101 protein-coding genes and 2 tRNA genes (2 of these 103 running past the window's edge) are annotated in these 115,343 nt (G+C 42.6%); 45 read left to right on the top strand and 58 right to left on the bottom strand.

Annotated features, from left to right (window positions below; all coding sequences use genetic code 11):
- The 8 genes from thiL to glyA all read right to left on the bottom strand — a co-directional run.
- Positions 1–158, bottom strand: the beginning of a protein-coding gene (gene thiL, locus ACYUCY_RS04740; protein ID WP_460225315.1) for a thiamine-phosphate kinase. 805 nt of this gene lie to the left of the window's left edge; the window shows 158 of its 963 coding nt (coding positions 1–158); its start codon is at positions 156–158; the stop codon falls past the left edge of the window.
- A 24-nt stretch (positions 159–182) separates the two neighbouring features.
- Positions 183–611 (bottom strand): transcription antitermination factor NusB, encoded by a 429-nt coding sequence (nusB, locus tag ACYUCY_RS04735; protein WP_460225314.1) that lies wholly within the window; start codon positions 609–611, stop codon positions 183–185.
- A 52-nt stretch (positions 612–663) separates the two neighbouring features.
- Positions 664–1,134, bottom strand: a complete 471-nt coding sequence (ribH, locus tag ACYUCY_RS04730; RefSeq protein ID WP_460225313.1) for a 6,7-dimethyl-8-ribityllumazine synthase — start codon at positions 1,132–1,134, stop codon at positions 664–666.
- Positions 1,135–1,158: 24 nt separating this feature from the next.
- A complete protein-coding gene (ribBA, locus tag ACYUCY_RS04725; RefSeq protein WP_460225312.1) occupies positions 1,159–2,280 on the bottom strand; it encodes a bifunctional 3,4-dihydroxy-2-butanone-4-phosphate synthase/GTP cyclohydrolase II in 1,122 nt (373 codons plus the stop codon).
- A 61-nt stretch (positions 2,281–2,341) separates the two neighbouring features.
- Positions 2,342–3,004 carry a riboflavin synthase gene (locus tag ACYUCY_RS04720; RefSeq protein ID WP_460225311.1) on the bottom strand — a complete coding sequence of 221 codons (663 nt, stop codon included), beginning with the start codon at positions 3,002–3,004 and terminating at the stop codon, positions 2,342–2,344.
- A gap of 33 nt (positions 3,005–3,037) precedes the next feature.
- On the bottom strand, positions 3,038–4,216 hold the full coding sequence (gene ribD / locus ACYUCY_RS04715; protein WP_460225310.1) for a bifunctional diaminohydroxyphosphoribosylaminopyrimidine deaminase/5-amino-6-(5-phosphoribosylamino)uracil reductase RibD: 1,179 nt from the start codon (positions 4,214–4,216) through the stop codon (positions 3,038–3,040).
- An 8-nt stretch (positions 4,217–4,224) separates the two neighbouring features.
- Complete coding sequence (gene nrdR, locus ACYUCY_RS04710) at positions 4,225–4,683, bottom strand: transcriptional regulator NrdR (RefSeq protein WP_460225309.1); 459 nt, start codon at positions 4,681–4,683, stop codon at positions 4,225–4,227.
- A 214-nt stretch (positions 4,684–4,897) separates the two neighbouring features.
- A complete protein-coding gene (gene glyA / locus ACYUCY_RS04705; protein WP_460225308.1) occupies positions 4,898–6,163 on the bottom strand; it encodes a serine hydroxymethyltransferase in 1,266 nt (421 codons plus the stop codon).
- 262 nt (positions 6,164–6,425) lie between these two features.
- On the opposite strand from glyA, the gene ACYUCY_RS04700 reads away from it, so the two are divergent.
- The gene (locus ACYUCY_RS04700) at positions 6,426–6,794 is read left to right on the top strand and encodes a hypothetical protein (RefSeq protein WP_460225307.1); all 369 of its coding nucleotides are present in this window, start codon (positions 6,426–6,428) and stop codon (positions 6,792–6,794) included.
- A 162-nt stretch (positions 6,795–6,956) separates the two neighbouring features.
- Complete coding sequence (gene ettA / locus ACYUCY_RS04695) at positions 6,957–8,618, top strand: energy-dependent translational throttle protein EttA (RefSeq protein WP_460225306.1); 1,662 nt, start codon at positions 6,957–6,959, stop codon at positions 8,616–8,618.
- Between the two features lie 47 nt (positions 8,619–8,665).
- Here ettA and lnt read toward each other — a convergent pair whose 3' ends face one another.
- The 3 genes from lnt to ACYUCY_RS04680 are packed head-to-tail and all read right to left on the bottom strand — an operon-like array spanning position 8,666 to position 11,879.
- A complete protein-coding gene (lnt, locus tag ACYUCY_RS04690) occupies positions 8,666–10,333 on the bottom strand; it encodes an apolipoprotein N-acyltransferase (protein ID WP_460225305.1) in 1,668 nt (555 codons plus the stop codon).
- Positions 10,330–11,118 carry a lipase secretion chaperone gene (locus ACYUCY_RS04685; RefSeq protein WP_460225304.1) on the bottom strand — a complete coding sequence of 263 codons (789 nt, stop codon included), beginning with the start codon at positions 11,116–11,118 and terminating at the stop codon, positions 10,330–10,332. The genes lnt and ACYUCY_RS04685 overlap by 4 nt, the downstream gene beginning before the upstream one ends.
- A 35-nt stretch (positions 11,119–11,153) precedes the next feature.
- Entirely contained in the window at positions 11,154–11,879 is a 726-nt protein-coding gene (locus ACYUCY_RS04680; RefSeq protein ID WP_460225303.1) for a lipase secretion chaperone, read from the bottom strand.
- A 495-nt stretch (positions 11,880–12,374) separates the two neighbouring features.
- On the opposite strand from ACYUCY_RS04680, the gene ACYUCY_RS04675 reads away from it, so the two are divergent.
- Positions 12,375–13,304 (top strand): alpha/beta hydrolase family protein, encoded by a 930-nt coding sequence (locus ACYUCY_RS04675; RefSeq protein WP_460225302.1) that lies wholly within the window; start codon positions 12,375–12,377, stop codon positions 13,302–13,304.
- A gap of 19 nt (positions 13,305–13,323) precedes the next feature.
- Here the strand turns inward: ACYUCY_RS04675 and ACYUCY_RS04670 are convergent, their stop codons facing one another.
- Both ACYUCY_RS04670 and ACYUCY_RS04665 read right to left on the bottom strand, forming a co-directional pair.
- The gene (locus ACYUCY_RS04670; RefSeq protein WP_460225301.1) at positions 13,324–14,211 is read right to left on the bottom strand and encodes a helix-turn-helix domain-containing protein; all 888 of its coding nucleotides are present in this window, start codon (positions 14,209–14,211) and stop codon (positions 13,324–13,326) included.
- Positions 14,212–14,593: 382 nt separating this feature from the next.
- Positions 14,594–15,901, bottom strand: coding sequence for a serine hydrolase domain-containing protein (locus ACYUCY_RS04665; RefSeq protein WP_460225300.1), 1,308 nt, complete (start codon positions 15,899–15,901; stop codon positions 14,594–14,596).
- A gap of 294 nt (positions 15,902–16,195) precedes the next feature.
- On the opposite strand from ACYUCY_RS04665, the gene ACYUCY_RS04660 reads away from it, so the two are divergent.
- Both ACYUCY_RS04660 and ACYUCY_RS04655 read left to right on the top strand, forming a co-directional pair.
- Complete coding sequence (locus ACYUCY_RS04660; RefSeq protein WP_460225299.1) at positions 16,196–17,494, top strand: DUF2157 domain-containing protein; 1,299 nt, start codon at positions 16,196–16,198, stop codon at positions 17,492–17,494.
- Positions 17,487–18,554 (top strand): GDYXXLXY domain-containing protein, encoded by a 1,068-nt coding sequence (locus tag ACYUCY_RS04655; protein WP_460225298.1) that lies wholly within the window; start codon positions 17,487–17,489, stop codon positions 18,552–18,554. The genes ACYUCY_RS04660 and ACYUCY_RS04655 overlap by 8 nt, the downstream gene beginning before the upstream one ends.
- Before the next feature lie 17 nt (positions 18,555–18,571).
- On the opposite strand, the gene ACYUCY_RS04650 is transcribed toward ACYUCY_RS04655, so the two are convergent.
- The 4 genes from ACYUCY_RS04650 to ACYUCY_RS04635 form a co-directional block, all read right to left on the bottom strand.
- Positions 18,572–20,095, bottom strand: a complete 1,524-nt coding sequence (locus ACYUCY_RS04650; RefSeq protein WP_460225297.1) for a GNAT family N-acetyltransferase — start codon at positions 20,093–20,095, stop codon at positions 18,572–18,574.
- Between the two features lie 112 nt (positions 20,096–20,207).
- Positions 20,208–21,923, bottom strand: coding sequence for an ABC transporter ATP-binding protein (locus tag ACYUCY_RS04645; protein ID WP_460225296.1), 1,716 nt, complete (start codon positions 21,921–21,923; stop codon positions 20,208–20,210).
- 54 nt (positions 21,924–21,977) lie between these two features.
- Complete coding sequence (locus ACYUCY_RS04640; RefSeq protein ID WP_460225295.1) at positions 21,978–23,231, bottom strand: hypothetical protein; 1,254 nt, start codon at positions 23,229–23,231, stop codon at positions 21,978–21,980.
- Positions 23,232–23,303: 72 nt separating this feature from the next.
- Positions 23,304–24,920: a GNAT family N-acetyltransferase gene (locus ACYUCY_RS04635; protein ID WP_460225294.1), complete on the bottom strand. Its 1,617-nt coding sequence runs from the start codon at positions 24,918–24,920 to the stop codon at positions 23,304–23,306.
- Between the two features lie 367 nt (positions 24,921–25,287).
- On the opposite strand from ACYUCY_RS04635, the gene ACYUCY_RS04630 reads away from it, so the two are divergent.
- The 6 genes from ACYUCY_RS04630 to ACYUCY_RS04605 all read left to right on the top strand — a co-directional run bounded on the left by ACYUCY_RS04630 (position 25,288) and on the right by ACYUCY_RS04605 (position 32,859).
- Positions 25,288–27,195, top strand: a complete 1,908-nt coding sequence (locus ACYUCY_RS04630; RefSeq protein WP_460225293.1) for an outer membrane protein assembly factor BamB family protein — start codon at positions 25,288–25,290, stop codon at positions 27,193–27,195.
- A 508-nt stretch (positions 27,196–27,703) separates the two neighbouring features.
- A complete protein-coding gene (locus ACYUCY_RS04625) occupies positions 27,704–27,934 on the top strand; it encodes a hypothetical protein (protein ID WP_460225292.1) in 231 nt (76 codons plus the stop codon).
- Between the two features lie 232 nt (positions 27,935–28,166).
- Positions 28,167–29,822, top strand: coding sequence for a DUF4331 domain-containing protein (locus tag ACYUCY_RS04620; RefSeq protein WP_460225291.1), 1,656 nt, complete (start codon positions 28,167–28,169; stop codon positions 29,820–29,822).
- Positions 29,823–29,841: 19 nt separating this feature from the next.
- Positions 29,842–30,366, top strand: coding sequence for an Ig domain-containing protein (locus ACYUCY_RS04615; protein ID WP_460225290.1), 525 nt, complete (start codon positions 29,842–29,844; stop codon positions 30,364–30,366).
- A gap of 244 nt (positions 30,367–30,610) precedes the next feature.
- Positions 30,611–32,476, top strand: a complete 1,866-nt coding sequence (gene pepF, locus ACYUCY_RS04610) for an oligoendopeptidase F (RefSeq protein ID WP_460225289.1) — start codon at positions 30,611–30,613, stop codon at positions 32,474–32,476.
- 41 nt (positions 32,477–32,517) lie between these two features.
- The gene (locus tag ACYUCY_RS04605; protein ID WP_460225288.1) at positions 32,518–32,859 is read left to right on the top strand and encodes a hypothetical protein; all 342 of its coding nucleotides are present in this window, start codon (positions 32,518–32,520) and stop codon (positions 32,857–32,859) included.
- 293 nt (positions 32,860–33,152) lie between these two features.
- On the opposite strand, the gene ACYUCY_RS04600 is transcribed toward ACYUCY_RS04605, so the two are convergent.
- From ACYUCY_RS04600 to ACYUCY_RS04535, 14 genes are all read right to left on the bottom strand, one after another.
- Positions 33,153–33,554, bottom strand: a complete 402-nt coding sequence (locus ACYUCY_RS04600) for a DUF1801 domain-containing protein (protein WP_460225287.1) — start codon at positions 33,552–33,554, stop codon at positions 33,153–33,155.
- Positions 33,555–33,563: 9 nt separating this feature from the next.
- Positions 33,564–33,809: a DUF7220 family protein gene (locus tag ACYUCY_RS04595; RefSeq protein ID WP_460225286.1), complete on the bottom strand. Its 246-nt coding sequence runs from the start codon at positions 33,807–33,809 to the stop codon at positions 33,564–33,566.
- A 35-nt stretch (positions 33,810–33,844) separates the two neighbouring features.
- Positions 33,845–34,219 (bottom strand): VOC family protein, encoded by a 375-nt coding sequence (locus ACYUCY_RS04590; protein WP_460225285.1) that lies wholly within the window; start codon positions 34,217–34,219, stop codon positions 33,845–33,847.
- A gap of 47 nt (positions 34,220–34,266) precedes the next feature.
- Entirely contained in the window at positions 34,267–34,575 is a 309-nt protein-coding gene (locus ACYUCY_RS04585; protein WP_460225284.1) for a DUF1330 domain-containing protein, read from the bottom strand.
- Positions 34,576–34,776: 201 nt separating this feature from the next.
- Positions 34,777–35,259, bottom strand: a complete 483-nt coding sequence (locus tag ACYUCY_RS04580; protein WP_460225283.1) for a GNAT family N-acetyltransferase — start codon at positions 35,257–35,259, stop codon at positions 34,777–34,779.
- On the bottom strand, positions 35,252–35,629 hold the full coding sequence (locus ACYUCY_RS04575) for a VOC family protein (protein ID WP_460225282.1): 378 nt from the start codon (positions 35,627–35,629) through the stop codon (positions 35,252–35,254). Before ACYUCY_RS04575 ends, ACYUCY_RS04580 begins: the two co-directional genes overlap by 8 nt.
- 43 nt (positions 35,630–35,672) lie before the next feature.
- Positions 35,673–35,915 carry a GlsB/YeaQ/YmgE family stress response membrane protein gene (locus tag ACYUCY_RS04570; RefSeq protein WP_460225281.1) on the bottom strand — a complete coding sequence of 81 codons (243 nt, stop codon included), beginning with the start codon at positions 35,913–35,915 and terminating at the stop codon, positions 35,673–35,675.
- A gap of 68 nt (positions 35,916–35,983) precedes the next feature.
- Entirely contained in the window at positions 35,984–36,535 is a 552-nt protein-coding gene (locus ACYUCY_RS04565; protein ID WP_460225280.1) for a hypothetical protein, read from the bottom strand.
- 136 nt (positions 36,536–36,671) lie between these two features.
- A complete protein-coding gene (locus ACYUCY_RS04560) occupies positions 36,672–37,460 on the bottom strand; it encodes a peptidoglycan-binding protein (RefSeq protein ID WP_460225279.1) in 789 nt (262 codons plus the stop codon).
- 50 nt (positions 37,461–37,510) lie between these two features.
- Positions 37,511–38,071, bottom strand: a complete 561-nt coding sequence (locus ACYUCY_RS04555) for a retropepsin-like aspartic protease family protein (RefSeq protein WP_460225278.1) — start codon at positions 38,069–38,071, stop codon at positions 37,511–37,513.
- A 187-nt stretch (positions 38,072–38,258) separates the two neighbouring features.
- Positions 38,259–38,738 (bottom strand): GNAT family N-acetyltransferase, encoded by a 480-nt coding sequence (locus ACYUCY_RS04550; protein WP_460225277.1) that lies wholly within the window; start codon positions 38,736–38,738, stop codon positions 38,259–38,261.
- Positions 38,739–38,777: 39 nt separating this feature from the next.
- Positions 38,778–39,167 (bottom strand): hypothetical protein, encoded by a 390-nt coding sequence (locus ACYUCY_RS04545; protein WP_460225276.1) that lies wholly within the window; start codon positions 39,165–39,167, stop codon positions 38,778–38,780.
- 65 nt (positions 39,168–39,232) lie between these two features.
- Complete coding sequence (locus ACYUCY_RS04540; protein ID WP_460225275.1) at positions 39,233–40,144, bottom strand: methylenetetrahydrofolate reductase; 912 nt, start codon at positions 40,142–40,144, stop codon at positions 39,233–39,235.
- Between the two features lie 123 nt (positions 40,145–40,267).
- Complete coding sequence (locus ACYUCY_RS04535) at positions 40,268–40,546, bottom strand: DUF1330 domain-containing protein (RefSeq protein WP_460225274.1); 279 nt, start codon at positions 40,544–40,546, stop codon at positions 40,268–40,270.
- A gap of 116 nt (positions 40,547–40,662) precedes the next feature.
- On the opposite strand from ACYUCY_RS04535, the gene ACYUCY_RS04530 reads away from it, so the two are divergent.
- Complete coding sequence (locus ACYUCY_RS04530) at positions 40,663–41,559, top strand: LysR family transcriptional regulator (RefSeq protein WP_460225273.1); 897 nt, start codon at positions 40,663–40,665, stop codon at positions 41,557–41,559.
- A gap of 247 nt (positions 41,560–41,806) precedes the next feature.
- On the top strand, positions 41,807–42,796 hold the full coding sequence (locus tag ACYUCY_RS04525) for a DUF1266 domain-containing protein (protein WP_460225272.1): 990 nt from the start codon (positions 41,807–41,809) through the stop codon (positions 42,794–42,796).
- 2 nt (positions 42,797–42,798) lie between these two features.
- Here the strand turns inward: ACYUCY_RS04525 and ACYUCY_RS04520 are convergent, their stop codons facing one another.
- From ACYUCY_RS04520 to ACYUCY_RS04510, 3 genes are all read right to left on the bottom strand, one after another.
- A complete protein-coding gene (locus ACYUCY_RS04520; protein WP_460225271.1) occupies positions 42,799–43,230 on the bottom strand; it encodes a hypothetical protein in 432 nt (143 codons plus the stop codon).
- Between the two features lie 292 nt (positions 43,231–43,522).
- Positions 43,523–43,729: a cold-shock protein gene (locus ACYUCY_RS04515; RefSeq protein ID WP_006005424.1), complete on the bottom strand. Its 207-nt coding sequence runs from the start codon at positions 43,727–43,729 to the stop codon at positions 43,523–43,525.
- Between the two features lie 564 nt (positions 43,730–44,293).
- The gene (locus tag ACYUCY_RS04510; RefSeq protein WP_460225270.1) at positions 44,294–45,217 is read right to left on the bottom strand and encodes a glutaminase; all 924 of its coding nucleotides are present in this window, start codon (positions 45,215–45,217) and stop codon (positions 44,294–44,296) included.
- A 1,462-nt stretch (positions 45,218–46,679) separates the two neighbouring features.
- Between ACYUCY_RS04510 and ACYUCY_RS04505 the strand changes: the two genes are divergently transcribed.
- The gene (locus ACYUCY_RS04505; RefSeq protein ID WP_460225269.1) at positions 46,680–50,093 is read left to right on the top strand and encodes a tetratricopeptide repeat protein; all 3,414 of its coding nucleotides are present in this window, start codon (positions 46,680–46,682) and stop codon (positions 50,091–50,093) included.
- A gap of 726 nt (positions 50,094–50,819) precedes the next feature.
- Here the strand turns inward: ACYUCY_RS04505 and ACYUCY_RS04500 are convergent.
- Positions 50,820–51,212 carry a VOC family protein gene (locus tag ACYUCY_RS04500; RefSeq protein WP_460225268.1) on the bottom strand — a complete coding sequence of 131 codons (393 nt, stop codon included), beginning with the start codon at positions 51,210–51,212 and terminating at the stop codon, positions 50,820–50,822.
- A gap of 211 nt (positions 51,213–51,423) precedes the next feature.
- Here ACYUCY_RS04500 and ACYUCY_RS04495 point away from each other — a divergent pair, with 211 nt between their 5' ends.
- Positions 51,424–51,834, top strand: a complete 411-nt coding sequence (locus ACYUCY_RS04495; protein ID WP_460225267.1) for a DUF1330 domain-containing protein — start codon at positions 51,424–51,426, stop codon at positions 51,832–51,834.
- Positions 51,835–51,887: 53 nt separating this feature from the next.
- On the opposite strand, the gene ACYUCY_RS04490 is transcribed toward ACYUCY_RS04495, so the two are convergent.
- Together ACYUCY_RS04490 and ACYUCY_RS04485 are read right to left on the bottom strand one after the other, a co-directional pair.
- The gene (locus ACYUCY_RS04490; protein WP_460225266.1) at positions 51,888–52,256 is read right to left on the bottom strand and encodes a zinc ribbon domain-containing protein; all 369 of its coding nucleotides are present in this window, start codon (positions 52,254–52,256) and stop codon (positions 51,888–51,890) included.
- A gap of 164 nt (positions 52,257–52,420) precedes the next feature.
- On the bottom strand, positions 52,421–54,091 hold the full coding sequence (locus ACYUCY_RS04485; protein WP_460225265.1) for an MFS transporter: 1,671 nt from the start codon (positions 54,089–54,091) through the stop codon (positions 52,421–52,423).
- A 401-nt stretch (positions 54,092–54,492) separates the two neighbouring features.
- Between ACYUCY_RS04485 and ACYUCY_RS04480 the strand changes: the two genes are divergently transcribed.
- Entirely contained in the window at positions 54,493–56,784 is a 2,292-nt protein-coding gene (locus tag ACYUCY_RS04480) for a M3 family metallopeptidase (protein WP_460225264.1), read from the top strand.
- 71 nt (positions 56,785–56,855) lie between these two features.
- Here the strand turns inward: ACYUCY_RS04480 and ACYUCY_RS04475 are convergent, their stop codons facing one another.
- Together ACYUCY_RS04475 and ACYUCY_RS04470 are read right to left on the bottom strand one after the other, a co-directional pair.
- Positions 56,856–59,681 (bottom strand): M16 family metallopeptidase, encoded by a 2,826-nt coding sequence (locus ACYUCY_RS04475; RefSeq protein WP_460225263.1) that lies wholly within the window; start codon positions 59,679–59,681, stop codon positions 56,856–56,858.
- 267 nt (positions 59,682–59,948) lie between these two features.
- Positions 59,949–60,404, bottom strand: coding sequence for a MauE/DoxX family redox-associated membrane protein (locus tag ACYUCY_RS04470; protein WP_460225262.1), 456 nt, complete (start codon positions 60,402–60,404; stop codon positions 59,949–59,951).
- Positions 60,405–60,518: 114 nt separating this feature from the next.
- Between ACYUCY_RS04470 and ACYUCY_RS04465 the strand changes: the two genes are divergently transcribed.
- The 4 genes from ACYUCY_RS04465 to ACYUCY_RS04450 all read left to right on the top strand — a co-directional run bounded on the left by ACYUCY_RS04465 (position 60,519) and on the right by ACYUCY_RS04450 (position 64,554).
- A complete protein-coding gene (locus ACYUCY_RS04465) occupies positions 60,519–61,148 on the top strand; it encodes a chalcone isomerase family protein (protein ID WP_460225261.1) in 630 nt (209 codons plus the stop codon).
- A 38-nt stretch (positions 61,149–61,186) separates the two neighbouring features.
- The gene (locus tag ACYUCY_RS04460) at positions 61,187–62,599 is read left to right on the top strand and encodes a radical SAM protein (protein WP_460225260.1); all 1,413 of its coding nucleotides are present in this window, start codon (positions 61,187–61,189) and stop codon (positions 62,597–62,599) included.
- 36 nt (positions 62,600–62,635) lie between these two features.
- Positions 62,636–63,415: a DUF547 domain-containing protein gene (locus tag ACYUCY_RS04455; protein ID WP_460225259.1), complete on the top strand. Its 780-nt coding sequence runs from the start codon at positions 62,636–62,638 to the stop codon at positions 63,413–63,415.
- A gap of 155 nt (positions 63,416–63,570) precedes the next feature.
- Complete coding sequence (locus ACYUCY_RS04450) at positions 63,571–64,554, top strand: hypothetical protein (RefSeq protein WP_460225258.1); 984 nt, start codon at positions 63,571–63,573, stop codon at positions 64,552–64,554.
- A gap of 135 nt (positions 64,555–64,689) precedes the next feature.
- Here ACYUCY_RS04450 and ACYUCY_RS04445 read toward each other — a convergent pair whose 3' ends face one another.
- The gene (locus ACYUCY_RS04445) at positions 64,690–65,310 is read right to left on the bottom strand and encodes a glutathione S-transferase family protein (RefSeq protein WP_460225257.1); all 621 of its coding nucleotides are present in this window, start codon (positions 65,308–65,310) and stop codon (positions 64,690–64,692) included.
- A gap of 215 nt (positions 65,311–65,525) precedes the next feature.
- On the opposite strand from ACYUCY_RS04445, the gene ACYUCY_RS04440 reads away from it, so the two are divergent.
- From ACYUCY_RS04440 to ACYUCY_RS04430, 3 genes are all read left to right on the top strand, one after another.
- Entirely contained in the window at positions 65,526–65,972 is a 447-nt protein-coding gene (locus tag ACYUCY_RS04440) for a winged helix-turn-helix transcriptional regulator (RefSeq protein ID WP_460225256.1), read from the top strand.
- Between the two features lie 223 nt (positions 65,973–66,195).
- Positions 66,196–68,373 (top strand): marine proteobacterial sortase target protein, encoded by a 2,178-nt coding sequence (locus tag ACYUCY_RS04435; RefSeq protein ID WP_460225255.1) that lies wholly within the window; start codon positions 66,196–66,198, stop codon positions 68,371–68,373.
- Positions 68,370–68,984, top strand: coding sequence for a class GN sortase (locus ACYUCY_RS04430; RefSeq protein ID WP_460225254.1), 615 nt, complete (start codon positions 68,370–68,372; stop codon positions 68,982–68,984). The genes ACYUCY_RS04435 and ACYUCY_RS04430 overlap by 4 nt, the downstream gene beginning before the upstream one ends.
- A 43-nt stretch (positions 68,985–69,027) precedes the next feature.
- Here the strand turns inward: ACYUCY_RS04430 and ACYUCY_RS04425 are convergent, their stop codons facing one another.
- Positions 69,028–69,816 (bottom strand): RMD1 family protein, encoded by a 789-nt coding sequence (locus ACYUCY_RS04425; RefSeq protein ID WP_460225253.1) that lies wholly within the window; start codon positions 69,814–69,816, stop codon positions 69,028–69,030.
- Between the two features lie 119 nt (positions 69,817–69,935).
- Here ACYUCY_RS04425 and ACYUCY_RS04420 point away from each other — a divergent pair, with 119 nt between their 5' ends.
- Positions 69,936–71,072: a GNAT family N-acetyltransferase/peptidase C39 family protein gene (locus tag ACYUCY_RS04420; protein ID WP_460225252.1), complete on the top strand. Its 1,137-nt coding sequence runs from the start codon at positions 69,936–69,938 to the stop codon at positions 71,070–71,072.
- A gap of 46 nt (positions 71,073–71,118) precedes the next feature.
- Here ACYUCY_RS04420 and ACYUCY_RS04415 read toward each other — a convergent pair whose 3' ends face one another.
- Together ACYUCY_RS04415 and ACYUCY_RS04410 are read right to left on the bottom strand one after the other, a co-directional pair.
- Positions 71,119–72,585: a RimK family protein gene (locus ACYUCY_RS04415; protein ID WP_460225251.1), complete on the bottom strand. Its 1,467-nt coding sequence runs from the start codon at positions 72,583–72,585 to the stop codon at positions 71,119–71,121.
- 252 nt (positions 72,586–72,837) lie between these two features.
- Complete coding sequence (locus tag ACYUCY_RS04410) at positions 72,838–75,282, bottom strand: TonB-dependent receptor (RefSeq protein ID WP_460225250.1); 2,445 nt, start codon at positions 75,280–75,282, stop codon at positions 72,838–72,840.
- Positions 75,283–75,654: 372 nt separating this feature from the next.
- On the opposite strand from ACYUCY_RS04410, the gene ACYUCY_RS04405 reads away from it, so the two are divergent.
- A complete protein-coding gene (locus tag ACYUCY_RS04405) occupies positions 75,655–76,437 on the top strand; it encodes an SDR family NAD(P)-dependent oxidoreductase (protein ID WP_460225249.1) in 783 nt (260 codons plus the stop codon).
- A gap of 114 nt (positions 76,438–76,551) precedes the next feature.
- Here ACYUCY_RS04405 and ACYUCY_RS04400 read toward each other — a convergent pair whose 3' ends face one another.
- Positions 76,552–79,098 (bottom strand): TonB-dependent receptor plug domain-containing protein, encoded by a 2,547-nt coding sequence (locus ACYUCY_RS04400; protein WP_460225248.1) that lies wholly within the window; start codon positions 79,096–79,098, stop codon positions 76,552–76,554.
- 445 nt (positions 79,099–79,543) lie between these two features.
- On the opposite strand from ACYUCY_RS04400, the gene ACYUCY_RS04395 reads away from it, so the two are divergent.
- The gene (locus ACYUCY_RS04395; RefSeq protein ID WP_460225247.1) at positions 79,544–80,326 is read left to right on the top strand and encodes an SDR family NAD(P)-dependent oxidoreductase; all 783 of its coding nucleotides are present in this window, start codon (positions 79,544–79,546) and stop codon (positions 80,324–80,326) included.
- Between the two features lie 62 nt (positions 80,327–80,388).
- Here the strand turns inward: ACYUCY_RS04395 and ACYUCY_RS04390 are convergent, their stop codons facing one another.
- On the bottom strand, positions 80,389–81,393 hold the full coding sequence (locus tag ACYUCY_RS04390; RefSeq protein WP_460225246.1) for an LLM class flavin-dependent oxidoreductase: 1,005 nt from the start codon (positions 81,391–81,393) through the stop codon (positions 80,389–80,391).
- Between the two features lie 211 nt (positions 81,394–81,604).
- Between ACYUCY_RS04390 and ACYUCY_RS04385 the strand changes: the two genes are divergently transcribed.
- The 7 genes from ACYUCY_RS04385 to ACYUCY_RS04355 all read left to right on the top strand — a co-directional run bounded on the left by ACYUCY_RS04385 (position 81,605) and on the right by ACYUCY_RS04355 (position 92,386).
- Entirely contained in the window at positions 81,605–83,041 is a 1,437-nt protein-coding gene (locus ACYUCY_RS04385; protein WP_460225245.1) for a DUF2868 domain-containing protein, read from the top strand.
- Between the two features lie 5 nt (positions 83,042–83,046).
- Complete coding sequence (locus tag ACYUCY_RS04380) at positions 83,047–84,447, top strand: DUF3482 domain-containing protein (protein WP_460225244.1); 1,401 nt, start codon at positions 83,047–83,049, stop codon at positions 84,445–84,447.
- Positions 84,448–84,581: 134 nt separating this feature from the next.
- Complete coding sequence (locus ACYUCY_RS04375; protein WP_460225243.1) at positions 84,582–84,878, top strand: hypothetical protein; 297 nt, start codon at positions 84,582–84,584, stop codon at positions 84,876–84,878.
- 195 nt (positions 84,879–85,073) lie between these two features.
- Positions 85,074–85,775, top strand: a complete 702-nt coding sequence (locus ACYUCY_RS04370) for a glutamine amidotransferase-related protein (RefSeq protein WP_460225242.1) — start codon at positions 85,074–85,076, stop codon at positions 85,773–85,775.
- A gap of 679 nt (positions 85,776–86,454) precedes the next feature.
- The gene (locus tag ACYUCY_RS04365) at positions 86,455–89,328 is read left to right on the top strand and encodes a TonB-dependent receptor domain-containing protein (RefSeq protein WP_460225241.1); all 2,874 of its coding nucleotides are present in this window, start codon (positions 86,455–86,457) and stop codon (positions 89,326–89,328) included.
- 135 nt (positions 89,329–89,463) lie between these two features.
- Positions 89,464–90,810, top strand: coding sequence for an MATE family efflux transporter (locus tag ACYUCY_RS04360; RefSeq protein ID WP_460225240.1), 1,347 nt, complete (start codon positions 89,464–89,466; stop codon positions 90,808–90,810).
- Between the two features lie 157 nt (positions 90,811–90,967).
- The gene (locus tag ACYUCY_RS04355) at positions 90,968–92,386 is read left to right on the top strand and encodes an SLC13 family permease (RefSeq protein ID WP_460225239.1); all 1,419 of its coding nucleotides are present in this window, start codon (positions 90,968–90,970) and stop codon (positions 92,384–92,386) included.
- Between the two features lie 30 nt (positions 92,387–92,416).
- Here the strand turns inward: ACYUCY_RS04355 and ACYUCY_RS04350 are convergent, their stop codons facing one another.
- The 4 genes from ACYUCY_RS04350 to hemA are packed head-to-tail and all read right to left on the bottom strand — an operon-like array spanning position 92,417 to position 96,425.
- Positions 92,417–93,157 (bottom strand): HesA/MoeB/ThiF family protein, encoded by a 741-nt coding sequence (locus ACYUCY_RS04350; protein WP_460225238.1) that lies wholly within the window; start codon positions 93,155–93,157, stop codon positions 92,417–92,419.
- Between the two features lie 12 nt (positions 93,158–93,169).
- Positions 93,170–94,012, bottom strand: coding sequence for a peptide chain release factor N(5)-glutamine methyltransferase (gene prmC / locus ACYUCY_RS04345; protein ID WP_460225237.1), 843 nt, complete (start codon positions 94,010–94,012; stop codon positions 93,170–93,172).
- Between the two features lie 44 nt (positions 94,013–94,056).
- On the bottom strand, positions 94,057–95,139 hold the full coding sequence (gene prfA / locus ACYUCY_RS04340; RefSeq protein ID WP_460225236.1) for a peptide chain release factor 1: 1,083 nt from the start codon (positions 95,137–95,139) through the stop codon (positions 94,057–94,059).
- The gene (gene hemA / locus ACYUCY_RS04335; protein WP_460225235.1) at positions 95,136–96,425 is read right to left on the bottom strand and encodes a glutamyl-tRNA reductase; all 1,290 of its coding nucleotides are present in this window, start codon (positions 96,423–96,425) and stop codon (positions 95,136–95,138) included. The genes prfA and hemA overlap by 4 nt, the downstream gene beginning before the upstream one ends.
- Before the next feature lie 475 nt (positions 96,426–96,900).
- Here hemA and ACYUCY_RS04330 point away from each other — a divergent pair, with 475 nt between their 5' ends.
- From ACYUCY_RS04330 to ACYUCY_RS04285, 10 genes are all read left to right on the top strand, one after another.
- Positions 96,901–98,658, top strand: a complete 1,758-nt coding sequence (locus ACYUCY_RS04330; RefSeq protein WP_460225234.1) for a tetratricopeptide repeat protein — start codon at positions 96,901–96,903, stop codon at positions 98,656–98,658.
- On the top strand, positions 98,655–99,263 hold the full coding sequence (gene lolB / locus ACYUCY_RS04325; RefSeq protein WP_460225233.1) for a lipoprotein insertase outer membrane protein LolB: 609 nt from the start codon (positions 98,655–98,657) through the stop codon (positions 99,261–99,263). The genes ACYUCY_RS04330 and lolB overlap by 4 nt, the downstream gene beginning before the upstream one ends.
- A gap of 23 nt (positions 99,264–99,286) precedes the next feature.
- Entirely contained in the window at positions 99,287–100,147 is an 861-nt protein-coding gene (gene ispE / locus ACYUCY_RS04320) for a 4-(cytidine 5'-diphospho)-2-C-methyl-D-erythritol kinase (protein WP_460225232.1), read from the top strand.
- Positions 100,138–100,212: transfer RNA gene (locus tag ACYUCY_RS04315), tRNA-Gln, on the top strand. The genes ispE and ACYUCY_RS04315 overlap by 10 nt, the downstream gene beginning before the upstream one ends.
- Before the next feature lie 119 nt (positions 100,213–100,331).
- Positions 100,332–100,481, top strand: a complete 150-nt coding sequence (locus ACYUCY_RS04310) for a hypothetical protein (protein WP_460225231.1) — start codon at positions 100,332–100,334, stop codon at positions 100,479–100,481.
- A complete protein-coding gene (locus ACYUCY_RS04305; protein WP_460225230.1) occupies positions 100,447–101,388 on the top strand; it encodes a ribose-phosphate pyrophosphokinase in 942 nt (313 codons plus the stop codon). The genes ACYUCY_RS04310 and ACYUCY_RS04305 overlap by 35 nt, the downstream gene beginning before the upstream one ends.
- A gap of 97 nt (positions 101,389–101,485) precedes the next feature.
- Complete coding sequence (locus tag ACYUCY_RS04300; protein ID WP_460225229.1) at positions 101,486–102,136, top strand: 50S ribosomal protein L25/general stress protein Ctc; 651 nt, start codon at positions 101,486–101,488, stop codon at positions 102,134–102,136.
- 132 nt (positions 102,137–102,268) lie between these two features.
- Positions 102,269–102,856, top strand: a complete 588-nt coding sequence (gene pth / locus ACYUCY_RS04295; protein ID WP_460225706.1) for an aminoacyl-tRNA hydrolase — start codon at positions 102,269–102,271, stop codon at positions 102,854–102,856.
- 57 nt (positions 102,857–102,913) lie between these two features.
- Entirely contained in the window at positions 102,914–104,005 is a 1,092-nt protein-coding gene (gene ychF, locus ACYUCY_RS04290; RefSeq protein WP_460225228.1) for a redox-regulated ATPase YchF, read from the top strand.
- A 90-nt stretch (positions 104,006–104,095) separates the two neighbouring features.
- Complete coding sequence (locus ACYUCY_RS04285; RefSeq protein ID WP_460225705.1) at positions 104,096–105,289, top strand: cation:proton antiporter; 1,194 nt, start codon at positions 104,096–104,098, stop codon at positions 105,287–105,289.
- 40 nt (positions 105,290–105,329) lie between these two features.
- Here the strand turns inward: ACYUCY_RS04285 and ACYUCY_RS04280 are convergent, their stop codons facing one another.
- The gene (locus ACYUCY_RS04280) at positions 105,330–106,175 is read right to left on the bottom strand and encodes a universal stress protein (protein WP_460225227.1); all 846 of its coding nucleotides are present in this window, start codon (positions 106,173–106,175) and stop codon (positions 105,330–105,332) included.
- Positions 106,176–106,237: 62 nt separating this feature from the next.
- Complete coding sequence (locus tag ACYUCY_RS04275) at positions 106,238–107,641, bottom strand: MBL fold metallo-hydrolase RNA specificity domain-containing protein (RefSeq protein WP_460225226.1); 1,404 nt, start codon at positions 107,639–107,641, stop codon at positions 106,238–106,240.
- Between the two features lie 300 nt (positions 107,642–107,941).
- On the opposite strand from ACYUCY_RS04275, the gene ACYUCY_RS04270 reads away from it, so the two are divergent.
- A tRNA-Met gene (locus ACYUCY_RS04270) sits at positions 107,942–108,018 on the top strand.
- Between the two features lie 38 nt (positions 108,019–108,056).
- Here ACYUCY_RS04270 and ACYUCY_RS04265 read toward each other — a convergent pair.
- The 5 genes from ACYUCY_RS04265 to ACYUCY_RS04245 all read right to left on the bottom strand — a co-directional run bounded on the left by ACYUCY_RS04265 (position 108,057) and on the right by ACYUCY_RS04245 (position 112,194).
- Positions 108,057–108,638 carry a DUF411 domain-containing protein gene (locus ACYUCY_RS04265; RefSeq protein WP_460225225.1) on the bottom strand — a complete coding sequence of 194 codons (582 nt, stop codon included), beginning with the start codon at positions 108,636–108,638 and terminating at the stop codon, positions 108,057–108,059.
- An 83-nt stretch (positions 108,639–108,721) separates the two neighbouring features.
- The gene (locus ACYUCY_RS04260) at positions 108,722–109,762 is read right to left on the bottom strand and encodes a hypothetical protein (protein WP_460225224.1); all 1,041 of its coding nucleotides are present in this window, start codon (positions 109,760–109,762) and stop codon (positions 108,722–108,724) included.
- Positions 109,759–110,469, bottom strand: coding sequence for a J domain-containing protein (locus ACYUCY_RS04255; protein ID WP_460225223.1), 711 nt, complete (start codon positions 110,467–110,469; stop codon positions 109,759–109,761). The genes ACYUCY_RS04260 and ACYUCY_RS04255 overlap by 4 nt, the downstream gene beginning before the upstream one ends.
- Positions 110,470–110,509: 40 nt before the next feature.
- Positions 110,510–111,769 carry an MFS transporter gene (locus tag ACYUCY_RS04250; protein WP_460225222.1) on the bottom strand — a complete coding sequence of 420 codons (1,260 nt, stop codon included), beginning with the start codon at positions 111,767–111,769 and terminating at the stop codon, positions 110,510–110,512.
- A 62-nt stretch (positions 111,770–111,831) separates the two neighbouring features.
- Positions 111,832–112,194 carry a DUF6164 family protein gene (locus ACYUCY_RS04245; protein ID WP_460225221.1) on the bottom strand — a complete coding sequence of 121 codons (363 nt, stop codon included), beginning with the start codon at positions 112,192–112,194 and terminating at the stop codon, positions 111,832–111,834.
- A 123-nt stretch (positions 112,195–112,317) separates the two neighbouring features.
- Between ACYUCY_RS04245 and ACYUCY_RS04240 the strand changes: the two genes are divergently transcribed.
- Complete coding sequence (locus tag ACYUCY_RS04240; RefSeq protein WP_460225220.1) at positions 112,318–113,979, top strand: M28 family peptidase; 1,662 nt, start codon at positions 112,318–112,320, stop codon at positions 113,977–113,979.
- Between the two features lie 52 nt (positions 113,980–114,031).
- Here ACYUCY_RS04240 and ACYUCY_RS04235 read toward each other — a convergent pair whose 3' ends face one another.
- On the bottom strand, positions 114,032–114,793 hold the full coding sequence (locus ACYUCY_RS04235) for an ABC transporter permease (RefSeq protein WP_460225219.1): 762 nt from the start codon (positions 114,791–114,793) through the stop codon (positions 114,032–114,034).
- Positions 114,790–115,343, bottom strand: partial view of an ABC transporter ATP-binding protein gene (locus ACYUCY_RS04230; protein ID WP_460225218.1) — the 3' portion only. 373 nt of this gene lie beyond the right edge of the window; only the last 554 of its 927 coding nucleotides appear in the window; its start codon lies beyond the right edge, outside the window — the gene reads right to left on this strand; its stop codon occupies positions 114,790–114,792. Before ACYUCY_RS04230 ends, ACYUCY_RS04235 begins: the two co-directional genes overlap by 4 nt.

The raw sequence follows: 115,343 nt of genomic DNA, 5'->3' as shown, positions 1-115,343 counted from the left end.
TGATTTCCACCCACTAAAGTATCCATTGATACTGCAATACTTTTAGCCGTTGGTGGTTGCAACAAAGCACAGTCATCGCCAATGCCTAGAGCAACACCATAGGCACCTAAATCACGCTGAAAATATTTTTCGATTAATTCGAATTCATTAATGGCCATTAAATTTCACTTATCCAATTTCACTTATCCAATCTCGGCGGTACGGATTAATACCGCAGTTTTATCGAGCACTCCATTGATAAATTTGTGACTATCGGCAGCACCAAACTTCTTAGCTAGCGACACCGCTTCACTTATTACAACTTTATACGGAACATCGATTCGATTGACCAATTCAAAACAGGCGATACGCAACAAAGCCAATGTGATTGGGTCAATTTCATTCAGCTCTCGATCAAGTAACTGATTTATAAATTGCTGATCTAGAGCTTCAATTTGTTTTGGGATCGATTTAGCCAGCTCCTCGAAATATGAAACATCAACGTTAGACATGTCATATTCAGATTTAAACTGTTTAACGATATCCTTCGGCTCTTGTTGTGTTAGCTGCCATTGATAAAGCGCTTGCATCGCATAATGGCGGGCTTTGCGTCGAGCTGCTGGAGTTGTCATAACTTTCCTAAATATAAAAAATTCGTGTCAATTCTATTGAGTATAGACAAGTTTAAAGTTGCGAAATTAACGACACCATCTCAATGGCTACACCTGCTGCTTCTGCGCCTTTATTCCCTGCCTTGGTGCCTGATCGTTCAATCGCTTGCTCAATATTATCAACAGTAAGAACTCCAAAAGCGACAGGTACTCCCGTCTGCAACGAGACCTGTGAAAGTCCACTCCCACACTCTCCTGCAACATATTCAAAATGTGGCGTACCACCACGAATAACAGCGCCTAACGCAATGATCGCATCGTACTTACCCGACTCTGCCAACTTTTTTGCAATGATTGGCATTTCGAACGCTCCGGGTACATAACACACTTCAATTTTGTCGTCTTCTATTCCATGTCGATGCAAGGTATCCAAAGCACCTTCTTTTAAATGCTCAACAACAAAACTATTCCAGCGCGTCACCAACAAAACGTAGTGGCCCCCTGCTTTGATAAAGTTACCTTCGATTACTTTATTCGCCGTCATTTGGATTCACCCAACTTGTTAATTTTAATCGCCACGAGGACATGAAATTTGTTCGACAACTTCTAAGTCAAAACCCGATATTGCCGAAAATCGAAATGGCGCCGACATCAATCGCATTTTCCTAACGCCGATATCTTGAAGTATTTGAGCACCAGTTCCAACTTGTCGATATACAGTATCTTGGGTGGGTCGCGCTTGCTTACCAGATAACACCCAGTCGACACTATCTTCGATCGACAATGTTGAGTCGCTATGGCAAATCAAAACCACAACACCATTTCCCGCTTCATTGACATAACGCAGAGCATCTTGAAAACTCCAAGATTTGTATTCGCTGTCTTCTTGTTTTTGGATCGCCAAAAGATCGCGAGCTGTATCGAGAACGTGTACACGCACTAGGGTGGATTCACCCAAAAATAAATCACCTTTAATGAGCGCGTAATGAAGCTCTTGTCTGGGAATATCACGATATGTTAACAATTTAAATTCACCAAAATCGGTATTAATATTTCTTTCGTTAATACATTCAACCGTTTTTTCTTTTACTGATCGATAGTGAATTAGATCGGCAATTGTGCCAATTTTTAGCTTGTGTTTTAGCGCGAATTTCTCCAGGTCATCGCGTCGCGCCATAGTGCCGTTTTCATTCATGATTTCGACAATCACCGCAGAGGGGTCAAAGCCCGCCAATCTTGCCAAATCACATCCAGCTTCAGTGTGCCCGGCACGACTGAGCACACCACCGGGTTGCGCCAGAATTGGAAATACGTGGCCGGGTTGCACAATATCTTTTGCCTGCGCATTTTTTGCGATTGCGGTGCGTATGGTTCGTGCCCGATCAGCAGCAGAAATTCCCGTGGTTACGCCTTCGGCCGCCTCAATGGAAACAGTAAAGTTCGTCGAGTGGCGAGCGCCGTTTTCACTCACCATTAACGGCAAAGCCAATTGTTTACAACGATCTTGCGTAAGCGTTAAACAGATGAGTCCTCTAGCGTGGGTCGCCATAAAATTAATATCATCGGGACGAATCTGCTCGGCGGCGATAATCAGGTCGCCTTCGTTTTCTCGGCCTTCATCATCCATCAAGATAACCATTTTTCCTTGGCGGATGTCATCGATAATTTCTTCAATACTGTTTAATTTCATAGGCAGGCTGCGGGAATTAATATTAATTTAATTGAATTAATCTCAGTTGTTAACTAAACGACTAGCTAGATTTTAGATAACCGTGTTGGTTCAGCATTTCTGACGTAATTGTCGAACTATCTTTGCTTTCAATTTGGCCCTGAACTAAGCGTTCTAAGTATCGTGCTATAACATCCACTTCTAGATTCACCTTTGTACCAGCTTGATAAGAACCAATGACGGTGTTTTCCAAGGTATGTGGAACGATATTAACTTCAAAGAAATCGCCATCGACTTTGTTAACTGTAAGACTAGTGCCATCAACCGTCACCGATCCTTTATGAGCGATATATTTCGCGAGCTTAGCCGATACTTGAATAGAAAACTGTTCTGAACGCGCATCAGCCTTCCGTGACGTAACCTCAGCAACACCATCAACATGGCCGCTGACGATATGGCCACCAAGGCGGGAGCTGGCTAACATTGCTTTTTCTAAATTAATTTTTTGTTTGACTTGCCACTTAGGTATTGTTGTATTAGCTAAGGTTTCTTGCGAAACGTCCGCCCAAAAACCGGCATCGGAAATGTCTACCGCAGTCAAACAAACGCCATTACAAGCAATAGAATCACCCAAAGAAACATCACTCAAGAAAGATTGGCTAGTACTAATAAATAAACGCAGATCACCATCACAAGGTTGATATTCTGCTACAACTCCCAGCTCTTCAATAATTCCGGTAAACATGTCAACTCCAGTATAAATATGTAGATCCGAGTTTTACGATTCGGGATCGATAGTTGCTGTGATTCGCCAATCTTGATCGATCGCACGCACATCTGAAATACGCAAAGATAACTTTCCAGCCATTGACTCGATAGGCAATTCGAAAACGGGTCGAGCATTACTTCCCATCAACTTTGGCGCCATATAAACAATTATTTCGTCAACCAATCCCTGCTGTATAAACTGACCCGCTAAAGTTGCACCCGCCTCAACGAGAACTTCGTTACATTGTCGAGACGCTAAATACTGTAGAAGTTTTTTTAAATCGACTTGCTGACTTTTTTCTTCAGGCTTACTGTTTCGCGATTTATTTGCTTTGGGGTCCAAATCAACTCGTGTAACGTTTTTTCCTAATTCTGCATCGACGGAGCTTCCGCTCAAGGTGCCCAATACAACCTCACCAGGAATCGAAAACATGCGCGCGTTTTTATTCAAGCGTCCGCGTGAATCAAGAACAACTCTCAATGGCTGCCTATGTCCAAGATGTTCGCTCATCTCAACTTGCAATTCTTCGGCGCGCACATTGAGCAAAGGGTCGTCATGAAGCACAGTTTCAATGCCCGTGACAATTGCACAACTTCGCGCACGTAAGCGTTGTCCATCGCTGCGTGCGTTTGGGCCGGTGATCCACTTACTTTCGCCACTCGACATCGCCGTGCGGCCATCTAAACTCATCGCCATTTTAATTCGCACGAAAGGTAAACCTTGTTCCATGCGTTTTATAAAACCCGGATTTATTTCTCGCGCATCTTTTTCTAATACCGGACCAATGACATCAATCCCGGCTTCACGCATTTGCTCGACGCCACGACCTGCAACTTGCGGATTAGGATCTTGCATTGCGTAAAAAACTTTTTTTATACCGGCAGTGATCAGGGCTTCGCTACAAGGTCCAGTCTTACCCTGAAAACTACAGGGTTCGAGCGAAACATAAGCACTTGCTGCTTTGGTTTCATGACCGCGTTTTTTGGCATCAGCAATCGCGTTGATTTCTGCGTGCGCTTCACCTGCGATTTGATGCCAACCCTCGCCAATAATTCTGCCTTCACTAACTAATACGCAACCAACCATTGGGTTTGGGTTAGCCGTGTATAAACCGCGCTTTGCTAAAGCGATCGCGCGTGTCATAAAAACCTGGTCTTCTACTGAAATGTTTTGCATCGAATCTGGCATCGCAACCGCTATTCTTGGGGCTCAGACAGGCGATCAATTTCCTGTCTAAATTCTTCGACGTCTTGAAAGCTTCGATAAACCGATGCGAATCTGACATAGGCAACCTGATCAAGCTGTCTTAATTGCTCCATGACTTTTTCACCAACCACACGGGAAGGTAACTCGCGCTCACCAGTTGCTTGCAAATCATGCTTAATCTGACTGATCGCTGATTCGATACTCTCAACACTGACGGGGCGCTTCTCAAGAGAGCGCTGCAGACCAGCCCGTAATTTTGCATCGTCAAAGGGTTCTCGCGTGCCGTCTGTTTTGATGATTTTGGGCATCATCAATTCGGCGACTTCATAGGTGGTAAAGCGCTCATGGCAAGACAAACATTCGCGTCTACGGCGCACTTGATCGCCTTCGGATACTAGGCGTGAATCGATAACTTTGGTGTCATCAGTACTGCAAAAAGGGCAATGCATGTGACTTTACTCTAGGTTCAATTGGGAAAGATTTTAGCACAAGCAGTCATCTGAACCGATTGTGCGAGATCAAACAGCAGCAGCCTCTAACGACCGGCCGTCTTATATAGAATGGCCGCAAGGCCGCTAGGAAATACCTGAATTATTTTTTGCCGTGGCAAGGCGGGCACCGCATTTGGAGCCAACGCCACCACAGCGAAAAAGCCTCTAACGCCTAAGATGCATAAACAGGGAAGCGCTTACAGATTGTAAGTACCTTTTCCTTAATCTCTGCAATTTTAGCCTCCGAATCGCCAGACTCTAGCGACTCAAGAACATCACACATCCAGTGAGTCAGCTCAGCTGTTTCCGCTTCTTTAAACCCCCTAGTGGTAATTGCTGGCGTACCCACGCGCAGGCCACTAGTAACAAACGGTGAGCGAGGATCATTAGGCACCGCGTTCTTGTTGACGGTGATATTGGCCTGGCCAAGTGCCGCATCGGCGTCTTTACCGGTGTATTCCTTACCTATCAGGTCGACCAACATCAGGTGGTTTTCAGTGCCGCCGGATACGATCTTAATGCCACGCTCCATAAAGGTAGCCGCCATTGTCTTAGCGTTCTTAACCACTTGCTGCTGATAGCTCTTGAACTCGTCACTCATAGCTTCTTTGAAACAAACTGCTTTGGCCGCAATCACATGCATTAAAGGGCCACCTTGACCGCCTGGGAAAACGGCTGAATTTAACTTTTTCTCAATCTCGGGATTCGCCTTCGCGATAATTACGCCACCGCGTGGACCGCGCAGGGTCTTATGGGTAGTAGAGGTCACGACATCAGCGAAGGGGACTGGATTAGGGTAAACACCCGCTGCTATTAAACCGGCAACGTGAGCCATATCGACCATCAAATAGGCGCCGACTACATCGGCAATATCGCGAAAACGCCCCCAATCCATGACTTGAGAGTAGGCGGAAAAGCCAGCCACAATCATTTTCGGCTTGTGTTCTTTGGCGAGAGCCTCTACTTGCTCGTAATCAACTTCACCCGTTTCAGTGTTTAATCCATACTGCACGGCGTTATAGATCTTGCCTGAAAAATTCACTTTGGCGCCATGCGTTAAATGGCCTCCGTGATCAAGGCTCATCCCCAATACGGTTTCCCCGGGTGCAACCAAGGCTTGATATACGGCCGAATTTGCCTGACTTCCCGAGTGAGGTTGGACATTTGCATAGTCCGCACCAAATAAGGTTTTTACCCGCTCAATTGCCAGGGTCTCAACTTTATCGACGTATTCACAACCACCGTAATAACGCTTTTCAGGGTATCCCTCAGCATATTTATTAGTCAGTTTGGTACCTTGGGCATTCATAACTAGGGGACTGGTGTAGTTTTCAGACGCAATTAGCTCGATATGTTCTTCTTGACGGCGACCCTCTTCTTGAATGGCCTGAAAAATGTCGGGGTCGAAAGACGCTAGGGTGTCTGTACTGTTAAACATCGATTACCTCTGGGGAAGCTGGGCGTAGGGATTTTTGGAGGCGGAATTGTACTCGAAGCGAGAACGATAGTCTCTATTTGAAGCTCCCCAAAAAGCCGTCTCAGAGCCCCCGCCACTAGCACTAAGTCCACCCCCTATAAAAAGTTCAGGTCTCCTACTAAACTTCTTCGGCAATAGTTCAGAAAGTTAACTATCTTGTAGGTATGTATATTTTTGCTTTTGCCTTGTCACCAAAGAAACCGAGTTAAGATTAAGAATCCCTATGTCCGATATAGAAACATCGATCCTTAACGCCAAGATCCTAAGTAATCACATTGTTCACGTTCGCGGCAAACATGGCGTAGAGGTCAACTCCAAAACCTCCCGTGAAGCGAATAAATTAATTTCCGATGCGATGCCAGGGAATTACGGCATGATTCTCGACCGGGCGGAAGATTACTCTATCGTTCCTGTCGAGGTTTTTGAGATCCTCAATAACATCCCTACGCTAAAAGCCATCGCAATAGTTGTTCATAAAGACACCTCCGCCGCCAACGCAGAGATCGATCGGCTTCTGTATCACGGCGACTTAGAAATATTTTTTTCTGTCGAGCAAGCTCAGGGTTGGTTGGAATCTTTTTTTGACGCGTAGCAGAATAAATCTCTCTCAAGAATCCAGTCTTTATTGGCTTAGGACTTCACCCTATTTCAAAGCGCTCAGTGTATTAACAATCATTGAAATTTATCTAGGGATTCGGTAACGTCGCCTCCAACCTTTCAGCCACATTTTTCCGCTACATAGACTAGGATTCCCATGGCCCAATACGTCTTCACCATGCATGGACTTGGCAAAATCGTGCCACCCAAAAGAGAAATCTTAAAAGATATTTACCTATCATTTTTCCCCGGCGCCAAGATTGGCGTATTGGGTTTAAATGGTGCTGGTAAGTCTACCCTTCTGCGCATCATGGCAGGTATTGATAAAGATTTTATTGGCGAAGCCAGACCCATGCCGGATATAAAAGTCGGCTACCTGTCACAGGAACCCGAACTCGATCCTGAAAAAGATGTGCGCGGTAACGTAGAAGATGGCGTTCGCGAAGCAGTCGATGCCTTAGCAGAACTCGACAAAGTTTTCGCGGATTACGCGGAGCCCGATGCAGATTTCGATGCACTCGCAAAACGCCAAGGTCAACTAGAAAATATCATCGAGAGTTGGGACGCTCATAACCTGAATACCACTCTAGAAAAAGCGGCAGATGCTTTACGCCTACCTCCCTGGGATGCAAACGTAAGCACCCTATCAGGCGGGGAAAAAAGACGAGTCGCCTTATGCCGCTTGTTAATTTCTCGTCCAGACATGTTGCTACTCGACGAACCAACTAACCACTTGGATGCGGAAAGTGTTTATTGGCTAGAACAATTCCTACAAGAATTTACTGGCACCGTAGTCGCCATTACCCATGACAGATACTTTCTCGACAATGCCGCGGGCTGGATTTTAGAACTTGATCGCGGACATGGAATACCTTACGAAGGCAATTATTCCGACTGGCTTGAACAAAAAGAACAACGCCTTGCACAAGAAGAACGCAGCGAAGCGGGCCGCCAAAAAACTATTCAAAAAGAATTGGAGTGGGTACGTCAAAATCCCAAAGGCCGTCATGCAAAAAACAAAGCGCGCTTATCACGCTTTGAAGAAATGCAATCTCAAGACTTCCAAAGCCGCAATGAAACTAACGAAATTTATATCCCACCCGGCCCACGCCTCGGCGATCAAGTTATTACTTTCGATCACGTCTCCAAAGGCTACGAAGGTCGTTTACTGATTGACGATTTATCTTTTAGCATCCCCAAGGGTGCCATCGTTGGTATTGTGGGCGGCAACGGCGCGGGTAAATCGACTTTGTTTCGTATGATAAGCGGCATCGAAAAACCTGACAGCGGCTCAATCACCATCGGCGAGACTGTTAAAATCGCTCACGTCGAACAAGGTCGTGAAAATCTTGCCGACGAAAAATCAGTTTGGGACGCTATTTCAGACGGTCTTGATGTAATTAAAATTGGCAACTATGAAGTAAATTCTCGCTCATATGTTGGACGTTTTAATTTTAAAGGTTCCGATCAACAAAAACGCGTCGGTGATTTATCCGGTGGTGAACGAGGTCGACTTCATTTAGCCAACATACTAAAACAGGGTGCAAATGTATTATTGCTTGATGAGCCGTCTAACGATTTAGATATTGAAACTCTGCGAGCGCTTGAAGAAGCCATTCAAACTTTCCCCGGGAGCGCTTTAATCATTTCCCATGATCGCTGGTTCCTTGATCGCGTCGCCACTCACATTCTCGCTTATGAGGGTGATAGTCATATTGAATTTTTTGAAGGCAACTACACTGAGTATCACGAAGATTTGGTCGCTAGGAAGGGAGAAAAAGCGCAACCTCAGCGAGTTAAGTATAAGAAAATTTCTTAACAAGCAAAGATAACGATGGCCTTAAGGTCATCGTTTGATAAGCACAACTATTTTTTCCAGTTCTTTTCTAACAATCTTCTATTTATCTTGCGAACAATCGCCAACAAAAATATTAGCGCTGCGAGCCCGTAAATACTGTATAAAAACAACCTTGGGTGGCGACTAAAAAAACTGCCTCCGCTATCCTTTGAATAAGGTATATCTGCCAGATAAGCCCCCGCTTGAAACGCGTCAGTTTCGAACACCACATCACCGCTCGGCATGACTCCCAATGATGGGCCGCCATTTAAAGCGATAATGAAAGGAAGACGATTTTCTACCGCACGCAATTTTGAAGCATTCAAGTGTTGATATGTTTGGATCGTCTCACCAAACCAATTATCGTTGGATAAGCCCAATAAAATACCGCCTCGTCCATTTTCAGATACAGCTTCAGCAACAAAATTTGGAAATAAGGTTTCATAACAAATCAGTGGAACAAATGTTTTTCCTTCAAGAGAAAAATTGTGATGGCCATGACCCGCAGAAATGCCGCTGTTAAAATCCCCCAAAAATTCACGTAGCCACACCGACAGAAACGGCAAGGCTTGAATTTCTGGCAGGTATTCACCGAAGATCACTCGTAGATTTTTTCGATAGGCCGATAGCTGCTGCCCTTCACGAGAAATTGCAGCGACGGAGTTATAGCGAACGCGTTTCGCTTCAAGTGAATCGGCATCGTTAAAATTCCGGATATTTTCTAGGTCTTGAAAAAACAAATTGGTTTGTAATTGTTTCACCTTACTTACATAAGCTTCTTGGACATCTTTAGAGTCGAAGTAGTTTTTATAACGCGATTCAGGCCAAACAACAATCTCAGCGCCCGCATCAGCCAATCGTTCAGTCATCTCCATCTCGGGCGGAAACGCCCGGCTATATCCCATATAAGCGTTAGATTCTCGAGTACTGGGAATATCATTAGGTTGTACAATCCCAATTCGCAACAAATCCCAACTAGACACCTTACTTTTCCAATCAGCGTAAACAAAAAACCCATAAGAAAACCAAAGTATTACCAAACTGCAAGTGACTATCGAAGCAACTCTCTTAACTCTCCCCATTAACACGCACACTATGAAAATATTCACCAGCGCCAACATCCCATCCAAACCCTGAACACCAACGATATCTGCCGCTTGAATCGCTATCTTAAACTGGCTTTGACCCGCACCAAGCTGAGACGACAAAACACCTGGAAAGGCGGTATAAAAGGTAATTACAAGGACCGGAAATAATATCAATTCATGGATAATGTTTTGCCGCTTTACCCACGCAAAGACAACAAATAGTGCGGCCGGCAACTGGGCACAAAAAAACCAAAACCCGAAAGCGATTAAAAAACCCTGCAAACCAGTAGAACGCTTAAAAAGTACTAGAAAATCAACAATCCAATAGGCCACACAAAGATAAAACACCAAGCCAAACATCAGCCCTGAGAAATACACCTTAAAATATTTTCTCTCGTCGTCTTTTAGGCTTTCGATGGCGATCAAGACAGGAACAAATGCAAACCACGCAAACAGATAAAAATCAGCACGTAAAAAAGGGAGAGCCAATATCACTCCCGAGACAAGAGACAACAAAAGCGCAAACCACAAGGGCTTGTCTTGCTGAAAGTATCGCCTCAGGCTTAATGGAGCTTCACCCGAAGCAAATTGTTTTGTTTCACCATTCACTGCTGAGAGCCTTTAAATTTCTGCTCTAGTGCAGTCAAGCCAACATTCTTTTCATCGGCACTCAGTGTTGGATCGTCGTTTATACGACGACGTTGGAATAGATACTCTTTTAATGCGTGCTGCTTACCAAATATTGCTTCAGCATTATTTTCCCCAATTCTTGCGTACATCATTTTAAGGGATTGCTCGAACTGCAGCTCTAACTTGTCACTGTCGGCATTCGGATCAGTAGTTGCAATTGATTCACTTTCCGCCACCCACTTTTGAAACTCAACGTGGTAACGATAGAAATTCACCACAAGCGCGGCGAATTCCTGACCTGGTGAAGCAGGAATATTGATTTCAATAAGATCGCTTAAGCGCGAAAGGTTTTCTCGATCTAATTCGGAGGGCAACATGGCTACAATAGAATTAAGAACCACCGCCATATCATCATTCAATATTATTTGGCCCGTGGCATCCACCTTCACTGATTGGACAATGGGCTCTATCTGCCAATAATCGAATGCCCAGCGTTTGGGCCGAATAATTTTATTTTGCTGTGGTGAAGAAAACCCTGCAGAGAATTCACCAGGGGCTCCTTTAGCTTCTAAAGACGCACTATTCGAGCGTTGCACCCATTCGACATCAGGACGCACCTCCTCAACAGCAATGCGCCGGTAAGCATCTACGCGCCAGGTAAAAACCACAATAATGACAATAAACAGTGTCAGCAGAATCAGGCTCAAAATGACATTCGTCATAGTAAAATATTGGATTGTGTTTTTTACTTTATTATTGTTCATCTAATTTTTGCTTATCGCGATAACAGATTTTATCCCTAGGGTGTCTCTTTCGCTTCGTTTGGCACGCTACTAGAGGATGAATGATTCATCGTTGCAAACATATACTCAGCATCAATATCCTCCTGCTCAAATAAACGTTGAGCGACATCTTCTCCGAGATATAAATTTCGTAGGGCCAGTAACTCTTGGTATTGCGCTCGATAGTCTTGGAGCTTATTTGGTGAATCCTTATTGGCCGGATAAATTTTATTAAACTCTTTCTTGGCATTTAAATAATTAAAGTAGTCGCCAACAATACGCGCGGTTTGTTCGCCGGGCTTTCCCGGTAAACCAATTTTTATTAACTCCTGGAGCTTATCTAAACCGCGTTGATCCAGCGCAAGGACATTCTCATCAAGTGCTTCATTTAAAGCAGTAAGCGTATCGTGATCAATAACTACATTTTTATTTTCATCTAATCTCACATCCTGTAAAGACTCGTAGATGAAAACCACATCAAAGGGAACCTCTTCTACACCACGCTTATTTGACATTTTATTCTGATCAGATAAAAAATTACCGGTGTTGTTTTTTTTCAACTCATCCCATCGCCAAGATTCCGCAACAGTACCTTTCTTTGGACTCGCTGATATTTCTCCATTTGTGGGAACTTCTAAGCTAGAAGCCGGCAAAGAGCCATCCCTCTGTAAAGTTAATAAAATTGCACCTGCGCCGAGCAGAACAGCAATAATAAGTGACGTGACTTTATTATTCATTTTCATAGCGAGCTCTAATTTTTAATTTCTTCATTAGGTACTTTTAAAATACCAACACATTATCGCAAAAGATCATCGGCGCTTAAGCTTCCTCTTTAATCGGCGCAAGAATCCCCATAAGCCACCAAATTAAACCCATTGTCGCGCCATCATTCGCATTGAGCTGCATATTATTGACACTATTTTATTTGGCTTACAAGTATTTACGTCGTAATTTAAATGGACGCATGGTCAACTCATGGCTTCGTATTCATTATTTCTTAAATGAACAATACTGGGCTTAGCTATAACAAAATATATTCAAACAACAGGTAAAAGTGCCAAATCGTGAAAGCCCAAACGATGTAATGAGTGATAATTTCGTTGGCCGCTATCGAAGTAACAACAATAACAAGATAGTTAGCTTGGCTTTTGCATTTGATAAACGTCAGCTATTCACCGTTAGGCTACAAAAAATAAACTACAAAAGACAAAACGAAAATAAAAGGTAGGTACTTGCTAATGAAAACATCACTATTCGAAAAAATAACATTTGGACTCGGCGTTATGTGTATTTCCTTAAGCGCATTCGCTGTATCCGATCCAGACCCTGATCCAGATCCAGGCCCAGATCCAGATCCTTGTCAAAATTGTGATTATACTCGCGGTCCGAACCCTACTGTCAGTTCTCTAGAAAGAGATGATGGCCCTTACGGTGTGCGAACCATAAACGTATCATCTTTTGTCAGCGGTTTTGGTGGTGGTACGATTCACTACCCAACCGGAACCACTGGAACAATGGGAGCAATCGCTGTCGTTCCTGGATTTATTTCTAGCGAATCTGATATCAAATGGTGGGGACCACGCATCGCTTCTCACGGCTTTGTTGTCATTACTATTGATACCAACTCTGGTTACGATCAACCCAATAGTCGAGCCACGCAATTAAGTGCGGCACTAGACTACGTTATTGATGAAAGCAACTCTGGAAGCAGCGCAATCTCCGGGATGGTCGACAGCGATCGCCTTGCGGTTATTGGTTGGTCAATGGGTGGTGGCGGCGCTTTAAAACTATCAACCGATCGCAACTTAGTCGCAAGTATTCCTCAAGCACCTTATTATTCGGGATCAAACAGTTTCAACCGAATTACTACTCCTACTCTAATTATCGCTTGTGAGAATGACTCGGTGGCATCGGTTAGCGGTCACGCTTCGCCATTTTACAATCGCATTCCAAGCTCGACCGACAAAGCCTTTTTGGAAATCAATAATGGCAGCCACTACTGTGCGAATTCGGGGAATTCTGATGAAGATATCCTTGGCAAATATGGAGTTGCTTGGATGAAGCGTTTTGTAGATTTAGACAGACGCTACGATCAATTTCTGTGTGGTGTTAATCACACCTCAGACTTTTCAATTTCTAGTTACCGAAGTACCTGTAACTACGACTAGACAATAAATTGAATTAAATTTATTGAGTATCTTTCAAGCCACTCCCAGGAGTGGCTTGATTTGTTTTCACAAGCGCTCGAGACTTTTCTTTCAAAGACTGCAATATACTATCCGCAATAATAATATTTAAAAACGGCGAATGTAGAAATGCCGTTGAAGGTTGGATGCCCATAATCGCAACATAGCATTTAGAAAAATGCGCAGTACTGGCAAACCCAGAAAGCAAAGCGGCATCAGTTACTGAACACCCCATCGCCATGTAGGTCGCCCCCAATGAAACTCGAAAGCGCAAACGATAGCGTGTAATAGGTATACCAATCTGAGCCTTAAAAAGCTTCACCAGCCTTGATTCAGACAAATAAACTTCCTCAGCTAATTCTCGTACCGTTAAATTCTTATCTGCCGTTTGCTCTATTCGATTGATTACTTTAACTATCCTCTCGTCGAAATCCTTAATCTTTGAATTTCGCATCGACTCAGGGATTAATGCTTCTCTCAAGGTTTGGTGTGCGTCTTCTGCGGAAAATTTTTCATCTCTTAAACGCAGCAAAGTTTCAATCAGAAGACCTTCATGTTCTAAGTCATAATGAATTCCTTCATTGCTACCTTTCATCAAGGTTTGAAGTATAGAGAAATCTTGAGACGTTGCGTTGAGATAATAAATAGCAACAATAGCTGAAGTTGAATCAAAGTTGCTTGCCTTATTTATCGTACCCGCCTTCAGTAAAAAGCTTCGCGAAGTAAATTGGCTTCCATCACTGCGCGTAGTAACTACATTCCCTTCGAGACAAATTATCAATTGATCTGAGGTTAATTTGATATCCCGAGCTGGAATATAAGTCGCGCCCAAATAAAGGCCACTCTCACGCCAAATGTACGCGGTGGGAACTGTTAGCTTCTTATCCATTATATTTAGTCGTTTTTATTATGAAATTAAATGGAACGATCGAGTTTGTAGAACTCAACACTACTTAAATGTGAGCATCAATATACATCTGCTTTAAACCCTGTCAATAAATACTAATCGGTCAGTGCCCCAGAAGTGATCTCTGCGACAGAAAACAAGCCAAGAATAGAAATTATTAATAGGTAAGACAAACTACTTTGAGAGGATTTCAAAACCTGAAAATTCTTTTACAAAATGTAAGGTGATTATAAAAATGGAGGAACAGTTTTATTGAAGAGTTTTTTTGATTACTTTCTCGGGATCATCTATAGCTCACCGTTTATCAAACGCCTTTCGAGTGAGCTATAGATAGTAAAATATTTCTAACTATAAGAATAAAAAATTATTGCATTGCATCGTAAATAAGGTCGCGAGCAATATTACGCATATTCGCTGCACCAGGTCGTCGCGCACCCTGTGCTTGAATCATTCCCACCCAAAACATATCGTTTTCTGGATCAATCCAGAACCATGTACCCGCCGCGCCGGCCCAATAATAGGTACCTTTTCCGTGGGGTGATTCCGCGGCCTCAGGATCAAAAATCACCGCAAAATCAACACCAAAACCCACACCAGGTGAACCGGGGTTGGTATCGGTTTGTCTCATTAACAATCCATCTCGCAGGGTATTTGTGCGCATCTGTCGCACTGAGGCCTCAGAAATAATTCTTTTTCCGGCAAACTCACCACCATTCACAAGCATTTGTAAAAAGCGCGCGTAATCGTGAGTACTCGAGACCAAACCACCGCCACCGGATTCTAAACGGTTTGGATCATGGTAATCAGGGCGGTCGGTGCGAATCGGCCGCTCAACCAATGAGTTTTTATCTTCATCCCAGTTGTGAACTTCAGCGAATAAATGTTTGTCCTGAGGTCTCACATAAAAACGTGTATCACGCATACCGAGGGGTTTGAAAATATTTTCTTGTAAAAAATCACCGTACTTTTGTCCCGATAACTTCTGCACAATATAACCTTGAATGTCGACGGCAATAGAGTAACGCCACTGCTCACCAGGCTGATACATTAATGGGATATCCGCAACTCGCTCAATTAATTGATCGAGATCTGCAGAATTTAGCACTTCCGTTTCACGAAATTTTTCATTTACTGGATCGCTGCCACCAAGTCCGTATCCAAATCCAGCTGAATGATTCACCAACTCCCGCATGGTCGGCTGACGCTGTAAGGGCTCAAGCGTGACATTACCTTCATCATCATAGCTGGTCATCACTTGCAGCCCAGCAAACTCAGGTATGAATTTACTAATCGGGTCATCGAAATCCCATAAGCCTTGTTCGTGTAAAATCATTAATGCAACACCAGTAATGGGCTTCGTCATTGAATAAATTCGAAACAAGCTATCTTTTTTAAGTAGCCTTTGTTGATCAAGCGCGGCGTGACCTCGGGTTTCAAAAGTCGCCACCTTGCCATCTTTGGCAAGTAGCCACGTCATCCCAGCAACATCCTGATCACTTACAATCTTTTCCATCGCAGCATCCAACTTCGCAATACCCTCTTTAGAAAAGCCCGCCGCTTCTGGATCGGGTGGCGACCATGGCCAAGGGGTATCTGCAATCGATGTATGCGCGAACAAGAAAACGAGAAAAAACAGTGAGATAGAAAAAAATCGTGATTGAAAATGAGTCATTTTGTTTAGCATTGCCTCTGCTCTTTTTAAGTTTATTATTAGGGCGACGGTATCAGTCCTCGCCAATAGAAAATACTGCGGAACCTCCGAACAACATATTCAACAAGGGTGCGACTTGGCAATAGTAAAGCGGTAAAGAATTGTTCTTCGGCCGCGAAACGGCAGGCAATACTTAAAGTCTTTATATTCACAACTTTGATCTTATTGTGCCGATTTTACCAATATTATATTTACCTCAAAAGAATTCACGATTAAGGTGCTCGCTTGCGCAAAGTGAATCATGGCAGGATGGCAATGAAAAATTATTACTCTTGGATACGACAAGAAATTCACAAGTGGCAGCAAGAAGGGCTGGTCAGTGCAGAGCAGGCTCAATTGCTAAGCAATCGCTATATTGATGACGGACAACAAAATAGCTGGGGGAAGATAATATTTAGCGCTATTGGCGCTATTATTTTGGGTCTCGGCGTAATTTTATTTTTCGCCTACAACTGGGAGGCCATGCATCGCTTCTTAAAATTAAGCACTGTATTGTCCGCCGTTGCCATCGCTCACGGACTCGGTTGGTATTTTTCTTTTAACAGCAAGCATTATCAAAAAGTCGGTGAAAGTTTACACCTACTCGGCACCATGCTATTTGGCGCCGGTATCTGGTTGATCGCACAGATCTATCACATTGACGAACACTACCCAAATGCCATTCTTATTTGGAGTATTGGATCATTAGCGATGGCCTGGGTGTTGTCTTCCAGTATCCATGCCTTATTGGCAATGGCCTTGCTAGGGTTTTGGAGTGCCGCCGAAGTCTTTGATTTTGATCGCGTTACAAGTTTGGCGCCTTGGATTGTTGCTTTTGGAGTCTTACCATTAACATGGCACAAACGGTCTAAACTTCTGTTATTTTTCAGTGCCTCGCTGTTTTTATTATTGTTATTCTTTAGCAGTATTAATATCGATGGCGCACTTGCTTTTAATTTACTTTTTGTTGTTGCAGTAGGCTACATTGGCTTTTCTAAACTTTGCCATAGTTTTGGACTGGGACAGTTTGAAAATATTCTCCGCATTATTGGCACGATTGTCTACGTGGTCTTTCTCTATATTCTTTGTTTTTCGAACGTTGTTGATGAACTCTATATCGGGAGCATCACGGTCACGACGGTTATTTTATATTGGTGGCTTCCCTTTGTGTTCACTTTTTTAGTTTGGCTGGGTGTTTGGCTCAAGCGAGCTAGCATTCCACAAACACGCTTTGATCTCATTGATTCCAGCTTCACGCTTTTTACTTTTCTATTTTATTCAGTACTCGTTTGCATCATAAAGCCAGAAGACACCGATTTCTCCCTCCTTTTTAATATCATCTTTTTTGCTCACGGCGTTTTGTATTTATTGCGCGGCATGGAGAGTGTACGCTGGCAACAAGTTGCGCTAGGTGGCCTGATGATCGCGTCATTAATATTCGCTAGATTCTTGGATCTTTTTGATAGTTTATTGTCACGCTCTTTTGCGTTTGTCATTCTTGGCGCCGGCTTGATGCTTGTAGGCATTTTATTTTCACGGCAAAAAGCTAAGCAGGAGGCCATCAATCATGACTAAGAAACTCGCAATTCTTGTCATATTGTTACAACTAGGTGTGCTCGCTTATATGGCCGCACACAGAGAATATATCCGCAGCACCGGGGAAATCGTTTATTTTCGTACCATGCCACTAGATCCCCGCGACCCTTTCCGCGGCGACTTTGTTCGCCTGCGCTATGACATTAACAGTATTAGCAAGCGACACTGGCCGGAACGAGGTGACAACATACAGAAAGATGATGTGGTCTATACCTCATTATTACGCGACCCAAATAATGTCGCTAAGTTTGTTTCAGTATCAACAAGTAAGCCTGAAAGTAATTCTAACGAAAATAAGAATGATTTGTTTATAAAGGGTCGCGCCGATTTCAACTGGCGTTTTCAGCAAGCTAACACTATTGGCGTCCGGTATGGCATCGAGCAATTTTTCGTTCAGCAAGGCGTCGGTCTCGATATTGAAAAGTATCGCGGCGGCCGAACTGAAATTCAAATTCCTATGGAAGTAGAAGTTGCCCTTAGTGAAAACGGCACAGCTGTTACACGTGACTTTCGTTGGAGCGAATTAGGCGTTCAGACTGAAATGGTACGCGCAGGCGTCAATCCATTACAAACCAATATTGTTAACAATGATCAAAATAACGATGTTGATCCTAACCGTAACACTCCACCGGCAAGTCCGCGAATTAACTTTACGATTAAGAACGTTTCGGATAAACCCCTAGCGCTGGTAGACAATATCCATCATTGTGCGTTTGAATTAATTACTGCCGATTGGACCGACCAAGATTATCTTCCCGCATCGAAATTGTGCGACGATTACCGCCCTAGCACCTATGGCCTTATAAATTTGGAGCCCGAGCAAGTACATAAATTTGAATTTGAGCTTTCAGATCCAAGATGGTACGTATTTCTCAACAACAAACCTACAGAAATAGGCACTTTGGAATCCTTTCCTCAGTTCCGTCTTATCTACCACTCACCTACGCCAGAACAAGTTGAACAACTAATGACAGATAAAAAAATTTGGCAGGGTGATTTGCCAAGTCAGGCATTTAATGCCAGCGGGCGAATCGATTAGCGTTCAGGAAATTTTGATTATTTCTTTAACAGCACATCATACAGATCGGTACGCCGATCCTTTAGGTTTCTAACAGTGCCCTCACTGTGTAAGACTTTTAATTTATCAAGATCCAAATCAGAGAACAGGAGCATCTCGGTATTGGGGGTCGCTTCCGAAAGAATTGCATCGTGAGGAAAGGCGAAATCAGATGGCGAAAGAACCGCTGACTGACTGTATTGCACATCTAAACTTTCCACTTTGGGTAAATTGCCAACGCTTCCGGCAATGACAACATAGCATTCATTTTCAATCGCTCTCGCTTGAGCACAATGTCTAACCCGTAAATAACTATTTTTTGTATCTGTCCAAAACGGGACAAACAAAATATCGACACCTTGTTCAGACAATATTCTCGACAGCTCAGGAAATTCAACATCGTAACAAATTAGAATACCGACGCGACCCGCGTCCGTCTCAAATAAGGTAATTTTGTCTCCACCCTGCATTACCCAATCATTTTTCTCATGGGGCGTGATATGCACTTTACGCTGCTCATCAATTTTTCCACTACGATGGCATAGATAGGAGACGTTATAAATTTTTCCCTCACTTTTTAAGGGCATCGATCCAGTAATGATATTGGCATTATATTCGATAGCCATTCTCGACATATCGTCTCGCAGTTGTTCGGTATATTCAGCGAGATTTCTTATTGCTTCTGTTTGCGTGGACGGATTTGTCAATCCCATCAATGGCGCATTAAAAAATTCGGGGAAAACAATAAAGTCACTTTGATAATCTGAAACGGTATCGACGAAGAATTCTATTTGCTCTAACATTTCTTCATAAGAACCAACCGAGCGCATTTGCCATTGCACTGCGCCCACTCGAACGTTGGATTTTGGCGTTTCCAATACCGTATCCATTGGCTCATAAAGAATATTGCTCCACTCTAATAATGTGGCGAAGCCTACTGACTCTTCATCTTCCGGCAAATATTTTTTCAATAGACGTTTAACTTGGAAATCATTCGATAATTGAAAACTTAAAATTGGATCGTAAAGCTCTTTCCTATCAACTTTTTCAATATATTCATTAGGCTTCATTTCGCTCATGTGGTTGTGATAATTCGGTATACGACCACCAGCAAGAATCGCCTGAAAATTATATTGCCTACATAATTCTTTTCGCGCTTCATACAAACGTCGGCCCAATCTCAAGCCACGATGATCTTTTCGGATGACGACATCTAATCCATAAAGTGCATCACCATTAGGATCACTAAAAACATTGTCATTACTGTCGACTAAATCATCGTAAGTATGGGGATTGGAAAAACGTTTGTAGTCGACTTGTACACTTAACGCAATTCCTACCAGCTCATCGCTATCAAGAATTCCTATTTGCCCTTCGGGGAATTCATTAATGAGTCGCTCAATAGTATGGCTAGGCCATGCCCCACCAAGGTCCGAATAAGCCTCATCCATCAAAGTTTTTATTTGAGGATATTGATTCATGGTGAGATTACAAAGTTCTAAGCGTGTCTCTTCTAAGGACATAAATTTTCCGAAAATAACATGAGTGGGTTTACGGAGCCAAAACTGCGGTTCACTGATTGTAATAACTACACCAAGAGCGAGCTACAACACACTAACTAACAAATGCAATAGACTAAGGCAGGATACTGCCTGACTCAAACCAAATAAGAGTATTACAGCGCGAAGCGACATCTTTCTCATGGCTTGAGAGAATGATTGTTTTGTTTTCTAAGGCTAATAAATTATCTAGAATTTCCAACCGATTTTTCTCATCCAATCCAGAAAAACTCTCGTCATAAATAAGAATATCGGGATTGTGATAAAGCGAGCGCGCGATACCAATCCGTTGTCGCTGACCGCCACTTAAGCTCGCGCCATTTTCGCCAACCACAGTTTCATAGCCCAGTGGTAATTCATCGTTCACAAACTGATGGATGTTGGCTATTTTGCTGACTTCAATAACGCGTTCTTTATCAATCAATGCCTTCTGCTGACCAAAAGCAATATTGCTCGCAATCGTATCGTCAACCAAGTAGATCTGCTGAGGCAAAAAACCAATACGATCTCTCCAGGTATCAATATTATCTTCATCGCGCGATTCGCCACCTATCAGAATCTTACCCTTAGTAGGCATAATTAAACCGGCCAATAAATTAATGAGAGTGGACTTACCCGATCCCGAATGACCAAACAAGCAAACTGAACTACCCAGCTTAATTGTCATGTCGATATTGCGTAGCTGATCAGCGTCAGCACCAGGATAACGATAACTGACATCTTTTATCCTAAGCTCTCCGTCAACGCTAAGCATTGTAATTTGTCGCCTTCTCTCCGCTTTGCTTTGCCCATAAGATTCAACAATGCGTAAGACATCTGCACTGTGATGAATCTCCGCAACGCTAGCGAACACAGCCTTCAAGGCGGGCGCCAAGCGATAAATTGCTAATCCATACAGCGCGATAAAAGAAAGCGAATAGCTACCATCATCACCGGATAAAATAAAAACCAAAGCAATAGCGACCAGACCCGCAAAAAGAACCGTTTCCAAAATAAAACTGGGCAAGGTACTGAGCAAATTAAATCGAACATTGAGATGCGTCATACGCATTCCCGGTTCTGAAAACTTATCCGCGAAATATGTTTCAGCACGGCGAGTTTTAATTTCTTTTACGCCCTCAATCGATTCTTTAATAGCTGAAAATATTTTTGAACTCAAGCTCGTGAGCTGTCTGCCATGTGATTCAATCGCATGGCGCAAGCCCACAAATACAGAGAGATATAATAGGAGTAATCCAAGCAGGGTGATCAAGGTTGTCTGCCAGCTAACAAGCACTAAAATTAAAGCAATGGCCAAGGTTAACGCTAAATTACTAAACAGAACGATAAAAGTGCCGAGAATGCCGCCAACAACACGATCCACCTGTTCGAGGATGACGTTACTCAGCTCACCGGAGTGATGGCCTAAAAAAAACTCGTAAGGCTGTTTTAACACACGTTCTAGCATTTGTTTCTTGAGCCGGAATCCCAAGCGATTAACGTAACGAAAAGATAACCAGTTTTCGAACGCTAAAAATCCGTTGCCGATACTAAGAACAAGTACCCCTAAAATACCAAAAGTCGTTAAGAATTGCGTAAAAGATGTAAAACCAAAGGCTTGATAGAGCGTCTGGAGAATTTCATTGCTTTCGATTAATTCAGGATTCGACAGCAACATAATAAAAGGCATAATGGATAGAACCGATACTATTTGCAAAATCGCCGCGATCGCGGCCAGTAGCAATATCAACACTAAACCACGTCGCTCTTTGCTACTAAGAAGCTTTATTGCACCCAATACAGTTTTCTTCATAAAACGTTCTTCATTATAGTCCTATTTTTTTACTGAAAATTTTTCTCGCTTCAATCAAGATACATTGCGATCGCTATAGTCTTTACCGTATTGCTGAGAAAAACTAACCTGCTTACATTGGATCCAACAACAAGTCTTCCCTTCATACTCGAAATTTCGAATGACCTCCGATTGCGTATCATCAACATTGAATACAGTTAAGGAGGCAATGCCCTCACAACCATGTTGTTTCCATAAACGTTCAATCACTTTATTTTCGTTTTGGTCTCGTACATCCTTAACGACAAAGCGAATTTCCAATCCGACCGCGGTACGGATAATTATCGGGGCACTCATCGCGAATTCCACCGCTAGCGCACTATTTTCCTTTAACTTAATAAGCACCGAGCTAGGGCTAAAGGTATCTTCAACAATTGCGCCCCACTTGCGCTTAAAATGAAAAGTGCCGTCACTTAACAGACTCCGAGTCCCAGTAAAATCAACGGCGTCCATTCCAATTTTACAAGCGTATTCAATGCCAAAATAATAAAGGGCGCTAATCACACCTTCGGGCAATTTTTTATTGGATACAGGAGTCGTCAACCCCAACGGAAGCTCAGGTAGAGATCCCATCCAAAGAAAATATAAGATGTCGTTTTCGGGATAGATAACGCCTGCGGCCAAAACATTGCCTTGATAATGTACTCGCAACAGCTTTCCTTGCTTTACCCGCTTCAGTATCGCCTTTCTATCAGCGACGATGGCACTTTCACCATGAGTACCATGCACGAAAGGCGTATACATTTTCTCGTAAAAATAATCGATTGCCGCATCGTCATTAACCAAATCATAAGTGTAATCATATTTTCGAATCATCCGCATATCATAGGCACGGGCTGTTTTTCGAAATTTGGCGACAACGTCGGATAACTCACCCTCCGTATCAACCAACATATTGACCCAATCGGGGATTTCAATATATTCATTTTTTGTATTAAAGCAGTAGTGGTATGGCCAACCAATATCCACCACCATAACATCGCTGTTAGCGTAGACTCTTCTAGCATGCGTTCGAAAGGTCAACAATGTTGAATCTATTTGATCAATAATTTCCGGACTATCTAATAATTGTCGCTTTAAATACTCGAGATTTTGCTTTCGCCCAACGTATACAATCTCAACATATTTATCACTCTTCTTTATTCTTCCCCTGATTTTGAGAACAGCACAGCGAAACGAAAACAACGCCGAGAATGCCAATGGCAAATGCTGCCCATATAGAGATACGAAGTGAATAATCGAGCGAATCTTGTTAATTATTCGTTTCATAAATCTTTATATTTTTTGTTGAAGGTAATGATAACGCTAAGCCCGCAATGAGCATCCCTATTTAATACTACATCAATGAATAAAAATTGATCTTAATTTATCTCTTATTGATTTTTTTAAATTTACTTTTACATCAATGCCATCTACTTCATTTTTGATTTTAAGCGCCGAGCTACTCTTTCTATGTTCCAAAAAATAAACTGAGCTAATGTCTTCTTTCATTAAGTCTTTTATGGCAGATAACAGCAAGGCATCTCCGATCGTTGCTTGGGAACGAACATCCTCAAGGGATATTAAACTATAATATCTTTTATTCTCCACATAGCCCAACTGGCTTGCAACAAGCTCCCCATCATTAAAATATACATACCAGCGACATTTTCCATCATTCATCAACAGCTCAACAAGATACTGGTAAAAAAGGTAATGCGCGGAACTCTGGTTAATTATTTCAGTTCCATTATTATTTTTCTCTTCCATTTGGCTCAAGGTTTCGATCGCCTCCTTACAATCCTCCGAATTAGAATAAGACACAAATTCGTAGTTTGAACCCAACTCCACCACCTTAGCTTGAGCTTCTTTGTTAACGAAGGATTTTTCGACAAAGCGTAAGTAGTGAGCACCAAAGTGCAGAACTCTTGATTCACCATGATCTTGCACAACTTTGTATCTATTTGCAGGAAGACTCTTACCGAATTCAGCCCCCAAAATAGACGATGCCTGTTTTTTAAACTCCAAGTTATCCCAAGTATTGCCGAGGTCATTGTCAACTAAATAAGCAAGTACTGCTGATATACAAAATTGTTCATTATCACCAAACAATAATTGGGGCACCGCAGCTAGTACTGAGGCACCAAGAACAGATATTTTTTGTCTTAGAGATTCGTGATCACGATCATATTCTCTCATTAATGGTGCAATACCTATGACCTGATCATCACGGCGGATCACGATGACAAATAAATCACGCCAAGTACCAAAATATTTCCACCACAGTAAAATATAATCGAGAGAACTTATCAGCCCTTCTGCATTACTTTCTTTTTGCAGTCTTCCCCAGTCAGTCCGTAGTGCTTCCAGTCTATTTGCATCCGTTACAAGATTGATAATTATCCCAGCTTGGTATTCCCAACCGCTACTAGGCAAAGAATATTTTTTCGGGATTCGACCCGACAAACCAACTTCCCAACGCAAAATAAAATAGTCGGTCATATTATTTGATTTTTTTTCGTTTAAATCAGATTGACGTGTTTTTAATGTTGCTTCAAATTGTCGTTGGATTATGGGAAGGCGCAACCATTTATTCTTTGCTTCTTCCACTGCGTGCGCCTCCATCGCCAGCCGGGGAGCGAAGGTCAGCCAGATATAAGTAAGCTTAAAAATCATCAACCGCAAATATTTTTCATAACCCGGTAGCAAACCAAATTCCTTAATGTACAAGACCTCTTCTTGCTTATTGTAATAAATACTTTTCGAATCAATGTAGGCAAATACATATCCAACCATCGTCTTATCATCATATACAGCAAAGCTATGATTACAATTAAATACCGCGTCTGCATTTGATAAGATTTCTTCTATCTCCGCAAGCGATTCGGTCAGCTCAGCCGGAAATAAAATTGCTTGCAAGCTATGAATACGCTTTGCGTCTCTGGCAGAAATTGGAGAAAAATAAATTTTATTAGGCACAGCTTCATCTCGTTAATGATTATTTTTATACATCAAATCAACTTTTAATATAGGTGTTACTTTTCGCGAAATATCGCCCTCTTGGCTACCTATTACAACAAGATTATAAGTGATTTATAGTTTTTATCTATTCGCAACTATCTGCTGAATTTATAGGCCGTACTTTAAACGACTTATTACTTAAATAGAAACGATAAGACTGGTATCCTTCTATAAAAATTAATTTCGAAAATGCATACGCTAAAGATCTGGGGAATCATTTTTCAGCTATTTGCGATTTCGCATCACCGGGATAAATATGGTCAACTTTGACGGCACGAATAACAAATTTAATTTTCAAAATAATATTTTATACAGAGGTGCAACCATGATTAGTTTTCAAAACCCGGATCAGCTTAAGCATTTATCCAAACTCAGGAGGACTATGGGATTGGTCGTCATGCTAAGTAGTATGTTTCTTGCCTCTAAAGTTACCTTCGCACAAAACAATACTCATCCGGGCCAAGCTATTTACGATAACACTTGTGCTGCTTGTCATAATAACCCCGAGGCGACCAAATCTCCCGCATTATCAACCTTAAAAAGTATGCGCTCAGAAACACTCCTCTACGCTATCGATAAAGGAAAAATGCAAACTCAAGCCAGCACACTGTCCGCACAAGAAAAGGCTGTCTTAGTAGATTTTTTGGCGGGCAACGACGACTCCACTGATCAAGACTGGGTTTCCAGCATGATGTGTGGCACTGATCATAAAGCAATTGATTTGAGCACTCCAACCGTCAGTACATTTGGATTTAACCTTAGCAATCATCGCCAGCTAAATAGTACAGAAGCCGGATTAACTACGGCTGATCTTGGCGAGCTAGAGTTAGCCTGGGCAATCGGTTTTCCTAAAGCAACGACAATGCGCTCGCAAGCAGCAGTCGTTGGCTCAACATTATTTTTGCCCGTAGCAGAAGCTAATGCCGTCTATGCTTTCGATGTCTCCGGTTCACCTTGCCTTCGCTGGATTTATCAATCTGCTGTGCCAATGCGCACTAGCGCCGCTTTTGGTGTGCTAGCCGATGGCCGTAAGGTTATAGCAACGGCCGATGTTGCATCGACGGTTCATCTAATCGACGCAAAAAGCGGCGAGAAAATTTGGACTCAACAGGTTGCAATTAATCCCCTATCTATCACAACCGGCACGCCGGTTGTTTTGAAAGACAAAGTCATTGTGCCAATCTCACAATACGAAATAACCGTCGCTGGTAGCAGCGAACATCAATGTTGCACTAGCCACGGCGCGGTTACTGCGCTCAATTCGCTAAGCGGAGAAAAAATCTGGACTATGCACACCATGGAAGATGCAAAGCCACAGCGAGATCGAGGTGATGGAGTCATGTTGCTAGGGCCTTCCGGCGCACCAATCTGGAACTCTCCTGCGGTTGATGAAGAACGAGGGTTAATATTTGTCGGTACTGGGGAATCAACCTCCGAGCCCGCCCACAAAAATACCGATGCCATTATCGCTATAGACCTAAATGACGGCTCCATCCGATGGAGTTTTCAAGCGACGGCGAACGATATATTTGTTATGGGTTGTGGCCGATCAGGCGGACTTAATTGCCCAAAACCCGAAGATACCGTAATGCGTGATGTCGATTTTGGAGCGTCGATGATTTTAGGGGAACGCAGCGACGGCAGCAGAATCTTATTAGCGGGGCAAAAATCCGGAACCGTTTGGGCTCTAAACCCAGACAGTGGTGAACTTATCTGGCGACAAGACTTTGGTGTTGGATCACCTTTGGGTGGCATTCACTGGGGCATCGCTTACGACGGCAAACACGTTTACGCGCCGATTAACCGTCCCGCCGGATTCGGTAGCGGCCCAACCGAGCAAAAACCCGGTATTCATGCGGTTAACGTTGATGATGGAACAGTCGCGTGGACGTTTGCGGCTGAACCCGATTGCGACGAGGGCAGGAAACAAACCGCTCCTGCTTGTAGCAGCAACTACGGTCTGTCTGGAGCGCCGACGGTCATAGATGGCGCCGTTGTGAGTGGCTCGCTCGATGGCCTACTTCGTGTATTCGATAGCACAACGGGGGAGGTTTTATATAAGTTTGATACCGCCAAAAAATTCAAAACACTTAATGGCGTAGAGGCTAATGGAGGTGCTATTGATAATGCCTCCATCGTGGCGACAAATGGTTTGTTGTTTGTAAATTCCGGATACGGCATGTTCGGTCAAGCGCCAGGTAATGTATTGCTGGCTTTTAAGCCAAAGCAATGAAAGTGAGTAGATCGAGAATTTGATCGTCAAATCACGACGCAGACTCAAATCGAATCTTGGGAGCGGCCCTGCATAGGGCCAGTCCCATCTTGCTCGAAAACATTTCGCTTTAGAGCCTTACTATCGTTTACATTCTCGTGCTTTTTAGTGAAAAATATACACCCGATTTTTTTCATTAAAACCAAGTCTAAAATATTTTTTGCCTGCATCTATTTCAATAATTCATCCGTAATAAACTAACAATGACGGATACCTGCGACGACTTTATCTTTCGTAGCATGCTGGTGAAAACGCGATCTAACTCATTATTTTCTGTCGTTTGACTTTATATCAATATTATTAACTACCACCCGTGATGTCGTTGACTGGCGTTAAGTGATTCCTGGTCTAATATTCTATAAATATATAAAACAAAAGATACGAAACATAAGTGCTGTTATTGAATCGTCAACATGGACATTGATCACAGCAACAAATGTGGGCATCACTAAACGACATGAGCCACCCTATGATTCTAAGCGACGACGAAAAACATGCCTTAGCTTCAGAATTCGTATTGGGGACATTACGGGGCAAGGCGCGTATTCGATTTAAAAAATTACTCAAGAACGACGCTAGGCTACAAAGTGCTGTTAGGTATTGGGAAGAGCACCTCACTTCACTTTGTGAAGTTTTACCGAACCATGAGCCAAAAGAAGATTTGTGGCGAAAAATTAAATCCCAGATTAATCAGCGTTGAAATCCAGAAGGCGACACCACTCCGCACCATTCATCAAAAAACACAGCCAAAGTAATCTAAATATAGTTGACACTCGTATATACCTCTAAGCTCGAAATCTGCGGATTTTTCTTCCGACTTAAAAACCCAAATCATTCTATAGAAAAGGTATTTTTTTTGCATTTCACTGCATCCAGATAGTCGCGACCGGCGTTTTAACGCTAGGTTCATTACTTTTTATCTGGAGACAATAATGCAACGAAGAAAAGATTCATCTAAATTCACATCCGTGTTGCTCGGCGCCGCTTGTGGCATGTTGATAGCAAACACGGCTTTTGCTTCAAGTCACAGGGAAGCACCCGCAATCACCAAGTACCCCCAAGTTGACGGTACTGACTTTTACATGTTTAACAGCTATGAAGCGGGTCGCGATGGTTACGTTACTTTTATCGCGAATTACAATCCGATTCATGCAGCTTACGGCGGACCGAATTACTTCCCATTGGATCCGAACGGTCTCTACGAAATACACATTGATAACAATGGTGATGCAGTTGAGGATCTTACCTTAGCCCTACGCCCATCTAATTCTATTTCCGTTCCTAAACTTGATATCGACGGCGTTAGTAATAGCTCGGTACTAAAAAATATCATGCCGATTTCGGCCGGAAGCGAGCCCGGTCTCGCCCACGTACAAAATTTTACAGTTGATTTGGTGTCGGGAGATCGTCGCACAGGAACTCGCGCCGCTGTAACGGCAGCAACTGGCGGCGCAACAGCTTTCCGTATTCCTTTCGACTACTCCGGTCAAAAAACATTTGGCGGTCCCGGTGGTTACAAAACCTATGCCGATAGTTTTATCACTGATATCGACCTACCGAACTGCGCTATGCCGGGAAAAGTATTTGTTGGTCAACGCTATGAAGCGTTCAAATTAGCTTTGGGTGAAGTGTTTGATTTAGTTAACTTCGCACCGGTTGATGCCAATGTTGAATTGACGGCCTTAGGTGCTGGCGTTTTTTTCCCAGGTATTACGCAGGATCCCGCTCGCAACTCGCTCATAGAAAACAACGTTACGACCATCGCATTTGAAATTCATAAAAGCTGTTTAGGTGTAACTGACACAAATACAGTATTGGGCGCTTGGACAACGGCAAGTTTGCGACAAGCCACTTTGCTAAATCCTGACCCTACGGTGGTTCGACCGGAAGCAGCAGGTGGCGCTTGGACTCAAGTTTCACGACTCTCCTCACCCTTAGTAAATGAGTTGGTCATTGGCTATGATTTGAAAGATTCTTTCAACAGCAGTGAACCAAAAGATGACGGCACTTCTGCCTTTGCCGCTTATGTTACCAACCCAGTTTTACCTCGCATCCTCGACATCCTCTTCAAAGATACCGTGAATGGTGTATTGGGCAGCTTAAGCCCTCCGGTTGGACCGCTTCCAGACTTGGCGCCGTCTAACTATCCGCGAACAGATTTGCTGAGAGCATTCTTAACTGGTTTTGCTGGTGTTAATGCGAATGGCTCGACAGCAGAAATGTTGCGATTAAACACAGCGATACCTGCTGTTGTTCGTGAAAACCAAAGCACCTTTGGTGTTGCCGGTGGCGATGCTGCGGGTTTCCCGAATGGTCGTCGTCCTGGCGATGATGTTGTCGATATCGCCTTGCGCGTTGTGATGGGTGCATTGTGTTACCCCGTGCCAATCGATCTAGATGCTTCCGGTACAGCGGGAGATGCTGGTGATACCCCAGGGGGATGCGTACCTAGCGATGCACCAGTGGGCTTCGTTCCCTTTACCGATGGCGTGCCATTATCGGCGACGGAATTAGACAACACCTTCCCTTACTTATTAACGCCTTATCCTGGATCTCCTTTTGGCGCTCCAGAACCAACAGCTAACTAAAACAAGGGAGTTATAGTGTATGAATTTACGACTAATTAAAGCGTCTCCTTTACTGTTGGCTGCCGCTTTACTGAGCGCTTGTGGTGGCAGTAGTGGCGGAAATAACGATGCGCGAGTCAATGTTGCCCCGACAATCGGGAACATTCAGGATCAAATGATTCAAGCGAATTCGCCATCGGCACCCATTAGCTTGGCGCTCAATGACGACACCCCAACTCGAGGACTCAGCTTGACGGCTGTCGCAGACGACTCTGGCCTAATCGGTAATTTTATTTTTGGATCGGGCGGCGGTAGAACCTTGAGCTTGGATCCCGTTGACGGTCAGCTAGGAACCAGCAACATCACTGTCACTGTCACCGATGCCGACGGCGCCAGTGCACAAACTAGCTTCCAAGTCATTGTGATCGAGGAAATGGCAGCGGTTAGCAACTTGGTGCCGTTAATATTTGCCGACAATCCCAACGCAAATCCTCGGGATCTCAATACGAGAATCCTTGTTCAGGATTCAGATAACACGGACTTTTTCCAAAGCTTAAATCTCTAAGCCAAGCATCACTCAATTTACCGCGGGAGTTTAACTCCCGCGGTTTTTTCATTCCTATCTATCGCACTTTTTTAACTATCTTTACTTGAAGGCCGGATTCCATTTCAGCACAATAGGCCAAACTATCTCATCGACCTACTCTACCTGAGATACTCAAGTGGATTAGCTCTGCGAACACCGAAACATCTACTAAATCTTCCTTCCCTTCATTTTAAAAAACAGCGCGACGGAGAACTCAACGACAATGAAATATAAAAGCCTGATTGCGATTTGCTACCTGATATTCGCCTTACCTACTTCTGTCTTTTCCCAAGACTCCTCTCAAGCAGAAACGGTGCGCTACGAATGGGATTTAAGCGACCTTTATGAAACCGCAGCCGACTGGGAACAAGCTTTTCAGAGTGCCAGCGAACGCATTGAGAATTTCTCAAGCCTACAGGGAACGCTAGGTAAAAATGCGAAGTCGATGAATCAAGCGTTAAGCGAAGTTTCAAATACCTATAAAGAAATTGGACGGATTTATATTTACACCAGCTTATCCCGGGACGAAGATCAACGCGATGCTGAAGCACAAGCGCAATTTGGCAAAGCAAGGCAGTTGTTTGCAGATTACGGCCAAGCCAGTGCCTGGATAAGCCCCGAAATTTTGTCCGTCGGCGAGAAAAAAGTTAAACGTTTTTTAAAGAAAGAATCAGAATTAGAAAAGTTCCGCTTTATGCTGGAGAGCATATTGCGCCAAGCTCCTCATACTTTGGATGCAGAAACTGAAGCACTGCTCGCACAAGCGGGATTAATTTTATCTTCACCTGAACAGATTTATGAAAACTTTGCTAACGCAGATATTCCATGGCCGAGCGTCACCTTAAGTGATGGCAGCGAAGCGCTACTCGACCAAGCAGGTTATACCCGCTGGCGCGGGACCAATAATCGTGCGGACCGAAAGTTAGTTTTTGATACCTTCTGGGCCGCATGGGAACAATACGCCGATGGCATGGGTGCAACTCTTGCCGCAGAAGTACAATCTAATGTTTTTTCGGCACGAGCACGAAACCATGAAAGTGTTCTGGCCAAAAATCTATTTGACGATGGTTTGCCATCTGAAATCTACACTCAGCTCGTCACACAAGTAAACGATGCCTTACCGGTCTTCCATCGCTATTTAAAATTACGCGGGACAATGTTGGGGGTAAATGATCTTCGTTACTACGATATATATCCACCTATAATCGATGTCAACACCGGCGTATTTGATCTGCCGCGCTCCAAGGAAATCACTTTTGAGGCATTAAAACCTTTTGGAGAAACTTATCTCGACTTGCTCGAGCAAGGGCTTTCTCAAAAATGGATGCACAGCCATCCACAACCTGGTAAGACCTCCGGCGCATATATGAACGGTTTCGCTTACGACGTTCATCCCTATGTCCTGTTAAATCACAATGACGATTACAATTCGCTCTCTACTTTCGCGCACGAGTGGGGTCATGCCGTTCACTCTTTATTATCTAATGCGAATAATCCTTGGGAGACCGCTGATTACTCGACGTTTATTGCGGAAATGGCTTCAACAATTAACGAAATTTTGCTCGAAGAATATATGATTGCTAACGCCAAAACCGATCAAGAAAAATTGTTTTATTTAGGTAATGCATTAGAAAGTTTGCGTGGCACTCTATTTCGTCAAACCATGTTCGCGGAATTTGAATTAGCCATTCATGAAACTGCCGAAAAGGGCGAACCACTTACTGGGCCGAAGCTGTCTGAAATTTATGGCGACCTACTAAAACGCTATCACGGACATGATCAAGGCGTATTAACTATTGATGATGCCTACACTGTAGAGTGGGCTTACATCCCCCACTTCTATCGCGATTTTTATGTCTTCCAATATGCGACATCGATCACCGGAGCTGCCTGGTTTGCCGAGCAATTTTTGGCGGGCGATAAAGAAGTACGCGATGCTTTTATCGATGTACTGAGCGCGGGCGGCTCTGACTTCCCTCACAATATACTGTTAAATGAGGCCGGCTTGGATATGACTAAGGCTGAAGCCTATGAACCTGTGATGAGAAGAATGGCTTCGTTGATGGATAGGATTGAAGCGCTTTTGTAGTTGGAACTGGAACCTTGCCAATCTACATTTCGGATCATCATGTGAATGCTAATAAAACATTGGTTACGATAAAAATAATTCACACGGTGGTCTGGGTATTTTTTGTAAGTTGTATCTTGGCAATTCCATTTTTTAGTTACGCAAATAATTTTTTTGTATCACTAATATTGATTTCTCTAGTCGCTATTGAAGCATTTGTTATCATCTTTAATCGCTGGAGCTGTCCACTAACCAATATCGCCGCTAAGTATACGGAGGAACGAGCAGATAATTTCGATATTTATTTACCGCTTTGGCTCGCCAAATATAACAAAGCAATATTTGGAAGTTTGTTTGTTCTAGCCACCGTTTATACCTTGGTTCGCTGGTTTTCGATGCCATAAAAAATTGAAGGAAAAGTTTGCTCTGCCATCATCTCGTGCCCTACTTTAGCTGATAGTTTTATCATTGCGATTTCTAATTTATTAGAAAATTTTGTAAAATTATAATCCTCTTAGAATATTAAAAAAATGTCCTATGACAAGCAATTACCAAGGGGATTTTGAAAGCTTTGAATCCAAAGCCACACAGGCGCCAAAATTAGCTAGCATAGAGTTAAAATTTAGAAGCTTAAATGTGGGCGCTGAATCATAATCTGAAATCGTTTTATGAAATAAGCCAATAAAGGCTTAGCTGGTTAAGCTTGTCTGCAAGAATATTTACGTTTCATCTCAACTACTGAGCTTTTAATTATTTTTCTCAGTATCTTTTCGTCAACATCAGAAAGCTTGTTGATATACAGGCAACATTTGGCAATTCTATGCTTACCAAGTTTTTCTAGCTGATTCTTATACTTTGAAAAACCCGGCATGATATAAATCGATATATAACTCTGGCGCGGAGAGAACCCGGTAACGATGCCGTCGCCCTCTCTGCCACTGTCGTAAACATAATGATACAAACCAAACCCAATGATCTTGCCATGAAGAACGGCTTTATAGCCAGATTCCTCTTCCATTAGTTTGACGAGTTTCTTGGAATCTATCTTTTTTTGTTCACCTTTAATGCTATCTAGATACTCTTTGATATTCTTTTTCATTATTAATACCTACGAGAGAATTTTTACTTTAAGTTGTTTAATGTGAATAAAGTTAAACAAACGTCGTACACTATAATTTTTCATGAATGCTATTAAGGTAATAAATATAGAAATAATAAAGGCTTTATCAAGCGATACCTCTATTCCAAATAAAGGGTACACCAAGAACTGAATTAACACATTCAGCATATATCCCGCGACGACACTCGTCGCACTTTCAAGCACACTCATCTTATGACTTTGTCCTGCGTCCACTGCCAACACCTCTAAATTTCAGTTATTTTAACCTTTTACTTCTTTTCTTCCATCAGACCAATAAGATTACCATCCGGATCTTTAAGAAAGCCTATCCATAGCTCATGGTCTGGCATTTTTGCGGCAAGCTGAGGCTCTCGCTCTACATTCGCACCAGCTTTAACGGCGGCAGTATAGAAAACTTCCAGATCTCCTACTTTAAAATAAGGAATCGAGTTTTTACCCACCTCACCCGAGCCTTGCGGTGTGCTTAACATGACTCGCGTTGCACCGCATTGTAAGAAGGCTAAGTTTTCTGCGGGAGAAAATAAAAAATCCAGGCCCAGAATATCTTGGTAAAACCTTAGTGCCGCAGGAACATCGCTAACCGTGATGGCAAGCTGACCTATTTCAGTAATTTTATTTGGCATCTTATACGTTTTCCTTTTTCGAACTAGCAATAGGCGATATTTAAGTTCTAACGCCCAGCAGAATATAAAGCACTGCAGCTACCGCACACCAAATGCAAGAACCCTATCTTCTTCGGAGTACTACCGCGTCCACTAGCTACTCGTTCCAGAACCGTTAATTTCTTATTGGTCGGCATAAAAAAGCGACCCTCCACAAATCTTATGAGAACTAGGTTTGCATCTGATGCGTTGTCGCGGTATTGCGCAAGATCTTGGTACGCTTCTGAGTCGTACCATAATTTGGCGTCAGTTTCAGAAGGAAATTCTATCAATACCGTTCGCGTGTAAGGCCAATGGCCTTCTAACTCCGTTGGCAACTCATCTACTGATTATAATTTACCACTATATTTTGAAAATATTTCCGCAAAGCCGAGCTCATGCTGTTTGTAAATATCCCTATCTTTAATGACAAGTTGGGCAACTATGTAAACAGACATTGAAGACCCCTCGAAAGAACATCGTCAAAATTTATCGATGATGAAATTCAACTAGATAAGAATCATAGCCACGCATCGATCCTATAGATCAAGCCGTAAAACAATCATATCAATGCAGCGAATGCCGTTTTCATAAATTGGAGGGTGATAGCTAAGAAAATAATTCGGCGAAACCGAAATAATTCGAAACCCGCATCGCTGATAAAACTCTAGCTGGCCGAGGCTAGAATTTCCGGTGCCCACCGTGAACGCTTGTGCGCCCAATTCCTTCACTCGGGTTTTTATTTTTTCTATAAGGGAGCGACCAATGCCTTTGCCTTGAAATTCGGGCTTGACGGCAATATTTTTGATTTCAAACTCATCGTTTTGATTACTTAAAACGACTAGACCTACTTTCTCACTCTTAAGATAAGCAACAAAAATTTCCGCATCCTGTAGATAAGTCGACACTTGCTTTTCATCTGGATCCGCCAGCAAAAGCAGAGCCATCAGCTCATCGTTCGGTTTATCTAGATAGGGTTTTATTTCCATGGAAGCGTGTGATTTTGATAGAGGTTTATACACCCACCTTCCATGGTGGGTTCTTTCTGTTGTCGCCTGCATGATAAATACAAATTTGATTTCCGGCAGGATCTAGCAGCCTAGCTTCAGACCACAACCATTCTTCATCCCTGGGTGGAGACTTAAAAACAATTCCTTCGCCGAGAAGTCGCTTATGGGTCTCGGCGAGGTCATCAACTTCAAAATAAATTACGATGTTGGACGGAGCTGAGGGGCTATCGATTTTATCGATTGAAAAAGTCGAGTCTCCCTCAATGCTTTCAAATCTTGCATAAGAATCTGTCAAAACAATGGGTTTAAAGCCCATTGTTCTATAGAAAGTAACAGATTCCTCAATATTTATTGCAGGTATGGTAACTTGATTAAGATTCACTAGGGCTTATTCCTTCTACAAATCTACCCACAGTTTATTCGTTTTATACTTTTTTAATAATACGAACGATTGACAATAAAATTACTGCACCGGCAGTCGCGGTCACTATGGAACCGATGAGACCTCCAGCGTGAATACCCAATAAGCCAAAGACAAAACCGCCAAAAACTGCACCGATAATGCCGACAACAATATTGCCAATCAGACCGAATCCGCCACTCTTAATAATCTTTCCGGCCAACCAACCCGCTACCGCACCGATTGCCAAATATATGATTAACCCCATTAATCCCATTTTTCACCTCTTTGGTTTTGCCAATCCGAAATGGATCACATCCTCGTTCTGAGTTATTTTTATTGTTGATATGCGCTTCTCATAGAATTTGCTAGGCCCTCAATATCGCCACTGAGTTGCATCGCCCATGAATCTTCATAGGGTAAAAAGCTAACAATTTCCATGCTGGTTGCAGCTACATCATCTGCTCCAACTGTTATTCGTGTAAGCACATGACGCTGTTCGCCTTCTGCAATAGTACCAAGCACTTCGAGCTTACCAAATGAAAGTTTGGTGTCTCCCATTTGCGCCGCTACTAGATTCATAAAGCTACTGAAAAACTGTTTGGGTTCTGAGTTTTTAACATCAGTAATTGACGCCGAGGCTCCAAAGGTCATGTCCAACAACTGTCTCTGCCCCGATTCTGATTCAACTTCGAATACTGGCACCAACATCTCTTTAAAACGCTTTAAGGCATCTGGATGCATAAACTCTACCGTGGCTGGCAGCCCTTCATCTTGCAAGGCTTCAAAATACTGTTTTGCAAGAATTTCTGGTGAATTGCTTTGCGAATAAGCTTGAGCTGTAAACATCATTATGGTCAATACGAATATCAATTTTATAAACTTCATTCCAGACTACCTCATGGTTTTAATTAAATTATTTTTGCTGAACTCTATAGGCTTGCTTTGTTAAGCTGCATATCACCAGATACTTCCTTCCAACAAACTAAGATTATTTGTGTTGTTCTAAAATTTATTAGCGACCTTAGGCGCGAAGCTGTTTCCAGGTTTTACGCCCAACAATGCCGTCCGCTTTAAGCCCATTTTTGAATTGAAATAAAGTAACCGCAAACTCGGTAGCCGCACCAAAATCACTATCAATAGATATTGCAAAGCCCTTTTTCGACAGCAAGTCCTGTAGCTCTTCAACTGCATCACCAAATGAGCCGCGACGCAATACGGTAGTTGCTCCTCCTTCTTTGAGTGCAATTCGAATTGCCTCAATTCTAGCTAACTCCTCTTTGGCTTTTTGAAGGTATTTACGTCTATCTTCCAAGCCATTACGCCCGCCATTGACGAGTTTTGTTACTTTAATTAAATCATCACGGTCGGCAGCAGTATTTATTTTTCGACTCTTCCAATACTCACAAGCGATGATCAATGAAGTCACCGGTTCTGCCGCAAGGTCCGGCTTCTCTTCCAAAGGCAACTTTAAAATTTTACCGATTTTTTTATAATTCGCTCGTCCTGTTAGCTGGATTAGGCCGCGCCCCTTATAGCGCTTTCCATCACCGCGTTCGGTATTCCCTAAATCTTTTCGGCCTTCGTAAGCAGCACCAGAAGCAAATTCTTGTGTCGTGCGAAAACCAGCACATTCATGAGTTACCTGGCCCATAAAGTGGGCGATACGCAATCGAGAATTAATTTTATATTTCGCCAAGGTAGCCGAAAATACTCCGGACAATTCCCCCACTATTCTTAACTGGGCTTCAGCTCTAGCACCGGAAAAACGTGGCGCAACAGCGAGTATAAAATCTCCATCTACGGGTATCATGTGTTTTGCCTTTTTAGTTCACGACGCTTAAATTTTCTGGTAGCACGCTGTCAATCTGACGCCGCCAGAAAAAGCTTACCGTCAGATTGGCGAATATCTAGATGTTTCAGAAACGACATACCCAGTAAAATTTCATCGCCATCCATTCCTGGTGTTATTGTCGCATCAATATTACTGAGTTCAATGTGGCCAATAGCAACGGTGTCTAATGTTGTATCAAATCCATAGCCCATACCATTGGCGGTATGAAAATTAGTCCGCCGCCCTTCCTTAAGCCGCAAATAATTTGCAACGGATTGAGGAATCGCGATGTCCGTGGCTCCAGTGTCATAAAAAAATTTAACGGGAACTTGGTTAATTGTTCCGATAAAGACAAAATGCCCTCTCTCATTACCATCGATTAGGGTAACTTGTGCGCCCTCATTATTCATCTGGATTTTCGGCGTCTGCGCATCAAGTGTTGGACCTTGGACGTTTGCCAAAGGATAAAGGAGCGCACCTAAAAACATAAAAAATAAAAGAAATAGAACACCATATTTTTTAATTGGACGCATCATTTTCTGATGAAATAACTGATTTTTCTTTTTTTCTAAATCAACAATCTTTGACATATTTATTTGCTTTCATCATCCCAGAACTATTTATATTATTTATTTTTTCATTACTATCGCAAGGTATCAACACACTCCATCCAACTCGGCCATAAAACTCGTGAGATAGTCAAAGCGAGGCATAACTATCGCCAAGATTTCGATAAATGAATACGGCTTCATTCATTTAAGACACAAATGGTAACTATCAAAAATAGCTCGGTATATTTATAGGATCTTCCAGGTCTTCTGCTAACTTCTTTAGCATGCAAATCGATCCTTGTTTTTGAACAAGCTCAAAACCGAGCTTCTCGTAAAACTCATGCCCAATGTCGGCATGTAAATATATGCCTTTAGCGCCACTGTTTTTGAGTTTTTCACACAAAATCTTTAGCAAGTTAGAGGCATAACCTTTATTACGAGAGCTTGGGCGAGTGGCGACAGAGCCAAGACCTAAATAACCTTGATCAAGACCAAATTGAGCTTCGTAGATAATCGCAGCGGAACAAATGACATTTTCATCAAGCAAAACAACCCATTGGCCTTCGCTATATTTTTTGCTATTTCTACACGCCGAGAGATATTCTTCGATTGATTTTCCATCACCCCAGGTTTTATAGGCCAACATATATACTTGATCCAATTCGCTTGAATTGGCAGCTCTCACTTCCTGGTTATCACTCAACATTATGCCAGTCTACATAGAAAGGATATTTGGATTTACTTACTACCAAACATATTGCTCAGGTAAGACATCAGTAGTACGACGATGTTTTGTTTTCGATCCATTTTCATCGATTAAAATCATTTCGTCATTTACAAAAATGATAGTTCCATTTCTACTCAAGGTTTTTCCATTCGCAGAGAATACCATCTGAATAGCCCCATCATCCGACATCTCCCATGTTCCATCAAGCGAACGAAGATTACCAATCTCGCCTTTCTTCAGCATTAGCTTCACTATTCCATCTGAAGAAAATCTAATTATGTTTGATGATGGAGAATATTCCTCCCACCAACCAACCAATCCTTCAGATTCAACTACTTGTACTTCTTCCGCAGTAGTAACTTGCCAGACAATTAACAAGGTAAAAAGAAATAAGATCGCTCTTCGCATTGTTGGCTCCTTAATAGTTTTAGTATTTTTTACGTATGCAACTTACAAGGACAAAAATATCCTAATCACACATTATCACCCACTCTTTTCAGCAATTCGATTGAAGCTTCAACTTCGACCTTTCTTACCGCGACACTTTCGATATTACAGCCAATTGGAATGCCTTTTCCGTCTGCAAACTCTTTTAATTCCCTCCAGCTTTGCTCCGAGAAATTAATTGACTGTTCGAGAATATCGGCAGAATGCAGTAACTCATTTTCCAGCCAGCGCGGGATACTAATCCCCAACCACTTCATAAACTGTAAAGTTTTGAGTGACCCGCAAGGCGTCAAAGTAAATATAATAGGTGCTAAGGGAATATCATTTTCAATCCCATAATAACAGTAATCGGACAAGAAGTTTTTCGATGCATTAACGTCGTAAACACCTTGAGAAACAAAAAACGAACACCCCTGATTGATTTTATTAAAGACTCTGAGGTGCTCATCATATTTCAACATATGTCTTTCTGGGATAGTAACACCGCCTAGGATAATATCGTCATTGATTTTGGCCTTTAGCTGGTACGCTTCTCCCATCGACATAGTGACATCTTGTGATTTTGAAGAGGCACCAACAAAAACACTGAGATCATTATTTACTTTAAGATCACTAAGAAAATTACTCAATCCGGACTTAGAATATTTTCCCACCGATCGGTAGATAACTTTTGGTACTTTTAAATCTGACAAAAATTTTCGTGCATATAGAGACGAATCTAAAGTTTCCATAAAAGGAAATGGTCGTTCTTCCTTCGTCCTCGATGTCTCATCTTGAATGTCATATAGAATCAAACCATCAATATCTAAACCTTCCAATCTTTGAATTTGCCGCGCCGCAATATCCTTGATCTTTTCATCATCGGTCCCCTTTTTAGGGGGAACAATTCCATATAATACAATTCCACTTTCTTTATTTTTTATTTTCTCTAGTAACATCACCGCACTCAAATGTTCTCAAAATCTGCTGCATTAGCAGATTGTGTTTTTAAATTTCGAGCGAGGCAAGTGGAGCTCGGCTGTACTTACCTACATTGAATTGCTCGGCGACATTCTACAGCGCTACGCAATCAGCAAAAAGCTCGATTCCATCCCCTGGTTCCGAATATCAATTAAATTCTGATACTGAGGCGAATGAAACCAATTTTCAGCTCGCTCCTTAGTAGGAAAAGCAATTATTGCCTTGTTTTCATAATTTGCCACGCCGCCCAAAGACCGGATGGGAGCTTTTACTAAAAATTCACCGCCAAATTCAGCGATTGTCGAGGCAGCTTTCGCGCTATAGCTTTGTAACATTTCTTTATTTTTGATCGTAAATTCTACCGTGACATATGCGGTCATTGGATTCTCCGAGTAATAGGTTATTTAGTTAATCCTGCCACATAGCAGGATCCACTATACTACCCATCAGCAAATATGGAACAATGGCTTACAAATTCAATCACTGTTAAGCCCAAATGAACAATACTCGACAACTCACTCGCTTAATTACCTTCACTGTTGTGGCGCAAAAGCAATCATTCACAGCCGCCGCCAAACACCTACAAATATCAAAATCTGCGGTTAGCCAACAACTCGGTCTATTAGAGGCCGAACTTGGTGTGAGGCTTCTAAATCGTACTACGCGAGATCTTTCACTCACCGCAATCGGCTCAAAACTACTCGAACGATGCACCGTGCTGCAAGATCAATTATCACTGGTATTCGATGACTTAGCGGAGGCAGGGATAAGTCCAGCGGGTCGCTTTGCTGTGACTTACCCACACAGCTTAGAGCCAACAATCATCCTGCCGGCGATCGAGCAGCTCTGCAATGAATACCCAAAGCTCGAACCCGTGCTCGTTGCTGATGATGACAAACATGATTTAGTTGAAAATCAACTCGACGTAGCCATTCACGTCGGAGAATTACCCGATAGTAGTTATAGGGCCTTACCTATTGGTTCTCTTAAAGAATTATTTTGTGCCTCGCCGAATTACCTTAATAAGAATGGCGACATTTCTTCATTGGAAGACTTATTACAACATCGCTGGATAGCAACTTCCTGGCAAAATGCCGCGGTAAAGATAAGCGATAAAAAAGCCGAAACACAGCAGATCATTACCTTAAAAGAATTTGCGAAAACAAATACTCTACCCGCAGCCATTGGGATGACTCTGCGGAACTTAGGCATCGCATTGATTCCCGATATATTAGCGCGCCCACTTTTAGAAGCGGGGGATCTTGTTCACATCGCAAAAAATTTGACTGGTCCGGAGTGGCCAGTGTACACAGTACATGCTTATCAAAATGATAAGCCCATTCACCTCACGCGCTTCCATCAACTTGTCTGCAGAAAATTTGGGAAATTGTAGGCCCTTAAGAACTTCTGGTTTTCTCCGGTCGAGTTCTATGCTTTTTGTACAAAAAGTAAATTTTCAATCGAAAACGATACACAATAATTTTAGAGAATGCCTTTGAGTTTAAGGAAGGGCAGGAACCTCTGCATCACTTTCCAAAATGTGACCTATTTCCGATTCATTCATTCTTAATATTTTTCTAGCTTGTCTTGTTTGTCGTATTCGGGGAAGATATTTCCCCTCAACAAAAAGGAAACTCCTGATGTCTGATCAATCCGAAATTCTTACTCCCGAATCTTTTCAGCTAATCATGGCGAAAATGCAAGTTGATTTTCAAAAGAAGATAGAAGCACTTCAGGCAGCCGGAGACTACTTTGAAATTGCACCAGCGTCTGAGCAATTTAAAGCAGAAGTCGAGGCGCTAACAAAACAATTTCAAGAAGATATGGGCGTGCCGACTGCGGCACAAGATAGTCTAGCTCAGCAATCAATACGTGACGAACTGGATGCCAGCCCCAATGACGATGAGTGCACGATGTTGATGTTGCTTGGCGCAATGTATGTTGAAGAAAACAATATGTTAGAACATATGTTGCAATTAAACTCAACGGAAGCATTGACCAAAAATAGCAAACAAATACTCACCAATTTTTTTAGTACGCTCGACATGAATATTGAGGGAGTAGACCCCGAAGAAATGAAATATTTACTCAGTGACAGTTGGGGAATTGAAACAGTGGAATCTCTTAAAAATATGCTGGCTTGGTTATTAAAGGAGGGACACAACAAATCATTGATGCAACTGATTGGCTATTGCAATAATCAAACCACTGCGGAAGCCCGATCAATTGAGGATTTTAGAATACGCTTCGATCAACCACTCGCCTATGAAGAATATTCGGAACAAGAATTCAAAAATACATTAATTCTCGCGGAGAATTTGCAAGCCAAACTACCAGCAGCAGGTATTTGGGCTTGGGACGTTGCACGCTATGTACATTTATTGCGAATCGGCTATATGGCAAATTATATGACGAGCAACGATTGCTGGGTGTATTTGAGAAGATTACTGCAACCAGTCAGTGATAGATTCGAAAGCTGGGAAGACTATGTTCACAGTTTTACACAAGGTTATCGTTGGTGGAGCGGCACATCAGGACCAATAGAGGACGCTTGCCATCGCCTCTTAAAACACCCTAACAGCCCCTGGTTATACTTCGGCTGGTTCACGCCACCAAAACAGATGCATTAGAACTAATCTTTCACGACCTTAAAGTTTTTGGTATCAACAAGTTCATTATCAACATACAGCTCGACTTTATGCTCTCCGTAGCCCAGTGTGGCAGCCCAAATATTAGTTCGCACCTCCCATGGAGCTGTTTTAAAAACCCCTTTCCATTTGGGTGCACCTACAGGATTGCCATTGCTATACCAAATATATTTAGTTTCGTGTCTACCACCACTTTTTTCAAAATCTTCCCAAGTAAAATTACCAATATAAAAAATTACATCTTCATGTTTAAAATCAATACTATCGGTGCATTTAAAAAACTCGTCTGGCGTATCTCTATCACCAGATGTCAAATAAGATGTTATTAATTTTAATTCGTCTTTTTTAGCTGCGTATACCTGGGCTGGCGAAGCGAGTAACAACACCAAGGCTAGCACTGACAACCTTGTCAACATGATCTCTACCTCTAATTGTTTAGTTTGAAATTAAACATTTGGCGTTTCTCTTTCTGCTCGAAAACAAAAAGTGTGTTTTAAAACGGGGGAGGTTTCTTACTGAGCATCTTATCGAAAAGTTATTATTTTTATTTATCAACCCGATCAGCTCACTTGTAGATGGTTTGTTTAGAGCACCTTATCTACAATAATTTCAAATGATCATTTAGTGCATAAAAGCCAAATAACACGAACCCTATAGTAAAGGTTCATGCCAATGGCAAATATGCCTAAATGCGATCTACATTACTGCTTAAATTGCTACAACTTTATTTGCACATGGACCTTTTTGGCCTTGGCCAACTTCAAACTCTACAGCCTGGCCATCATTCAAAGTGGCATAACCACCACCAGCTTGAATTTCTGAATGATGAACAAATAAATCTTTGCTGCCATCTTCAGGTGTAATGAAACCGAAACCTTTATCGGCGTTGAACCATTTTACTGTACCTTTACTCATCTTCTTTACTCGTTTTGTTGGTGAATTATAAAAAAATATATTCGAATTCACCGGTTCGAATATAACGTAAACTGTTTAGTAAAAAACTTTTACTCAGCCAGCTATTACTAAGCTGTTTTCCACGAAAAATCCTGCTTCGTGCCTGCGAGTGTGCACATAATTTCTTCGGCATATGCTTCATTAGCTCCCTGCCATTTTTTATTATCAATGCCATATCACACTTTCCTTTTTATGATTGATAAATAGCTACTACTCGCCAAGCAGTGTTAAATTTTGTTTCGAGCCCGCACCCATCGCCAGGGCACTTCTTGCCGTATCAATTAGCGCTTTTTAAGGCAAATCTGCTATCCCAATATCGTCCCTGCTGACTACCCGAGCATCTGGTATCGCGTTGGCCCTAGCGCCTTTACTATCGGGAGGGGCAGCATACACCTTATTTGATCTACGATCTCTAATACTATTGGCCTAAGCCTAGATCTAAGACCCGTCTCAATCCGATGCATAAAGCTGGCAAACTGATCATTTATCAGACGATCGCATACCTGATCATCGCTCAGAATAAGATCAAAAAATTGAAAATTCCGTTTTTGTCGTTATTGCTTCAAGCACTCTCATTCCTATATATGAATTGCCGTTAGCGTTTAGTTTTGGGCTCCAAACTGCGACACAAAACTCCCCTGGATGAATTGCGATAATCCCCCCACCCACACCACTCTTGCCAGGCAAGCCAACTTTAAACGCGAAGTCTCCTGCTTCGTCATAAAATCCACACATCTGCATAATCGAGTTAATTCTTTTGGCTCGCCGGGGATTAACAACAAGCTCTTTTGTCATTGGGTTTATTCCCCCCGACGCCAAGAATAAAAAGGTTTGGCTCAACTCCTTGCATGACATTTCAATGGAACACAGATGGAAGTACAAATCCAAAACGTCATTGACATCATTCTCGACATTTCCGAAGTCTTTCATCAGATGAGCCAGGGAATAGTTACGATAGCCAGAGTTCCTCTCTGATTCCGCAATCTTTGAACTATAATCCAGTTGCGGAAGGCCCGACGCGCTTCGAATAAATTTCAACAGGTCTCGTTTCGGATCGCTCAGACGACTTACCAAAATATCGCAAACAACTATCGCGCCCGCGTTGATAAAAGGATTTCGGGGGATGCCTTGTTCATACTCTAATTGCACCAAAGAGTTAAAAGCCGAACCGGAAGGTTCAACGCCGACGCGATGCCATAGCTCCGCGCCTAAAATTTTTAGCGCTAAAGTGAGCGACAGTACTTTTGCGATACTTTGAATTGAAAATTTTTCGTTTGAATCGCCATAGGAATACTGATGGCCATGAATTGTCGTAAGGTGGATACCCAGTTTATTAGGATCTACTTTGCTCAGCTCTGGAATATACGAAGCAACTTCACCACCATCAACATTACTTAAGTTGGAGGCAATTTCTAAGAATATTTTTTGGTAATCTATATCGTTTGTCATCGAGAATACCTGATTGCCGGAAAATAATTGCGAGATTTTGGAAAAACAAATTGTGGAACTTAAAGCGCCTACATTAGGCATAAAAGAAAAAACAAGCAGCCTATCGTATGACCCAAAATATTGAAGGTGAAAAACCTGCACACCAAATATCTAATAAAGATTCCCGTAGCCTACATTTTTATCAGATACACCGAATAGACGCTATATGCTACTGCGAGAAATTATTTTCGCACAGAAAAAATTTATCAGAAATAACTTTCTCGTAAACATCGCCTACGAAAACTAAACGTGCTCATTCTTAGCTAGCTTAGAATAAAATTTGAACTTTTCACCATATTCTATTAGCTCGTTTTTATAGCTACTCTTAAAATTTTCAGCTCAAACCGCGCAACCGTGCGCTTACGGGAGTCGAAGTTATTTGGTTTTGTAAACTTTGGAGGGTATTCCCCTGTCTGGTAGATTTACATAGCTAACCATTCAAATTTTTTCATAGCTTCCAACTAAAGCACAGCTTCAGATTCGTGAATAAAAATACTATATACACCTGCCAGCCTCGTTTGCAGCGAACAGTCGAAGATATAATTGTTTCGTGAAAATTATTCGAATATCAGAAATTTGGGCAATCTTACCCCGTAGTAGCTATTCGCAACAGTTCGGCGCAATCAGAATACCAATTTTTTTTATCGTATAAATTACTAACGCAGCCAGCGGATGATGTGTCACCTTATTCAACCGATTTGCAGAAGTGCGTTATCACTTAAAGGCATGAAATGTTGGCGATACTGAAAAACCTCTGTTCAGTGGCTTAAAGCGACGATGGGATGACTTGGCCATTTGACCTCAAAACCGTTAGACTTATTTCTTACCAGTTTGGAGTTCATGGCGAACTCAAATATCCGTCCGGCGACTCTTTACTGCTACTTACCTTGGGTAATACAAATGGGCGAGACATAACATCCGTAACAGCTTTGGGTCTGACCAGAAAAAATTTAAGCGTGCTACGAAGTGTCAAACTAGCCACGAAATTATAGAACTAACAGTTGCCGTTGAGTTATCGTATACCAGAGATCTTAATTTAATGTAGTCTCTTGTTTTTAATCGGATAATAATTTTCATTTTATAATTTTGGTGGCATGGACATCGATACTTGGCCTTAGTTATCGACTACATTCGGAATCTTATTTTTCATTTGCAGGATTTTCTAGATGCGGAACACCTAACATGTATTTTTCGAAAGTATAAAAGCTGAATCTATCTCTCCATTCGCACCAATTTATATCGAGGTCGCAAGACCGCTTAAACCAAGCTGTACCCAACAACCAAACTTACATTGCGGTAAACCCCTTCAGGAGCATCAACAATCATGGAAATTAGCAAAAAAAACGGGCGAACAGTTGCGCTTATTCTCGTACTAGTAGGGGCGGTTGTAATCTATTTAAACAGCAGTTCATATCGGAGCCTGATGGACAATATAGAAGCTCAGCGAATCACTGCGCAGATCGATTCGCCAGAGACCATTCAAGAATTCCGGTCGGCATTAACAGGATGTAAATTTCCCCTTTGGGACGATTTTGATCAGCCATCGTCGAACACGTCGTCATGGAGTGGGCCGGAGACTCGTCACGTAACAGCAAATATTGCGAACACCAAATACGATCTCATAGTCTTGCCGCCGCAAGAGACTCAGGGCGCTTTTGACCGCTCGGCAAGATTGCTAGCAGCCAATGATTTAGCGTGGAAAATTGAAGCTCAGACTGGCCTTAGAGTGTTACCGCCAGAACTTGCTCTTCGCATGTTGGGCGATCGCTCGTGGCGATTCAAAGATGCTGACGTCCAAGCGCTGGCTGAAAGTCTCGACGCGAAAGTTCTTCAGCAATATGTTTCACCCAGATCCTTTACTGAGAATTGCCACCGTCGAGTTCCAAAAATTTCTCTTGCGGTTTTCTTAACCGATGCGGTAGGTAATATTGAAAAGCAGGGAAGGTTTGATCTAGGCCCATACGATCCTTCGTTAAGTTCTTTAGGCAAGCCAGATTTGTATATGGAGTTGCGAGCGGAGGAAGTTTCATCGGAAATCGTCGCAAAAATTTTTGACTCGAAGATAAAAGATTCCGAAAAACAAATAGAAAATAGTCTTCAAAAATTTTTACCAGCGACCTTGTCAGAAATTCAGGAGTCGGACTCTCCCTTGGATCAAGCAGTATATCTTCAGCTTTTTGCGATGTTGACGCCGAATATTCTGGACTACGAGCGCGACCGCTTATTCGAACGTTCTATTCTCGCGTTGAATAAAATAGATAGTGACTCTAAATATTATAACTTGTTAATGGCGCGCGCCTTGTTCCACCTAAAAAGGCGCCCCATTGCCCGCGAACTGTTACTCGCTGCTACCTCCAGTGAGGAATTGGCACTCCGCGAATATTTAGACGGAAACTATACCACCGGAATAACCCATCTACCCAAAATCGAAAATCAGTTGCTGTATAGCTTGTCCTTTATGGAGTTCTCTAATCTAGGCATCCAGTATGAGCAGGGTCCCATCGACATACGCTCAGATCTTGCACTCCCAACGAATTGGACAGCGTTGCTTTACCATGCAGGAACCGATGACGATCCCTGGCTGACACGGCCAAACCGTTACCTTTTCCCAGCAATCACCGGTCTACTCCCACCGTTTGATGAGGCGATTCAAAACGAGTTTCAAAAAATGTACGTAATTGGCGGATCGCCAAAGGACTCAGAAATTGACAAGTTATTATTCGACAAAATTGGCGAGTACATTGACGGCATGGAAATGTCATGCTGCATGAATTCCCGATCTCAAATTGAAGAACGGGATGTATTTGTATTTTATGAAAACTTAGCGCTTGCCAATGAGCTAAAAGTATTATCAAAAATTGTGGACATGCAAGCTAATTATGAGTCTGCCAAAGACTACATTGATGAGAGAGAATTAAGATTATCCGGCCACACAAAATTTTCGGCGTTAAAGGCAGAGACTCTATTGCAACTCTCTAAACTAAAAACGGGGACCGATCGCAAACGATTAATCGAGAGCGGCGTTCAATTAATCGAGTTTTTAGCAAAAGATAATAAGCATTTTGACAATGCAGGATCAGACCTTGTTTCGCTGAAAAATTTATTGGATGGGGTAGCAGAAGGTTCCGGAAAATTTAATCTAAACATACCGTCAAACGGTATACTTGTAGCTGATTTTCCAACAGACTTTATAGGCTCAAATTTGAATAGCAGTAGAGGTTGCGCAAACAGTTGGCTGTATTCTAATTCAAGTACAGCCTGCATACCGACACTTTTCAGAACTAGTGGAGCTGAGGCGGTCCTTAGCGTTCTCGAAGGTCGTTATGAAGGCAACCCACAAAAAAATGCTCTGGAAATATCGGCTTATTTAGAGACTGGTCAAAGAGAGAAAGCTATTGAGCTATTAAAAAATGATATAGCCAATAAGAGCACACAGTGGACCACTTATCAAAGTCTCGCTAGGCTCTTAATTAAAGATGGAGACTTTAATGGCGCGTATGACGTATATATGCAATATCCACCATTTAACTATGACACTGGCGAAAACAAAGTGGGGATTAGTCATGATGCGCGGTCGGCGGCATGGAGTCTCTATCGTCTTGGTCAATACCAACTTTCATACAATTTGTATGAGATCGCTTTATCCCAGAACACGGGTTCAGGAAGCGAATATTTAGCTGGTCAGCGGCTAGCACTGAGGGATCTTGATTTTTCTTCATACATGGCATTTGCTTACCAGTATGGCGTTCGTTACGGCAGTCCCGATGGTTATAGAAATTATCTTACAGCCTTATACCTTGTTGGACAGCACGAAAATGCTGAAGCAGGGTTCGAAGCACTTAATGCTCGGAATATTGGCCCACAAATATGGTCGTCTGTTTTTATTGGGCAAAGAATTCGTGGTATGTCTTATAGTGAAATTAATTCTTGGGCCGAAATTTACAAGAACCAGGCGTCTGGATATAAAAATGTGCGTACGATCTTTACGTATTTATTTTCGCAGGCAGAAACAGACCGAGAGATAGTCAGCGAAGGTGAAACTGAAAATATAATTGAGTCTACAATGCGCAGCAAAATGGCAATGAAGCGAGCTAATCGCCAAGGCTTCCACTTTGACAATATTGTGAGTCAATTTATTTTTGATAACGTAGAAAAAGTTGACCAAGCAAGTTCAAAAAATTATGTTGACTTTCTCGCACGATATTTTAGATATAAAATTGACACGGATTCAGCAATGTTTCCTTCGTCACGCGGAAAAGATATTCAATATCTCCCGCTGGACGATCGTTTTATCATAAGTTACATTTTTATGGCGATATCTAGAGAAGAAGACATTGAGAAGTTGCCCGATATTTTGAAAATAATTAGTCAGTCTCATTCAAGATTTCGTGCATTCGACTCCAATTTGATTAGTGCGGTCATAAATGCCCACTTAAAAAATTACGATGAATCGATAAATAACTTGAAACTTGCGCTGGCTAATTTGCCCGAAGATAGCCGCCCAATTGAAGATTGGTATCAGCTTGTCGAAATTTGCGAATGGATTTATAACAAATCGGGCGACAAAAGATTTATTGACCAAGCCCTGATCTGGTCAAAGCAACACCAAAAGATCATACCTCAATCTTCTTGGGCTTATGCCTTCGAAGCAAAGTACAGCGTAGACAGGGAGTCTAGAGTTCGAGCCTCAGCCTTTGCAACCTATCTGGACAGACACTCTGAGTGGCTATCTGATGTCCCTGAAGACATACGAAAGGAGGCAGCAATCTGGTGGGAAACGCACAATCCATTTGTACTAAAAGATTCATCCACCGAAACAAATGAGATTGGTGCTTAGTGACCAGAATCTAAGACGATATTTTTAACCACGCCTCACGCGTAAAAAATCGCTTGGAGTTTCGTGAGTTCTGGGTTCGGGAAACATCGACGAGCCGATTGGGAAGAGGATATTGCGAATTGTGTCAAAAACAGTAGCTCGTGATTTAGCTAAAATTGTATTTATCGCTAGCAATTCGGTAATTGAAACGAATTTAATCAACACATAAGCTTGGGCATTTTATTTATTTTCTTAGGCCTGATTTTTAGATAGCGAGTGGCTCTTCGCTCCTGCTTTTACTAATAGGTAAATTCTGCTCCGTACTATACCCACTTAGTTGCACGCTAACTTTTCTAATAAGGTGCCAAACGTTAGGGAATTTGAGCACTCCAAAACTGAAGTGACGGTAAATATCACATCGTTTGGCAGAACTGTCCGAGGAATTGACTCCGGGCCATCGCAGGTAGGATTTGTTAGACCAACAACATAGTAGTCCACTTCTTTTCCATAACTAGGCGGGCATTAACGTCGCAAATATAAGAATCCACACTTACCCGGAATTTTTTCCTACCAAGCTAGAAAATTCTTTTGCGTTACTTACGTCAACACATCCGGTGACTGTGCTTCAAACCAACGTAAATAAAACAATACTAATCAACAGGAATTTTAGATCCCTGCGAATACTAAAATCTTGATTATTAAAAATGTTCCCTATGCGATTCCAGCTAAAATTAAACTACGGCACAACTACTTAACGCGATAAATCGCACAAAGCTTATGACCATCGGGATCGCGAACGTAGGCAAGATACATAGACCCTAGCTTACCCTCACGCAAACCCGGTGGAGCTTCAATAGATTGTCCGCCATGCGCCACAGCAACATCGTGAAATGTCTGGACTTGTTCTGGCGAATGGCATTTGAAACCAATGGTACCGCCGTTGGCAAATGTTGCATCTTCATCATTGATAGGCTCGCTGACGCAAAAAGTGCTGCCGTCGTGTCTGTAAAAGAGTCGGCAGTGGCCCGAATCTGCAACATGCCGCGTTGGCTCTCCTGCTCCCAAACTACCGAGGACGGCATCATAAAACCGTTTCGACCGCTCAATATCGTTAGTACCTAGCATGACATGATTCAACATTCTCTTTTTTCCTTAGTTCGTTTGATTTTTTCTATTCAACAATCGTTGCTTAGGATAATTAATTTATGTTTGGCTATTGGAAAGCTTGTAGTTCTGAGCACTAGATTCTGAAAACTAACTAAACGTGGGTATTTGGAAAATAGTAGCAGAGCCAGGCTTATACAGGATTTTTTTTACCATTAAAAACAACTTGTGCGTTCGACCTTATCGCATGCACAAAACGTATAGTTATCGCGTCCGAAAACAGCCAGACGATGCTTTTGAAATATGCCAAGATCCTGCAATCAAGTTCAGTGAAAATCGGGAGTCAGCAGTGGTTTATTATGCCTATGGTGAAATCTTTCTAAAACAATTCGATTGGGTTAAAGAATACACGAGCAAAATTAACTCTTTTATCGACGCACACGGTGGACGCGCCTTAAGCCGCAGTATCAATATGGAAAAAATTGAAGGAGATCGATCACTGCCCACCAACGTGATTCTTATCGAGTTCCCAAGCCGCGATGCAGCATTAGGCTTCTTCGACGATCCAGCTTATCAGCCACTTCGACAGCTTCGGATTGATGGCGCTATCTCAGAGTTCACACTATTTCCCAAAGAAGACTTGGCGACTATGTCCTAACACCCCAGTAGCCAATATTGACGAAGGTCGATCCACTTCGGTTTGCAAAAAATTTATTTAGCAAACAAACTGCCTGTCACCAATACAGAACCGCACCAATAACAATTCTGACGCTGTTTGGTAATTTTGTGCCCACAATCCGAGCATGCGGTAATTCGTTTCTTGGTTATTTTTCCATCTTGCTTACCATCTCTAAGATCTACCTCATTCATTTTTTGAAGCAAATCATTTTCTGTAAGCCCATGTTTTTCGCTTAATAATTCCCACATCGCTTGATTTGCCAAAATTAAATTCTCTATTTGCGAACTCACATGGCGAATACCTTCAAGATTAGCATGAGACATTACCCCAGCCTTATCCGCCTTGTATTCAGTCGAACTCATTTTTCTAAATTGAAATATTTCCCAAATAGTTTCTAGCATGCTGATCCTTGGTAGAGTTAACATTCCGAACAGCGGAAAAGCGAGTTATCTGCTCACATCGGCAAATAAGTGTTTGCACTAAAGACAGTGACTATATGAAGACATACGACGCATTTTCCCTATTCGCTTACCAATTAATGTTCTTCAAAAATCTTTTCAAAAAATCAATGCTCCAAAGGCTTACCGCTGGTCTCTTTCAAAAATAGTCCGCCAATAACAAAAGTCATTACGGCGATAAGAATCGGATACCAAAGTCCATAGTAGATGTCACCCGTCCAAGCAACGAGGCCGAAAGAAACGGTAGGAAGGAAACCACCGAACCAACCGTTGCCGATGTGGTAAGGCAAAGACATCGAGGTATAGCGAATACGGGAAGGAAATAATTCCACTAACCACGCAGCAATAGGGCCGTAAACCATGGTGACAAGAATTACCAATATAGAAAGCAATAAAATAACCATTGGGTAATTTATTTTTGCAGTGTCCGCTTTTGCTGCGTAACCAGAATCTTCTAAGGTTGCTTCAATTAAGGCTTTAAAAGACTCGCTTTGTTTTTTAAATTCCTCTGCCGGTAAGTTAGCACCTTCAAAACTGGGGATAACACGATCACCAATACGCACAGCGGCAACAATATTTTCCTGCGCCTCATTCGCATACGGGACGCCTAGATTAGCCAAACGGCCTTTCGCAACATCACAAGAACTGGTAAACGTTTTTTTACCAACAGGATCGAATTGGAAACTACAAGTCGCTGGATCAGCAATAACGACGATGGGGTTGTTAGTACTGGCCGCTTCAATATCGGGATTGGCGTAATGAGTAAGAGCCGTGAAAATTGGGAAGTAGCAAACTGCCGCTATTAAACATCCTGACATGATTATCGGCTTGCGGCCAATTTTATCAGACAAGGCACCAAAAACAATAAAGAACGGCGTTCCAATAATAAGTGCAGCGGCGATCAATAAATTCGCCGCTTGATCTTCAATTTTTAACATCCGCGTTAAAAAAAACAGCGCATAAAACTGTCCGGTGTACCAAACAACCGCCTGACCTGCAGTACCGCCAAACAACGCTAACAATACGGTTTTTAAATTTGACCAGCGTGCAAAAGAATCCGTAAGCGGCGCTTTAGATACTTTTCCTTCATCACGCATTTGTTGAAACACGGGCGATTCATTTAACTGCAAACGAATATAAACTGAAACACCTAACAAGATTAATGAAACCCAAAACGGGATTCGCCAACCCCAATCGTCAAACGCATCGCCCATAATGTAGCGACAACCAAGAATCACCAACAAAGATAAAAATAAACCCAGTGTCGCCGTGGTTTGAATCCAACTGGTGTAAAAGCCGCGCTTGTTATCAGGTGCGTGTTCTGCCACATAAATCGCAGCGCCGCCGTATTCTCCACCCAGCGCCAAACCCTGCAATAAACGCAATACGATAAGAATTATGGGTGCGGCAACGCCAATAGTTTCATAACTTGGCAAGAAGCCAACCATCGCGGTAGATAAACCCATGATGAGAATGGTGACAAGGAAGGTGAATTTACGGCCCACCATATCGCCTAACCGTCCAAACACTAAGGCCCCAAATGGTCGAACCGCGAAGCCAGCAGCAAAAGCCATCAAAGCAAATATAAATGCGGTGGTATCGTTCACGCCGGCAAAAAACTTGGCGCCGATGATCGCTGCTAAGGACCCATATAAATAAAAATCATACCACTCAAAAACCGTCCCGAGGGAAGCAGCGAAAATAACGCGCTTATGTGATGTATCAATATCTTTTGCTGGCGAGTTACTACCGGGATCAACTGCATTTGTATCATTCATATTGAGTCTTCTTTATTGTTTTCTTTTTTATGACTTATCGATGCCAAACATAATGACTTACATTCGGGCTTGTAGGCGACGCATACAAGCCGCCAATACTACTACAGCTGCAGCCTTGAAATGAAGCACGTGACCTGCAAGTGATTCCGTTTTAGCATTTCGTGCTTGAATATTCAGCGCTTATCTATCCTTATTCACGCAAGCCATTACTTTCGTTTTCATCAAGCTATCACGGTCATGAATATAATAGCTATAATTTTTCCGCTGAATTGTTTACCCTTCACTAATTCCCCTTTTAGTTTGTCGTATTTCTACCCTTGAGGGATATGTCCAAAACCTTGCATATAAATTTAAGACCACCTAGAAAGCTTAGAAATAAATCCACTGGAGGCTTCAGTATCATGAGAATCAAGCACGAAAAATTGACCAAGACTTTTTTGACCGCAGGTATCATCAGTATTAGCACTATTGGTATCAGCGCATGTTCACCGCCGCCAGTGGACGAACATGAAGTGACTGGCCTTGATGCCCCAGCTGTAGAGACATCCACACCCGCAATAAGTCCCCCTGTATTAGATAACTCAGAACAAAACAACATGGCAACTGCAATGAGCGCGGACAATCCTTTTTATAGCGAGAGCACATTAGATTTTCAGTACCCACCTTTCGATAAAATCACTAGCGATCATTATATTCCAGCGTTTGAACGAGGCATGGAAATAGAATTAGAAGAAATTGATGCGATTGCCAAGCAAAGTTCTGCACCGACCGTTGAAAATACACTAGTCCCCTTACAAAAATCAGGGCAAATGCTGAATCGTGTCGCCAGTGTTTTTTATAGTTTAACTTCCGCACACACGAATGATGACTTAGAAGATATTCGCTCTACAATGGCGCCAAAACTTTCTGCGCACAACGATAAAATTTTACTTAATGGAGATTTGTTTGCGCGAATTGAAACCCTAAAGAATAACTACGAAGCTGATGGCGCTCCCGAAACTGATGGCGAAACCCTGCGTTTAATCGATAGAACTTACAAGAATTTTGTTCGCGCCGGTGCCAAGCTCTCTGATGCAGATAAAGAAAAATTAAAAGTAATCAATACGGAAATGGCGACCTTGAATACTCGCTTTAGCCAAAATGTTTTGAAAGAAGTAAATCGTCTAGCAATTGTGGTCGATACCAAAGACGAATTAGCGGGTTTATCCGACAGCGAAATTCAAGCTGCTGCTGATGAAGCTAACGCTCTTGCGAATTCTGAAAATGGCGATGCGAGCATAAAAGGTAAGTATGTATTGCCTTTGTTAAACACCAGTGGTCAGCCTGCTTTATCCGTTCTTGAAAACCGCGCCTTACGAGAAAGAATTCACCGAACATCTTTATCTCGCGGTAGTAGCGGTGGCGATTTTGATAATCGCGAAATTTTAAGCCGGATGGTTAAACTTAGAGCCGAGCGCGCTCAACTTTTAGGTTATGACACCCACGCCGATTTCATTTTGGAAAATCAAACCGCACAAAATCGCGAAGCGGTGAATAAACGCCTTGCCGATTTAACTAAACCGGCGGTTGCCAATGCACGTCGTGAAGCAGCGGACATTCAAGCGATGATCAAAGCGGATGGAGAAGACTTTGAAGTTGCGTCTTGGGACTGGGCCTACTACACAGAAAAAGTTCGCCAAGATCGTTATAACTTTGATGATTCCCAATTACGCCCCTACTTTGAGTTAGACAGCGTACTTAACAACGGTGTTTTTTATGCGGCGAATCAGTTGTTTGGTATCAGCTTTAAAGAGCGAACTGATTTACCTGTTTATCAAGAAGACGTACGTGTATTTGATGTTTTCGATAAAGACGGAACACAATTAGCGATATTTATCGCGGATTTTTATGCGCGCCCATCGAAACGCGGCGGCGCATGGATGAATGAGTATGTATCACAATCACATTTAATGGGTACTAAATCTGTGGTCGCAAATCATTTAAATATACCCAAGCCATCAGAGGGTGATCCAACTTTACTCACTTTCGACGAAGTCACAACTATGTTCCATGAATTTGGTCATGCCTTGCATGGTATGTTTTCAAACGTGAAATACCCTCTATTTGCAGGCACATCCGTACCACGAGATTTTGTCGAGTACCCATCTCAAGTCAACGAGATGTGGGCGGTTTGGCCACAAGTACTAAAAAATTATGCTTTGCATTATGAAACTGGCGAAGCCATGCCAACGGAATTATTAGATAAGGTATTGGCGACACAAATATTTAACCAAGGTTTCGCAACCACGGAATATCTCGCCGCCTCATTGTTGGATCAAGTGTGGCATCAACTGACACCAGAGCAAGTTCCCGACGCAGAGGGTGTATTGGCTTTCGAAGAGAAAGCTTTAAAAGATACTGGGGTTTATATGGAAGCTATTCCACCCCGCTACCGAAGCACCTATTTCTCACACATTATGGGAGGTTATAGCGCGGGATACTATTCTTATATTTGGAGCGAAGTCCTCGACGCAGATACCGTTGAGTGGTTTAAAGAGAACGGTGGATTGAAACGAGAAAATGGCGATCACTTTCGCGAAACTTTGTTGTCCCGTGGAGGTAGCGATGAAGCAATGAGCTTATTCAAAAATTTTCGAGGCGCCGAACCCAATGTAGAACCACTGCTAAAAAGACGAGGACTTAATCAGCAGTAAATTTTTACAATCCGAAAAATAAAAAGGCTAAGCTGATTCGCTTAGCCTTTTTATTTGGCTTTTAGAAAAAATTATACTGGATTACCTTCTGCATCTAATTCAATTATTTCATAACCCAAATCTCGTAGACTTTCGAAGGTAACAGTTTTATCACCAACTACAAGAATCATCATTTTCTCCAAGGGAAAATGTTGTTTCGCTAAATTATTAACCTCTTCTTCCGTAATGGTGTTAATTATTCTCGCTTGCTGCTCAACATAATTTTTAGGCAAGCCGTATTCGATTATCCTACCAAGGAAGCCAGCTTTCTGCCCTGGTGTTTCATAGCGCAAGGCGTCACGCTGGCCAATTGCAGAACGCACGAAGTCTAACTCTTCAGTGGTAATTCCAGCTTCTCGGTATTCAGCGATCTCACGAAGAAACTCTACGACGGAATCAGCAGTATTCTCTTTTTTAACGCTGGCAGATGCAGTAAATGGTCCGGGCATTTTGTTGCCAGAAAAACCACTGCGAGCGCCATAGGTATAACCTTTGTCTTCACGTAGATTTAAATTAATCCGACTATTAAACGCACCACCCAAAATATAGTTTGTTAAATAGCGTTTAAAATATTCGCCAGTAGCATCATACGGTAAGTCGGTCATGTAACCGATACGAATTTCAGACTGCTCCGCCCCTGGCTTATCAACAAAATAAAATACAGTTTCATCGCGCTGAGGGACCGCCGGCTGCACCTTTGCAACCAAACCGGTTTTCGGCAATTGATTAATAAACTCAAGTTTTTTTAATGCTTGCTGTTGGTCGATATCACCAACAACTACGATTTGTAAGGCATCGGTAAACAAACTATTTTCGCTGAATGCTTCAATATCTGCTAAGGTAATTCCCTCTAAGGTTTCTTTAGTTCCAGTAGAGGAAACCGAGAAACTGTGCCCTTCACCATAAAGTAACTTACTATAAACATCCGCGGCAATTGAGCTGGGTTGTTTTTTATTGGCTTCTAAGTTCTCAATTTCCTGTTGTCGAATTCGATTGAGATCTTCTTCCGTAAACTTGGAATTAAATAATCGCTCTTCTAACAGAGCCAAAGTCTCATCTAAACGATCGCTCAAGCTCACCATTGTTATACCGGTGCCTTCTCTGCCAGAGCCAACGGAAATCCGACTACCCAATTTTTGCAACTCGATTTCGAATTCTTCTGCGGTCTTGGTACTTGTACCTTCATTCATCATCGAAGCCGTGAGACTTGCGAGGCCGTAATGGGAGGCTTCATTTAGCAAGTGGCCGCCATCAAAATCCAATTGTATTGTCACCATCGGTACTTCTTTAGTTTCCGTTCCAATTACCTGCACACCAGATTCTAACTTAGCTTGCCAAAAATCAGGGACGGGGACTAATGGTGTGGGGCCGGGTACGGGACGCACAGAACGATCGAAGTCATCAACAGCCAAACGCGGCTCCAAATCAGACGTTGCCGATTCATCTCGTTCTAGACGATCGGGTATCGTAAAGTTATCCGGTTTTGCTTGTCCTTCTGGATCATTTTCTGGAACAACACTCTGCACAATGGACGCTTTATCTTTGATATAGGTGTTGAATACTCGCGCGACATCTTCTTTAGTCAGTTTTTTCACAGCCGCTAATTCATTTTTAATATTATTTGGGTTTTCCAAAAAAGTTTCGTAAAACGCAAGTTGCGTAACCTTGCCTCGAACACTGGTCAATGCCCGGACTAAACCTGCTTCACGACCCGCTTTAAAAATTTGTATGTCATCATCGGTAATTGAATCTTCATTAAAATCCGCTAATAACTGCCGCATTTCTCCTTCGAACTGACTTAGAGAAGTCCCTGGAAAAGGCAATACGAAAAACGTAACCGAACCTGCAAGTTCGGAAGAATCATTAAACGAACTCGCCTGAATAGCTTTTTGTGTCAGAACAAATTGTTTGTACAAGTACGACTTTCGACCATCGCCAATTATCTGTGCTAAACAATCGAGCGCAACGCGGTCGGGGTGATCGTAGGGAACCGTGGGAAAGGTGAAGAGTAGTGCAGGAAAGCGAATATTTTTATCGACATATGAAACGTAACGATCACTGTTTAATGAAACTGCGGCTTGTTGATCATCGATAACTTCCGGGCCTCTCGGGATACTACCAAAATATTTTTCAACCAAAGCCAAGGCTTCTTTTTTATTGATATTTCCACCGATCGTTAAGGTGGCATTGTTCGGGCCATACCAACGCAAAAAGAAATGTTTTAAATCTTCTACCGTTGCCGCATCCAAATCTTCGGGATAACCAATCACCGGCCAAGAATAGGGATGCCCAGCCGGATACAGTGCAGCGCTATTCACTTCGTTGAAGCGCCCATAAGGACGATTCTCAACATTTTGCCCACGCTCGTTCTTTACTGTCGAACGTTGAACTTCAAATTTTTGTTGCGTTACCGCCTCTAATAAAAACCCCATGCGATCCGCTTCAAGCCACAACATAGTTTCTAAACTGTTGCTAGGTACGGTTTCAAAATAGTTAGTACGATCACTATTAGTCGTTCCGTTCAGGGTACCACCAGCTTCGGTAATAATTTTGAAATGTTCTTCATCGGCAACATTTTTTGAACCCTGAAACATCATATGCTCAAAAAAATGGGCAAAGCCTGAGCGTCGCGCTTCTTCTCGCGCCGAACCAACATGGTAGGTGACATCAACATGAACCAGAGGATCAGAATTATCTTCGTGCAAAATTACGGTGAGCCCATTCTGCAAACGGTATTTAGTGTAGGGAATGACGATCTCGCCGTCGCTCGCGCTAACTTGCTCTACTTGCTCTATTGAAGACTTCGAACAAGAAACCAAAATCAAACTGATAACAAATGTCGCGATTATGCGATTCATGTTTATTCTCCGGTTATACCGTTGCTAATTTTGTTTGCGGAAGGCTAAAAGATAATAGTTGATTAAAGTACGGCTTGTAGCGCTACCTGAATTTTTTATTGGCCAATTATTCACTTTAAAGGGAATCCTGTCGAGGCCTCACGCGTCACCGCTTTGGACACCATCAACCGTCGTCTTGTTTCTATATATAGGTATAAGTTCTACTACATGAGCTCTGCTGCACCCGATATTGTTGGTTTTTTAACCACTCAATAGCCTTTGCGTTAACTAAGCTCTAGTGAGAAGTGATCGCTGACACAGCAGATAGAACAACATCCAACTCATCAGTACCAAGATTCCATCCTCCACTACCGTAACCCAAGTCATTGGCCTCGCGAAAAAGACACCAAAGCAGCCGCAATTCTCTAAAGCAATGCCACGCAGGTTGGTCACGATGGCGATCGCGAGATAGCCAATATGCATTAGGATAATCAACGCAACACAAAGCCGCAGATGCCGACCAGCTAACACGGATAAACCCAAAAATAATTCAAACAGGGCTAGGCCCAAGGCTAGAAACTGTAACGCGGCGGAGGGAATTCCAAACTGGTAGGTTGCAATGACGGCAGCGAAGCCAACGATATCAAGCAACTTACCAATTGCGCTTGTTAACAGCAGAACAATAAAAAACCATCGTAATAGTGAGAATAAAATTTTTTGAGAACGAATAGATAAGACTTTCATGGGGTTTGCCTGAACGAAATTATTTTATTTTTTTTAAAATTCTCAACAACCAAAGCTGAATAAGCTACGTATACATTTTAATGGAACTCAAACTCTATGAATTTGGAATTATTAATGACAGCTAAGGCTCATACACAACTTAGTCCTAATCAGTACTTCAAAGTTCTAGCCATCTACTCTCTATTATTGAGCGCGATAAGTTTTTCAGTGAATGTAAGCTCTGCACAGTTACACGGTGTGGAATTTTCTGAAACAAGCCGCATTGTCAATACAGAAAAAAATGTTTCAATAGATTTGCAACTTAATGGCGTGGGAACACGTAGCTATGGGCTACTCAGAACAAAAATATATGTCGCCGCGTTATACCTTGAGTCCCCCTCAAGCGTTGATATCGATATTCTACGTAGCGAAAAAAGCAAACAAATCAAAATGCAATACCTGCGAAGTATAGATCAGGACGACATGCGTGAAGCTTGGGTCTACTACTTTGAGGAGAATTGCCCAGAAAGAGATTGTAGCGCTCACCAACAAAGTATTGATCAATTTATGAATTCAGTAATTGATGCAAAACCGGACGACGAATACGATTATCGATTTTTTTCCGATTCTGTAGAAATCTTAATTAACGACGAATCACTAGCGCGTATTAATAACGCAGCTTTCTCTCGATTATTATTATCAACGTGGATTGGCGACAAACCACCAACAAAAAGATTAAAACATAATTTACTCAACGCTAAATAGTTAAAGCTAATAAAAAACCATTTAAAAGGGGAAGTTAAGTGTCTGCAACGGAATACATGTCAAAACAAGAAATCGAAGCTATAAAACCTGCATCGATGCCCGACGAAAACTATAACCCTTTTGAATTCGCACGAGACCGCCTTAAAAAAGTCGGTCAGTACAGCAAACGACAACAGCTCGGCAACCGATTCAGTATCGGCTGTGTTGCTTTAGAAATTACCCAGCGATGCAATCTAGATTGTACGTGTTGTTATTTATCTGAAAACTCAGAAGCCGTTAAGGATTTACCCTTAGATGAGATTTTTCGTCGTATTGATTTGATTTACAGCCACTACGGGAAAGGTACAGCAGTACAAATTACCGGGGGAGATCCAACCTTAAGAAAAAAGGACGAACTCATGCAGATCGTACGGCAAGTTCGCGACAAAGGGATGCGTCCAACACTGTTCACCAACGGCATCAAAGCAACGCGTCCTTACATGGAGGAGCTTGCGGCTGCCGGCTTGGTTGATATTGCACTACACGTTGATATGACACAGGAGCGAAAAGGCTATAACAGCGAAACAGAGTTGAATGAGATTCGTCAAAAATATATTGAGAATGCCAGAGGCTTGGGGATATCAGTGTTTTTTAATTTCACTGTTACGCGAGAAAGCTTTCATGCAATCCCCGAACTTGTCCAATTCTATATAAAGAACGCCGATGTTGTTCGCACAGTTTCTTTTCAATTGCAGGCGGACACAGGAAGAGGGGTTGAAAGAGAGCGGGATATTATTATTTCTCAAGATTCCGTGCGAGCGCAAATCAACAAGGGGGCTGGGCTTGAAGTTAATTTCGACGCTTCTCCAATTGGCCATACGAAATGTAATAAATATGGTATGTGTTTTGAGGTGAATGGCAAACTGTACAACGCCTTAGATGATAGTGAATTTGTCGAACATATCATTTCATCACCGGAGGCAGATTGGGCAGACTACTCTTCGTCGAATGCCTTTGTGAATCTTTATCTCTGGCTATCTAAAAACCCCTCTCATATTTTTTCGGGATTAGCTTATGCTGCGAGGATGGTCTGGAAAGGAAAATTTGACATCATCAAAGCAAAAGGAAAAGTTAATCGATTATCGTTTTTTATTCATAACTTTATGGATGCCTGCCATTTGGAAAGCGATCGGATCGAAGCTTGCACTTTTCAAACTATAACGCGTGACGGCCCCATTTCAATGTGCTTGTTAAACGCTAAGCGTGATGATTACATTTTGCAACCCGTAGAAGTTATTCGCGAAGAACAAATTCTATACTGGCAACCTTTGACGGGAGAACTTGATAAAACTAATAAAGACGCCGTTGAAGCTGATCCTTTACGCCATCACTTGAAACGATTAAAAGGTCGCTCCAGAAAAACCTTGCTTGAACAGAAGCAAAATTTATCCAAGGTAGCGGTAACAAGTTAACAGCGAGTTAGTCACCCTCTTGATTAGGAATTAAACATGTTTAGGTTTTTAAAAATTATATTTTTGATGTGTGGTATATCACTGGTGGGCTGTTCGACGATTCAGACACCGGAATTGTCGACATTCAACGCAAGCACAACTAATGACCCCATCGATAGCTGGTCTCAAGTTCTACAAGATTACGTTAATGATCGCGGTCAAATTGACTTTATCGGGCTCAGCAAAAAACCTGAACAACTAAATCATTACGTTCATTACGTTTCAATAGTAGACCCAGAATCTGACTTAGAATTATTTCCCAACGCAAACACTAAAATGGCTCATCATATTAATGCCTATAACGCGGTGGCAATGTACGGCGTCATTAAGCTAGGTATACCTAGAACCAATGCCGGTTTAAAAAAGGTAAACTTTTTTTATCTAAAACGTTACAAAATCGCCGGTGAAATACAATCGCTTTATGCTTATGAAGAAAAAATTCGTGAGCTGGGAGATCCAAGAGTGCATTTTATTTTGAACTGCATGTCTATCGGCTGCCCAATATTACCCCGCACGCCTATTCAAGCCGAAGGCTTAGGTGATACCTTGCATCAAGCGACCATCGATTTTTTCGCGGACCCTTCGAAAATCCGTATAGATCACGACAATAAAACCGTCTATTTTTCAGAGATACTCAAATTTTATCGCGATGAATTTCTCACTCAAGCGGACAGTCTAATCAGCTATGCAAATCAGTATGTCAGCAAGGATATCCCCCTCGACTACAAAGTGAAATTCATTCCTTATGATTGGACAATCAACCAAACCAGCCCCTAATTTTAAGATCGCGCCTTCAAGTTTTGTAAAGCAGCCGAACAATGCTTGTTCGGCCTTCTGCTGCGCAGTAAAGTAAGCGATCTTGAAAATCAGCAATTCTAATTTTCGCTGTTGCCGAAATACACCTAATAATAATGCGGGGTTTCGCGATCATCATGAAAACGGTTTTACGCTATAGCGCTCTCTTCCTTCTGATATTTGCCTCCTGTTTACAGGCTGCGGATTACAAGCCCCCTCGTATGGCCGACGGCAAACCAAGTTTGCAAGGTACTTGGAGTAACACCTCTATCACCCGCCTACAACGCGGCTCTGAATATTCTAAATTAATTATTGAATCGGAAAATGTTGATGAACTGACTAACGCTCACCCCCAAGTCGTTAGACAAAACACCGATGATGGCTTAAACCCTGAAGACGGTTTACTAGACGGCAAAGACTTAGGCCAGGGCCGTGGATACAACGCGTTTTGGATTGACCCCGGTAAAGAGTTTGGATTGGTTAAAGGCACGCGAAGAAGCTCCTGGATTGTCGAGCCCAGCGACGGCAGAATCCCCCGAAGCAATAAGCGTCCGCCTCCTAGAATGGGCAACAGAAATGAAGCAGCAGGGCCAGAAGTTCGCTCGCTCGGAGAGCGCTGCTTAATTGGTTTTGGCGGCACTGGTGGGCCACCAATGTTGAACACTTTATACAACAACACCTACCAAATTGTACAAACACCGAATCATGTAATGATTCTCGTAGAGATGGTGCACGATGCACGCATCGTTACACTTGTCGACCCGAAAGACCCAATGCGACACAAATATAGTGGAGTGCAGCGCTGGCTAGGCAATTCAATAGGCTGGTGGGAAGGTGACACGCTAGTGGTTGAAACAACGAATTGGCGAACTGAACAAGCACAAACCGGCCCGGTGATGATGTCTGAAAAGGGGAAAGTTACCGAACGTTTTACTCGATACTCTGAACAACAAATTTTTTATGAATTTATTGTTGAAGACTCAGAATATTACACACAAGCTTGGCGTGGCGAAATGAGCCTCAATACGGTTTCTGATTCGGTCTACGAATATGCTTGCCACGAAGGCAATATCGGCATGGTGGGAATTTTACAAGGAGCAAGGCGCGAAGAAAAAAATTAGTAAATTTTCAACAAGCACATTGTATAAATAGACCTAAGAAATACCGCACCTAGGTTGCGGTATTTCTTCATCCTAGGTTTTTAATTCCCAGGCTTTTAATTCCAGATTTTTAATCCAACGTTTCCAACTCTCAGTTTATTTAAGAAGCGCTCTGACTTTATCCGCCGCAGGACGAGAATTCATCATTTCATACCAACGAACAATGCCGGGAAAATTATCGAAGCTCGCACTGGTATGCTCGCAGGTTTGAAAATAAGCGAGCGTGTAGGTGTCGGCAATTGTCACAACGTCACCGCATAAAAAAGTATTTTTATTGGCTAAATCTTCAATTGTAGGCAGATGTTTCTCCAACCAACCTTTTGCCTCCGCAACCGCTTCGGGGTCGATTTCTTTTTTAAGCATTTTCGCTAGCACAACTTCTTGCCAGTAATGCACACCTAACCACCGACCAATATGATGAGCAACAAGATCCATGGTTTGATCAATTATCGCTGCTTCCGCTGGGTCAGAACTGTACATTCTTTTGTTATTTGTGTTGGCTAGATAACGACACAGCGAAGCACTTTCAATGAAAAATTTACCGCGATGCTCCATGGCCGGGAATTTTCCCAGCGGATGTCTTTCTAGATGTGCAGGTTTTTTATGTTCACCAGCCGCGGCATCTAGTGCAATGTATTCATAATCAACACCGAGCTCTTCTGCTGTTAGTAAAACCTTAATGGGATTAAATGTTGGAAATCCATAAATTTTATACATTGCTTACCTCATAGTTTTATTGGGTTTTCAAACGAATTAAACGAATTTTTTGACGTAAAATTTTGGGTGAACTCATGGGCATGAACGACTGGCAATTCCGGTCTGACTGTGAGATATTGGCGCAACATAACGCCTTCAATTGCATAATGCAAGTGATTTTTTAATAGTAAAAATTATGGAAGGCTATGAATAAGTAGGGGATAGCCGAAGTCTTTATGGTTAGCAAGAATGAACACGCACAGCGTACCCGCTGCCCCCTGGCTTGCGCCCTCGATATCATTGGCGATCACTGGACCTTGCTGATTATTCGCGACATGCTATTTCTCGGCAAACACGAATACCGAGAAATTCTAGAATCGAAAGAGGGAATCTCTAGTAATATCCTCAGTGACCGGCTTAGCAAGTTACAAGATAACGGCTTGGTCGCTTCTATTCCCCACCCCGAAAGCGCCAAGCGAAAATTGTATTACCTCACCAACAAAGGCAAAGACCTCATCCATGTTCTAGCCCCGCTGGGCAAATGGTCTGAAAAACATTTGCCTGGCCAAGTAGAAATCTATCCTGAAATTATCGAACTGCAAAATAAATCCCCCGCTGACCTAATCACCAATGTATTCCTGACATTAGAAGAGTGGGAACAACGTTACGACATCAAAACCTAACCCCCCGCACTTCTTTACTTATTTCCCATTTCGCGCTTCCTATTCCGTCGTTCAGGGCACCCCTGTATAAGCGCCCTGACATAATTGATCACATTTGATCTCTCTTATTGCCACCTAAAATCGCGGCTTCGACGCGTTCTCTATTCATACTTTGCTTAGTTTTAAACACTTATTTTAGAAACTTCCCCGGTGTAAAAGATCCGGTGCAAAAAAGGAAAGTACGATGATAATTAATTCGCGTTCAGCAAAAACTCACATACAGGCTCATTGGAAAGATTATCTACTCAACCTAAGCTTCGTGATTTTACTCATGACAGGACACACACTTAGTTATGCCGCGGATGCTGAAGACAACAATGATGGAATCGGCAGCGGTGAATTTAGGTTACATAGTGCCAATGGCAGCGTTGATATCGCTTTGCTAAAAAATACCGATATTAAAATTACCGCTAACGGTTTATTGGCGAGAGTTATCGTCAAACAACAATTCCACAACAGCAGCACCGAATGGGTTGAAGGCGAATATGTTTTTCCTTTGCCTGAAAACAGTGCGGTAGATTATATGGCGATGATCATCGGCGAGCGGCGTATCATTGGTGAAATTAAAGAAAAGAAAGAGGCGAAAAAAATATATGAAGAAGCAAAAAAATCGGGAAAGAAAGCCAGCCTGGTGGTGCAACAACGCACCAACCTATTCACCAATCGGGTTGCAAATATTGCACCGGGAGAAACGATTGAAATTGAACTACATTATTTTGAAACATTGCAATACGATCAAGGCCAACTAAGTCTGCGCATTCCAACGACAATAACACCGCGCTATATCCCTGGCACCGCCTTTCAGCATTATCAAAGCAACAACAATGAACCAGTACCTGCACTCTCGGTCAACGCGAGCAGCGGATGGGCTCGACCGACAGATCAAGTTCCAGATGCACACCTTATTACACCGTTTATGACAGCGATTAAGTACGCCTCACCTCTCACCTTAAATGCAACAATCAATGCGGGAATGGCTTTAGACACGATAGAAAGCGTTTATCACCCTGCGACCATAGAGCAAACACAAAATACTTATTCTATAAACCTCGATAGCACTGCGAAACTAACCAAAGACGTTGTATTACGTTGGGTTCCCGCTACCGGTCAGGCGCCAGTAGCGGCACTGTTTAATGAAAAAATCAACGATGACAACTATTTATTGTTAATGGTTGTGCCGCCCCAAGAATTACAAAGTGCTGCCGTTCTACCACGGGAAACAGTTTTTATTATCGACACATCAGGATCCATGAGCGGGCAAGCCATCGTGCAGGCGAAGAATGCTTTACGTTCTGCTCTAACTCGCTTAAAACCACAAGATCGTTTTAACATTATCGAATTTAATAGCGTTACCAATCCACTTTGGCAGCAAGCTGTACCCGCCGATCAAAACAACATTGAAACTGCTTCGCGATGGATTAGCCAGCTTGTAGCAAACGGCGGCACAGAAATGTCCGGTGCATTAAATTTTGCTTTAGCCGACGACGCTCCTAATGCTTATGTCAGACAAGTGATATTTATAACCGACGGGAGCGTTGGCAACGAGAACGCTCTCTTCGAATTAATAGAAAAGAAACGAGGAAAAACCAGAATCTTTACCGTTGGGATTGGCTCGGCACCAAATAGTTTTTTTATGTCGAAAGCAGCGGAGGCCGGACGCGGAAGTTTTACCTATATCGGTTCTCAGTCAGAGATTTCTCAGTCGATGGCCACCCTGTTCCACAAGCTACAAAACCCGGTTATGACAGATATACAAATAGATTTTGGCCAATTAGAAACTGAGAATTCGTTGATCGAAGTTTTTCCAAAACAAGCACCCGATCTTTATGCAGGCGAACCCATTATTGTCGCGGCAAAAATTTCAGGCGAACTACCTTCTTACGTTAGCGTGAGCGGCAGGAAAAGCGGCGACGCTAATGGCGACGGAAAACATTATCAACAACAATTGGATTTGCTTCAAAACGCAAATGCCTATGATATTAGTAAACTTTGGGCAAGAAAAAAACTACACCAACTCTATGATGATGAACGCAATCTCGGATTTTCTTCCGGATCACCAGAGGGTAAGGAAAATATAAAACAGAGCATCATTCAGCTCGCCCTTGACCATAGCTTAATGTCGAAATACACCAGCTTTGTCGCTGTTGAAGAGAAAATATCTCGCCCGAGTGATGCGCTGCTAGCGAAGCGTATCGCACCTAACGCAATGCCCGAAGGTAATACCATGTCCGTTCCAGTCCCCCAGGGTGCACTAGGACTTAAATCGCTATGGCAAATCGCTTTACTGGCTTTGCTCGGATTAATGTTTCTCTATCATCAGCAAATGTTTCGCTTTTTGTCGACAAGAGTGAAACAGGTATGAATAAGTTACGTTTAGTATTAGCGGCGATATTGGTTTCAATTACCTGTGTCGCCAGCTCAAAGGCGATTTATATGAGCGGTAAAGCATGGCTCGCGCAAGTATTGTTGGTCAGTGCCTGGCATGAAAATATGAATACACGTGAAGCGAACAAACCTTGGCCCTGGGCGGATATTTATCCGATTGCTTTGCTCCAAGTACCTAGGCTTAAAATACAACAAGTTATTCTTAATGATCACAGTGGAGAAGCGATGGCGTTTGGCCCTGGAATGGTTTCGACCGAAGGCGCAGTCGTACTCGCCGGACACCGAGATAGTCATTTTGAATATTTGCAGGAATTAAAAACTAAGGACGAATTAACACTAACAACCAGGGATGGTATCGAATCGCATTATCGCGTAGTCGATAAGCAAATAATTAACACGAAAATAACCAAAGAAATAAATCCTCGTGACGACATGCTAGTGCTGACGACCTGTTACCCTTTCAATGCGAGCCAAGCCGGTGGACCGTTACGCTACCTCGTCATTGCTGAAAAAATTGAAAACATCAGTAATCAAATTATCCTTCACCAGGCGTCTAACAAGAAAGAATCAACAGCCTTAGTGTTTTAGTTATAAAAATAAAAAAGGTAGTGAAGCCACTACCTTTTTAAAATCAAATTGCCTTTTCAATCAAAGCCATAACGATCTCTACGGCAATGAGTATTATAATAATCCACTCCAAAAATGACGAGTGTTTGTGGTTTTGTTCACTCGCCAACATATCTAACAACTCGTGGATAGTCTCTAATTTTTTAGATAACAAATTAACCCGTGGTATAACGTCTAGATAACGCGACACTAATAAATAGAGCGCTTCAAGTTCCGGGTAATCCCAAAAAAATTCAGGAGTATCCAATAAGTTAAAATTTAATACGATATCACTTTTAGTACTGAATAGAATTCCCCGCTGTCTTGCCAATGATTTTCGGTTTAGCGGTGCCTTACCATTTTTAGCCAAAGCTCTGGGTACATAGGCATTCTCTTCGATAACTTGCTGGGCCTTTTCTTCAAACACCGCAAGCTTAATTGATTGCGCGAAAGCATGGGAAACCGCGAGCCGATCCAATGCTGAATCGCCAGCCAATGAAACGAGATCTTGATGTATCCGATGTTCTGGCGCGCCGATGATAAATCGATAGCGTTCATATTCCGCCTTTTCCAGCGGGTCTTCGACGAGTTCCTGCAAACTTTTGATCAAAGAAATTTTCTTCTCTTCGACGACGCCCCAAAGAATAAGCACACCATAGTCAAAAACCCAGGCTTCTCCTTCGTTAAATTGAACTTGAACTACGTCGCGATGACGCTCACTACCCTCTTCCGCCAACAATAATTTTGTCAATTGCGGCTGTTTAAACGACCTGCCGAGTACAAGTGTTTCAATTCGATCATGATTGAATTTCATATAGGGATTATGTTTACCTCTCTTTTGATTAAAAAACAAAACTATGTGCTATTTGCTAAATCTACTGCTATTCTCTAGCGGTTTTTAGCGTACCCAGCTATCGAGTTTAGTTATAGATTATGAATACCAAAAATCAAAAAAATTTAAAAGCTGCGAAAACTGAACTTACCATTCGTTTTGCCACTGACGAAGATTTCGCTCAGCTTACTAAATTAGAAATCCAAAGCTTTCGTAGCGATCGTATTAGTCGCCGCCGTATTAAGCATTGGATAAGTGCTAAAAACGGAATTTTCCTCGTTGCCATAGACGGTGCTACGCTTGCCGGCTACGTTCTGGTGCTTTTACATCGAGGTACAAAGCTTGCGCGCCTTTACTCCATTGCCGTTGCCAGCAGCCACCAAGGCCAAGGGCTTGGCACGCAGCTACTAAAAGAGGCGGAACGATTAACCGCAAAACGCGGTCGTTTGTTCATGCGCTTAGAAGTAGCCAAGCACAATCATTCGGCCATTAAAATCTATGAATCACTGTCTTACAAAACCTTCGGTACTTATACCGATTATTACGAAGATCATGATGATGCGTTACGAATGCAAAAACGTATTCGTCATATCGCTAGCGATAAAATCCATCGTTCCGTTCCTTGGTACCAACAAACAACCGAATTCACTTGCGGCCCCGCCTCTGCAATTATGGCAATGGCTGCGCTAGATAAAAACATTGCACCTAGTCAAGAGTTGGAACTTGATATATGGCGAGAAGCGACGACGATCTTTATGACGTCTGGGCACGGTGGTTGTCACCCAATCGGTCTTGCTATTGCCGCAAAAAATCGTAACTTTAATGCAGCCGTTTATATCAACCAAACTCAAGCGCCATTTTTGGAAAGTGTACGTTCGCTTGAGAAAAAGAAAATTATGACAGTCGTTCATAACCAGTTTGTAACAACAGCAAAAGACAAATCGATACCCATTTACCACAGCGAGATATCACAAGACGATATAGAAACCTGGCTCTCTCAGGACGCTTTGGTGCTGATGCTTATTAGCACCTATAGAATGGATTCTAAAAAGGCGCCACATTGGGTAACCATCGCCGCAATGGATGAACTGTGTTTTTATGTTCACGATCCCGATCCTACCGAAGGCGAGCAAAGCCCTATGGACTGCCAGTACTTACCTATTGCACGTGATGACTTTGATAAGATGTCGCAGTTTGGCCGCGAAAAATTAAGGACAGCCGTTGTGATTTACAAATAAGTCGTTATTTAAAAGTAATTCGCAAACTATTTTTTAGGGCCAAAATCTACCTACCGCGATTTTCGAGCCGCCTCGCAAACTCACTCATTATTTGCATGTATAATTCCTCGCCCAAAAACGCATCTTCAACGTCATGCTCTAAGCTAGGGTTGTCGTTCACCTCGATGACATAAACTTTATTACCTTGTTGCTTGATATCAATCCCATAAATTCCATCACCAATAATTCTTGCGGCTTTTAATGCGGCATTTAGCACCACCTTTGGCACTTCATAAGTTGGCAACGTTTCAGAACCACCACTGCCGATTCGATCCCCGCCGTGATCGTAGATTTGCCAATGGTCTTTGGCCATGTAATAACGGCAGGCATACAAGGGGCGGTTATTGATAACGCCAATTCGCCAATCGTACTCTGTAAACAAAAATTCCTGCGCAATGATCAACGCCGACTTCGACAAAAGCTCTTTCAGCATAGTCACCAACTGATCTTTATTTTCGGCCTTCATAACACCAACAGAAAATGAGCCGTTAGGAATTTTTAATACGATGGGATAGGAGAAGTAATCTTCTAAGGCCGCGATATCAGCTTGTGAATCTCCAGAAACAATTTTGGTTCGCGGCGTTGGTACGCCGCTATAAGTAAAAGCATCTTGTAAGAACACTTTATTACAACAGCGCAAAATCGAAGTCGGATCATCCATGACCACCAAACCTTCAATCTCTGCTTTACGCGCAAAATGATAAGTATGGTGATCAATACCTGTGGTTTCGCGAATAAACAAGGCATCGAATTCACCGAGGCGCGAATAATCTGAGGGCCCAATAAATTCGACATTAAATCCAACTTTTGACGCCGCTTTCTCCATTCGGCTTAGGGCTTTACTATCACTCGGCGGCAGCGTTTCATTTTTGTTAACAAGGATCGCCAAATCCCAACGGCTCGTCTTGCGCTTGCGCGGATTTAACCAAGCACCCTGGGTGTATTTTTCCAGTGACTCAAGAAAAAGCGTAGCCTCATTCTCATCAAGTCCCTCATATTGTCCTGGGTTAATCGATTTGATCTGCCACGATTGCTGCGATATCAGTTCAACTTCCAAAATCGGGCACGGGAAACGTTCAAATAATTTTCTCGCCAAAACCTTCAGTTCCGGCACTTTCGTCCGACCAAAAAAAACTTTGAATTTTTTCTCCGCTTCAAGCTCGGGAGCCCGGCCTTGCTCGTTCAATTTCGCCAACAATTCTCCAACCTGCAAGAGATACAACTGCTGGCTCGCAAGATCGGTGAGCGTGTTTACGGGCGGCAAAACCTTATGATCTCTCGCTTCTGCCAGTAAGGAACAATAGTAACCCTTACTCAAATAACGGCCCATATCGCATAAATTTATAATGCGTGTTTTTCGTTGGCCTTTAAGCGGATGCTCTTTCAGGTAGGTATCAAAACTAATAACGGAACCCGTGGGAAAGCTCGTCGGAAGACTTTTTGGGTCATCGATAACAAGGTAAAGAGCAGACATAAGCCTTAACTACCTCAAACAAGAAACGTGATTAAAGAACTGAGAACCGAGTTTTGATCTGGAAATCTGGGCGGCGAATATAGGGACAATATTCTCGCGATGCAATCTTTTTAATGAAGCAGAAGAAAGTTTTTTTGTCGAATCGCTTCGTAAAAACTAGGCATAAAAAAACCGGGCTAAAAGCCCGGTAGCAAAAAGGGGGAACTGCTTCAATAGTGGCAGCGTGACGCCACCACTGCTTACAACTAAATATTAGAAGCGGTAATCAAAGGCCACTGTCCATAATCTTGGATCCTGAGGACGTCCAGTGTATCGAGTGCTAGCAACACCGGTAACAGGCGCAACCGGGCCAGCGCTTTGAGAAAAGCTTTTCGAATCATAGCTATCGTCTTCAGTCACGTTTTTAACTGCAGCTGTTATGCCATAGCTTCCATTCGTTGATTCCCAGTTCGCAATTAAATCGACACGAGTATAAGCATCCAAAGTGGTAAATTCTCGATTGAAAATATCATCATACCGTTCGTCAACATACGAGGTCGTCGCTCCAAATACGAAGGCTCCAAAATCGGTATCCAAATAATAATTTCCGTTCAATGATAATTTATGCTCTGGTGTCTGATCATTCTCGTTACCATTAATATTGACCAAGGTATTTGTATACGAGTCGGTAACGATTACATCCTCAGTGAACTCTGTATGGTTATATGAGTACGCCGCCTTTAGTTTAAGATTATCGGTCGCCAACCAATCGATCTCAACTTCTAGTCCGTACATTTCCATATCGGTATTCACTACTTCTGACAAGTTAATTCCACTCACTGGATCTCGCCGTGAAAATAATTGCTGCAAGGAATCATACTGATAAGCGAAGAATACAGTGTTCATATTTAGAGTATCGCTGAAAGTTCCTTTCCAACCCAACTCCAACATTAAAATTTCTTCGGGATCAAATTCCGCAAAATCTTCATTTGGATCAAAAGGAATTGCCGCATCCGTTAGAGCTCGCTGAGTGGTTATATTTTGCAGTGCGCCAAGTCGGAATCCACCAGTCTTGTAGCCTGTTGCAATTTTTGCCCAATAAAGATGGTCATCACTTGGTGTGTAATCCAAGGTAATGTGACCAGAAACGTTATCCCAAGTCTGCTTATGAGTATCGTCAATACTATCGATACCATGCGTAGGGCCGGCAAGCGTCGAAAAGTCAATCGCGACACCTGGCACGCCATAGATTGCGCCACTACCATAAGTCACCTGAACTTCTGAACTCTCCATTTCATCTTCGGAATAACGCAAACCAACTGTAAGCCCAAAATCTCCACCTAGATAGAAACCAAGCTCGCCGTAAGCAGCCCAAGAGTTAGACTCAAGATAACCATTTTGGTGATACAAAATTAAATCTGGGTTCGCACCAGGAACAAAGAAAGATTGGCCAGCGCACGATGGAAACAATGGATTACATGCGACATTTGCTAATGCCGTATTAGTTAAAGATTTAATAGTAAAGGGCTGTTCATTTTCATCTTCAAAATGATAAAGACCTGCTATCCAAGTCATTCCACCTTCGTCATTCGACACAACTTGAATTTCATGAGTCGTTTGATCTTGGTATTGGCCAATATCTAAAACAGTTCTGTTAGTAGGGTTTGGTGTTCCATCATTATCGACGCCCACTTGGTCATAGGTATATCGGTTTCTATTTCCGATATATTTTATTTGTGCAAACGGCGCGTCCCAGGTGAGAAAAACTGTCGTGTTATGGGCATCATTTAGTTCAATATGACCGGGATCATTCACGGTGACATCATATTGATCACCACCTTGCACTGAAGGGTTAGGAGTCACAGCGGGATTTAAGCCAAACTGGGCCGACGATTCTAAAGAAGAACGCGTAAAGTTTGTATTATCCCAAGGCGACATGCCAGGCTCGGCATCAATCAAGACACTGCGCCCAGGAATATAATCGTAACGTAGCTCTCCATACTTCACTGCGAAGTTTAGAGTATCCGTAATATCCCAAGAAATTTGACCCTCATAGTATTCACGATCATCAGTGTCAACGTCCGCGCCTGCGTTATTATCTTGATAACCATCATGCTGGAGATCGCTGCCATATAATTTAAATCGCAAACCATCAACAATAGAACCTGACACAAGCATGTCGAACTCCCGGGTATCGTAACTCCCAACCCTCACGGAAGTCTCCAAAGTAAACTCTTCCGTCGGTTGTCGAGAAATAATATTAACCGCACCACCTGTTGTGTTACGACCGTAGAGAGTTCCCTGTGGGCCACGTAAAATTTCCACACGCTCAGTGTTCATTGGTCGTGCGCCCAATGATGTTGCTTCCGCCGTATACGCGTAGTCACTGTAAATGCCTACGCCAGGATTAATTCCGAGTGAATTTGAGAATCGTCCTACACCACGAATAGAAATTCGGTTAGGGTCTTTTCGATAAGACAAGGATGGCACTAACGCTTGATAATCTGCAGGATCACTAATATTCAACTCTTTCATTGAATCACTAGTGTATGCCGTAACTGAAGCAGCTGTATCAGACAGAGTTGCCTCGCGTTTTTCAGCAGTAATTACAATTTCTTCGAGCGTCGCACCGCCAACTTGTGTTTGCGCAACAGCACCATTCGCCGCAGCAAATAAAATGCATGCGGATGATACAACCATATGTTGCTTATTTTTCATGAAACCTCCCGTAAGTAAGGCAATGCCTTAACGCTGTTTTTATATTGTTGAAAAACATTTATTTTTATTCGTGAATAAAAACCACCTCTGAGATCGATGAATACCTGACCGAACCTCGGAAGCCCCTGACTATATGGGAAGCGAAATTGCTAAGCAATAGTCTAAGGGCATGATTTTCATTCTATTTGAGTGAAATAATTACTACTAATTTTGAAGAATAAACCAAAAAAATAAACTCAGTTAAAATAGTTTTTTTACTAAAAATTTCGTCAACTAAAAATTCGGTTTATCCTGCAATATTAAACCTGCGACTATATAATTCGAAATAACCGACATACTCGTCATAACTTTATAGCGCTAAAGAGGGCATATATGAACAAACTTTATTTTGATTTATCAGGCAAAGTGATACTTATCAGCGGAGGCAACGGGGGAATTGGACTCGGCTTCGCAAAAGCACTTGCCCAAAGTGGTGCCAGTGTTTGTGTTTGGGGCCGCAACGAAGAAAAAAACCAACTCGCTGCAAAAGTACTTGGTGAGTTTTCCGTCAAAACAAAAACTATGGTTTGCGACGTCGCTGACGAATCACAGGTCGCCAAATGTTTTGAAGAAACCTTAAATGAATTTGGGCGCGTAGATACTTGTATCGCCAATGCCGGCATTGGCTCGAAAAGAAATCGTTTTCACGAAATCCCAAGTGAAGATTGGAAGCGCGTAAATGACGTTAACGTAAATGGTTTGTTCTACACACTCAAAGCCGCTGCGGGACACATGGTGGAACGCGCAAAAAATGGTGATCCAGGTGGACGATTAGTAGGTGTTGCATCAATCGCGGCACTGTGCGGAATGGCGCAAGCGGAACATTATTCTTCAACGAAAGGCGCGGTCATTTCAATCATGCAAGGTTTAGCGGTTGAATACGCGCGCTTTGGCATCACTGCAAATAGTATTTTGCCGGGGCATATTCATACCGACATGACTGACAGAAATTACCAAAATGAAAAGTTTGTCGATGCAATTATGCCGAGAATTCCAATGCGACGCTGGGGAACGCCTGATGACTTTGGTGGTATAGCGGTTTACCTAGCGAGCGATGCTAGCGCTTACCATACCGGTGATAAATTTGTTATCGACGGCGGATTTATGATGTTCTAAATACTAGCTGTTACACTAGATGAGAATTAGTTTTTAAAACTAAGATATTTTCTGCCACAAACATTTATTACCTTGCTTGTGGCAGAAAATAAATTTCAGACATATTTTTATTACTTAAAAACTATAACTTACCCCTGCATAATAATATGCACCGTTAAAACCAAAAGGGGCTGAACGTCGATTAAATTCAAACACACCTGCTGACTGGACGATTTGATTCATACTTGAATCGACTATTGTTCCCGCACGTGACTGGCCTACTCGGTTTCTATCAGGGGTGACATCAAAAATATTGTTCCCACCAATATTTGCGCTAAATTTGTCATTAAAATAATACACAAAACGAAGATCTGTCAGAATTTTATCGCTAAATGTTTGACTTTGCCCGCCATCCAAAACTGTGTATTCACCAAATCGGTTGAAGGCTAGAAATACTGAATAATTGTCGAGACTGTAATCTGCTGAAATGTTGATTCTATCTTTAGGTTGCCAATCTTCGATAATGGATCGCGCTTGCGCACCATATATATTATCTGGCGAAACGCCTTGCAAGCCACCTGGAGAAAACACATCTTCGATCTTAGTGTTGGTAAAATTCGCCGCGAAAGTTAAGCGGAGATTCCCATCACCCAAACCAGTGTTATAAGTAGAAATAAGATCAACACCGGACGTTTCTGTATCGATAGCGTTCAAGAAAAACTGTGCGCCCGTTACTTGATTCGCCACTAAGGCGTTGTCTAAAACCGTACTACCTAAACCAGCGGTTAATTGCTCGCTAATCACAATTCGATCTTCAATGTTGATATTGTAATAATCGATTGTTAAATTCCAGCCATCCAACAACTGAAATACCGCCCCCAAACTAAAATTGACGGACTCTTCTTCTTTTAAATCTGGGATGCCGATTGCGTTTGCCAATACACTATCATTTCTAAAAGTACCCACTTCGACGGGCATGCCCATACCGTTAAATTGTGTACTTACATTATTAAAATAAAGTTGCTGCATAGATGGTGCCCGAAAACCTGTACTAGCACCGGCTCTTAATGTGACAAAATCGGAAACGAATATTCGTCCAGCTAATTTAAAATTAAATGTATCGCCAAAATCACTGTAATCATCGTAACGAACCGCCGCACTCAGTAAAACGCTCTCAGTGATTTCATTTTCCGCATCAAAATAAAGTGAGTAAACATCACGATCTTCATCAACTTCATTCCCGGGTTGAAAACCAGGGAAAACTTGAATACCCGCATTACCACCGCCAATTCCGTCAAAGTCGCCATAAGAAACAAATTCTCCGGCGTCGATACTGTAATCATCAATTCGATATTCAAAACCCCAAGCGAAGCTGCGATTACCCAACAAGGTAGACATGTCGACATTAAAAGTCGTCAAGGTCAAACCTAATTCACCGGCATCGGCCGAACGAGGGGTCTGGCTTCGAATTTGCGCTGCGGGAGTTAAATTGTTAACCGCAAGTTGAACTTGGGAAGCATTAATAGAATTGCTAATCATAAATTCAAAATCATTCCGGCCATGAGTAAGGGATACATCTAGATTTAGATTATTTCCCAGCTCGGTGCGAAAACCTCCGCCGAAAGATATATCGTCAATTTGGGTACCGATTAAAGGTAAAAAGCCGTCGGGATAAAACGCCTCACCATCATCAAGCACCGGATTGTTTGCGCCTTGATTAGCACGTCGATAAAAACCCGCGGATTCACTCTCGCGATCGGAATAGGTTAGAAAGCCGTAGAGCTCACCTTGACCTATTTCTAACTCTGCATTGAGGGCCACTGCTATTTGTTCGGAATCAGAATCACCAATTCGAAAATTTTGTCGATCGAAAGCGCGCTCACGCGCTTCAGTCGCTACCGAGGCAATTTGAACTCCACCAACCGTCGTACAGGTATATTGACACTGACCCGTCAAACCAGCGCGATTAGTATTTTCTCTGTCGCGGTATTCGAAACTCGCTGATAGAAATCCGTTTTGGCCCAACTCAAAACTATTACTTGCGTTTAAGGTAAACGTGTCGCCATCGCCTTCAGAGTACCCGCCATAAGAAGCATTCAGCGCTCCCAGATTAGTATCATCTTTCAAAACAATATTTATTACGCCAGCGATCGCATCAGAACCATATTGCGCCGCGGCACCATCGCGTAGCACCTCAATTCTTTTTATTGCAGCGGCAGGAATCGCGTTCATATCAACACCGGCGGAGCCTCGCCCAACGGATGTGTTCACATGAATTAGTGCGCCGGTATGGCGGCGTTTGCCATTCACTAATACGAGGGTTTGATCCGGACCTAAACCGCGCAATGTCGCCGGACGCAATGCGTCAGTACCATCGCTGATTGTTGAACTGGAAAAATTAAATGAAGGTGCAAGATTTTGTAACATCCGACCCACTTCGGTTTGACCGGTACTCACCATATCCTCAGCGCTTAAAGAATCAACAGGAACTGCAAGATCGGTTGATACTCGGCCCTTTTTTCGTGTGCCAAGAGTTACAATTTCTTCAATAGTTTGTGCTCGCGGTTCAACTTGCGCATAAACAAGAGGCGCAGAACTAACAAACAATAAGGGAACCGATGCAAAATATTTCACGAAGTTTGACAAAGATTTTTGTGGAGTTACAGAATGCAGTGTATTCATAGTTTTCTCGCAGTAGTCTTTGAAGTTAAGAAACGAATATTTTTTTAATTGATCGATACAAAGAACAAGACAGCTGAAATTAAAAACATCTTATATTTTTTATTGTGTTTACTAAGTACTAATAAGCCTTTATACAGACAAGTTATTTTTCACACAACGAATTGACGCGCCACTTCTTCTCACAACCATAATTTTTGTAAAGTTTTTGACGATATTTTATAAAAACCACTTCTGAATTTTATTGTATTGTCAACATCACATATTCAAGACGAGTTCGAGATGCTATCCATCAAATAAAAATAAGGATATTGAGAATCACGAAGCCGCTGTGCTATCTTTACGCGCCAATTTAAATTCACACCGGTTATTATCAATTCCACTGATAGACCTAACAGTGCTATCACTAGCACTGGACCAACATAGAACAACTGTTAAGGAAACATAGATGAAACTTCAAGATTCTGTAGCCATTATCACGGGCTCCTCATCGGGTATCGGTGCCGCAACTGCCATAGCGCTTGCAGAACAAGGCTGCCATGTAGTTATTACTTACAGCCGCAATTCAGAGGGTGCAGATAAGGTTGCAGATCAATGTCAGCAATACGGTGTAAAAACCTTAGTAGTAAAAGCGAACGTTGCTGAAGACAGCGACTGTTGTGCTCTTGTGGAGGCGACCCTCGCAAAGTTTGGGCGGCTAAACATCTTAATTAACAATGCGGGAACCACAAAATTTTGTGATCACGATAACTTGCAAGGTTTAGATAAACAGGATTTTCTTGATATTTATTCTGTTAACACCGTGGGTGCTTTTCAAATGATACGAGCCGCAGAAAAAGCACTCCGTAAGGAAGACATTGCACATGTGATTAACATGGCTTCGATCGCGGCAATTACGGGTATTGGCAGTTCTGTTGCCTACGCGGCATCAAAGGGGGCAATGGTTACGATGACGATGTCTCTAGCCCGCGCACTTGGTCCACAAATTCGAATTAATGCCATATGTCCCGGCTTTGTCCAAGGTGAATGGTTACAAGAGGGACTCGGCAAAGAAGCTTACGACAAATTATTGGGAGGGATGAAAAAAATCGCCCCCTTAAATGACACCGCTACACCAGAACGCATTGCGGAAACGGCGCTCGGCATTATTAGCGGAATGGATTGGAGCACTGGAGAAACAATAATTGTCGACGGCGGCACTCACTTACACACCGCCCCGCTGCGCCGATAAGAAAAAGCGACAACAAAATATTCAGATAACTTGCTTTCAAGTAATAAGTGCGCGTCACAAAACTATTTAATCATTTCTTCGGCGAGCAATTCGTAACTACGTTTTCTCGCCTCAGTATCATGAGTAATAGTTACCAGCATAAATTCATCAACGCCGAACTGGTCCGCCAAAGACAATAATTTTTCTTTCACTTGCTTAGCCGTACCCACTGCGCGCTTACTTCGATTCGATTTTATTAATTCCAACTCAGATTTTGCGTAGGGATACTCACAGGCTTCCTCAACCGATGGAAATGGCCCTGGATTTCCACTCAGTAGACGAATAAACCACAAGTCTCTACTGCTTGATAACAAAAGGGCTTCTTCTTCAGTTTCGGCGCACAAGGCAAAAATACTTAAACAGGTGTGGGGTTTTTTGCTAACCAAGCTGGGCTTAAATCGTTTTCGATACAAATCAAAAATATCGGGGTCGATATTCGGGTTAATAAAATAAGCAAAGTTATAGGGAAGACCAGCCAATGCCGCAAAAAGCGCGCTATCTTCACTAGAACCCAGCATCCACAATTCAGGAGGCACCTCTACTTTAGGGTAAGCGCGTGCGCGTTCCATCCCCTTGGTTGGGGGGTCAACGTCATATAGGAGCGCAGATAAGTCAGCGACCATATTGGGAAAGTGCTGCGGCCCAACTGTTGATCCATAACGTAATGCAGAAGCAGTAAAGGGGTCTGTTCCCGGCGCTCGGCCAACACCCAAATCCAATCTATTCGGATAGAGTGTCTGCAAGAGCTTGAAATTTTCGGCGACTTTATAGGGGCTATAGTGTGGCAACATGACGCCGCCGGACCCAATTCTTATCTGAGAAGTTTCCGCACCCAAACGTGCAAGCAACACTTCAGGCGAGCAGCCCGCTAAAGCATCTGAAGCATGATGCTCGGCAACCCAATATCGGTGATAGCCTAATTTTTCGCAAAACTTTACTAGGTCGATCGTTTCATCTAGAGCTTGTTTTGCTGTGCCGCCACTTTTTACTGGAGATTGATCGAGCACGGATATTTTTAAGCTAGACATACATTTAACGACCGATTGAGTAAAAATGGAATTGGTGAACGGCGATATTATGCATCAAGTTGACTGGCGATTGCATGAGAATTAAAAAAGCTCTAAGGTCAGCGCTGAATACTATAAACTGCCAAGCTCCAACTTTTTCAGATTTCTAAGTGCTTAAACTGGATAACTTGAACAAATCTAACACCTTGCTGACTCGGAACATAACTCACACGTGAAGTCTTCTAAACTTAATCTCAATCGCCTATTCGATTTTGCAAAATATATCGAACGAGATAGTGATTCTTCATTAGTAGATTTACAGCATCGCGATCGCGAAATAGGAATAACAGCACAACAACACTCAAAGAAAAACATGCTGCTGTACTGGCTAACTAAAATGGAGGCCAAAGCAAATGACAGTTCAGCTCAAAGCATAGAACTAACGATTAGTTTTTGGATGAGTATTCTTGGCAGCCTCTTCGGCGTGATTACAATGGCTGGCTTGCTCATAGTTGAAGATCAACGTCCAGTTAACGTCTTAATGTTTTTAACCCTATACATTGGCAGTCAAGCATTGTTGATCTGTATCACGTTATTAATCGCGCTCACACCACGCTCTTATACCAGGCTAAATTTCTTTCCCTTTGAAAATTTAAATCCCGCGCGTATTTTTTTTCGGCGGTCTATTCGGCGCTTATCTAAAGATGTTCGCTGGGAATATTTTACCGAAGTGAGCCGCTTAGCCTTACTACGATGGGGACAAGTGTTTGGCATGGCCTTTAACTTTGGCGGGATTATCGCTTTCATAGTCATATTACTTTTTACTGATCGTAGTTTTGGATGGAGCTCAACACTGAACTTGAGCGATGACGCTCTCTATAAATTCACCAACGTACTCTCCTTACCCTGGCAATTTTTTTTGCCAGACATCCTGATCTCATCAGATATCATTTCCAACACACGCTACCAATCTTTACAGACTGAATTTTCGGTCGACCAACTAGCCCTAATGCGACAGTGGTGGCCATTTCTTTTTGCTTGCATTATTTTTTATGGATTTCTACCCAGACTAATATTGTTTATTGTGTTTCAATTTAAATACAACCGAAGCCTCACCAATACATTTCTACACTACCCTGGCGCACGATTAATTTTCGACAGGATGAACACATCTGTTATAAAAACAAAAAATGATAGCTCGTCTGACACTACGTCAAAGATGTCAAAATCACAGGCAAGTACATATCTTGCTAATTCGGATAAAACAATTGTTATTAATTGGGCAGAAGCTATCGATAAGAATGACGCAAGTGAATTCCTTAGTACCCTAGGCATCAATAGCAGCAAAGTATTTACCGCTGGAATTAGCCTGGTTCAGAATAAAAAAGCACAAGAAGATATAAACAACAGTTACAAAAAACTAAAAAATATTATTGTCGCCGTCAAAGCTTGGGAGCCACCCCTGCAGGAATTGCGAGATTTCTTAGACGGACTCAATGCTTCAATACGTTGCGAGATCTTACTTGTGCCCCTCAAAGGGAAAAAAATTGGCCTCAGCGAACAAAGGGACTGGTATGATTTTTTTATTGGTGATGATCGAATAAAAATAGTTTTGGGTGGCGATATGGAAGATATCGATTCCAACGGACCAATAAGCGAGTCGAAATAACGAATATGAACATCCCACGCTTTGCCGTCGTCGGACACCCTAATAAGGGAAAATCTAGCATCGTTGCAACATTGGCGCACGATGACGGCGTTATTATCGAGCAGCGTTCAGGCTCGACAAAAAAAGCCCAAACGTTTCCAATGATCGTAGATGGCAAAACTCTCTATGAACTCATCGATACTCCAGGTTTTCAACGCGCACACGCTTGCTATGACTATCTTATCAATCATTGTAACGATGCATCACAGCGTGCAGCAGCCGTAAGAAAATTCGTCGAAGATAACCATAAAGGCGAGACCTTTACCAATGAGTGCGAGCTGCTAAAGCCCATTATTGACGGCGCAGGAATTATTTACGTTGTCGATGGCTCTAGACCCTACGGCGCGGAGTATGAAGCAGAGATGGAAATTCTTCGCTGGACCGGACAACCTAGTCTTGCTCTTATTAATCCAATAGAAGGTGATGAATATATTGCTGAATGGGAAAACGCCTTAGAACAATACTTTAAAACCGTACGTGTGTTTAATGCTCACAATGCAGAATTCTATAAACAAATTAATTTGTTAAAAATATTCGGTGAGCTAAGCGAATCATGGCAAAAACCTTTGCAACAAGCGGTAAAAGTACTGGAAGCGCAACGCCTAAGCAGTCACAAAAATGCAGCGGACACCTTGGCGAGCGCGATTGTGGACATACTCTTGCATTATGAGCGCCAAAATTTAGCACTCGGCTTACCCACTTCGCCCGTTGAAACTTTACTCGAAAAAAAATACCAAAATTACATCCGGAAAATTGAATCAACCAGTAGAAAAAAAATCGAAGAAATCTACGCTTACTTCAAGATAGAGAGGACTGAAAATGAACTTACTTTCGAGTCCACCGACTTACTTGATCAAGAAAGCTGGTATTTATTTGGCCTAAATAAAAAACAACTGCTCACTCTCGCTGCGGGCGCTGGAGCTTCTGCTGGGGCCGTTATCGATCTCGGGCTTGGTGGCAGCTCTTTGCTTCTCGGATCCACTATTGGCGGCATCACCGGCGGACTTAGCGCCTGGAAGCTTTCTCACCGCATCGCGAAATTCACCTTTAAAGGTCTTCCTACCGGCGGGCAAACATTACAGTATGGCCCCGCTAAACACCCCAATTTACCTTTCGTATTGCTAGGACGGGCATTAAACCACCACCGTTTTATTTGCAAACGAACCCATGCGAGCCAAACCAAGATGATCCTACTTGAGGACACTACAGACAACCCTCTAACATCATTCTCTCTTAGCGAGAAAACAAAGTTAATGAAGCTGTTTCAAATGATAAGCAAGCAAAAAAACCTCCTTAGCTGTCGAGAGGAATTAGCAACTATTATTTTGAGCAGCTTAATTAAAGTTGACCTAGCAAGGGAAGAATAAAACAGTAGAAACCAATCGAGCAATTAAGCATTGCGAAACTTGTATTGAACAAGAACGTTGGTATAGTTTATTCAGTCCGAATAAGACCTAATCTAATCTTTTAACATCCCTAAACACTAATTTGGAGATCACTTATGTCAATCGATGGAAACTGGGCAGTTTCAATGAGCACTCCCATGGGCGAACAAAATGCGACTGTTACTTTTAAGGCAGATGGCACAAATCTTTCAGGCAAAGTTGAATCAGCTTTGGCTAGTCAGGAATTTTCAGACGGCACGACAGATGGCAACACGGCAGAGTTTTCAATTGATATCACCAAACCCATGCCAGTAACTTTAAAATTTAACGTTGCTGCCGATGGTGACACACTCTCTGGTGAAGTTAGTCTTGGCATGTTCGGCTCTGCACCAGTGACCGGTCAACGAATCTAAGCTTAACATCAAAACTTCTACTCATTCCATGAAACACACGCGAACCATTTCTACGTTTTTTGGAACCAAGATAAGTCTAGGTAAGCAAAGGCCATCAAATGTATAAATTCGATGGCCTTCTATTTTTTGATGTTACTCAATCATGCTTAGAATTTTTAAACCGTAATTTAGAATTTCTTTCTCTCAAAATTTTTTATGATAATCGGCCTACTCGAAGCAGAAACCCTTCCGCCAAAAATTATTAAAGAATATGGCAGCTACGGAGAAATGTTTGTTACATTTTTAAATAAAACCCCAAACGACTTCTCTTTTCGATTTTACGCCGTGGATCAACAGCACCTCCCGCTTACAATCAATGAGTGTGACGCATACATTGTTACAGGCAGCCGCTACAATGCTTTCGACGATACCCCCTGGATAAATGATCTAAAAGATTTTATTCGCGAACTTTATAAAGCACAAAAAAAATGCTTTGGCGTTTGTTTTGGTCACCAAATCATTGCCGAAGCTCTTGGCGGAGAAGTAGAGCGTAATAGTAAAGGATGGGGAGTTGGAGCCAAGTTATTTGAAACGGTTCATCAACCCAGCTGGGCAGCACAAATATCTGACTGCTTTACAATTTTAGTTAGTCATCAGGATCAAGTGACCCGATTACCCTCTCGCGCCACCTTATTCGCAACATCTGAATATTGTACGATCGGCGCTTATTTTATCGATGATTTTATCTTTTGCTTGCAAGGCCATCCGGAATTCAACAGCCAATACTTGTCTTACCTCCTTACTAAGCGAAGATCAATCTTAGGTGCAAGCGTTTCAGACAATGCCTTGAATTCTTTGCTTATTTCAATTGATGAAACATATTTGCAAGCACTTGTGCTTGGATTTTTTACGAAATGATCAAGTTCAGAAAAATAATATTTATAATCTTTCTTTACTTGTAAAAAAACTAAAATCTTTGATTTAAAAGTTGACCCCGCAGTATCAATAAGATTAGTATATTTTATAGTTGTCCATTCAACCTTTTTTGATAAAGAATAATATAAGAAAATAGCATTACTTATCATAATGCAAAGTGAATACAAGCGATTTAAAGCAATAATAAATATGCCGTCGCTGCAACCCACACATAAACATACTAGTTGGTTTTTCTAAGTTGACACTGCATAAGTTTGCTCACGTGAGAAAACTTTTCCGTTCGCCAAACAACACCGATGTCAAGCTTTCTAAAATATATGTGGGTGATAAACAACTTTTAGCTGCGAACTTTAAGCATTACCACCCAACGCTAGTAACCAGCAATTTTGAAGTTGATGCCTCCATTCGCAATGACCGCATTTTAGGCAAAATAGATAAATGAAAGATTGATAATCGGCTCTAGCGTGTAGCTAGAGTTGCTCAGCAAGATTGGGTGGAATGCAAACCAATATTGGCTGCGCTCTAATTCGAGAAATTACGCTCAAAAGTATTAAACAAAAACAGGCCATGAAGGCCTCGTAATTCGTATTTACGATTTTTACAAACCAACTTTACAATCTAACTATATAAATAAAAATAAGTTGTTCAGGAGAGTATGTTTATGAAAAAGCACGGTCTATACCTTGGTCTAGCAACCTGCATGGTGGCGGTCCCCTATACAGTATCAGCTCAGGAGGAAGTCTTGGAGGAGCTAGTCGTAACCGGCTCCTACATAAAGCGTGAAAAATTTGATTCGCCTTCACCAATGGAGTCGTTTACTACTGACGACATAAAATTGACCGGCACACCTTCCCTGGGCCAGTTTGTACGCGACCTAACTTACACACAAAATACCGACGTTGTCGCCAACGTTCTGTCTGTTCAAGATGGACAACAAGACTCCAACTCAGCGAGATTTAACCTTCGCGGGCTTGGTACTGACAGTACTCTAACTTTATTTGACGGTCACCGTATGCTCGATACGGGAAACATCGGCGCGGTGGTACCTGATATTGCAACCCAAAGAATTGAGGTAGTACTCGATGGTGGTTCTGCGATTTACGGTACCGACGCGGTTGCTGGCGTTGTTAACTTAATTCCAATCAAAGAGTTCGACGGCTTCAAAGTTAGAACCTATTACAACCAGGATGAAGACGGCGATCTAAGAGAACCAAAAATCGAATTCATGCTGGGCAAGACCTTTGAAAACGGCATAAAAGCCGTTGGCGCCATTGATTACGCGAAAAAGTCTCCGCTGTTATTAGTTGACCGCCCTGAATATTTAGCTGCATATGACGATGATTTCACCACTGGGTCACCAGGAACTTGGAGAGGAACTAGTGGACTAGCGGCATTCGGTACCTATTTAGACCCTGATTGTGGTCAATTCCCGGGGCAAAATACTGATGACTCTACAGATAACGCGTTTCCAAGTGGCTACCCTGGAGCTTCCGCTTTCGGAAATCGCTGTATTGGAGAATTCGGCCAATTCCAAGATTTAGCACGAGAATCAAAAGATTTTAATGCTTACATGAACATTTCTTACGAGATCAATGACTCTATCGAAGTGGAATTCCAAGCCAACTTTAACAGACGCGAATCAATTTTAACTGGCTCTCCTTCAGTCGGGAACACAACAAGTAATGGTTTATTGGTTGTTCCTGCTAGTCATCCCGCGAATTTTCAGCCATTCGCAATTACGCCAAGAGCGTGGAGCCCGTTCCAGCAAGTTGGTCAATTGCCTTCTTTCTTATTTAGCGGCAAATCTAAAACTCCTTACGAGTATGAAACTGATCGCTATAAATTAGCTTCTTATTACGCCTTTGGCGATACGAGCTGGCAGGGTGAGACTGCCTTTAGCTTTCAACGTTATAATCGGGTTGTGGATTCCCATCAAATTTCTCAATCTAGGCTTCAGTCGGCATTATACGGCTTAGGTGGCGCCAACTGTGGTTTTGATAATACCGTGTTAATTGGTCAAGACCCCGCAACTGATCAGATCACTCTAGGTGCCGCTGTTCCTGGTGCAGGTTGTGAGTATTTCAACCCCTTTGGTACAGCTGATGTTCGTACAACAGGAACCTTCATGGGCAACAGTCAAGCTTTAGTTGATTGGCTAGTCGTGCCTGAAAGTTATGAAGACACGAGAAATTATTTGAAATATTTCCAATCCCACGTTACTGGGGAGTTATTTGATCTACCAGCTGGCCCCATACAAATGGCCTTTGGTGTGCAAGTTCGCGAAGACATTGAGCGTGATTATCAAAGCCAGCTAGAGTTAATTCGTGACGATTACAATGAACCCGATGAAGTTTTTAACACAAGCGACAGGTCTGAAGTTCGTGGAGCCTTCGTTGAAATCGACATCCCAGTTTTCGATTCCTTCACAACTGTTATCGCTGCTCGCTATGAAGACTTCGTTGATTTCGATCTAACAACTACAACTCCGAAAATCTCTTTTCGCTGGGAACCCATCGAGAATCTAGCGTTAAGAGCATCTTTTGGCGATAGCTTCGTAGCCCCAACGGCCACGCAAATCTCTGTTCAAAACAACCAAGGCTGTTCGCCTATTAATTTCGGCTTGGACCCCTTCTTGCCCGCATTTGGTCAAGGTGCACTCGCTGGAGCTGATAGTTGTCCGATTGGTAACCCTGATTTGGAGCCGCAAACCTCATACATTCGAAACTTTGGCATCTCCTGGCGCAACGATGCGTATTTCACCGTCGATCTCGATTACCAAACTATCGACTACGACGATCGCATCATTACGCTTTCAAGAACCGACGTACTTGATGAAGATTTTGCAGCATTCCAAGCATCTGGTTTAGCAACATTAGCTGACTGGGTCGCATCAGGAATGATGAACCCTCGTATTCAGCGTGGTGGTGCATTCAATCAAGTTACTGAAATATCTACCTACCCAGACAACGCTTCAGCCATTGAAGTTAATGTTATTGATTTTAAAATGCGTAATGGTGTCGACACGGATTTTGGTTACATAGGCCTAACGTTCAATGCTACTAGTTACAAGAAATACGATTACACAGGTTTCGATCAATCAACAATCAGTGCTGTATCAAACCGAAATGCTGACACCAATTTAGCTCCTCCAATCACCAGGTTGAAAATCAATACTGGCTTAAGCTGGAGAGGTGAAAAGAATAGTGCAGGTATCACACTGAACTACCTTGATTCCATTAAGTTCGATGGTACGGCCGACACTGGGGTACCAGGCATAGGCGGCGCTCCATCTGGCAATCCAAAAGCGCCCAACGCGCCTAAAAAGATAGCTTCACATACTGTTATCGACGTTCGATTTGGTACCGAATTCGATCAAGCCTTAGGCGGCAATTGGGATGTATCCGCTGGTATTCGAAACTTATTCGACAGCCAACCGGATGCCTTACCTGTATTCGGTGGTTTAGAAACACGCCTACATACTCCTTTTGGCCGGCAGTTCTATATAGACCTTACCTATTCACCAGATTTTAATTAACAGAAGTTTAAGTTAAAAAAAGGCCGCATTTGCGGCCTTTTTTTATTCCATTTAGGTTTTCAATTTTATTTAAAGATAGTCAAAGCTACGACCCTTACGTAAACTGCTGATCCTTTTATTGCAGTAATCGTTACCGTGAAAATAGTTTCCCAACAACTCCCCCCACTTCTCAAACTGGCACTCCCTGCTATGGGTGCGCAAATTGGCATGATGCTAATGGGCGTGGTCGATACACTAATGGTTAGTCAGCTGAGCAAGGAAGCACTTGGCGCAACCGCTATTGCGAATGCTTGGTTATTTTCAATTTTGTGGTTTGGAATGGGCATCATTCAGGGTATTGATCCTCTTGTTTCTCAGGCCCATGGCGCAAAGCGAGAAGATCATGCCTTGATTGCGATGAAACGTGGCGTAGTTCTTGGTTTATTAATCTGCGTTCCCTTAATTTTTTGCATTGCTTTCACCGAAGAAATTCTGCTTTTTTTAGATCAAGAAAAACAATTAACAGTGCTCGCCGAACAGTATTTGCGTGTACAAATTTGGTCAATACCTTTCTTCTTTTTGTTTATTGCGTTTCGACAATACTTGCAAGGTCGAGAAATTGTTCGACCGATGTTGTGGATCGCATTGATTGCCAATGTCATCAATGCGATCGCAAATTATGTACTTATTTTCGGCCATTTTGGTTTTCCCAGTATGGGAATCGAAGGCGCCGGTATTGCGACCGCTATTACTCGATGCTTTATGTTTTTTGGTCTTTGGTTTTGGATAATTAAGTTTAAATTGATGTCAGGATCTTGGTTACCATTGCAGCGAGAAATTTATCAGTGGTCCGAGTTTTCAAAAATAATTCGTATCGGCCTACCTGTCGCCACACAAATAGGTTTTGAAATTTTAGCTTTTTCATCTGGCACTATTATCGCTGGTAAATTAGGCGTGAGTTTCTTAGCGGCTCATTCAATTACGTTAAACATTGCTTCTTTAGCCTTCATGTTACCTCTCGGCATCGCTCAAGGTGCTGCCACACGTGTAGGGAATTTAATCGGCGCGCGGCAATTTACACACGCAAAACACGCAGCGTGGGTTGCAATTATATTTGGCGGCTTGATCATGATGATTTCTGCAATAATTTTTGTATTAATGCGCTACACCTTGCCAGATTATTACACCAATGATGTAGAAGTTATTTTAATTTGCGCGTCCATTCTCCCAATTGCTGCTGCCTTTCAAATTGTTGATGGCATACAAGTGGTTTGCTCTGGCGTACTTCGAGGCATGGGTCGACCATTGCCCTCTACTATTGCAATCATTGTAGCTTTTTGGGTCATCGGTCTCCCATTGGGGTATTGGACCTCAATCACCCTAGGTTATGGTATACAAGCATTGTGGTGGTGTCTGAGCTTAGGCTTAGCCATCGTTGCCGTCGTGTTAACCATTTGGATTTACTATCGAGGTCCTGAATTTCACGCCAAGCAATTTGAATAATTGTGTTAATAAAACGAGATGGGTTTATTTGCTTTTTCTTTACACTTTTCGCTGCATTTGTAATTCAAATTGTTTAACTACGCCTAGAGCGGCTATTTCCAAAAGGTTATGATGTTAAAAATATAATAATCCGAAACCAGAATCCCTGAGAACGCTTATGCCCTTTCAAGCACTCCATCAATTTAGTCTGACACTAAAAGCCAACGCGGTTTGGATTGGTCCACTGCTTGCCGTTGTTGTCGGTGTAGTTATGTCGAGTTATGGCTGGGAAACAAAAGGCTGTATTGCTGGTGCAGTTGCTGCGCTGTGTGCGACATGGTGGATATTCGAGCCGATTCCGATTCCGGCTACCTCGCTTATTCCACTGGGCCTTTTCCCGTTGACGGGTGTCTTAGATGGTTCGCAAGTTGCCGGTGCTTATGGCCACCCTTTAGTTCTATTATTCGTTGGCGGAAGTTTGCTATCGAAAGCAATGGAAAAAACGTCGACTCATCACCAGTTGGCTTTGGGCACTGTAAGACTCATTGGTAGCACCAGCAGTCGCCGAGTTGTATTTGGTTTTATGATTGCGTCTGCATTTTTGTCGATGTGGATCTCCAATACCGCCACCGCATTAATGCTGCTCCCCATCGTTTTAGCCGTACTACAAAAAGCAGAAGATCCCAAGTTACCAGTCCCGCTATTATTAGCGGTCGCCTATGGTTGTAGCATCGGCGGCATGGGCACCCATCTCGGCAGCCCACCTAATTTGGTATTCATGAGTAATTATGAGGAATTCACAGGCGAAACCTTATCGCTGATCGACTGGATGACTTGGGGTATACCCGTCGTTCTAGTGATGTTGCCAATCGCAGGGTTTTGGCTAACTCGGAACCTAAAGAGTGGCGGCAAAATTGATATACCCGACCAGGGCAAATGGACAACCGCACAAAAACGCGTGGTATTGGTTTTCGCGTTAACGGCTATCGCATGGATCACGCGCAGCTGGCCCAATGATGGCGGCTGGCAAGGATGGTTAAATTTACCAAACGCCAATGATGCCTCAGTCGCTTTTATCGCCGTACTATTTTTATTTCTTATTCCCGATGGCGAGAACGATGGCAAAAATGGGAAGTTGCTCGACTGGGAACACGCGATAAAAATTCCTTGGGGAATATTTATTTTATTTGCCGGCGGTCTCGCATTAGCCTCTGCATTTACAGCAACAGGAATCAGCGATTCGTTAGGTAACGCACTCGGCGGTTTATCGGCCTTACACCCCTTTGTAATTATTTTGATTGTTTGTTTAAGCGTAACTTTTTTAACCGAAATCACCAGCAACACTGCAACTGCAACAATGCTAATGCCTATTCTTGCCGCCGCTGCAATTGGTGCGGGGATTGACCCAAAGCTATTAATGGTTCCCGCTGCGCTAAGTGCAAGTTGCGCCTTCATGCTGCCCGTCGCAACACCACCGAATGTTATTGTTTACAGCGCAGATAAAATAACCGTGCAAGAAATGGCTAGAGAGGGCTTAGCTTTAAATTTAATTGGTTCGCTAGTTATCTCGACTTTAGTTTATTTTATTCTTGGCTAAGAATATTTGCAAAAAATATCCGTTGACACATTAATTGCAAATCGGGCAATTGGAATCTTTCGTCAATCGGAGCTGACGCCAGCTCATCGATTTCACGTCTAAAATTTGTAGTCGCCCAACTAAAGGCTCACCAAATTCCGCAATCAATTTTAGGCACTCGCAAGCTTGCATACTGCCGATTATTCCTACCAGGGGTGCCAGCACGCCGTTTTGCGAACAACTTAAATTTTCGTCATCGACTTCGTCGTACAAGCATCGATAACAGGGTGAATCATGTTGACGCAAATCGAAAACAGAAATTTGACCTTCCATGCGAATTGCAGCACCTGAAACTAAAGGTTTTTTATTTTCCACGCACGCCTTGTTAATCGCGAAACGAGTTGTAAAGTTATCGGTGCAATCCACTACTACATCAACATCCGCGACGATCTTTTGTAAATTCTCAACAGTTAACTTACTGCTAACAGTGGTAACTTTTGTAGAAGGATTAAGGTTTGCGATAGCTGATTTTGCGGACTCAACTTTTGTAAGGCCAATGCTGGTATTGTTGTGAATGATTTGCCGCTGTAAATTACTGAGATCAACCACATCAAAGTCCGCAATGATTAGTTCGCCAACCCCCGCCGCCGCCAAATACATTGCTACCGGACTACCAAGACCGCCCGCTCCCATAATCAGGACTTTACTCGCGAGTAGTTTTTCCTGCCCTTCGACATCGACTTCTGGTAGTAAAATTTGTCGGCTGTAGCGTAGTAGCTCGTCATCTTTCATATGGCATCTCTACTATTTCATTTGGCCCAAGGTTACTCGATCCAAACCCGCTAAATCTTGTAATGTTTTCACTCTATAAAAATTATTTTCTGTGAATATACTGCGCACCGACTCAGCCTGTTCGAATCCATGTTCCAACATAAGCCATCCGCACTCGTTTAAATAGGCGCGGCTAGTAAAAATAATATGCTGAATATCGGCGAGACCCGCTTTATCGGCCACTAATGCGGAGTGTGGTTCGAATCTCACATCACCTTCAGATAAATGCGAGTCGTTTTTATCAATATAAGGCGGGTTAGATACTATTAAATCAAAGTTTTTGTTGGTAATTTTATCGAACCAAAAACTTTGATAAATTTCAACATTCTTCAATTCGAGTTTTCTACAATTCTTATTAGCTATTTGAAGCGCTCGCACACATCTATCTACCGCAAAAATCTGCCATAAAGGCCGTTCACTAGCCAATGCTAAAGCAATAGCACCGCTTCCGGTTCCTAAATCCAATATTGCTTGCGGTTTATCCGTCAGTAAACCTAATGCAGTTTCAACCAACAGTTCTGTTTCTGGCCGAGGAATCAAGGTCGAGTTATCCACTTGCAAACTCAACGACCAGAATTCTTTTTCCCCGGTGATATGGGCTATTGGTTCGCCATCTTTCCGGCGAGCAACAAATTCAAAAAAACGATTTTTTTCTTGTTCGTTCAATACGTATTCAGGATGAGAATATAAATAACTACGCGGTCTCGATAAAATTTTACATAGCATAACTTCAGCATCTAATCGCGCCGTGTCGCTGCTACAAACCAAACTATCCGCCTCTTTAAGGCATTGTGCTACATTCAAAGCATGGGGCATTTAGGTCAATCAACACTTTATAAATCGATAATATATTCTATTTGTTAGCTTGCTAGAGACGCTAATTGATCCGCTTGAAACTCATTCACTAGTGGCTGCACAACTTGGGCGAGTTGGCCTTCCATAATTTCGTCAAGCTTATACAGGGTCAAATTAATTCGATGATCTGTCAATCGACCTTGAGGAAAATTATACGTGCGAATTCGTTCTGAACGATCACCGCTACCGACTAAGCTTTTTCGTTCATCGGAAATTTCTTTTGCCGCTTTTTCCTGCTGTGCATCTTGCAAACGCGCCGCAAGCAATGACATCGCACGGGCTCTGTTTTTATGTTGCGAACGTTCGTCTTGACACTCGACTACGAGACCAGTGGGCAAGTGCGTTAAACGAATCGCGGAATCGGTTTTGTTAACGTGCTGGCCGCCCGCACCACTAGCGCGATAAGTATCCACACGCAAATCTGCTTTATTAATATCAATTGCATCAAGATCGTCTGCTTCAGGCATAACGGCAACTGTACACGCCGATGTATGAATACGTCCCTGGGATTCAGTTTCAGGAACACGCTGGACACGATGTGCGCCAGACTCAAATTTCATTTTTGAGTAAACACCTTTACCTTCAATACGCGAAATTATTTCTTTGTAGCCACCATGGTCACCCAAACTCTGCGACAATATCTCTACTTTCCACCCTTTAGATTCGGCGTACTTGCTGTACATGCGAAACAAATCTCCAGAAAAAATTGCCGCTTCATCACCGCCAGTCCCAGCACGAATTTCCAAGAAAACGTTTTTATCATCATTAGGATCTTTGGGCAGTAACAAAGTTTGTAATTCTACTTCCAAGGGTTCTAATTTTTGGTTACAGCTATCTAATTCTTCTTGCGCCATTTCACGCATTTCAGAATCGCCTTCAGCGATCAGCGCTTTCGCTTCTTCCACATTTTTCAGCAAGTTTCGATATTGTATATAAGTTTGAACAACTGGCTCCAGTTCAGCGTATTCTTTTGATAGTTCTCGAAATTTATTTTGCTGAGCAATCACTTCAGCGTCACTCAACAAAGCGCCCACTTCGGTATAGCGTTCTTCTAAGTTATCTAATTTTTCTAAAATTGAGGTTTTCATTCATTCTCACTGTCATTTAAATCTTGTTCGCTAATATCAAACAATTCGCGGGTTAGCGTAATTATCTCAGTTCGCCCTGCTGCGCCAGCTTGTTTTAATTTTGTGGTTGGTACATGAGTTAGTTTATTCATTAAAGCTCGCGCTAATTGCTGTAGTACGACATCAGCATCACTACCGCTTTGCAAAGCACGCTGCGCTTTTTTCAATTCATCATCAACTAAGCTTTGGTTTTTAGTCCTTAGCGCTTTAATTGTCGTTACCGCATCTAATGCTCTAAGTTCGCTTTGATAAAAACCAACGCCTTCATCGACTATCACATGAGCTTTTTCTGCAGCAAGTTCTCTGGATCGTTTACTTTCGTCGATAACTTGGCGTAAATCATCCACGGTATATAAGTAGACATCATCTAACTCGCCCACTTCTACTTCGATGTCTCTTGGCACTGCTATATCAACCATAAACATCGGTTTATGTTTACGTTTTTTGAGTGCGGACTCTACCGCTCCTTTTCCTAATAATGGTAACTGGCTAGCTGTCGAGGAAATAACAATATCGGCACGATGTAATTGTTCAGGAATATCCGAAAGCAAAATTGCTTCTGCATTAAAACGTTCAGCAAGCTCTTTTGCTCTACCCAACGTTCGGTTAGCGACAATTAATCGCTTGATACCTTGGTCGTATAAATGCCGCGCGACGAGCTCGATTGTCTCTCCCGCACCAATTAACAAAGCCGTATCTTCTTTTAAATTCGAGAATATCTGCTGAGCCAACGACACGGCAGCAAACGCAACGGAAACTGGGTTTTCTCCAATTGCTGTTTCGGTTCTCACCCGCTTCGCGATCGCAAAAACTTGTTGAAAGGCGTTATGCAAGCCACTGCCAACGGTTCCGGATTCTTTGGCGACGGCATAAGCTGACTTCATCTGTCCTAAAATCTGCGGCTCACCAAGAACTAAGGAATCTAAACCACAGGCCACCTTCATCATATGCCTAACGGCTTCCTCGCCGTTAAAGTAGTAGCAGCAAGCACTAAGATCATGGGCAGACACTTGGTGATAATTTGCCAACCAATCCAAGACTTGTTCTGAAACATTCTCATCTTGCGGCGCTGGAGTGAGGTAGAGCTCCGTCCGGTTACAAGTAGAGAGTATGGCAACCTCATCAATTTGCAGACTACCAAGCGCAGTATTTAAGGCATCGGTGATGGTATCCGGTGCAAAAGCCACCCGCTCTCGAATCTCAAGAGGCGCCGTTGAGTGATTTATGCCCAAAGCCAAGAGTGTCATAGTTGGAAAATACCGCGAATACCGATAATAGGTTTATATAGAAAGTATATTTAAGCTGAGCAAAGCGCTTTACGTTTCTTACGCTTTGATGTGGATAAAGCGCAGAAGCGGATAAATTCAAGCCTTCGGCGACGCAAAATCGCGCCATTATACCTAAGAACTAAACACTGTGTTTATCGCTTCTACTATGAGGACTGTTACTCTTCATCGGTCCAGATCTGGCCCCAGTTATCACAGTGTGACGACTTAACTTTTTGGATAATGACTCTATGGCCTATACTATACGGCACCGTCACATTTACTCCGGCACCGCGCTTTTAGTGATGTTAATCGTCTTTAAGAATGAAATGAATTAGCCGCTATCGACTGAAACACTCCTACTAGAGATGTTGTCGAAGGCCACAGAATCAATTAGACAAGAGCGGTAATCGGCGATAATAAGCAAGTTGCTGGCCGCACAATCAATTAGGTCGTTATGAGAAGCATACAATTAGCAGTTTTAATGGCGTTTTTAAGCGTACTAATAGTTGGATGCTCTAGCATCGATAATCAGGATCACGCGAGTCAACCCAACAACTTAGAACCTGCCCAAGAAAACCAAGAGATTGCCAATACCCCTAGCATTAAAGAAAAACCACCGGCTAGAGAATTCCCCATTGAAACGTTTTACGCACTGTTAGTTGCAGAAATTGCTGGCGATCGTGCCCGTTACGATATTGCCCTCGCAAATTATATGCAGGAAGCTCAACGGACTCGCGACCCTGGCGTGGTTGCAAGAGCGACTCGTATAGCGCGCCTATTGAATGCCGACCAAGTTACCCTGCCTTTGTCTTTACTATGGATTGAAGTCGAAGAATATAATTCTGAGGCTTTGCTAACCGCTTCTGCGGAATTAACAAAAGTTGGTCGCCTACCTGAGGCCTTTGCAGTATCAGAAAAATTGCAGCGCATGGGTAGCACTTCAGGCTTTCAAAATATTGCTGTACAAGCGAACCAGATAACAGACATCCAGAGAGAGACATTATTAGAAAAATTCAACCAGCTCTTATTAGAATTCCCTGAAGATTTAGAATTGCTCGTTGGCAAAGCCATGCTTTTACAACAGCAACAAAATTATAGCGATGCATTAATCGTGACCGAACGAGCACTATTACTTGATGAAGATAATATTGCCGCCGCGATTTTGGAAGCTCGTTTGCTGTATCAATTAGATCAATCCGAACAAGCTCTTGATCGTTTACTGTCGTTGTTGCAAAAATCTCCAAACAATCAGCGACTTCGTTTGCAATACGCGCGCTTACTCGCAAACATTGATTTACCTCGCGCTTTAGAACAATTTCAAATTTTGGTTGACGGCGCACCCAACGATCCTGAGTTTTTATTTTCACTCGGTTTAGTGTCGTTGGAGCTAGGCGAATTTGAGCGCGCAAAAACTGCTTTTCAAACCTTGATTGAGAATGGTCAGCAACTCAATACGGCGCATTTTTATTTAGGCCAAATCGACGAGCGCACTGAAAACTTCCAAACCGCTCTGCAACATTATCTTCAAGTACAAAGTGGTGCAGACTTTTTTCCTGCACTAAGTCGAGCTATTCATATCATGGTGCAACTAGAGCGCTATGATGATACGCATGAGAAAATGCAAAGCCTTCGCGAACAACTACCTGACGAGGTCGATCGCCTGTACTTACTAGAAGCGCAAACCTTTGCGCGCTTCGATAAGCTAGATACTGCAATATCTCTTTTAAACGATGCTCTGAAAAATAATCCGAATAGTACCGACCTTTTATTCTCTCGCGCAATGATTAATGAAGACAGGGATTTTCTCGAATTAGCAGAGGAGGATTTGCGGCAAGTACTTAAATATCAGCCAAACAATGCCAACGCGCTTAACGCCTTGGGTTATACCTTAGCTGACCGCACCGATAGATTCGAAGAAGCTTATGATCTAATTACTCAAGCGCTTAATATCGAACCCAGCAACCCCGCCATTCTCGACAGCATGGGCTGGGTTCAATATCGCCTTGGAAATTATGAAGAAGCTGAATTACGATTACGCGAAGCGTTAAAAGCTTTCCCTGACGATGAAATTGCTGCTCACTTAGGAGAAGTGCTTTGGGTTACCGGGGAGACCGAACAAGCAGAAATAATTTGGCAACAAGGTTTAGAGATTAACCCCGACAGCAAAATTATTCCCAATGTGATGCAACGGCTAAAAGATGAATCTCCGTGAACACTAATTCACTTCATTTTAGATTCTCTCTCATTGTTTTTTCTTTATTAATTACTGCCTGCGCACAACAAACCTTAACGCCCATTGAAAATTTACAACGCTATCAATCTCAGCTACGGAAGATTGACGACTGGCAATTAAAAGGAAGAATCGTTGTTCGTTTTTCTGAAGAAACCGATCAAGCTCGTCTTGCTTGGAAGAACTCTTCGAGCGCATATTCAATTCGATTAAGTGGCGCCCTAGGCATCGGAACAACTTACATCAACGGTGATGAAAACGGTGTTAGCCTCGAGCAGGGTGGCAAAGCAATCGTAATGGCCAACAATCCCGAAACATTATTATTTAATGAAACCGGTTGGGATATCCCCATTAGCGAAATGAATTATTGGGTTCGTGGCATACCTTCCCCTCGCAATAAAGTCACAAGTCCGCAACTCGCTCCCGAAGGCATGCTCATGTCGATGGAGCAGTCAGGCTGGAAATTACAATACAGCAAATATAAGTCTGTAGGACGCTGGAACTTACCGGGTAAAATAATCGCTGAACGCGACGAAGTCAGGCTTACTCTAGTCGTTAACGATTGGACCCTGGATGACGTCAACTAGACCCATATAAGCAATAAATAAAAATGTCTGAACTCATTCTTCCTGCCCCCGCAAAAATTAATCTATTTCTGCACATTCTTGGGCGCCGTCCTGATGGCTATCATCGCTTACAAACCATTTTTCAGCTTCTCGACTTCGGCGACGAACTGCGGTTTGAATTGCGTCAAGGTGGGCAGATCAGTTTTTCTGCCAATATCGACGACTTGAGCCATAACGATAATTTGGTTTGCCAAGCCGCTCGAGCTTTACAACAAGAATGCGGCTCGAAATTAGGCGCGAGAATTTACCTCGACAAACACCTGCCCTTCGGTGGCGGCCTTGGTGGCGGTAGCTCAGATGCGGCAACAACCCTGCTCGCGCTTAACGAGCTGTGGCAATGCGGTCTAAATATTGACCAGCTAGCAAAAATTGGCTTGAGCCTTGGGGCGGACGTCCCGATATTCGTCCGCGGTCAGAGTGCATGGGCAGAAGGTATAGGAGAAACACTGACAGCGATGGACTTACCTTGTCCCTGGTTCGTTGTATTAAGCCCCCCAGTTATGGTCTCCACGGCCTTGGTTTTTTCCCACCCTGAATTGACAAGAGACACGCCCCCCATTACAGTAGCGGCCTCTTTTGAGCAGGGTACCAGAAACGATTGTGAGCCCTTAGTTACTAGGCTCTTTCCGGAAGTTGGAGAAGCCCTAAAGTGGCTGCAAAGACACCCTCTTAATACAGCTAAAACTGCATTAATGTCGGGTTCCGGTGCTAGTGTTTTCGCCTCTTTCGATTCAGAAACAATCGCTCAACAAGTACTCGCTGATAGCCCATGGCGAGGATTTGTAGCGAAAGGTGTAAACCAGTCTCCGGTACATCAATTGCTCGCAAAGTTTATTGGGGTGTAGCCAAGCGGTAAGGCAGCGGGTTTTGATCCCGTCACGCGGAGGTTCGAATCCTCCCACCCCAGCCATATACACTACGTAGCTGAATCGCACTAAGTAGCCGATTAATAAGCAAAGTATTCGACCGGGATTCGAACCAGGTTCGACAAATTTGTAGAAACAAATTTGCACGAGCGAAGCGAGCCCGATGGGCGAACCCCAGGACGGGGTGAGTGAATCCTCCCAAATCGTCGCAAAACGTGTCGATTCAACGACTGGTCCAGCAATTGCCAAAGAACAAGATACAAAACAAGGTACCCTCCATGTCAGACTTAATGGTCTTCACGGGCAACGCTAATCCCCAATTAGCAGAAAAAGTCGCCGCCAAGATGGGCATTCCATTGGGTGATGCCACTGTATCCAAATTCTCAGACGGCGAAGTTTACGTCGAACTGAATGAAAATGTGCGTGGCCGTGATGTTTTCGTGTTGCAGCCGACTTGCGCTCCCACCAATACCAATATTATTGAATTGATGGTGATGGTTGACGCACTACGTCGTGCATCAGCAGGGCGGATCACCGCCGTGGTTCCTTACTTTGGATATGCACGGCAGGATCGTCGAGTCCGTTCTGCGCGCGTAGCCATCAGTGCGAAAGTGATTGCCGACATGATGGTGAGTGTCGGTATTGATCGTGTACTGACTGTCGATTTACACGCTGAGCAGATTCAGGGCTTTTTTGATGTTCCTGTGGACAACGTGTATGGCTCGCCCATTTTACTCGCCGATATTGAAGCGCAAAAATTTGATAAGCCGATCGTTGTCTCTCCTGATATCGGCGGTGTTGTTCGTGCACGAGCTGTTGCAAAGCAACTTGAAATCGATTTGGCGATTATTGATAAACGCCGACCCGCGGCGAACGTCGCCGAGGTTATGAATTTAATCGGTGAAGTTGAAGGTCGCACTTGTATCTTGGTCGACGACATGGTCGATACGGCTGGCACATTGTGCAATGCCGCCGGTGCCCTGAAAGAGCGGGGAGCAAAAGCGGTTGTCGCCTATTGTACCCATCCAGTGCTTTCCGGAAATGCCTTAGCGAATATTGAAAAATCTCAACTGGACGAATTAGTCGTTACTGATTCGATTCCGTTAAGTGATCAAGCCCTAGCTTGTAAGCGAATTCGCCAGCTAACATTAAGTGTCATGCTGGCGGAAGCAATGCGCCGCATTAGCAATGAAGAATCTTTGAGTGCGATGTTTAACTAAAACATTACACTTAATTTACCGAACACTCACCGAGTGTTTTTTATTAACCTCACGTTTCGTCGGTCGCAGACATTCGTGATATTTAGAGGATAAGGCTATGTCTAAGCAAGACTTTATATTAAACGCCGAAGCCCGCAATGTCGTAGGGAAAGGTGCGAGCCGCCGCCTACGTCGCGAGGCACAATTAGTACCGGCAATTATTTACGGAGGCAGCAAGAAGCCTGAGAACATTAGTGTTTCTCATAAGGATTTTCTTAAGCACCTGGAGAATGAAGCTTTTTATTCACACATCATCACCATTCAACAAGGTGATTCGAGTCAAGATGTGATCTTAAAAGATCTCCAGCGCCATCCCGCCAAGCTAAAAATTATTCACGCGGATTTTTTGCGCGTTTCTAAAAACAAAAAGCTGCAAACTCAAGTTCCATTGCACTTTATTAATGAGGACACGTGTGTCGGTGTCAAAACTCATGGCGGCATCATTGCTCACACTAAAACTGAATTAGAAATCAGCTGTTTACCTGCTGACCTACCTGAGTACATCGAAGTCGATATGGCAGCGGTTGAGATCGGGCAAATAATTCACATCTCTGATTTGACTATGCCTAAAGGCGTTGAGTCCGTTGAACTTTCTCACGGCCCCGATCACGATCTACCAGTAGTAACCGTGAACAAGCCGAAAGCAGTCAGCGAAGACACTGATGATGCCGGCGCACCTGAAGCAGATGAAGAGAGCAGCGAAGACTAAATTATTGCTGATCTCCTACCAAATCTTCAAAGTTAATTTTCAAGGCTGTATTTGAAAGTAAACTTTGACTGCAAACAAACAAAAGTGAACCTTAACACCGTTCACTTTTTTTCCATTTACATGCGGTGAATTATTTTGAGTATTAAACTCATCGTCGGTCTAGGGAACCCTGGCCACGAATACGAAGACACTCGACATAACTCTGGCGCCACATTTGTTGCGCAACTTGCACACAAGTTCAACGCCTCTCTATCGCCGGAAACAAAATTTTTTGGTCTAACGGCTCGCGCCCGCATCGCTAACAAAGATGTTCGCTTGCTGTTGCCAACGACATATTACAATAACAGTGGTCAAGCTGTTGCGAGTTTGGCAAACTTCTTTAAAATTTCCCCAGAAGAAATTCTCGTCGTTCACGATGAGCTAGATTTACCACCGGGTACAGCACGCTTAAAACAAGGTGGCGGTGCCGGTGGTAATAACGGCATCAAAGATATTATTAGCAGTCTTGGTAACCAAAATAGTTTCAACCGCTTACGAATTGGGATTGGCCACCCTGGCTCAGCCGCTCAAGTCACTAATTATGTTTTAAAAAAAGCGAGCGCGTCAGATCGAGATTTAATTGAAGACAGTATGCTTAACGCTACCTCAGTCCTCCCTTTTGCTGTTGATGGAGAATGGGAAAAAGCAATGAATGTACTGCATTCACAAACAAAAAAATAAGTGTACTAAGCAAGATTAGCTTGTTACCTCAACACCCTTCAGCGTAGAGAAATATTTATGGGTTTTAATTGCGGCATCGTCGGCCTTCCCAATGTTGGTAAATCAACTTTATTCAACGCTCTCACTAAAGCGGGTATCGGTGCAGAGAACTTTCCCTTCTGTACTATCGAACCTAACACTGGAATTGTGCCCGTACCAGATCCACGTCTGGGGAAGCTGGCCGAAATCGTTCAGCCCGAAAAAGTCATTCCTACCACCATGGAGTTCGTCGATATTGCAGGCCTAGTCGCTGGCGCATCCAAAGGTGAAGGGCTAGGGAATCAGTTTTTAGCAAACATTCGAGAAACCGACGCTATTGCGCACGTAGTACGCTGCTTCGACGACGAAGACGTTATACACGTTGAAGGAAAAATTGATCCCGCTGCCGATATCGAGGTCATCAACACTGAACTCGCCTTAGCGGATTTAGAAACGGTTGAAAAAGCGATCGTGCGGTTTAGCAAAGCTGCGAAAGGACAAGACAAACACGCCATTGCAATCAAATCTTTACTTGAAAAAATATTACCGCATTTGAATGAAGCAAAACCCTTGCGCTCCTTTGACTTAAACAATGATGAATTAAAGTTGCTAGGTGAACTGTCTTTGCTCACGCTCAAGCCAACCATGTACATTGCCAACGTCGACGAATCAGGTTTCACCAACAATCCGCACTTGGATCTAGTCACGAAAATTGCTACCGCAGAAGGCGCTATCACCGTCGCCATTTGTAATAAGCTCGAAGCAGAAATTGCCGAGCTAGATGAAGCCGATAAAATCGAGTTCTTAAGCGAGCTCGGCATGGAGGAAGCAGGGCTTGATCGCGTAATTCGAGCCGGCTATGAATTATTAGGCCTCCACACTTACTTCACCGCAGGCGTAAAAGAAGTGCGTGCCTGGACCATTCCTAAAGCAGCAACAGCACCTAAAGCCGCAGCGAAAATTCACACTGATTTTGAAAAAGGATTTATCCGAGCCGAAGTCATCGCCTACCAAGATTTTGTCGACAACAAGGGCGAGGCGGGCGCTAAAGATGCCGGAAAATGGCGCTTAGAGGGCAAGGAATATATCGTTAAAGACGGGGACGTTATCCACTTTCGCTTCAACGTTTAAGAACCACAAGAGGCGGCGAATAAAATATTTCACCCCAGATAAAGTATTTTATTCGCAAACTTAAAGCAAAATTCGAGAGAACTGATAGTGATGGAGAATAATCTCGCAATTAGTTTTATCTCTTTAGGTGGTCTCCTTCTCGCTGGACTAGCAATGCAGTGGCTGGGGCAAAAAACTGCCATTCCCCGTGTTACCTTATTAATTTTTCTCGGACTTATTGCCGGCCCATCGGGTTTTAATCTAATCGGCGAAGTCGCACAGAATGCTTTTCCTTGGATAAGCCATCTTACTCTTGCAATGGTGGGCTTTTTATTAGGTGGAAAATTACACCGCCGCTTTTTACGCCGCCAGGGTAAATTTATTATTAGCGCTTCGCTGTGGATTACCTTATTAACTTGGCTTACTGTCGCCGTTGCCATTGGACTATTTACGCAGAACTGGGCTTTGGCTGTTCTCTTAGCAGCGGTTGCTACTGCAACAGACCCTGCCGCCATCAGCGACGTCATTACAGAGCTCAAACTTTCCAGTAAATTTGAAAATTTGTTAATAGGTATCGTTACTTTAGACGATGTATGGGGTTTATTATTATTTAGTACTTCACTAGTGATAGCTAATTTCTTTATCGATACCAATACACAAAGCGTATTGATAATTTTATGGGAATTGGTGGGTTCAGTTGGACTCGGGTTAATCATTGGATTGCCCTTCGCCTGGATCAGTGGCCGCTCTTCCGACGGAGAACCTTTATTAGTAGAAGCGCTCGGCGCCGTTATACTTTGCGCCGGAGTCGCAGTTTTCTTCGAGTTATCTTATTTGCTAGCTTGCATTGCAATGGGAGTAACTGTGACCAATGCAGCTCGCCACCACAAGCGCCCATTCCATTCGATCGAACAGATAGAATGGCCTTTTATGATGTTATTTTTTATTTTGGCTGGCGCATCGCTGGAAATAGAAAAAATTGGCGAGCTAGGGCTCTTGGGGGGTATTTATATTGCCGCAAGAATCATTGGACGACTTATCGGCGCTTGGTGTTTTGGTGTGCATCAAAACTGGCCGACACGTCGCAGTCTCGCACTTGGTCAATCTTTACTTCCGCAAGCAGGTGTGGCCATTGGTATTGCTTTGGGCGCCTCGCAAATATTTCCAGATCTAGCAGAGTCTTTATTGACATGCGCCTTAGGGGCGACCATTTTATTTGAATTAATGGGCCCACCTCTTGCCAAAAGAAACATCATTCAGCAAGCCAACTATGAAAACGATGCAAAGAATGAAATAAATATTTAAGCGCTAGTCTCTAAATCTGTCACCACACCATTCTGGCCAATTATGGTTTAATCACCAGTACATCGGTGCGCAAGTTATGAATAACGCGTTCAGCCGTATTGCCAAGTAATAAACCTTTTACACCCGTGCGCCCGATACTTCCCATCACCACTAAATCTGCTTTTAATTGATGAGCTAATTTTGGGATGGTATCCGCAACATCTCCTGCAACTATATTTTTATTAGCTGACTTTATCTTACATCTGAGAATGACCTTATCTAAAACTTGCTCCATTTTTTTGCCTTTTTTTGCAAGAACATCAGATGGCTCAACGATGTCTAATTCAGTCAAGGCTTTGGTAATAGGAATACTATAAGCAACATGTAATGCCGAGTTATTCTTAGCAGCAAAATGTTCCGCAGTTACAAGAGTTTTAGTGTTAATCTTTTCCTGATTCTTGTTCTTTTCAACTAAATCTACAGTTGCCAAAATCCTAGATTTCGCCTTCCACTTTTTCGCCGACGCGATGAGCACCGGACAGTTTACTTGACGGATAAGCTGCCAATCAGTCGGCGTATGAAACATATTTTCGGAACGATTCCCTGTTTTAATTACCAGATCAACTTTTTTAGTGTCGCAATTTTGCTTTACCCATCTCGCAATATCATGATCAACAACAATAGTGCTTTTTACTTTCAGTGACTGATTGAATTTCTCGGCCAGTTGATTTTTGACATTATCTGCGAGGGACACATTGTTATTTTCTGTGAATTTTTTGCCATAAACCGCATTAACAAAAACAACCACCTGAATTTTTGCCAAAAAAGGCAATGCTATACGATTAGCTTTTTCAAGCAATTTTCCGGAAGAATCATTGTGATCCCAAATAACCAGTATATTTTTCATAATATTTTCTCACTCAATAAAATACAAAATACTAAACATTCATTTAATTAAATTTAAAAGGTTTACAATACTACGCTACTTCCTTGTGCTGGAATATCCACCTTAACTCCATGATCTGACCACAATTTCCAGGAAAGTGCTTCAAGTGCCTTTGGCTCTCCGTGAATCAAAAAAACTCGTGGATCAGTTTTAAACTGGCAAAGCCATTCGACAAGCTCAGTCTGGCCAGCATGGGCAGAAAATCCACCGAGCGTTTCGATATTTGCTTTAACAATGAACTCCTCATTAAAGATTTTTAGCCTTTTAAGCCCATCGACAAGTAAACGCCCCATAGTCCCCGCGGCCTGAAAACCAACAAATATTACTGTATTAGACTCATTCCAAATTCGTTCTTTAAAATGATAGCGAATTCTCCCTCCGGTACACATACCACTACCAGCGATAATAATCGCACCACGAGATATTCTGTTGATAGCCATTGATTCTTCAGGTGTAACAGAAAGGTTCAAAGTAGGTAAGAATTTTTCGAGAGATTGACGATCATTTTCATTCAAACACTTTATGTCTTCGTCATCCATAACATGGAGCCAGCGGTCATAGACCTTGGTAACACGAATTGCCATTGGACTATCGAGAAAAACTTGCCAATTATCTAACTTTCCTTGGTGATATAAGCAACCTAGATGAAAGATAATTTCTTGGGTACGACCAACAGCAAAAGCCGGAATCATTACGTTTCCGCCTTTTTCCCATGTTTCATTTAGTATTTTCTCTAACTGCTCCATAGTGTCGTCGAGCGTGCGATGATTTCTATCTCCATAAGTACTTTCCATCATTACAAAATTTGCTTCGTTTAAAAACGTAGGATCGTTCATTAACACCGAATTTTTCTTTCCCAAGTCTCCAGAAAAAACTAATTTTTTGGTTTCATTTTTTTCTTTTATTGTCACTTCTACAATAGAAGATCCAAGGATATGGCCAGCGTCAAAAAATTGAACGGATAGCGAATCACCTACACTCTGTTGTTTTTTATAAGGCATTCCTACACATTGCTTAAGTGTTTTTTGAACATCCGCTTTAGAATATTCTGCTTTCAGTAACTTACGCCCACTTCTTTCTCTGCGACGGTTTTCACGCTCGAGATCTCGCTCATATAAACCAACGGAATCATTTAGCATGATTTCAAGTAAGTCAGCCGTTGCAGATGTACAGTAAATAGGGCCGCCAAACCCTTCATGGACCAGCTTAGGTAATAATCCGCAATGGTCGAGATGGGCGTGGGATAAAATTACCGCATCGATTTCATGGGGGTCAAATGAAAAGCTCTCTTTTTGAATGCGATCAACGGCATCTCCGCCCTGATGCATTCCGCACTCCATTAAAACTCGGCCAATACTAGGAGACTCCAATAAGTAACAAGAACCCGTTACCTCTTGAGCCGCGCCGAAAAATGTTAGTCGAGCCATGTTATCTCCAAATCAAAGATCGTCATAATTCATCACCAGGAAACTCATCTGCCCAGCCTAAGCTATAAACGTCGAATTGAACCTAGAAGGCATCAATTTCAAAGCAAAATATCGATAATCTCTACACCCATTGATCAGCATCAAGTACCAGTGCCAGAAGGTCGAAAAGCGGTTTCATCTGTGAAATGCTAAACAACAGAAGCCCAAAAATAAGCCGAATAAACTGTTTAAAGACAAGCACTGCTCTCTTGACAAGGTAGGGCCGATTCATCAGAATGTCGGCCCGCGATTTTGGGTAATGGCAAGGTAGCTCAGCTGGTTAGAGCACAGCATTCATAATGCTGGGGTCGGGAGTTCAAGTCTCCCCCTTGCTACCATTCCCTCATCAGCCCATCTCCAGCCAATTAAAGTAAGACTAGTATTGCTCTTCTCGGGTGGCAATATGCCGATAGGTTTCTACACTACCATCCTTCTTTAACAGTAATACATCATAAGGGCTAAAGCGCTCTTCGACTTCCATGCCCGGGCTACCGACAGGCATTCCGGGAACCGCCAAACCTAATGCATTCTCTGGCGGACTCGCCAAAAAGTCGGATATTACATTTGAGGGGATATGCCCCTCGAAAACATAACCTTGCTCCGATACAGCGGTATGACAAGATTGCCATTTAGTGTCGATGCCTAACTCGGTTTTTATTTGATTTAAGTCTTCTGGATGATGAACCCGCGTAGCAAAATTATTATCTTCCATATGGGTAACCCATCCGCCACAACAACCACAAGATTCTGTTTTATAGACATCGAGAGTTTTAAGCTCGCCACTTTGACTGTTATTTTCTTGCTCCACTCTTGCGCTAACATCTGTACCCATATTCTCACCAGTGTTGGTGGCAAGTGAAGTTAAGGTTTCAGCATCAGGCTCAACTTGTTGGCTACAAGCAGTTGTTAATATAAGCAGCGAGACAATAGCGAACAAAGAAGATATACGAATATTCATTTTTGCTACCTTTATAAATTAGTAGAGTTTTGACTTACGAAATAAATACGATTTTACCTAAAGCATACTAAACGATGAAAACACTAAAAATATTTCCATGGAATTTGCTCGTAATCTCCACCGCCACGTAAAGTATAAGTTCTGGAAAATTGTGAACGGCTACCGGCATACACTGTCTGAAAATTTCTTTCTCTCATAACTTGCATTTTGGTCAAAAACCTCTCGCAATTCGCATTATAATTCTCACCGTGGGCATAAAAAATTCGGAAGGTTTCTTCGGGAAAATTCTCAAGCGTAACAGTGCTACCACCTCGAATATAAAAAAATCCAATATCTTTTTCTAAAGTATCTTTTAGCTTTACTATGGCATCGACCGCAGAAGGATTAACAACAACCAAAACGTACCTACCTTTACTGTAAGGTATAAAATGCGTCCCATTTTCTGGCCTACTCGACGCACCTAAAATACTACAACTCTTTATATAAGCTTCTTCACCACTGCCTTCATTAAGCTGCCCCCGAGGAACAAAGCCCTCGTAACCTCCCAAATCCAAAACCGCCCAGTTAGCTTTAGATCTCTCATAAATCATTCGTACATCATCATATCTATCAAAGCTTTTTAATACTTGTGAATCTGGATCAGCTTCCAAGGTGACTTTAATATCTCTATTCGCATGCATTAATCTCGTTTCGCTAGGGTCATCAATCTTCGGCTTACTAACTAGCGTCGAAGAAATCAGCAGCAAGCCCAGAGCAATGCCAATTGCGGTAAAAGCAAGAGGTAAATAACGACGAGTATTTTTTGCAGGTTCTTTATCGAAAGAATCTTTCTGATAACTACTTTTACTTTCTGCCTTAACGACAATTTGATCTTTATCGCTACGAACAAAATCAGAATATACTTGATCCCAATTTGACGTTTTATTTAGGCCGAAATGCGCTCTTATATAGCCGATCGAATCTACGGCTTTATAAACGCGATCATATTCAATTTTTTTATTTTCATTAAGAAGAATCGTATATGCAGCTTCTTTATCTTTTTCACTGCCACCTTCACAATTGTGAATCTTAACCGGATCGGATTCGCAGGGTTTAAGATTGTTGCGACGATACAAGTCTTTCATAGCTTTAAAGTCTCGTATGCGTGTCTAATTCGTAGAAATGCCAATTCTGCTGCTTCAATAGAATCACTGTCTTTGTCTTGATGCCGATCAGGGTGGTGATGTTGCGCTAGTTTTCGGTAAGCGCGCTTAATCTCTAAAGCTGATGCTTTACGACTTACGCCAAGAATTCGATAAGCTTCCGACTTCCCCATAGTCTCTTTTGACGCGGTGCTATCTTCCCATCCAGTGCTCTCATAGGGGTCGCCTTCTTCTTCGAACCACCAATCAACTGAACTAGGATCGCCCAATTCGGGCAGCGCCTCGCCGGTTTTTTTAAGAAATTTCTTGGCTAAATATTCTTTTGGAAAACCCAAAAGATCTGAGCACAAACGCAGGATGTGGTTCTGTGATATTGATATATGCCCGCTGACAACCGACATACCGATGGCGATATCGATAAAAAAATCTCGCTCTTCATTTTTCAATTGGAATTTAAGTGCTTTAAATGCGGCGATCAAGCTATCAATTTCATTGTCCGCCACAGTTCTCATAAGTTTTTCGTAGACCGCGGAATCCGCAGCCAAACTTCCGAAATATTTATGAATAAATTCATGTTCTTTTATATCAACCGCGCCATCACTAGCTGCGATCCAAAGCAAAATAAAAGTTACACAAATATCTATTTGCTGATCTTGCTGAGCAATCAATTTATCGAATGTCGCACTCATATGATACTTTTACCGTGATACCTATTTTAATTATCTCTAATTAGCTTGCTGCGTGGCTATGGCGCTTAGGGTTAATAGTATAGGAGAAAAACATTAAAATACTGCCAACAATAACGTAAAAACCACAAAAATTCATTGTTGCAGCCAACGACACATTGTTATCAAATAACTTGTCAAATAAGGTCGGCGACAAAGCTGTTGCGAAAACCATTAGTGCGATATTCATTGAGCGGATGGCACCCAAATTTTTAGTACCGTATATTTCTGGCCACAAAGATCCTGTGATTGGTGGACTGCTGCCAATGCTTACTGCTAATAGGCTCATCATAACCAAAGCTACCCATTGTCCTTGATAGTTCCCGACGATAAATAACGCGAGAGCCATAGGTAGGGAAAAAAACGGTAGTAGATTTACCGATTTAAATCGATCCACCAGCAAACCTGACACCAAAGAACTCGCCCAATGGAACCCTCCATAAACGATAAAACAAGTGGCGAACCACTCAGGCGTCCAATTCATACTCTTAATGATAAAAGGCTGCTGAATAAAAATACCCGTCACGACGAAGGGGCCAGCCATTATGCCGGGCAAAACCAGCCAATATCGATAATCACTTAAGACCGCTCGCCGTCCCGCAGATTTTACATTTGGTTGAGATGTATTTTGAGTACTACCTCCAACTTTGTCATTGACGCTTTGCTTTATCTCAGCCTCGGGAAATCCTTTCCTGATTAAACGAAATGCCAGGGGCATGAAAATCAAAGGGATACTCAAACCGACAAAGATAAAAACCGTGCGCCAATCAAACATCAGAATTAAAAACACGGCTAACTTAGGCAATATCATTTCACCCACGGGTACGCCTGATGAAACAATCGATATCGCTTTTCCTCTATCTGCATCGAAACTTTTTGCCGCCATTGTTACGCCAGCGTGCGGTAAAAGCGCTTGACCAAATAATCGCAATAGGAAAAATCCGAGCAATAGCGACGCCATATTCTGAGCTTGAGAGAGTATTACCGTGGCGAAAAAAAGTCCAAGTGCAATAATTAAGCTGAAGCGCTTAAGCGGAAGACGATCTATTGCACCGCCAAACCAGGCGACCATAACCGCGCTAGCCAATGTTGCTATCGAATAAATTAATCCATAATCTCCGGAAGACAGAGAAAGAGATTCTTGAATCCCCTCTCCAAAAGAGCCAACAAAGAACGACTGACCGAAATTACCCCAGAATATCGCGATAAAACTGAAACCCAAAATCGCTTTATTGCTGAATAAAAAATTCCAATATGTATTCACTAATACTCACTAACTTTTTATCTACGTAAATATTTATTCACTTCACCAACATTAAACGGTTATTATAATTTCAAAGTTATAAAAGGCACTGTTGTTATAAATACAACAACGGCGAGAAAAAACATTGCTGTTAAAAACCAAAATGGTCTGGTTTTAAATCTATACCAAAGTGTCTCAGCTTCACCCGCTAACTTTTCTTGCTCAAATTTTTCTCGCATTCGAATTGATCGCGAAGCGGAATACTCGTCTAGTAAACTTTTAGCGTACTCGCTTTGCGTTTCGTCATTCACCCAAATCCCTGCGATAGAAGTACCGAATATTCCCGAATCTGTCTCGTAAAACAAAATTTCGTTTTCTCGCAGTAAAAGACGAACCTCATCCGCTTCTTCAATCGTCACATTATGTAGGGGAAACACTAAACTCATATCAGCTCACTACAGTTAAAAAGTTTTATATGAACGATCTCGGTACAAATTTCAGGACTTGCTAATTCGCTGCTTCCCCATGTTATTCTTGAGGGCCACAGTGTCGAATCGCAGGACTCTTCCATGAAAACTTTAGATGTGATGAAAGCTCAATTTGCCACAAATATTAGAGGTGAACGTAAGAACTATAGAATTCTCGTTGTTCTAGCATTACTCATTACATCGCTTGGCGCTCAAAGCCAAATGATTCAGGACCCCGCTAAAAGCGGCGATACCGACTTATCGTGGTTCGGCATTATACACCCACCTGGTTTCAAAGCTCATAGCGTACCGTTGATTTTGAGCGATAGAGGCCCTCGGCCTGTATTCGCCCCAGAGGGAGAAGCCGATTTTGAGCATCTACGAGGAGCAGAAATAAAAAAAGATTTGGCAGCTGTTATAGAGTTTTCGAAACAAAGCAGAGACAGCAATGAGATAGGTTCAGGCCAGCTATGGGGACGCTTATCGGGTTTCAGTTCCGGCGCAAATACTGTTAATTGGGCTCTTGGCAAGTTCGCAGAAGCAGGCATTACAGAAACAAGCCGCCAATCCTTTAACCAAGACGCTGATAGTGAATTCTGGATGCCTCTAAGCTGGAAGCTCACACTTTTGGCCAACAGTAAATTCGGCGAAAAATCCAAAGACATAGTGCTTGAATCGGCCATGCCTTTGTCACCATCCAGCATACCCGGCGGAAAGCTTAAGGCAAACTTGATCTACGTTGGTGGCGCTAGCGCTGCCGAGTTAGAGAAGGTAGATGTTGCTGGAAAAATTGCAGTGCAGCGAGTGATACCGCAAGGGCATTTGGTATTTGAACGTCAGCCCGTTGTTCCCAACTCTCGAGAATTGTTTTCCCGTGGAGCTATCGCAGTGATCAATGTGATTCAGCAACCGGGTAACGAACGTGCCATCGATTTTAGAAATTGCGGCGGGCCTTGTTTTAATTTAGGCGGAAGAGACGGGCATTTCTTACTCTCGGTCATGAATAAAGTGACCGAAAAATCGCTTAACCCTGAACTGAAAATGGAAATTCAACTACAAACTGAGCTCCGATCGAATCTCAAAGCAACGAACGCGATAGGGGTTATTCCAGGAAAAGGAGAACAAGAAATTAAAAGAAAAAATATCATTGTTAATGCCCACACCGATGCCTGGTTCGATGGGGCGGGGGACAATGCTGACGGCCTGGCGGTAATGATCGCCTTAGCTAAACATTTTTCAAAACCGAAATATCAACTTCAGCGAGATATCATTTTTGTCGCGAGTGCTGGCCATCACTCGCCGGGTTTAAATGGACCGAGAAATTTTGTTGCAATGAATTCTGAAGTTGCCAAAAGTTCTAGCCTTGTCATCAACATTGAACATGTCGCGCAGCGAAATATTTCTCCTGCGCGAAGCTTATTTGAAGATGGTTATCGTGAATATATCGCCGATGCAAACGAGGCGCCAATTGTCGCCGGTATATCTAATCAGAGTCCGTTTTTGAAAAATTTATTTGATATCGGCGTAGAACGCTATGGAACGAACTTCGTCTCAGGCGACTCAAGTATGGCAAGTGGCGAAGGTGGAGGCTATAGAAGTATGAATGTACCTATCGTTACAACTATGCAGGCACCACCGTTATACCACACCAGCGGTGAAGTTCTTGAAGTCATCTCAGAACCTGGTTTAGAACGCATAGCGCGCTTTTTGGCGTTTTTTATTAAGGAAGTGGACGCAGCTACTGAAAATGAAATTAACCCTTAGCATCGGTATTAGAAACTAAGAGTGTATTTTTCCCCACAATAGCGACACTAGCTTAACTTTTAAGGCGATACCCGGTTTTAAATATCCACGTGGTTATCGCTAAACATATCCCAAGAAACAGCAATATCATCAACAAGCTGATACCCACGCTAACATCAGAAATCTCATAAAAACTCCAACGAAAGCCACTCACCAAGTACAACACAGGATTAAATAGTGTTATTTTTTGCCAAACCGGTGAAAGCATACTGATCGAATAAAAACTTCCGCCTAAAAACACCAAAGGCGTGACGACAAGCAATGGGATAAGCTGTAATTTTTCAAAGTTGTCCGCCCAAATACCAATGATAAAACCAAACAAGCTAAAAGAAATTGCCGTAAGCACTAGAAAAAACAACATGATGAAGGGATGCTTAATTTCAATAGGAACAAAAAGCGCTGCCGTCGCTAATATAATAAGACCTAAAATAATTGATTTCGATGCTGCCGCCCCAACATAACCTAAGAGAATTTCTGTCATTGAAATAGGAGCAGACATGACTTCAAAAATTGTCCCGGTAAATTTTGGAAAATAGATCCCAAAGGACGCATTCGAAATACTTTGCGTTAACAGGGACAACATAATCAAACCAGGCACCAAGAATGCCCCGTAACTAATACCATCTACTTCTTGGATTCGTGAACCAATAGCGGAGCCAAACACGACGAAATAAAGTGACGTAGACAATACAGGTGAAACAATACTTTGCAGCAAGGTCCTCCAGGTTCGGGACATCTCAAATCGATAAATTGCTTTAACTGCATAAAAATTCATTTTGATTCCTTAACCAGCTCAACAAAAATTTCTTCTAAGGACGTTTGTTTGCTTTGTAAATCTTTAAGGCCAATTCCCGCCTGCCGCAGATCCTCTAGCAAGGATGCAATACCTGTATCATTTTCTTGAGTGCTATAGGTATAAACAAGTTGATTGCCATCATTTTTAATTTCGATATCGTGATTCTTAAGCGAATCATGAAGCACGCTGACGGCAGGCTTAACATCTATACTTAGTTGCCGTTTTCCTAGTTTTTGCATCAAGGCTTGTTTTTCTTCAACAAGAATAAGCTCACCCTTATTTATAACGCCAATACGGTCTGCTATCTCCTCCGCTTCTTCAATATAATGCGTCGTCAGGATTACAGTCACACCTGCAGCACGAAGGTCTTTAACCAAACGCCACATGTCCTTACGCAGCTCAACATCCACTCCGGCGGTGGGCTCGTCTAAAAATAAAACTTCAGGCTCATGAGATAACGCTTTTGCGATTAAGACTCTTCGCTTCATGCCGCCAGACAAGGTAATCATCTCACTATCTTTTTTATCCC

Source organism: Aurantivibrio infirmus, from assembly GCF_054767315.1.
The sequence above is the reverse complement of the archived record's forward strand: the minus strand, read 5'-3'. Positions and strand labels throughout refer to the sequence as shown.

What these genes read in the sequence shown, in the direction of transcription:
- nusB (WP_460225314.1), bottom strand. Translation starts at nt 611, where the DNA reads ATGACAACTCCAGCAGCTCGACGCAAAGCCCGCCATTATGCGATGCAA.
- ribH (WP_460225313.1), bottom strand. Translation starts at nt 1,134, where the DNA reads ATGACGGCGAATAAAGTAATCGAAGGTAACTTTATCAAAGCAGGGGGC.
- ribBA (WP_460225312.1), bottom strand. Translation starts at nt 2,280, where the DNA reads ATGAAATTAAACAGTATTGAAGAAATTATCGATGACATCCGCCAAGGA.
- ACYUCY_RS04720 (WP_460225311.1), bottom strand. Translation starts at nt 3,004, where the DNA reads ATGTTTACCGGAATTATTGAAGAGCTGGGAGTTGTAGCAGAATATCAA.
- ribD (WP_460225310.1), bottom strand. Translation starts at nt 4,216, where the DNA reads ATGCCAGATTCGATGCAAAACATTTCAGTAGAAGACCAGGTTTTTATG.
- nrdR (WP_460225309.1), bottom strand. Translation starts at nt 4,683, where the DNA reads ATGCATTGCCCTTTTTGCAGTACTGATGACACCAAAGTTATCGATTCA.
- glyA (WP_460225308.1), bottom strand. Translation starts at nt 6,163, where the DNA reads ATGTTTAACAGTACAGACACCCTAGCGTCTTTCGACCCCGACATTTTT.
- ACYUCY_RS04700 (WP_460225307.1), top strand. Translation starts at nt 6,426, where the DNA reads ATGTCCGATATAGAAACATCGATCCTTAACGCCAAGATCCTAAGTAAT.
- ettA (WP_460225306.1), top strand. Translation starts at nt 6,957, where the DNA reads ATGGCCCAATACGTCTTCACCATGCATGGACTTGGCAAAATCGTGCCA.
- ACYUCY_RS04685 (WP_460225304.1), bottom strand. Translation starts at nt 11,118, where the DNA reads ATGAACAATAATAAAGTAAAAAACACAATCCAATATTTTACTATGACG.
- ACYUCY_RS04680 (WP_460225303.1), bottom strand. Translation starts at nt 11,879, where the DNA reads ATGAAAATGAATAATAAAGTCACGTCACTTATTATTGCTGTTCTGCTC.
- ACYUCY_RS04675 (WP_460225302.1), top strand. Translation starts at nt 12,375, where the DNA reads ATGAAAACATCACTATTCGAAAAAATAACATTTGGACTCGGCGTTATG.
- ACYUCY_RS04670 (WP_460225301.1), bottom strand. Translation starts at nt 14,211, where the DNA reads ATGGATAAGAAGCTAACAGTTCCCACCGCGTACATTTGGCGTGAGAGT.
- ACYUCY_RS04665 (WP_460225300.1), bottom strand. Translation starts at nt 15,901, where the DNA reads ATGACTCATTTTCAATCACGATTTTTTTCTATCTCACTGTTTTTTCTC.
- ACYUCY_RS04660 (WP_460225299.1), top strand. Translation starts at nt 16,196, where the DNA reads ATGAAAAATTATTACTCTTGGATACGACAAGAAATTCACAAGTGGCAG.
- ACYUCY_RS04655 (WP_460225298.1), top strand. Translation starts at nt 17,487, where the DNA reads ATGACTAAGAAACTCGCAATTCTTGTCATATTGTTACAACTAGGTGTG.
- ACYUCY_RS04650 (WP_460225297.1), bottom strand. Translation starts at nt 20,095, where the DNA reads ATGTCCTTAGAAGAGACACGCTTAGAACTTTGTAATCTCACCATGAAT.
- ACYUCY_RS04645 (WP_460225296.1), bottom strand. Translation starts at nt 21,923, where the DNA reads ATGAAGAAAACTGTATTGGGTGCAATAAAGCTTCTTAGTAGCAAAGAG.
- ACYUCY_RS04640 (WP_460225295.1), bottom strand. Translation starts at nt 23,231, where the DNA reads ATGAAACGAATAATTAACAAGATTCGCTCGATTATTCACTTCGTATCT.
- ACYUCY_RS04630 (WP_460225293.1), top strand. Translation starts at nt 25,288, where the DNA reads ATGATTAGTTTTCAAAACCCGGATCAGCTTAAGCATTTATCCAAACTC.
- ACYUCY_RS04625 (WP_460225292.1), top strand. Translation starts at nt 27,704, where the DNA reads ATGATTCTAAGCGACGACGAAAAACATGCCTTAGCTTCAGAATTCGTA.
- ACYUCY_RS04620 (WP_460225291.1), top strand. Translation starts at nt 28,167, where the DNA reads ATGCAACGAAGAAAAGATTCATCTAAATTCACATCCGTGTTGCTCGGC.
- ACYUCY_RS04615 (WP_460225290.1), top strand. Translation starts at nt 29,842, where the DNA reads ATGAATTTACGACTAATTAAAGCGTCTCCTTTACTGTTGGCTGCCGCT.
- pepF (WP_460225289.1), top strand. Translation starts at nt 30,611, where the DNA reads ATGAAATATAAAAGCCTGATTGCGATTTGCTACCTGATATTCGCCTTA.
- ACYUCY_RS04600 (WP_460225287.1), bottom strand. Translation starts at nt 33,554, where the DNA reads ATGAAAAAGAATATCAAAGAGTATCTAGATAGCATTAAAGGTGAACAA.
- ACYUCY_RS04590 (WP_460225285.1), bottom strand. Translation starts at nt 34,219, where the DNA reads ATGCCAAATAAAATTACTGAAATAGGTCAGCTTGCCATCACGGTTAGC.
- ACYUCY_RS04570 (WP_460225281.1), bottom strand. Translation starts at nt 35,915, where the DNA reads ATGGGGTTAATCATATATTTGGCAATCGGTGCGGTAGCGGGTTGGTTG.
- ACYUCY_RS04565 (WP_460225280.1), bottom strand. Translation starts at nt 36,535, where the DNA reads ATGAAGTTTATAAAATTGATATTCGTATTGACCATAATGATGTTTACA.
- ACYUCY_RS04560 (WP_460225279.1), bottom strand. Translation starts at nt 37,460, where the DNA reads ATGATACCCGTAGATGGAGATTTTATACTCGCTGTTGCGCCACGTTTT.
- ACYUCY_RS04555 (WP_460225278.1), bottom strand. Translation starts at nt 38,071, where the DNA reads ATGTCAAAGATTGTTGATTTAGAAAAAAAGAAAAATCAGTTATTTCAT.
- ACYUCY_RS04550 (WP_460225277.1), bottom strand. Translation starts at nt 38,738, where the DNA reads ATGTTGAGTGATAACCAGGAAGTGAGAGCTGCCAATTCAAGCGAATTG.
- ACYUCY_RS04545 (WP_460225276.1), bottom strand. Translation starts at nt 39,167, where the DNA reads ATGCGAAGAGCGATCTTATTTCTTTTTACCTTGTTAATTGTCTGGCAA.
- ACYUCY_RS04540 (WP_460225275.1), bottom strand. Translation starts at nt 40,144, where the DNA reads ATGTTACTAGAGAAAATAAAAAATAAAGAAAGTGGAATTGTATTATAT.
- ACYUCY_RS04535 (WP_460225274.1), bottom strand. Translation starts at nt 40,546, where the DNA reads ATGACCGCATATGTCACGGTAGAATTTACGATCAAAAATAAAGAAATG.
- ACYUCY_RS04530 (WP_460225273.1), top strand. Translation starts at nt 40,663, where the DNA reads ATGAACAATACTCGACAACTCACTCGCTTAATTACCTTCACTGTTGTG.
- ACYUCY_RS04525 (WP_460225272.1), top strand. Translation starts at nt 41,807, where the DNA reads ATGTCTGATCAATCCGAAATTCTTACTCCCGAATCTTTTCAGCTAATC.
- ACYUCY_RS04520 (WP_460225271.1), bottom strand. Translation starts at nt 43,230, where the DNA reads ATGTTGACAAGGTTGTCAGTGCTAGCCTTGGTGTTGTTACTCGCTTCG.
- ACYUCY_RS04515 (WP_006005424.1), bottom strand. Translation starts at nt 43,729, where the DNA reads ATGAGTAAAGGTACAGTAAAATGGTTCAACGCCGATAAAGGTTTCGGT.
- ACYUCY_RS04510 (WP_460225270.1), bottom strand. Translation starts at nt 45,217, where the DNA reads ATGACAAACGATATAGATTACCAAAAAATATTCTTAGAAATTGCCTCC.
- ACYUCY_RS04505 (WP_460225269.1), top strand. Translation starts at nt 46,680, where the DNA reads ATGGACAATATAGAAGCTCAGCGAATCACTGCGCAGATCGATTCGCCA.
- ACYUCY_RS04500 (WP_460225268.1), bottom strand. Translation starts at nt 51,212, where the DNA reads ATGTTGAATCATGTCATGCTAGGTACTAACGATATTGAGCGGTCGAAA.
- ACYUCY_RS04495 (WP_460225267.1), top strand. Translation starts at nt 51,424, where the DNA reads ATGCACAAAACGTATAGTTATCGCGTCCGAAAACAGCCAGACGATGCT.
- ACYUCY_RS04490 (WP_460225266.1), bottom strand. Translation starts at nt 52,256, where the DNA reads ATGCTAGAAACTATTTGGGAAATATTTCAATTTAGAAAAATGAGTTCG.
- ACYUCY_RS04485 (WP_460225265.1), bottom strand. Translation starts at nt 54,091, where the DNA reads ATGAATGATACAAATGCAGTTGATCCCGGTAGTAACTCGCCAGCAAAA.
- ACYUCY_RS04480 (WP_460225264.1), top strand. Translation starts at nt 54,493, where the DNA reads ATGAGAATCAAGCACGAAAAATTGACCAAGACTTTTTTGACCGCAGGT.
- ACYUCY_RS04475 (WP_460225263.1), bottom strand. Translation starts at nt 59,681, where the DNA reads ATGAATCGCATAATCGCGACATTTGTTATCAGTTTGATTTTGGTTTCT.
- ACYUCY_RS04470 (WP_460225262.1), bottom strand. Translation starts at nt 60,404, where the DNA reads ATGAAAGTCTTATCTATTCGTTCTCAAAAAATTTTATTCTCACTATTA.
- ACYUCY_RS04465 (WP_460225261.1), top strand. Translation starts at nt 60,519, where the DNA reads ATGACAGCTAAGGCTCATACACAACTTAGTCCTAATCAGTACTTCAAA.
- ACYUCY_RS04455 (WP_460225259.1), top strand. Translation starts at nt 62,636, where the DNA reads ATGTTTAGGTTTTTAAAAATTATATTTTTGATGTGTGGTATATCACTG.
- ACYUCY_RS04450 (WP_460225258.1), top strand. Translation starts at nt 63,571, where the DNA reads ATGAAAACGGTTTTACGCTATAGCGCTCTCTTCCTTCTGATATTTGCC.
- ACYUCY_RS04445 (WP_460225257.1), bottom strand. Translation starts at nt 65,310, where the DNA reads ATGTATAAAATTTATGGATTTCCAACATTTAATCCCATTAAGGTTTTA.
- ACYUCY_RS04440 (WP_460225256.1), top strand. Translation starts at nt 65,526, where the DNA reads ATGGTTAGCAAGAATGAACACGCACAGCGTACCCGCTGCCCCCTGGCT.
- ACYUCY_RS04435 (WP_460225255.1), top strand. Translation starts at nt 66,196, where the DNA reads ATGATAATTAATTCGCGTTCAGCAAAAACTCACATACAGGCTCATTGG.
- ACYUCY_RS04430 (WP_460225254.1), top strand. Translation starts at nt 68,370, where the DNA reads ATGAATAAGTTACGTTTAGTATTAGCGGCGATATTGGTTTCAATTACC.
- ACYUCY_RS04425 (WP_460225253.1), bottom strand. Translation starts at nt 69,816, where the DNA reads ATGAAATTCAATCATGATCGAATTGAAACACTTGTACTCGGCAGGTCG.
- ACYUCY_RS04420 (WP_460225252.1), top strand. Translation starts at nt 69,936, where the DNA reads ATGAATACCAAAAATCAAAAAAATTTAAAAGCTGCGAAAACTGAACTT.
- ACYUCY_RS04415 (WP_460225251.1), bottom strand. Translation starts at nt 72,585, where the DNA reads ATGTCTGCTCTTTACCTTGTTATCGATGACCCAAAAAGTCTTCCGACG.
- ACYUCY_RS04410 (WP_460225250.1), bottom strand. Translation starts at nt 75,282, where the DNA reads ATGAAAAATAAGCAACATATGGTTGTATCATCCGCATGCATTTTATTT.
- ACYUCY_RS04405 (WP_460225249.1), top strand. Translation starts at nt 75,655, where the DNA reads ATGAACAAACTTTATTTTGATTTATCAGGCAAAGTGATACTTATCAGC.
- ACYUCY_RS04400 (WP_460225248.1), bottom strand. Translation starts at nt 79,098, where the DNA reads ATGAATACACTGCATTCTGTAACTCCACAAAAATCTTTGTCAAACTTC.
- ACYUCY_RS04395 (WP_460225247.1), top strand. Translation starts at nt 79,544, where the DNA reads ATGAAACTTCAAGATTCTGTAGCCATTATCACGGGCTCCTCATCGGGT.
- ACYUCY_RS04390 (WP_460225246.1), bottom strand. Translation starts at nt 81,393, where the DNA reads ATGTCTAGCTTAAAAATATCCGTGCTCGATCAATCTCCAGTAAAAAGT.
- ACYUCY_RS04380 (WP_460225244.1), top strand. Translation starts at nt 83,047, where the DNA reads ATGAACATCCCACGCTTTGCCGTCGTCGGACACCCTAATAAGGGAAAA.
- ACYUCY_RS04375 (WP_460225243.1), top strand. Translation starts at nt 84,582, where the DNA reads ATGTCAATCGATGGAAACTGGGCAGTTTCAATGAGCACTCCCATGGGC.
- ACYUCY_RS04370 (WP_460225242.1), top strand. Translation starts at nt 85,074, where the DNA reads ATGATAATCGGCCTACTCGAAGCAGAAACCCTTCCGCCAAAAATTATT.
- ACYUCY_RS04365 (WP_460225241.1), top strand. Translation starts at nt 86,455, where the DNA reads ATGAAAAAGCACGGTCTATACCTTGGTCTAGCAACCTGCATGGTGGCG.
- ACYUCY_RS04355 (WP_460225239.1), top strand. Translation starts at nt 90,968, where the DNA reads ATGCCCTTTCAAGCACTCCATCAATTTAGTCTGACACTAAAAGCCAAC.
- ACYUCY_RS04350 (WP_460225238.1), bottom strand. Translation starts at nt 93,157, where the DNA reads ATGAAAGATGACGAGCTACTACGCTACAGCCGACAAATTTTACTACCA.
- prmC (WP_460225237.1), bottom strand. Translation starts at nt 94,012, where the DNA reads ATGCCCCATGCTTTGAATGTAGCACAATGCCTTAAAGAGGCGGATAGT.
- prfA (WP_460225236.1), bottom strand. Translation starts at nt 95,139, where the DNA reads ATGAAAACCTCAATTTTAGAAAAATTAGATAACTTAGAAGAACGCTAT.
- hemA (WP_460225235.1), bottom strand. Translation starts at nt 96,425, where the DNA reads ATGACACTCTTGGCTTTGGGCATAAATCACTCAACGGCGCCTCTTGAG.
- ACYUCY_RS04330 (WP_460225234.1), top strand. Translation starts at nt 96,901, where the DNA reads ATGAGAAGCATACAATTAGCAGTTTTAATGGCGTTTTTAAGCGTACTA.
- ispE (WP_460225232.1), top strand. Translation starts at nt 99,287, where the DNA reads ATGTCTGAACTCATTCTTCCTGCCCCCGCAAAAATTAATCTATTTCTG.
- ACYUCY_RS04310 (WP_460225231.1), top strand. Translation starts at nt 100,332, where the DNA reads ATGGGCGAACCCCAGGACGGGGTGAGTGAATCCTCCCAAATCGTCGCA.
- ACYUCY_RS04305 (WP_460225230.1), top strand. Translation starts at nt 100,447, where the DNA reads ATGTCAGACTTAATGGTCTTCACGGGCAACGCTAATCCCCAATTAGCA.
- ACYUCY_RS04300 (WP_460225229.1), top strand. Translation starts at nt 101,486, where the DNA reads ATGTCTAAGCAAGACTTTATATTAAACGCCGAAGCCCGCAATGTCGTA.
- ychF (WP_460225228.1), top strand. Translation starts at nt 102,914, where the DNA reads ATGGGTTTTAATTGCGGCATCGTCGGCCTTCCCAATGTTGGTAAATCA.
- ACYUCY_RS04285 (WP_460225705.1), top strand. Translation starts at nt 104,096, where the DNA reads ATGGAGAATAATCTCGCAATTAGTTTTATCTCTTTAGGTGGTCTCCTT.
- ACYUCY_RS04280 (WP_460225227.1), bottom strand. Translation starts at nt 106,175, where the DNA reads ATGAAAAATATACTGGTTATTTGGGATCACAATGATTCTTCCGGAAAA.
- ACYUCY_RS04275 (WP_460225226.1), bottom strand. Translation starts at nt 107,641, where the DNA reads ATGGCTCGACTAACATTTTTCGGCGCGGCTCAAGAGGTAACGGGTTCT.
- ACYUCY_RS04265 (WP_460225225.1), bottom strand. Translation starts at nt 108,638, where the DNA reads ATGAATATTCGTATATCTTCTTTGTTCGCTATTGTCTCGCTGCTTATA.
- ACYUCY_RS04260 (WP_460225224.1), bottom strand. Translation starts at nt 109,762, where the DNA reads ATGAAAGACTTGTATCGTCGCAACAATCTTAAACCCTGCGAATCCGAT.
- ACYUCY_RS04255 (WP_460225223.1), bottom strand. Translation starts at nt 110,469, where the DNA reads ATGAGTGCGACATTCGATAAATTGATTGCTCAGCAAGATCAGCAAATA.
- ACYUCY_RS04245 (WP_460225221.1), bottom strand. Translation starts at nt 112,194, where the DNA reads ATGAGTTTAGTGTTTCCCCTACATAATGTGACGATTGAAGAAGCGGAT.
- ACYUCY_RS04240 (WP_460225220.1), top strand. Translation starts at nt 112,318, where the DNA reads ATGAAAACTTTAGATGTGATGAAAGCTCAATTTGCCACAAATATTAGA.
- ACYUCY_RS04235 (WP_460225219.1), bottom strand. Translation starts at nt 114,793, where the DNA reads ATGAATTTTTATGCAGTTAAAGCAATTTATCGATTTGAGATGTCCCGA.